Source organism: Pectobacterium colocasium (assembly GCF_020181655.1).
Taxonomy (GTDB): Bacteria; Pseudomonadota; Gammaproteobacteria; order Enterobacterales; family Enterobacteriaceae; genus Pectobacterium; species Pectobacterium colocasium.
In genome coordinates this window covers 4,549,513-4,664,855 of record NZ_CP084032.1, presented here as the reverse complement: position 1 = coordinate 4,664,855, position 115,343 = coordinate 4,549,513, and the positions used below count along the sequence as shown (strand labels likewise).

Sequence of the window (115,343 nt, the reverse complement as noted above, 5' to 3'; positions counted from 1 at the left end):
ACTCTTCACCGGTTCCGGCGGCTGTTTGACCCGACACTGCGGGATGCCGCGGAACGGATTACGCGGTTTAACCGGCTGTTGCGGCTGAGGTTCGTACTGTCGCGCCGGTTCATTCAGTAACTGGCTGGGGCGGACTAAGACAATATCGGCATCCAGCGTGGGCAGCATCTGCTGTAAGACGCGGATAGTGGAAGGATGCGGATGCCCGATAGCGATGGCGGAACCGCTGCGGCGGGCAATTTGCACCGCGCGGGTAAACTGCTTACGAATCTCGGCGTCGTTTTGCGAATCATCCAGAAAGACTTTGCGTTTGATGACTTTGACGCCCGTTCCCGCCGCAGCCTGACTGGATTGGCTGCTGCCGATGGTCATGCTATCGAGGAAATAGAGCTGGTAAGCGCTTAGCGCCTGCATGACTTTTTGCATGCCGGGCAGGCTGGCGGTCATCGCGCTGCCCATATGGTTGTTCAACCCCACGGCGTAAGGCACGTTATTGACCGACTGGCGAATAATGCGCTGGATTTCATCACTGCTCATGTCCGGGCGTAACGTGTCACGCTCCAGCGGCTGCTTGCTCATCGGTGCCATTGGCAGATGGATCAAGACTTCTCGCCCTTGCTGGTGGGCTTTGGTCGCCATTTCACGGGCGTACGGCGCATTGGGCAATACCGCAACGGAAATCGCCGTTGGCATTGCCAGAATCTGGTTCTCATTGTGCGGACGATAGCCGAAATCATCGATGACGATGGACAGTTTCCCAGCCAGCGCTAAAGGAGACAACGCGAGCAGACCCAATGCCAGTAACGGTGTTTTGGTTAAATATGACAAGACTATCTTCCTAGCCAAGGTTGTGGATTGACCGCCTGACCCTGACGACGGATTTCAAAATACAGCCCAGGCTTGCTCTGCCCGCCGCTGGTGCCAACCAGCGCAATAGGTTGACCGGCTTTGACCTGAGCGCCAACGGAGACCAACGCGCTTTGGTTATAACCGTACAGGCTCATATCGCCTTTACCATGCTGAACGACAACGACCAACCCATAGCCCTGTAGCCAGTCAGCCATTAGTACGGTCCCATCGGCAATGGCTTTCACCTCTGTACCTTCCGGCGCGGCAATCACCAGCCCTTTCCAGCGTAGTTCACCCTGTAGCGGTTCGCCGAAACGATGTTCGATGCGGCCGTTGACTGGCCAGATAGCCTGACCTGAAGGTCGCCCTAAACCGCCAGTTCGCGCCATAAGTGAGCGTTCACCTTCCGTAGGTTTGTAGCTGCTGCCGCTGCGTTTGGCCTGTTCTTCCTTCGCACGAACTTTGGCGGCCTCACGCGCTTCTCGTTCGGCGCGGGCTTTCGCTTCTCGCTCGGCGCGAGCGATCTGGTCGCGCAGCCGGGTTTCATTCTGGCGCAGCTCCGTCAACTGCTGCCGATCTTTTTCCAGCGAACTTTCCAGCGTCGACAGCGTTTTTTTCCGATCGGACTGCGCCTGCTCCAGCGTCTGCTGTTGCTGCTGTTGGTCACTCAGCAGCGTTTTTTGCTGCGTCTGCTTTTGTTCCAACTGACGTTTTTGGTCAGCCAGTTCCACGCGGGTTTGCTGCAATTCGTGGATGGATTTCTGGCGAGCTTCATTCAGGTAGCCGAAGTAGGCGAGGATGCGTTCGTTGCGCTGGCTTTCCTCTCCGCTCAGCATTAATTGCAGCGCGCTGTGCTGGCCTTGCCGGAAGGCGGCGTCAAGCTGACGGGAGAGCAGCGTTTGTTGCTTATCCTGCTGAGATTGCAGCTTGGCGATAGACGCGCTGAGGCTGGTTAATTCTTTATTTAGCGTGGACAGCGTATTGCGCGTTTCATGCAGTTGACGACTGGCCTGAGAGATAGACTGCTCCTGCTTTTTCAACTGTTGGACTAACGCACTGCGCTGCTTTTGTTGCTCTTGAACGCTTTTTTCTTTTGCGGCGATATCTTGTTGCAGGGTCTTGAGCTGCGCCTGATTATCTTCCGCCTGGCTGAGCGCGGGCAACAGCAAAACGCCAACGCAGAGCGCGCTGACGCAGCGGGTGAGCAGCCTTTGCAATGCGGATAAATGGCGATCGGCGCTACATGCCACTCGACTCTGTACAAATAACGCGTTTTTACTCATAGCGGTGAATTATTCCACGATGAACAGCGGCTTACCAGTTGTCTCTTGTCTGATTTCTATTTCCAGACGTGACAAGCATGGCACAAAGACGGGCATCTATGCGCATCAATAATGGATAAATGGAAAGCTCTGCGCATAAAATGAAGGAATGGCATTATTGGGTATGCCAGTTTCTGTGGCCTGCTCTCTCTGGCTGGCGTCGGTGTTGGGATGGCGTTAAATCGCTATCCTGGAAATTTTTGGGTATCGCGCCGCAGATTCGATACGCTATGTTGGCTTACTGGCTGTAATTGCCGTATCGCGCAGGTATACTCAGGAACCTTATATTTTTGTTGATTAACTGATCCGGGAGTCGTTACACCCCATGCAAGAGATTATGCCATTCATTAGCAAGAACCCTATTTTGAGCATTTCCTGGGTTGCACTGTTGGTTGCGGTTATCGTGCTTACTGTGAAGAGTAAACTGTCGAACGTAAAAGAAGTGGTTCGCGGTGAAGCGATCCGCCTGATTAATAAAGAAGATGCTGTCGTCGTCGATATCCGTAACCGTGATGACTATCGCCGTGGCCATATTGCCAGCGCATTTAACCTGTTGCCGAACGACATTAAGAACGGCAGTGTAGGTGAACTTGAAAAACATAAGTCGCAGCCGATTATCGTGGTTTGCGCCAATGGCCTCTCTTCACGTGAAGCGGCCGAAAATTTGTTCAAAGCGGGCTTTGAGCGTGTGCAGATACTGAAAGACGGCCTGGCTGGCTGGAGTGGTGAGAATCTGCCTTTAGTCCGCGGCAAGTAACACGGTTTGTGGTAAAACTATCCTCGTCGTGCCGTGTGTGATCAGTCATAGTGTGATGAGTCATACGCAGCGAAAATGGCAACGATTTGGCAGGATAATCGACAGGCTGATTGCAGTACGATAATGACTGAACTGTGCTGACGTCCGCCTATTTATGACGACGGAAGACGTCAAAAAAATCTAACAAAAGGGTATTACTTAACATGTCTGAACAAAACAACACAGAAATGGCTTTCCAGATCCAGCGTATTTACACCAAAGATATCTCTTTTGAAGCGCCAAATGCGCCTCAGGTGTTCCAGCAGGAATGGCAGCCGGAAGTAAAACTGGATCTGGATACGGCCTCGAGCCAACTGGCTGATGACATCTATGAAGTTGTTCTGCGCGTGACTGTAACGGCTTCTCTGGGTGAAGAAACTGCGTTTCTGTGTGAAGTTCAGCAAGGCGGTATCTTTACCGTTGGCGGCATTGAAGGAACTCAACTGGCGCACTGCCTGGGCGCATACTGCCCGAACATTCTGTTCCCTTACGCGCGCGAGTGCATCACCAGCCTGGTTTCTCGCGGTACCTTCCCGCAACTGAACCTGGCACCAGTTAACTTTGATGCGCTGTTCATGAACTACCTGCAGCAGCAGACCGAAGGTGAAGGCGCTGCGCAGCATCAGGATGCCTGATGAACGCGTCTGACGCTTCCATGACCGTCATCGGTGCCGGTTCGTACGGCACCGCATTGGCCATTACGCTGGCGCGTAATGGCCATCGAGTTGTGCTGTGGGGCCACAACTCTGCACACATTCAGGCGTTAGAGGCTGCCCGCTGTAATCAGGCGTTTCTGCCGGATGTGCCTTTCCCCGATTCGCTACAGTTGGAAACCAATCTGGCGCAGGCGCTCGCTGCCAGCAGAAACGTGCTGGTTGTGGTGCCGAGCCATGTGTTTGGTGATGTTCTGCGTCAGTTGAAACCGTATTTACGAGCCGATGCACGTATCGTGTGGGCGACAAAAGGGCTGGAAGCCGAAACGGGACGTTTATTGCAGGATGTTGCCCGCGAAGCGTTGGGCGACACTATTCCGCTTGCGGTGGTCTCCGGTCCGACATTTGCCAAAGAATTAGCGGCCGGTATGCCAACGGCGATTGCTCTGGCATCGACGGACAGTGAATTTGCTGACGACCTACAGCGACTGCTGCACTGTGGGAAAAGTTTCCGCGTGTACAGTAATCCTGATTTTATCGGCGTGCAACTGGGTGGGGCGGTGAAAAATGTCATCGCTATCGGTGCCGGGATGTCTGACGGCATTGGGTTTGGCGCGAATGCACGAACCGCGTTGATCACCCGCGGGCTGGCAGAAATGACTCGGCTTGGCACGGCGCTGGGTGCCGATCCCACCACCTTCATGGGGATGGCGGGGCTGGGCGATCTGGTTCTGACCTGTACTGATAATCAGTCCCGTAACCGACGCTTCGGGATGATGCTGGGGCAGGGAATGGATGTACAGAGCGCGCAGGATAGCATTGGTCAGGTTGTTGAAGGATATCGCAATACGAAAGAGGTGTTGGCGCTAGCACAGCGCTACGGCGTTGAAATGCCGATTACCGAACAACTCTGGCAGGTGCTGTATTGCGGAAAAGACGCCCGAGAGGCGGCGCTGAGCCTGTTGGGGCGCACGCGTAAAGATGAAACCGCCAGGTTATAAAACACGTTGTTCTATGCTGCGCTGGGCTTCCTAATCTGGGAGGCTCATAGTATCTTCATTTTCTTGTATGCGAACGGTGGTGCAAATAAGCCTGCCGTTTGAGAACAGATATACGTTGTAGTGTGTGGTCGCTCGGAGAGTAAGGCAATGTCGACAGAAGAACTGGAACTGGTCTGGACCAATATCAAGGCAGAAGCGCGCAGTCTCGCAGACTGTGAACCGATGCTGGCCAGCTTTTTTCATGCCACGTTGCTGAAGCACGAGAATTTGGGTAGCGCATTGAGCTATATGCTGGCAAACAAGCTGGCAAATGCGATCATGCCTGCGATCGCCATTCGTGAAGTAGTTGAAGAAGCCTACGACGCCGATCCACAGATGATCATTTCTGCCGCGCGCGATATTCAGGCCGTCTGCCTGCGCGATCCGGCGGTGGATAAATATTCGACGCCGTTGCTCTATCTGAAAGGGTTTCATGCACTACAGGCTTACCGTATTGGCCACTGGCTTTGGTCGCAGGATCGTAAAGCGCTGGCGGTCTATTTCCAGAACCAGATCTCGGTTTCTTTCGGTGTCGATATCCACCCAGCGGCGAGAATCGGCTGCGGGATCATGCTCGATCATGCAACAGGTATTGTGATCGGCGAAACCGCGGTGGTTGAAAATGATGTCTCTATTTTGCAATCCGTGACGCTGGGCGGTACGGGTAAAACGAGCGGCGATCGTCACCCTAAAATTCGTGAAGGCGTGATGATTGGTGCTGGTGCTAAAATTCTGGGGAACATTGAAGTTGGCTGTGGCGCGAAAATTGGCGCCGGTTCTGTCGTGCTGCAATCCGTTCCTCCACACACGACGGCGGCAGGTGTCCCGGCTCGTATTGTTGGTCGACCGGAAAGCGATAAACCTGCTATGGATATGGATCAGTATTTCAACGGCATCAATCGTGGCTTTGAATACGGTGATGGTATCTAGCCCCGCAGCAGCATAGGCGATTTAACGTTTTTGCTATCCATCTGAAACGGTTCCTCATCAGAGTATAAACCACCGGTAAACAAGGTGGTTTTTTGTTATTTCTGCTAAGAAACGTCTGAAATCGGTACTGAATTCACTATCTATTTAAGCAAAGTTGCTACTTATCCCTTCATAATAGGTTGCTTTAGTTTACCGTTTATATAGGCAGATGGCGTAAGTTGAACTATATATTTTGGTAACGACCAAGGATAGCTTTATCTGGATTACCTTTGTTTGAATGGAATCGTGACGCTGTTACAGAGAAAATTATATGTATTTGAAGCGAACTTTAATCACGCTGAGTTTGAGTACACTACCCGTTGTCCCTTTTTTGAGCTACGCAGCAGAAAGCATAAATAATACGGATAGCATGGCTAACCGTACCCTTACAGCGGTTGATTCCAATGATTTGGCATCGGATAAGCAGAGTGAAAGCTGGTGGCAAAGAAGTAAAAATAACCTGTCTACGACCTGGAATTCGCCGCAAAGCCACGATATTTATATCCCGGCGATTACCTGGCATAACCGCTGGACGTACGATAAAGAAAAGACTGATCGATATAATGAAAGGCCGTGGGGCGCGGGCTACGGCCTTTCCCGTTTGGATAAGGATGGGGACTGGCACGGGCTTTATATTATGGCATTTAAAGATTCCTATAATAAATGGGAGCCTATCGGTGGCTATGGTTATGAAAAGCGCTGGCGGCCAACCAGCGATCAGGATTTCCAATTGGGGCTGGGTTTTACGGCCGGCGTAACGATGCGTGACAACTGGAACTATATTCCGATTCCTGTATTGCTGCCTCTGGCATCAATAAGTTATAACAAACTCTCTTTCCAGGCGACTTACATCCCTGGCACATATAATAACGGTAATGTTTTCTTTGCCTGGTTAAGATGGCAGATTTGATTTTAGGTTATCGAGCCTCTTTTATTTCATAAAAAGAGGCTCTAATTATTTGATAAAGCGTTGCGTTAACAGAATATATTCGGTGGTGTAAATGTTACTTGGGAAATGGTTATTTAATGCCGTTTCTCTCATTGTGACAGTTACTTACTCGTCCGTTTGTTTAATACTTACTCTAATGTAAACCACATTGACTGAAATTCATTCAGTCATCTCCGTTACAATGGCGAGACTTTTTCCTAAGCGGATGTTGTTGTGCCATTACTTACTATTACCACTATCTTGTGGGCATTTTCATTCAGCCTGATTGGCGAATATCTGGCGGGTCAGGTTGATAGCTGGTTTTCTGCGATGTTCCGCCTGACAGCGGCGGCTGTGGTGTTTTTGCCGTTTTTACGCTTTCGAGGCTATGCGCCACGCGTCATTTTCTTATATCTGTTAGTGGGTGCTTGCCAACTGGGTATCATGTACCTGTTCGTCTTCCAGGCCTACTTGTACCTGACCGTACCTGAGTTTTTACTCTTTACGGTGATGACGCCGCTATACGTCACGCTGATTTATGATTTGCTTGCTCGGCAGCGTCTGCGCTGGGGCTATGTCATGAGTGCTCTGCTGGCGGTATTCGGCGCAGCCGTGATCCACTATCACGGTGTGAGTGAGCATTTTTGGTGGGGATTCCTGCTGGTGCAGGCGGCTAACGTGTGTTTTGCCGCAGGTCAGGTTGGCTACAAGCGCCTGATGGAGCTCTATCCCGTACCGCAGCACTGTGCATTTTCCTGGTTTTACCTGGGCGCGGCGATCGTGACGATAACCGCGTGGCTGCTCTTCGGCAATCTGGATAAATTACCCACCACCACCTTACAGTGGGGCGTACTGCTCTGGTTGGGGATTGGCGCTTCTGGTCTGGGTTATTTTATGTGGAACTACGGCGCAACCCAGGTGGATGCCGGAACGCTCAGCATAATGAATAACTTCCATGTGCCGACTGGGCTTTTGGTTAACTTCGCTATCTGGCATAAAACGCCAGACTGGCTGAGCTTTATCGTGGGGACGATAATTATCACGTCCTCACTGTGGGTACACCAGCGTTGGGTCGTGAAGCGTCCTTCACAAACGGTAAGTGCTCACAAGCGTGCTGACGCGCCGAACGAATAAACGCATCAATCACCGGTTGGCGCTGCTCTCCGTCACGGACGGCGGCGTACAACCGGCTCCACAGCCCGTCACCCAGCGATTTGGTTACAATCAGCCCCTGACGCTCGAAGCTTTCCACTACCCAGTGCGGTAGCGCGGCGATGCCCATGCGGGCGGCTACCATCTGAATCAACAGCAGCGTATTGTCCACGCTTTTCAGCGTAGGGCTGACGCCGGCCGGCTGCAAAAAGTGACGCCAGACATCCAGCCGTTGCCGCTGTACCGGATAGATCATCAGGGTCTCTGCGGTGAAATCCTCCGGTTCGATTTTCTCTTTTCCTGCCAGCGGATGATCGGGTGCCAGCACTAGCCTGACTTCAAAATCAAACAGAGGCGAATATTGCAGGCCACTGCGCGGCATGATGTCGGAGGTCATCACCAGATCCAACTCGCCTTGCTGGAGTGCTGGCTGAGGGTCGAATGTCACGCCTGATTTAAAATCCATCACCACCTGCGGCCAGTGCAGATGGAACTCATCTAGCGCCGGCGTCAGCCACTGAATACAGCTATGACACTCAATGGCTAGACGGAGCGTGGTTTGGTGCGGCGCATGACAATCCTGCAACGCCTGCTGGATTTGCGGTAACACCTGCTCTGCCAACTGCAACAGAATTTCTCCCTGAGGCGTAAAGCGCAGCGGCTGGCTTTTACGCACGAATAGCCTGAACCCAAGGCGCTGTTCCAGATCGCTGAACTGGTGGGATAACGCCGATTGAGTTTGATGAAGTGCAGCGGCAGCGGCGGCTAACGATCCGGTATTGCGCAGTGCTTGCAGCGTTCGCAGGTGTTTGAATTCGATCATGAGAGTCCTTCACAGTGACAGTGAATAAATTGCGCTTGTAGTTACTACACTACCTGCGGATTATGGATGTGTAAACATCTGGACGGCTAAATGAGGAATTAACGATGGCGATTGTGAATCACACACTGGGTTTTCCGCGCGTTGGATTACGCCGTGAACTGAAAAAAGCGCAGGAAAGCTACTGGGCTGGTAACGCGACACAGGAAGAGTTGCTGACCGTTGGACGTGAGCTGCGTGCGCGTCATTGGCAACAACAGAAGGATGCTGGCGTTGATCTGCTGCCAGTGGGTGATTTCGCCTGGTACGACCATGTACTGACCACCAGTCTGCTGCTGGGTAACGTACCCGCACGTCATCAGAATGAAGACGGCTCGGTCGATCTGGATACGCTGTTCCGTATTGGCCGTGGACGTGCGCCAACCGGTCAGCCTGCCGCTGCCGCTGAAATGACCAAGTGGTTTAACACTAACTATCACTACATGGTGCCGGAGTTCACCAAAGGGCAGCAGTTCAAGCTGACCTGGACACAGCTGCTGGATGAAGTGGATGAAGCACTGGCTCTGGGCCATAACGTGAAGCCTGTTTTGTTAGGCCCGGTTACCTATCTGTGGCTGGGTAAAGTGAAAGGTGAGCAGTTTGATCGTCTGTCGCTGCTACAGGATATTCTGCCAGTTTATCAGCAGGTGCTGGCTGAACTGGCGAAACGCGGGATTGAGTGGGTGCAGATTGATGAACCTGCGCTGGCGCTGGAACTGCCGCAAGCGTGGCTGGCCGCGTTTAAACCGGCTTACGATGCGTTGCAGGGGCAGGTGAAACTGCTGCTGACGACCTATTTTGATAGCGTGAGCCAGAATCTGGAAACGATCAAAGCGCTGCCGGTTCAGGGGCTGCATATCGATCTGGTTCACGGTAAGGATGATGCCGCGACGCTGAGCGCCCAACTGCCTGCTAACTGGGTACTGTCTCTGGGGGTGATTAATGGGCGTAACGTATGGCGCGCCGATCTGAGCAACTGGTTCGAGCGTCTGCAACCGTTGGTGGGAACGCGCGATCTGTGGCTGGGTAGCTCATGCTCACTGCTGCATAGCCCTATCGATCTGAGCGTGGAAGTACGTCTGGATGATGAAGTGAAGAGCTGGTTTGCCTTTGCGATTCAGAAATGTGCGGAGCTGGCACTGTTGTCTCAGGCATTGAATAGCGGCAACGGTCAGGCACTGGAAGCCTACAGCGCGCCGATTCGTGCCCGTCGTACCTCAGCGCGTGTGAATAACGCCGCCGTTGCGCAGCGTCTGGCAGCGATTACCGCACAGGACAGCCAGCGTCAGAGCGTGTATTCGGTGCGTGCGGATGCTCAGCGTGAGCGCTTTAATCTGCCAGCATGGCCGACGACCACGATCGGTTCTTTCCCGCAGACCACGGAAATTCGCGGCCTGCGTCTGGATTTCAAGCAGGGTCGTCTGGATGGTAATAACTATCGCACTGGCATTGCCGAACACATTAAACAGGCCGTGGCTGAGCAAGAGCGTCTGGGTCTGGACGTACTGGTGCACGGTGAAGCCGAGCGCAACGACATGGTGGAATACTTCGGTGAGCATCTGGATGGGTTTATCTTTACCCAGAACGGCTGGGTACAGAGCTACGGTTCTCGCTGTGTGAAACCGCCAGTCATCATTGGTGATGTGAGTCGTCCAGAAGCGATCACCGTTGAGTGGGCGAAATACGCACAGTCTCTGACCGACAAGCCGATGAAAGGCATGCTGACAGGTCCGGTGACCATCCTGTGCTGGTCTTTCCCGCGTGAAGACGTCACGCGTGAAACTATCGCTAAGCAAATTGCACTGGCGCTGCGTGATGAAGTCGCAGATTTGGAAGCCGCAGGTATTGGCATCATCCAGATTGACGAACCGGCGCTGCGTGAAGGTCTGCCGCTGCACCGCTCAGACTGGGAGGCGTATCTGGCCTGGGCAGTCGATGCTTTCCGTCTGAATGCCGCGGTGGCGAAAGATGATACGCAGATCCATACCCATATGTGTTATTGCGAGTTCAACGACATCATGGATTCTATCGCCGCGCTGGATGCAGACGTGATCACGATTGAAACCTCTCGTTCCGATATGGAATTACTGGAGTCGTTTGAAGAGTTCGAGTACCCGAATGAAATCGGTCCGGGCGTTTATGATATCCACTCCCCGAACGTACCGAGCGTGGAATGGATGGAAGATCTGCTGAAGAAAGCGGCACAGCGTATCCCAGCGGAACGCCTGTGGGTGAACCCGGATTGCGGTCTGAAAACCCGTGGCTGGCCGGAAACGCGTCAGGCGCTGGCGAATATGGTTCAGGCAGCACAACGTCTGCGTGAAACTCAGTAATAGTTAATGGCTGATGACATCAGGGAGGCATGGCCTCCCTGACTTTTTACACCAGATGAATAGATAAAATACGCATTATTTCCCCCGCTTCTCAATTTTTATTATTTCTCTCTGCATATTGTCTGCCTTCCCGAGAATTAACTATATTGTCTTTCCTTTAATAAAGTTGTCTCGCTATTCCGCGTTTTTTTCTGCATCGACTGGTCGGTTATTTTCCGAAATTGAATATTCATCGGTCATCGATATATCTATTCCTCAAAGCATTTAAGCAACGTTGTCATAAAGCTCAGCAGTCTTATGCCGATAAGGTAAACGGCATGGAGGCAGCTTAGGCGTACAAGTAGAGTGAGGTTGTTTGTATTTTCTAACGTTTTACTGATGTTGAAAATGCATCTGCAATTACTCTCTTGTGGGTATATTTATTATACCCATGAAGCATATTTATTTCCCCGAAAACGATTATTTCCCCCACTCTGCGAGGTTATTAGACGATAACCGTGCGCAGTAGTGATTATTAGGTATTACCTAAAAGGAGTGAGATGTGAATTTAGCGAATTGGCGTATTGGTTATCGATTAGGAAGCGGGTTTGCTATCTTAATCCTGATGTTGTTTACCGTGAGTATTTTTTCTCTGTCTAAACTGTCCGGCTTTCAGGATGGCGCCAGAGATATTGTTAAAGACGTTTACCCACAAACGGTAGATGCGAATGACCTCATCGATAATGTGAATGGGCACTTCGTCGCTTATTTGCAGATGCTGCTGGTATCCGGTCAGGAACAGCGTCAGGGGTATGTCGATCGGATTATGGCGTACCGCAAGGAGATTAGCCGTCTGCTTGATAATCTGGAAAGGAATGCTTCAGGAGAACAGGCTCGCAAGCAAGTGGGGGTTGTCCGCGGGTTTCGTGCCGAGTTCATCAAATCCGGCGATAAAATTATTAGTGATGCGCAGGCGGGCAACAACGATGTCGCCATCGCGGAATTCAATAACACCCTGAACGTGATTCAGCGCAATTACCGTGACGCGGTGAAGCAACTGGTGAATTACCAAAATGAGGCGATGGATAACTCTGTCGAGACCATGGCTGAGGTGTATAACAGCACTCGTATGATTTTGCTGCTTATTTTGGCGCTAGGTGCCGTATCTGGAGCGCTGATTGCCTGGGCGATTACGTGTAGCGTAACCCGCCCAATAGAGCAGGCATTGCAAGTGGCCGATCGCGTGGCACAGGGCGACCTGACTTCACGTATTACGGTGATCACCAAGGATGAAACCGGATTGCTGCTGCAATCGTTGGATCGTATGAACACCAGCCTGAGCATGATTGTCGGCCAGGTACGTGATGGGGCGGAAACTATCTCGACGGCGGCGTCACAAATCACGGCGGGCAATCAGGATCTGTCATCGCGCACGGAAGAACAGGCGAGTTCGCTGGAGGAAACGGCAGCCTCCATGGAGCAACTGGCATCCACTATTAAAAACACGGCGGAGAACACCCTGCAGGCGACAGAAATTGCTAATAAGGCGACTGGTGCGGCAAAACAAAGTGGCGATGTCATGCTTTCCGTGACGCAGAAAATGCGCGGTATTCGCGATTCGTCCCAGCGTATGGCGGAAATCATCGGTGTGATTGACGGCATTGCTTTCCAGACCAATATTCTGGCGCTGAACGCGGCGGTTGAAGCGGCGCGGGCGGGCGAACAGGGACGCGGCTTTGCGGTGGTGGCGGGAGAAGTCCGTTCATTGGCACAGCGCAGTGCGACCGCAGCACGGGAGATCAAGGATTTGATCGACGACTCGGTGAGCAAAATTCGCGAAGGAATGGATCTTGTCGATACTGCTGAAGAAACCATGGGCGGATTGACGGCCCACGTGAAGGACGTGCACGACATTATCAGCGAGATCTCGCAGGCCAGCCGTGAACAGAGCGACGGGATTAACCAGATGAATCTGGCGATTGGACAGATTGACACCACGACTCAGCAGAACGCGGCTTTGGTAGAAGAATCTGCCTCCGCAGCGCTGTCTCTGCAAGCACAGGCCTCTGTTCTGGCAGACGCGGTGAGCGCGTTTAAAATACAGTCGTATAACAGCGGCGGTTACGGCTCTTATGTGCCGATGAGCACGCCGACGCTGTCTCTGGCGCTGGCAAGCAAAGAGTAAATTTACGGCTAGCGTTTGGTCGTGTTGCTGTACCGCACCTATTTCAGCAGGGGAGCAATATACTCCCCTAATTCGTTCTCTACGCTGTATAGAGCAAATATGATTTTTTCTCTTCTTATTCAGCTGGTTATTCTTTACTAAGAAATATTCCCATCTCTTTATTTTTAATATCAGACATGTCTGACTATCCTTTTATGTAATTGAGGCGTTACTTATGTTAATTATTGGTTGATTAAACTGTGATTTTTCCGATCGAAACTTGACTTTTGATAGTTGCTGTCTATTTATTATATGTTTTTGAATGATTTAAACGATCAATTCGTAAAGTTCAGAAACGCCTTGCCGATAAAAATAGATAACACAGGAGCGGTTATGGCTGCATGAGTCCGGAGAGGGAAGACCACGATTTATCACTTCAATCACGTCTCTGCGGTCTTATCAGTTGTATTTGTAGCATTGTTCGATTTATTTCCACTTTTGCACCTCAACACCCGAGGGAAACTATTTGATTTTTGATAGCGCTTCTCATGCTGCTCAGAGCATGCGTAAAAAATGCCTGCCTTAAGGTATCTCTGTCGCGTCAGAAGGTTTTTTCCTTCGGATCGCCAACCATTCTCCGCCCTGTGGTTCCATCAATCTGCGACATGTGCGCAATTGACCTTGCTATGCATTACCTTAAAGGAGTGAGACATGAATTTAGCGAACTGGCGTATTGGCTATCGACTGGGAGCCGGATTTGCCATCCTGATTTTGATGCTGTTTGTCGTGAGTATTTTTTCCTTGTCTAAGCTATCTGGTTTTCAGGATAGTGCCAGAAGTATCGTGAAAGACGTTTACCCTCAGACTGTTGATTCTAATAGCCTTATCGATAATGTGAACAGCATTCTGGTGGCATATCAGCGGCTAATGCTGGTTTCAGGTGCAGATCAAATCAAGGCAAATGTTACTCGTGTGAATGAATTCCGCCAGGAGATCGGTCGCCTATTAGATAAGCTAGAAAGCCAGACCGTTGAAGAACGTTCGGTCGCTCAGTTACGTCTTATCCGCGGGATTCGTACCGAATTTTTGAAATCCGGCGACAAAATTGTTAGCGATGTGGTGGCGGGTAATCGGGATGCGGCAATTGAGGAGTTCAACAATAACCTGAATGTCATCCAGCGCCAGTACCGTGATGCGGTAAGGCAACTGGTTAACTATCAGGATGATGCAATGGGAGCCTCCGTTGAAGATATGGCTGAGGTATACCGCGAGACTCGTATTATTCTGCTGCTCATTTTGGCGCTGGGTGCCGTATTCGGGGCATTGATTGCCTGGTCAATTACGCGCAGCGTAACCCGACCGATACAGCAGGCTTTGCAAGTGGCAGACAGAGTGGCACAGGGCGACCTGACCTCACGTATCACTGTTACCAGCAAAGATGAAACCGGATTGCTGCTGCAATCGTTGGATCACATGAACACCAGCTTGAGCACGATTGTCGGACAGGTGCGTGACGGTGCGGAAACCATCTCGACGGCAGCCTCGCAAATCGCCGCAGGTAATCAGGATCTGTCAGCGCGCACGGAAGAACAGGCCAGCTCGCTGGAAGAAACCGCAGCGTCGATGGAACAGCTTACCTCTACCATTAAAAACACGGCGGAGAACACCCAGCAGGCGACGGAAATCGCCAATAAAGCCTCCGGTGCGGCGAAGCAAAGCGGCGACGTGATGATTTCGGTGACGCAGAAAATGCGCGGCATTCGCGATTCATCTCAGCGTATGGCGGAGATCATTGGTGTGATTGACGGCATTGCCTTCCAGACTAATATTCTGGCGCTGAACGCGGCGGTTGAAGCTGCACGTGCGGGCGAGCAAGGTCGCGGTTTTGCGGTGGTAGCAGGGGAAGTACGTTCTTTGGCACAGCGCAGTGCGACCGCCGCGCGGGAGATCAAGGATTTGATCGACGACTCCGTGAGCAAAATTCAGGAAGGCATGTCGCTGGTGGATACTGCCGAAGAAACCATGGGCGGGCTAACGGGCTATGTGCGGGATGTGAATGAGATCATCAGTGAAATCTCGCAGGCCAGCCGTGAACAGAGCGACGGGATTAACCAGATGAATCTGGCCGTTGGACAGATTGATACCACGACCCAGCAGAACGCGGCTCTGGTCGAAGAATCGGCCTCTGCAGCGCTGTCTCTGCAAGCGCAGGCCTCCGTTCTGGCGGAAGCGGTGAGCGCGTTTAAGCTTCTGTCTTATGGCAGCGGCAAAACCGCTTCTTATGCACCGGCACCAACGCGCACGCCAACGCTGTCTTTAGCGCCAGCGGCAGCGAAAGACAAGGGAAATAACGGCGACTGGACGACGTTCTAAGGCTGCTTTTGTCACGCGGTTAGGTAAAACACCAACGCCACCTATGTCCGGTGGCGTTTTAGAGCGTAGATAACATGTGTTGTTTGCAGATTGCGCGTCGGGAGAAATAAGATATGTCGTAATATGGCGGCCTTTTCTCTGAATGGAATGATAAAGGCAAATGGAAATTTATGTAGTCTAAGTACGTGTTGCCATTTTTTCGCGCAATATCTCGACAAATCGTAACGCCCATGGAGAGGATTGCTGTACCTTGGCAGGATCAATTTTTCCTAATAATTCAAAGGAGTGCTCTCCCTTTCCATATTGATTTTTTGTCTTACAGCTGCGTGTTGCATTATCCAAGCTCCTGTATACCTTTTCTTTTTCAATTGTTTCAATCGGCATAGTTGATGCTGGTAGCTGGTTTTCCTGAAAGCCCTGACCGAAAAATTGCTTCACGGTTTCGTGGTCTGCTAGAAACCAGTTTTCCATACACTGCACCATTAAATGACATTGGGAATCCTCAACGCCTTGGGGTTTTTCCCAGTGATCTCCCCTCCGTTGAAGTAAGTGTTGCCAGGGGAGCCATCGGGCTCGGTCTTGTTGTTGGTTTTTATCTCCTGGCTGAATATTTGCAATAACCTGTTCCTCACTATCGACCAGTAACATCGCTGTTTCACCGTTACGAATTGCTGTACAAAAAGAATCATAAGCATCTGAACGACTGCCGCAGGCTACAATTCTTGGCATATTACCTCTTAGCCCTGCTTTTTCCAGAAACAGAGAAAATCCCTTTCTACATGCCGTTTTTAATGCCGCGGCATCTCCGCCGCCTTCCACATACAGTTTCACCAGCGAGTCCCTCCAATTTCACCTCTTGTCCAAAGTTGACCAAGTCGATATTTTTCTAGCCATGGTTTTAATTTTTCTGAATTCAATCTGGTCATTGTGGTGCCTCCCGCTGATTTTTCCGCCACTAACACTGATTCTGGTTGATCGCTCATCGCATCGACTAGCACGTCAGAATGTGTTGTCACAATGATTTGTGTACGCTGACTTGCTTCTTTCAGTAGCTGCGCCAGTGTGGGTAATACATCGGGATGTAGACCTAATTCTGGCTCTTCAATGCAAATTAAAGGGGGAGGATTGGGATGACACAAAACGGCCAGAAGACAAAGATAGCGTAGTGTTCCATCTGATAATCGTGTGGCGGGTACGGTGAAGTCTCCTTCATGGAAAAAAACCTGAACTGTTCCCCCTTCTATTTGCACATCATAATCATCAATTCCTTCATACAATGCTTGAAGGGCACTGAGTAAACGTTGTTTGGTTGCGGGTTCTCGACGAAGCCGGTTTAGAACTAGCCCTAGATTGCTACAGTTCGACTCAAGTAAGTCATTGGGTAAATCTGCTTTTTGTGGCTTTCTGGGGGACGTATAACGGCCGAAGCTCCATTCCCGATAGAGATGAATTTTTGCAAGTTCTAACCCTAGGTAGGTGATTTCAGGGTATTGATCGGGGTCACGGCGCTGAGAAAGTATAGATTTTTCAAGATCGATGTCTTGCTGCTGTAATGTTCTTTTACTACCTTTGACATTTAATGTAGGACGTCCACCGTTAAAGTGGTAATAAAAGTAGGGTTCTTTATATCTTTCACCATCAGATTTTTTATTTTCAACACGTTCATCAATAATTTCAAAGCGCTGTCCCACTTCGGTAAATGAAAGTGTGTAGCGCAACGGTTGCTGACCAGTTGGATAGCATAGTACTGCATTTAGCTCAGCTGTTGGTGTTCCAGCTTTCGCTCCCTTCCATAACCAGTCGCGAACTCCACCGCCATCACGTATTGGTGTTAATAGTTTATCAGGTGCATTGCGGAGTAATTCAATGGCTTCAAGAAGATTAGATTTTCCTGAACCATTTGGTCCGATGATCACATTCAGACGTTTAAGTGTGATTTCTTCAGCTGATGCTCCAAAGCTGAGGAAATTGGTTAATTGAATTGATTCCAGTAGCATCTTGCCCCCTTTCTATATGTGCTTTTTATATATTATCTTGTCTTTTTTTCCAAAAATTTAAATAGTTAATGGTTTTTTTACTTTTTACTATTCTTTGCGGTCCTGAAATGATGTGTATCACTTCAAATCATAACGTTCGAACCACGCCAGCATACGCTGCCAGCCGTCTTGTGCAGATTCTTCATGGTAGCTGGGGCGATAATCGGCATGAAAAGCATGACCGGCATCGGGGTAGACGATGATATCTGCCGCCGCATTGGCAGCGCGTAGCGCTTGCCGCATCGTATCAACCTGTGACAACGGAATCCCTTCGTCCTTTGCGCCATATAACCCCAGCACAGGGGCTCCCAAGTCCGTTGCAATATCGACCGGATGTTTGGGGCTATTCAGCGTTTTTTCACCCGTAAACTTACCGTACCAGGCAACCGCCGCCTTGAGCTGCGGGTTGTGCGCAGCGTAGAGCCAGGTGATGCGTCCGCCCCAACAGAAGCCGGTGATCGCCAGCTTACTGGCATCGCCGCCCTGTTTAATCGCCCAGTTGGCGGTGTGATCGAGATCGGACAGCACCTGCGTATCAGGCACCTTACAAACCAGCTCGGCCAGGATCCGCTTAATGTCGTTATAGTGGCTGGGGTCGCCCTGACGGAAATACAGCTCTGGCGCAATGGCCATATAGCCCTGTTTGGCCAGCCTGCGGCAAACGTCCTGAATGTGCTGATGAACGCCGAAAATCTCCTGCACCACCAGCACGATAGGGAGCGGCTTGTCATGGTTCGCCGGTCTGGCGATATACGCGGGGAGCTGCTCACCCTGAGAAGAAATGGTGGTTTCACTGGCAATGATACCGACAGAATCCGTGGTAATGATGGAGGAGGTCTGCGGTTCCACTGCCGGGGATAGCCCCTGAGGAAGATGTTTGAAGGTCGTCTGTTCATCAGTCTTCATTACGCGCTCTCCTGTTATCGATGAATCGTTGCTAGCAGCATTATGCCTACAGCACGTCGAGATGTGCCTACAGCGTGCTGAGATAGTCTTCGAAGCGTTTTCCTTTCTCTGGCCTGAAGTATAGGTCGGTCTCCGCCACTGAAGTGATGTTATCTACCCTTAGATTACGAAAGTCTGAGCGAGTTTCACACCATATCGTGAGTAACCATACGGCATCAAACAGGGTTAAACCAAGAGGACGGGCGATTCTATCGCTTTCTCTTCCTTGCAGATCAACATAGGTAATACGCAGTTGGAGCTTGTTACGAATGGCCAGACGAAGAAAAGCCAGATGGTTTATGGCTCTCTCATTTTCCTCGGTATGTCGAGAAACGGCTCTGAGAGGCAGCAGCTTATAGGTCTCTGCTTTTTTGGCACCAATCACCGCGCTGATTTTTGCTGAAACCCGGCTGGCCGCTGCGGAAAGCATGTCATCGCCTCGTGCACCTATCAGCCGCATTCCCAGCATAATGGCGTCCAGTTCATCTGGATCAAAGTTCAGTGGAGGAAGGAAGTAGTCTTTTTCAAGTAGGTAACCGAGTCCCGATTCACCGCGAATAGGGGCGCCGATGGTTTGTAGTGCCGCCATATCCCTGTAGATCGTTCTGACTGATACATTCAACGCTTGAGCTAATATTTCCGCTGATACTGGGTGTACACGGCCGCGAAGATGGTCAAGTAAAGAGAGTAGTCGGATCGTTTTCATGAGAAGAGATTACACCACCCTGACAAGTTCTGTCAGGGTGGTGTAATACGATTCAGACTTCATATCATCCTGATAACGGAGTTCATCATGGCTACCCCATGTTACGAAATAGTCACTTACACGGTAAAAACCCAGCAAGAGGCCGATTCAGCGCGCTTATCGGCACAACGTCTGCTAAAGCATTTCCCTGGGTTTATCGATTGGATCGCATTTTCAGGCATCGATATTTCCGCTGAGCGTGTCGATCTTGTGGTGTGGAATAGTCTTGAAGCCGCACGGGCTGCGGCAAAAGCGGTTGAAAGCCAACCTGAATTTTCCTGTTTCAGATCTTCTGTCAGCGCGTTGCACAGCATGGGGCACTACACCGTCCACATGCTGGACGCACCGTCAGTCACGAGCAGAGGCGGTATCGAAATAGGGCGATTTCGTCTCAAGCAGGGTATTCAGGAGAGTGACATGCGCCAGGCTTATAATCAGATGATAGAACGCCACCTTTCACTTCAGCCTGGCTGGAAAGGTCAGTATTTGGTTAGTCTGGATAATGGCGTCTTTATTGATCTTGCCTTTGCCGACAATCAACCGTGCGCAGAAGCCATTTGCGCATCGTGGCAGGGGCAAGCGGTATGTCATGCCTTTCTGGAAATGATTGAGCCAGAGAGTATCGAGTTTGGTTCGTTGTGATAACCGATAAGGCTAAAGAATCTACACTAGAAGACGATTCATCGGCAAACATGAATACCTCACCTGATAAATAGTGATTTTCATCACATATTTTATGTATGTTTATGTTTGTTTCTTTTTCATCGGTGACTCTCGTCACTTAAAAAAACGTCATGGTGCGCTAGAGTCTTTTTATTGAACGGACGCTTATGGACTAATGCCGATCGTTTAAGCATCAAGATACCGGGGGCTACCACGGTGCGAGGTATCCCTGCGGGATCCTCATCACCGTGTTTCCCCCTATAAAATGCAAGCGCATTTTAAATGCCACTTGTGGCAACCCGTCAGGGCGAACACAGGAACTGGGCGAGTCAATCCAGTCTTAAGTGAACAGCGTTACGCTTACAGAGCGCGTTTATGGGGCGTCCGGCATGATTTCTCTGAATACCCAATTGATTGCCCGGGAGGCAGTTATGTCTACATCTGATGTGTTCCATCTTGGTTTGGTCAAGAACGATTTACAGGGCGCGACGCTGGCTATCGTACCCGGCGATCCTGAGCGTGTAGAAAAAATTGCTCGTCTGATGGACAACCCGGTACATCTGGCATCGCACCGTGAGTTTACGTCCTGGCGTGCGGAGCTGGACGGCAAGGCCGTTATTGTTTGCTCGACGGGTATTGGCGGTCCATCAACGTCAATCGCGGTAGAAGAATTGGCCCAGCTTGGCATTCGTACTTTCCTGCGTGTGGGCACCACCGGGGCGATTCAGTCTGGTATCAATGTCGGTGATGTGTTGGTGACCACCGCAGCCGTCCGTCTTGACGGGGCAAGCCTGCACTTCGCACCGATGGAATTCCCGGCCGTTGCGGATTTTGGCTGTACCACCGCGCTGGTGGAAGCGGCAAAAGCTTCGGGTGCGGCGTTGCACGTCGGCATCACGGCGTCTTCCGATACGTTCTACCCTGGTCAGGAACGCTATGACACCTTCTCTGGCCGCGTTGTACGTCGCTTCCGCGGTTCGATGGAAGAGTGGCAGAGCATGGGGGTGCTGAACTATGAAATGGAATCTGCCACGTTGCTGACCATGTGCGCCAGTCAGGGGTTAAAAGCGGGCATGATCGCGGGCGTGATCGTGAACCGTACCCAGCAGGAAATCCCTGATGCGGCGACCATGAAGCTGGCCGAAACCACCGTGATTAAGGTGCTGCTGGATGCGACACGTCGGTTGTTAGCGGCTGAATAAGCGAAAAAATTGATGATATTTTGGGCTGGTCATCGCAGAGGCCAGCCCTTATTCTAATAACTTGTTCTGGTTTATTGGGTTAACCTGCGACATGCTCTACGTGTGTAATACGGTTGCCTTGCTCGCCTTTCAACCTCGCAAGGAGATGTATGACCGAACCAACGTTGCTTCATCCCTCTTTATTACCGCTGGACGGCGGAATCAACTTCCGCGATTTAGGCGGCAACCGCGCTGCTGATGGGCGGCTTATCCGACACGGCAAACTTTTTCGCTCTGGCTCACTGGATCTGCTGAGTCAGGCAGACTGTAAGCATCTTGCGGGCGTGCCTATTTCCCACGTGGTGGATTATCGGGATGCCGATGAAATTGCGCAAAAGCCCGATGTATTGTGGGCAGGTGCGACCTATCACGCTTACCCTGCCAACCCATTGCGCCATGAAGTGACGGCCAACCTGGACTCGCTGGGGTCTGATGTGCTGGCGGCGTTTGATTCCCGGGCGTTTATGCTGGAGTTTTATCGCCGTTTACCTTTCAATAATTCAGCCTATAAACAGCTGGTGTCGCTGCTATTACAGCCGGGTGAGGGCGGGCTGGTACAGCACTGTGCGGTGGGTAAAGATCGTACGGGTATCGGCTCGGCGCTGGTGATGTTTGCGCTGGGTGCGGATGAACAGACGGTGATGGAAGATTATCTGCTGACGGAAACGACGCTGACGCCATTCCGCCAGCAACTGCTGACGCATTTGTCGGCAACGCTGAATGAGAAAGCGTTGGGACAGTTCTCTTATGTGCTGTCGGTGCAGGAAGAGTTCATTGTGACGGCGTTGCAGGCTATTTACGAACGACACGGTTCGATCGATAGCTGGCTGGAGGTGGAATACGGCCTGGATAATCGTGCGCGGAACTATTTGCAGGATAAATATCTGGCGTAAGGTTTTCTTCACCTTATTGATGAATCGACTCCATCATCACCGCTGACTGATTTTTTCAGCAAAAAAGGCCGGTCATCTGACCGGCCTCTGATTTAGTCCTTGCTGCTGTGTTGCTTTGCTACTGGGGTGATTAACCCGTATTACGCATACCTGCCGCGACACCGGCGATGGTGACCATCAGCGCCAGCTCCAGATCGGCATCCGGTTTTTCCTGCTGACGCGAACGATGCAGCAACTCGGCCTGCAACACGTTCAGGGGGTCGGTATAGACGTTACGCAGGGCGATCGACTCGGCGATCCACGGCAGATCCGCCATCAGGTGATCGTCGTTAGAGATCGCCAGCACGATGTTGATGTCGGCGGCCAACTGATCGCGCAGCTGTTTCCCTAACGGCCACAGCTTCTCTTCGACCAGACGCTGATCGTAATATTCCGCCAGCCACAGGTCGGCTTTGGCGAACACCATCTCCAGCATACCGATACGCGTTGAGAAGAACGGCCAGTTGCGGCACATTTCTTCCAGCTGTTCCTGTTTACCGTCATCCACCACTTTCTGCAACGCGGCACCCGCGCCGAGCCAGGCTGGCAGCATCAGGCGGTTCTGCGTCCAGGCGAAAATCCACGGGATAGCACGCAGGCTTTCTACGCCGCCATTCGGACGGCGTTTGGCCGGACGTGAGCCCAGCGGCAGTTTGCCCAGCTCCAACTCAGGTGTCGCAGCGCGGAAGTAAGGGACGAAATCCGGGTTCTCACGCACGTATCCACGGTACATATCACAGGACACACGGGACAGCTCATCCATCACCTCGTGCCATTCCTGTTTTGGTTCCGGCGGCGGCAACAGGTTCGCTTCCAGAATGGCGCCGGTATACAGCGCGAGGCTGCTGATGGTGACTTCCGGCAGGCCGTATTTAAAGCGGATCATCTCGCCTTGTTCTGTCACGCGCAGGCCGCCTTTCAGGCTGCCCGGCGGTTGTGACAGCAGAGCGGCATGAGCCGGTGCGCCACCGCGACCGATGGAACCGCCGCGTCCGTGGAACAGCGTCAGTGCGATACCGGCTTTCTCACAGGTTTTGATCAGCGCGTCCTGTGCACGGTACTGCGCCCAGGAGGCTGCCATTACGCCCGCGTCTTTCGCGGAGTCGGAATAGCCGATCATGACCATCTGTTTGCCCTGAATAAAGCCACGATACCAGTCGATGCTTAGCAGTTGGGTCATGACATCATCGGCGTTGTTCAGGTCGTCCAGCGTTTCAAACAGCGGCGCGACCGGCAGGGCGAACGGACAGCCTGCCTCTTTGAGCAGCAGATGAACGGCCAGCACGTCGGAAGGCGTGCGCGCCATTGAAATAACGTAAGCGGCGATGGAACCCTGCGGCGCTTTGGCGATGACCCGACAGGTATCCAGCACTTCTTTGGTATCCGCACTCGGTTCCCAGTAGCGTGGCAGGAGCGGGCGCTTGGAACTCAGTTCACGGATCAGGAAGGCTTGCTTGTCGGACTCTGACCAGCTTTCGTAGTCGCCCAGACCCAGATAACGGGTAATCTCAGCCACCGCTTCGGTGTGGCGTGTGCTTTCCTGACGAACATCGATGCGCACCAAAGGCACGCCGAAGCAGCGCACGCGACGCAGCGTATCCAGCAGGCGACCGTCGGCGATGATGCCCATGCCGCAGGTTTTCAGTGACTGGTAGCAGGCGTGGAGCGGTTCCCAAAGCTGCTCGTTGGTAATCAGCAGATCTTTGGGGGGCAGATGTTCTTCGCCCGTCAGGCGCGCTTCCAGATAGTTCAGCGTACTGCTCAACTGTGAACGCAGTGATTTCATGATGGCGCGGTACGGTTCCTGTACCTCGCTGCCACCAGCCAGTTCCAACAGCTCCGGCGTACATTCGGACATCGACAGCTCGGAAACCAGCACCTGAATATCACGCAGGAACAGATCGGCGGCTTTCCAGCGGCTGAGTAGCAGAACATGGCGAGTCACTTCTGCCGTAACGTTTGGGTTACCGTCACGGTCGCCGCCCATCCAGGAGGTAAAGCGCACCGGAACGGCGTCAACGGGCAAACGGTAGCCGAAAGCCTGTTCCAGCTGTTCATCCAGCTCGCGTAAAAACGCTGGGACGCCTTCCCACAGGCTGTTTTCCACCACGGCGAAGCCCCATTTGGCTTCATCTACCGGGGTAGGACGAATTTTACGGATCTCATCGGTATGCCAGGACTGCGCGATCAACTGGCGCAGACGACGCATGATCTGGTTACGTTCATAATCCGCCAGATCGTTATGGTCGAGTTGCTTGAGACAGGTATTCACTTCCACCAGCTTGTGGATCAACGTCCGGCGGGTAATTTCGGTTGGGTGTGCGGTCAACACCAGTTCGATCGACAGCGACTCCACGGCATCGCGGATATCGCGTTCGGTCAGATCTTTGCTTTCCTTCAGGCGCTCAAAGGCGTTGGAAAGCAGTGCCGGGTTACTCGCCGCTTCACCATGCGGTGAAATGGTATGGTATTGCTCGGCGGTATTGGTCAGGTTAAGGAACTGGCTGAATGCGCGTGCAACCGGCAACAGTTCATCGTTAGACAGGTTTTGCAGTGTGGTCAGCAACTCCTGACGATGTTTTTCATTACCTGCGCGGGAAGATTTTGACAACTTGCGGATTGTTTCGACTTTATCAAGGATGTTCTCACCCAGTGCTTCCTTGATGGTATCGCCGAGCAGTTTGCCGAGCATACTGACGTTACTGCGCATTGCGGAATATTGTTCGTTCATAGTTACCCTGACCCACCCCTACCATTTTTGTAAGTTTATTTCACTTGACATATTTTGACGCACTGCCTCCATCTAGCCACGATAAGGCGGGTTCGTCAATTGACGATTCTTTCTTCTCCTTATTCTTTGTACTTGCATTGAGGCGGGCTTGGCAATTTGTGAAATTTAATTACAGCGGCGCGGATATTAGACTAACTAATCAGAGAGGAAAGAGGGCGGGGCGCAACGGCCCCGCGAGTGCGGTTACGACTGTTTGGAGGCTCTGACAACCAGAATATAAGTCAGTGTGAAGGACAGCACGATGGCGATGGCCATGCCGGAAACGGCGTAGCTAAAGTACGGGCCGATATAGGCTGGCAGGCTGAAAATACTCGACAAGATGTAGCCATACAGCCGGACACCGAAGTACGCGATAAAGGCCGAGGCGATGGAGCTGGCAATAGTCGCGGAGATAAATGCTTTTTTATACTTGGTCAGTACGCCGAAGAGTGCAGGTTCGGTAATACCGAGCAGCGCAGAAACCCCAGCAGACAGCACGACAGATTTGTCCTGACGGGTTTTGGCATGGAAGTAGATGGCGAACGTTGCGCCTGCAATCGCCATATTCGCCATGCACATCATCGGCATCAGCATATCAAAGCCCTGATTGCTGAAATTTTGCAGTGCAATAGGCGTCATCGCGTGATGCATGCCAGTCAGGATAGCGACAGGCCGAATCGCACCGACCACGAAACCAGCAAAGATAGACGACACATCGAACAGGCTCTGAATAAACAGTGCCAGCAGTTTACCGAGGTAGATCCCGAATGGCCCGATAATGGTGAGCGACACCAGTGCGGCGATAAACAGCGTCAGCGTTGGGGTAAATACGGTTTTCAGCACCGAAGGCATAATGCGATCGACCCAACGATGGATATAGCTCAGTGCCAGCACGGAGAAAATCACCGGGATGACGCTGGCGGCATAGTTGAACACCGGAATGGGTAGCACACCGATGAAGTAAAAGGCGCTGACCGCATTAGGGCTATTGCTGGCTAGTGCCTTCGCCGCTTCTATCAACGACGGGTACATCAGGCAGGCTGCAACAGCCGCTGCCAGATATTCGCTTGTTTTAAATATCCTGGCTGCGGAGATGGCGAGGAAGAAAGGTAAGAAATAGAACACACCGCTGGCGATCAGATCGAGGACGATCACGGTATCAGTTTTGGCAGAGACCACTTTCAAGGCGATCAACCCTGCCAGCAGCCCTTTGATCATCCCGGCACCTGCGATGGCAGGGACGATCGGACCAAATACGCCGGAAACGGTATCCATGAACAGCGAAATCAGCCCCTTCTTCTGCTTCTGCACGTCCGGCTGCGATGTCGTTGTAGGCGAAAGCTGGGCGTTCAGCAGTTCGTAATACTCATTGACCTGCGGCCCGATAATAATCTGGAATTGCTCACTCTGGTGTTGGGCACCTAATATACCTGGCAGGTTCCTGATAGCGTCCGTTTGCACTTTATTTTCGTCAATTAAATCAAACCGCAACCGCGTCATGCAGTGCCAGGCTTTATTAATATTTTCGCTTCCGCCGACCAATTTAATGATTGACTGAATAACGTCATTTTTTCCCATGGAATAAATTCTCCGCTGCATAGCCTTATGTTGTTTTTGGCTGACTTATTTCCGCAGATAGTAAAATTTAAAAAAATAAAAAACAAACCAATAAAACATGATTTTCGTCACATGGTTACTTTTTCAAGGGGTGCTTGTTGTTGTTTTCTCTAAATTGGTCTGGTTTTTTTATCAATTTGACGTGTTTTTCAAACCAAAATAATTCTTTTAATTAAGAGGTTTACAATAAAAGAAAAAATAAGTAGAAAACAAAAAAGAAATTGATTTTTAGACTGTGTTTTTTCCGGGAATGGCTATTCCGGAAATGCACTGGAGGATATTTTTGTGTTGCCGACAATCATTACTGACATTGAATGTCTCGTTACCCGCCCTGACCGTCATAATTTGGTGACGGTGGTGGTTTACACGGATAAAGGCGTTACGGGATATGGCTGTGCGACCTTCCAGCAGCGCCCATTGGCCGTCAAAGCGATGGTGGACGAGTACCTCAAACCGCTGCTGCTAGGACGAGATGCTAACCACATTGAAGATCTGTGGCACATGATGATGGTCAACGCTTATTGGCGTAACGGGCCGGTTATCAACAATGCGGTGGCGGGCGTCGATATGGCGCTGTGGGATATCAAAGGCAAGCTGGCGGATATGCCGCTTTATCACCTGTTTGGTGGGAAATCCCGCGATGCGATTGCCGCCTACAGCCATGCTGCCAGCGATACGCTGGACGGGCTGTATCAGGACGTGGAGCGGTTGTATGCACAAGGTTACCGCCATATTCGCTGCCAGTTAGGCTTCTATGGTGGTAACCCTGACACGTTGCACAGCACGAAGCAGCCAACGGAGGGAGCTTATTACGATCAGGAGCAGTACATGGCGAATACGCTCGCCATGTTCCGTGCACTGCGCGAGAAATACGGCGATCGTTTCCACATCCTGCATGATGTCCATGAGCGCCTGTTCCCGAATCAGGCGGTGCAGTTTGCCAAAGCGGTAGAAGCCTATCGTCCCTATTTTATCGAAGATATTTTGCCGCCTGCGCAAAACGAGTGGCTGGCGCAGATCCGCAGCCAGAGCGCGGTGCCGCTGGCGACGGGTGAGCTATTTAATAATCCTGCCGAGTGGCAGAGTCTGGTGATTAACCGGCAGATTGATTTCATTCGCTGCCATGTCTCACAAATTGGCGGGATTACGCCTGCGCTGAAACTAGGCGCGTTCTGTCAGAACTTTGGTGTTCGGCTGGCATGGCACTGCCCACCGGATATGACGCCTATCGGCGCGGCGGTCAACATTCACCTGAATATCCATTTGCACAATGCTGCGATTCAGGAATTTGTCGCTTACCCGGAAAATACCCGCAAGGTCTTCCCGCAGGCGGTGGAGCCGGAGAATGGTTATCTGTATCCGATTGAACGCCCCGGTATTGGCGTCGGTATCGATCTGGATGCGGCGCGGCAGTTCCCCGTCGTCTATCGTCCGCATGAATGGACGCAGAGCCGCCTGCCGGATGGCACGATGCATACGCCCTGAGTCAGCACTAAGGCGACTGGCGGAAATTCAGGTTATCAAGATTTAAAGGGATGACGTAGGTGCAGGCGTAGTTGATATCGATGATATCGCTCGATTCGTACACGCGACCGCCCTGTAGAATACCGCGATTAAGAATATGCATCGCCGCCGTACCTTTCTTGCAGCCCAGTAGCTCAGCCTGTGCTTTGGTAACGTTAACTGCCTGATAGTGCGTCAGGTAGTGCGAAATCGCATAGCCCTTGCTGAGCACGTACTTCTGAATTGAGCTTTCAATAATCTTCTGGTTCATATCCGGGAAATCCGCTGCGGGCATTTTCGATATTTCGATCTGCACCTTGCGGTTATCAACGTAGCGTAATCGGCTGAATTCCCAGATAAACTCACTGTCGCCGATCGCAAAGACCTGTTGCTCTTCCCGATTGGGCAGGCGCTTGTGCAGGCTGAGCAGACGGAATGAAATCTGATTAAATTTCTTTTCGGTAATCGAGTTATACACCAGCGGGTTGCTGCGTACGCCCTGATTAATGAAGTTACCCGAGCCCTGCACCATATGGATCGCGCCGATGCTGGCGAGCTTTTCCAGTGCCTGGCGGATGGTAAAGCGCGACACGCCGTATTCTTCCGCCAGTTGACGTTCCGGCGGCAGTTTTTCCGGCAATGGGTCGGTGTGCTGATAGATTTTGCTCAGTAAATCCTGCGCGATGAAATCTTTCTTTTTCATGAGCTGTCTCAAAATAGCCCTGCCAGCATGGCTGACAAGGCCGCTTTCATCGGATCAGTGGTGGCAGAAGTGATGAATCACCTGAGAAATCAGCTCCCGCGTCGGCTTGATAAACTTGGTATCAATATATTCATCCGGCTGGTGCGCCTGTTCGATCGATCCTGGCCCCAGAACCAGCGTTGGGCACAGCGTCTGAATAAACGGGGCTTCGGTACAGTAGTTCACGATTTCGGTTTTCGTCCCCAGCAGATTCTCTACGACCGATACCAGACGGTGATCGGGCGGGCACTCATAACCAGGAATGGGCGGATGCAGCTCGCTGATGGTCAGCCTACCCGGCCAGCGCTGACTGACAGGCTCAAGCGCTTCTGACAGCAGTCCGTTTAGATCGTTAAGCGTAATGCCCGGCAGCGGACGAATATCCATATGCAGTTCACAGCAGCCGCAGATACGGTTCGCAGCATCGCCACCGTGAATGTGGCCGAGATTCATCGTGGGGTGGGGAATGTGGAAAATCGGGTTGTGATAGCGTTCCTGTAGGGTATTGCGCAGAACAAACAGATGGGAAATCGCTTCGTGCATCAGCTCAATCGCATTCACACCGCGCGAAGGATCGCTGGAGTGACCAGACTGCCCCTGAATACGGATCGCGTTGGACATATGGCCTTTGTGGGCACGTACCGGCTGCAACGAGGTGGGCTCGCCGATGATGGCGCAGTCTGGGCGAATTTGCGTGGATTCGGAGAAATACTTGGCACCGGCCATCGTCGTTTCTTCATCGGCCGTCGCCAGAATATAAAGTGGCTTTGTCAGCTTGGTCGGATCGATGTCGCGCAAGGCATCAAGAATAAAGGCAAAGAACCCTTTCATATCCGCGGTACCCAGGCCGTACAGCTTATTGTCGTGCTCGGTTAGCGTGAAAGGATCGCGCGTCCAGCGGCCATCGTCGAACGGCACGGTGTCGGTATGCCCTGCCAACAATAAACCGCCTTTTCCTTCACCAATTCGTGCCAGCATATTAAATTTATTGAGGGTGCCGGGAACCGGCTGGACTTCAACATGGAAGCCGAGATCGCCGAACCAGCCTGCCAGCAGGTTGATTAACGCCTGATTACTTTGATCGAGCGCGCTGTCGGTGGCACTGATGGACGGTGTCGCGATTAATGCCCGATATAGCTCAATAAAAGGGGGTAAATTCATCTTCACTGTTGACAGCCTCTGGTTAGGATAGTATCAATATTCATGCATTTATTATGAATAAAAATACAATATTGCGCGGTGAAAGAAAACCCAAAGGTATGGCGATGGCGATTCGCCACTTTCACTGAGCTTCGCGGGTGAACTGCGTACCGACGCTGGTGAGCCCTGTTACCTGTTCCATAGATAAGTAAGAAGGTATACGGATCCCATGCTGAATACGCTGATTGTTGGTGCAAGTGGTTATGCTGGTGCTGAGCTTGTGCTTTACCTGAATCGTCACCCACAGATGAACATAACCGCTTTGATGGTTTCTGCGCAAAGTGTCGATGCAGGAAAATCGATTTCTGATTTACATCCGCAGCTCAAGGGCATTATTGATATGCCGGTAAAACCGCTGACCGATGCTGAAGAAGCCGCGAAAGGCGTGGATGTCGTTTTTCTGGCGACCGACCACAAAGTCAGCCACGATTTGGCCCCTGTTTTCCTGGCGGCTGGCTGCACTGTTTTTGATTTGTCCGGCGCGTTCCGCGTACAGGATGCCGAATTTTATCGTCGCTACTATGGCTTTGAGCATCAGCATCCTGACTGGTTGGCAAAAGCCGTTTACGGTCTGGCCGAATGGCGTGCAGAAAGCGTGAAGCAGGCACAGCTGGTTGCCGTGCCGGGATGTTATCCCACGGCGGCGCAATTGGCGCTGAAACCACTGCTGGATGCACAACTGCTGAACCCTGCCCAATGGCCGGTCATTAATGCCGTGAGCGGCGTGAGCGGGGCAGGGCGGAAAGCGTCTCTGACCAGCAGCTTCTGTGAAGTGAGCCTGCAACCGTACGGCATTTTCAATCACCGTCATGAACCTGAAATTTCAACGCACCTCGGCACGCCAGTGATCTTCACGCCGCATTTGGGCAACTTCGCCCGTGGCATTCTGGAAACCATCACCTGTCGTCTGCAACCGGGCGTCACCCAGCAGGATGTCGCTGAAGCCTATCACAACGCTTATCACGATAAGCCGCTGGTACGCCTGTATGATAAGGGCGTTCCGGCGCTGAAATCCGTTGTCGGCCTGCCATTCTGCGATATCGGTTTTTCCGTGGATGGTGAGCATTTGATCGCGGTGGCCACCGAAGACAACCTGCTGAAAGGCGCATCGGCGCAGGCTGTGCAATGCATGAACATTCGTTTTGGTTTCCCTGAAACCCAATCGTTAATTTAACAATTACTGGTCCCGACATTTCGAGGCGCGAAGCATAATGAATCCGTTAATTATCAAATTAGGTGGCGTTTTACTGGATAGCGAAGAAGCGCTGGAACGTCTGTTCACTGCGCTGGTGGCTTACCGTCAGGAACATCAGCGTCCGCTGGTGATTGTGCACGGCGGCGGCTGTCTGGTGGATGACCTGATGAAGAAACTGTCGCTGCCCGTCGTGAAGAAAAACGGCCTGCGCGTCACGCCTGCCGATCAGATCGACATCATCACCGGTGCGCTGGCGGGTTCCGCCAACAAGACGCTGCTGTCATGGGCGAAGAAGCATGACATCAATGCGGTCGGCTTGTGTCTGGGCGATGGTGGCAGCACGACGGTCACGCAGTTAGATGAGTCTTTGGGCTTTGTGGGTAAAGCAGAGGCAGGATCGCCTGCGCTGCTGAACACGCTGCTGTCTGCGGGCTATCTGCCTGTTGTTAGCTCCATCGGTATTACGGCACAGGGCGACCTGATGAACGTCAACGCTGACCAAGCGGCGACGGCACTGGCGCAAACGCTGGGTGCGGATTTAATCCTGCTGTCTGACGTGAGCGGCATTCTGGACGGTAAAGGCCAGCGTATCGCCGAAATGACGGCAGAGAAAGCCGAGCAGCTGATTGCTCAGGGCATCATCACCGACGGCATGATTGTTAAGGTCAACGCCGCGCTGGATGCCGCTCGTGCGCTGGGTCGTCCAGTTGATATCGCTAGCTGGCGTCATGCTGAGCAGCTACCTGCGCTGTTCAACGGCGTAGCGATTGGCACGCGTATTCTGGCGTAAGTCGTTTCTGGGTATGGCATGATGCGATACCAACATGAATGATATTTTTGGGAGTAAGGGTTATGGCTTTGTGGGGCGGTCGGTTTAGTCAGGCAGCAGATCAGCGTTTTAAACAATTTAATGACTCACTGCGGTTTGATTACCGTCTGGCGGAACAGGACATCGTTGGCTCGATCGGCTGGTCGAAAGCACTGGTGACGGTCAATGTGCTCAGCGAGCAGGAGCAGCAGCAACTGGAACAGGCGCTGAATGCGCTGCTGGTTGAGGTACAGGCTGATCCTGAGATGATCCTGCAAAGCGATGCAGAGGACATTCATAGCTGGGTTGAACTGCGTCTGATTGAGAAAGTCGGCGATTTAGGTAAAAAGCTGCATACCGGTCGTAGCCGTAACGATCAGGTCGCGACGGATCTGAAGCTGTGGTGCAAGGCGCAGATTGCAGAACTGCTGCTGTCGGTACGCCAGCTGCGTCAGGCGCTGGTTACGACGGCGGAAGCCAATCAGGATGCGGTGATGCCGGGTTACACCCACCTACAGCGTGCACAGCCAGTGACGTTTGCGCACTGGTGTCTGGCCTACCATGAAATGCTGGCGCGTGATGAAAGCCGTCTGGAAGATACGCTGAAGCGTCTGGATGTCAGCCCACTGGGCTGCGGTGCACTGGCAGGAACGGCTTATCCAATCGACCGTGAGCAACTGGCGGGCTGGCTGGGATTTGCCTCGGCCACGCGTAACAGTCTGGATACGGTTTCCGATCGCGATCATGTACTGGAACTGCTGTCTGATGCTTCGATCGGCATGATCCACCTGTCGCGTTTTGCCGAAGATCTGATCTTCTTCAACAGCGGTGAAGCGGCGTTCGTTGAGCTGTCTGACCGTGTGACATCCGGTTCTTCCCTGATGCCACAGAAGAAAAACCCGGATGCGCTGGAGCTGATTCGTGGTAAATGCGGTCGTGTACAGGGTGCGTTGACCGGCATGATGATGACGCTTAAAGGCCTGCCGCTGGCGTATAACAAAGACATGCAGGAAGACAAAGAAGGGCTGTTTGACGCGCTGGATACCTGGCACGACTGCCTGATGATGGCGGGTCTGGTGCTGGAAGGCATTCAGGTTAAGCGTCCGCGCTGTAAAGAAGCGGCCGAGCAAGGCTACGCGAACTCGACAGAGCTGGCGGATTATCTGGTTGCGAAAGGCGTTCCGTTCCGTGAAGCGCACCATATCGTGGGCGAAGCGGTAGTTGAAGCCATTCGTCAGGGCAAAGCATTGGAAGCGTTGCCGCTGGCCGATCTGCAAAAATTCAGCGCCGTGATTGGCGAGGATGTGTACCCGATTCTGGCGTTGCAATCCTGTCTGGATAAGCGTGCGGCACAAGGTGGCGTGTCACCACAGCAGGTTGCTAAAGCGATTGGCGATGCGAAGCAGCGCCTAGCCTAAGTTGCCCTCTTCTGTTTCAGTTCCCCCAACGTGGTGTTTCGCGTTGGGGGGATTTCTGCGTTACCGATCTGATTTTTCTGCAAATTATCATCTATCCATTCTCATATGGAATGCGGTTCGCATTTTTCTGCTCAGCGTCTTCCTCACCAGAATTGTTTCTGGACATCCATACAGTATCATTTTACCTTGACCGACAGCGTGAAAGGCCTGCGGAGGCAAAGTGGATATCAGCATATTTTATGGTCTGGGCGGCAGCGCGGTCGGGCTACTGGTCGGGTGGTTAATTGCCAGCCTGATTCATCAGCAGAAGTTGTCGCGGCATGACACCGAACAGCAGTTGCTGGCGCAGACATTGCAGCAGGCTCAGCAGTCGCTCAGCGAACAGCAGCAGGCAAAGCAGCAGGACGAACAGCGGCTGCGGCAAAACGAGCTGGAACTGCGCACGGTTCACGCTCAACTCTCTGCCAGCCATGAAAAGCTGCAACAGCTTACTGAACTCCGTGAAGAATGCGTGCAGTTAAATCAGGAACTGCGAACGCTGCGTGAAATCAACAGCGCGCAGGAAGCGGAGCTGCGGGAAGTCACGATTCGGCTGGAAGAAACCCGTATGGCGGCGGAAGAGAAGCAGCGGCTGCTGGCAAACAGCGAACAGCGGTTGACGACGCAGTTTGAGAATCTGGCGAACCGGATTTTTGAACATAGCGGCCGTAAGGTGGATGAACAAAATAAACAGAGTCTGGATAAGCTGCTGATGCCGCTGCGTGAGCAGCTTGATGGGTTCCGCCGTCAGGTGCAGGACAGCTTTGGTGCGGAAGCGCGTGAGCGTCACACGTTGGCGCATGAAATCCGCAATCTGCAACAACTGAACGCGCAGATGGCACATGAAGCCATCAACCTGACGAAAGCCCTGAAGGGCGACAATAAGACGCAGGGTAACTGGGGCGAGGTGGTGTTAAGCCGCGTGCTCGAAGCCTCTGGCCTACGGGAAGGCTACGAGTATCAAACTCAGGTCAGCGTGCAGACGGGGGCAAATAGTCGCCTGCAGCCGGATGTCATCGTGCGTTTACCGCAGGGCAAAGATGTTGTGATCGATGCCAAGATGTCGCTGGTGGCCTACGAGCGCTATTTCAATAGTGACGATGACGCAGAGCGGAGTGTGGCGCTGAACGAGCATTTGCTCTCGGTTCGCAGCCATATTCGGCAACTGAGCAGCAAAGATTACCAGCAGCTTCCGGGGCTGCGTTCGCTAGACTACGTGCTGATGTTTATTCCGGTCGAGCCCGCTTTTCTGGTTGCTATCGATCGCCAGCCCGAATTGATCAACGAGGCGCTAAAGCACAATATTATGCTGGTCAGCCCGACCACGCTGCTGGTGGCGTTACGTACCATCAATAACCTATGGCGCTATGAACAGCAGAGCCGCAATGCACAGCACATCGCTGAAAAAGCGTCACGGCTATACGATAAACTGCGGTTGTTCGTCGATGACATGGAAGCGATGGGACAAAGTCTGGATAAAGCGCAGGGCACTTATCGCCAGGCAATGAATAAACTTTCCTCTGGGCGTGGTAACCTTATTGGCCAGGCTGAGGGATTCCGTGCGCTGGGGGTAGAAATTAAACGCACGATCAGCCCGTCATTGGCCGAAAAAGCAACGGCCCATGAGCACGCTGAACGCGATGAATTACCGGGTTCTGTCGCGCCCGACGCTGTCCCTCCTGCCGTAAAAACGGAAGGTGAAGAAGGGGAAACGCTCTTTTCCTCCCGTACTCACCCGTACTAAATGGGTATGGATTTCGCGGGCTTGGCACTCGGCTATGCGAAAGAAATTAGTGCAGTGGGGTTTTTATCCGGGTCTGGTACACTCTCACCATAAATGGGTAGACCCGAAATTTGACTGAAATAGTAGGCGGATAAGATGGCAAGTGAGCAGGAGAATACGGCCGACTTTGGTTTTCGGACTGTCGCCAGGGATGAAAAAGAAGTCATGGTGGCTGAAGTTTTTCATTCTGTAGCAGCAAAATATGACTTGATGAATGACCTGATGTCCTTTGGTATCCACCGTATCTGGAAGCGTTTCACCATTGAATGCAGTGGCGTAAGACGTAACCAGCGTGTTCTGGATCTAGCCGGAGGAACAGGGGATTTAACCGCCAAATTCTCCCGTATGGTTGGTGAAGGCGGTGAAGTCATTCTGGCGGACATCAACGCATCTATGCTGAAAGTAGGCCGTGAGAAACTGCGTAACAAAGGCATTATCGACAACATCAGCTATGTGCAGGCCAATGCAGAAGCGCTGCCGTTCCCTGATGACTTCTTCGACTGTATTACTATCTCCTTTGGCTTGCGCAACGTGACGGACAAAAACAAAGCGCTGCGCTCAATGTACCGTGTCCTGAAGCCGGGTGGTCGGTTATTGGTTTTGGAATTCTCCAAGCCGATAATTAAACAACTGAGCACCGTTTATGATGCCTATTCCTTTCATATCCTGCCGAGGATTGGCGAAGCCGTGGCGAGTGATGCCGGGAGCTACCGCTATCTGGCGGAATCCATCCGCATGCATCCCGATCAGGAAACACTGAAAGGGATGATGAGCGACGCCGGTTTTGACAGTGTTAACTATTTCAACCTCACCGGTGGAATCGTTGCACTACATCGTGGGTTTAAATTCTGAATCGCAGGTTCAAATTCTGAATCGTGGGTTTACATTCTGATTGGAAACGCCAATGCTGATAACGTCTTTTCTGACTGCTACGCTGGAAACCGCGCTGAATCAGCTGCTTTTTCACGATACGGTTTCTTGTGATAGAAGCATGAAGTCTGCCCGCCAGCGCTTACAGGGAAAAACACTACAGATCGAACTGGCTGAGCTGGATGTGCCGTTGGTGCTGGTATTTAACGAACAGCGGCTGGACGTTGTCAGCCAGTGGGGCGAATTGGCGGATTGCCGCCTGAAAACACGCGTTCCGGTTCTGATGAAATTACGCGATCGCCAACAGCTATCGTCGCTGATGCGCAGTGGCGAACTGGTGATTGAAGGTGATATTCAGGTCGTTCAACAGTTCATCGTACTGGTTGATCTGGCAGAGTTCGATCCCGCGGAATGGCTGTCTCCCTACCTGGGCGATATTGTTGCCCAGGGTCTTAGCCAGACGGCACAGAAAACGCTGAGCTTCCTGAGACGGTCATTACATCAGCAGCAACATTTCCTGTCTGAGACGTTAACGGAAGAGTGGCGACTGGCTCCGGGAAAACTGGAAAATGCCTGGTTCCATGAGGAAATTGTTGCGCTGGATAAATCCGCCGATACGTTGTCTGAACGGCTGGCGAAGCTGGAGGCTTTACGATGACGCCCAGTGAATTACGCCGCCTTTACAGCATTGTGCGTGTGCTGCTGAGCTATGGTCTGGACGAACTCATTCCTAAAATGCGTCTGACGTTTCCGCTACGTGCGGGTCGTCGTCTGCTGTTCTGGTTGCCCAATCGTCACCGCGACATGCCTTTAGGGGAGCGCCTGCGTTTGGCGCTTCAGGAGCTGGGGCCGGTGTGGATTAAGTTCGGACAAATGATGTCTACACGCCGCGATCTGTTTCCACCAGCCATCGCCGATCAACTGGCGATGTTGCAGGATCAGGTTGAGCCGTTTGATGGCAAGCTGGCGCGTGAGCAAATTGAGCTGTCGATGGGGGGAATCCCTCTGGAAGAGTGGTTTGATGATTTTGATATTAAACCGCTGGCCTCTGCCTCGATTGCACAGGTGCATACCGCCTGCCTGAAAAGCACGGGAAAAGAGATCGTTATCAAGGTTATCCGCCCGGATATTTTGCCGGTCATCAAAGCGGATATGCGTCTCATGAAACGGCTAGCGGGCTGGTTGCCTCGCCTGTTACCGGATGGTCGCCGCCTGCGGCCACGTGAAGTGGTGCTGGAATACGAAAAAACGTTGCTTGATGAGCTGAATTTGCTGCGAGAAGCTGCCAATGCCATCCAACTGCGACGGAATTTTGAGAACAGCCCGATGCTGTATGTGCCGGAAATCTATTCGGATTATTGCAGCGAAGGCATGTTGGTGATGGAACGAATCTACGGTATTCCCGTTTCTGATGTCGATGCGCTGAAGGCAAATGGAACGGATATGAAGCTGCTGGCCGAACGCGGTGTTCAGGTTTTCTTCACGCAGGTATTCCGCGACAGTTTCTTCCATGCAGATATGCATCCCGGCAATATCTTTATCAGCCATGAGCACCCGGAAGACCCGCAATACATTGGTATTGATTGCGGTATCGTCGGTTCGTTGAATAAAGAAGACAAGCGCTATCTGGCCGAGAATTTCATCGCCTTCTTCAACCGTGATTATCGTAAAGTCGCCGAACTGCATGTGGATTCTGGCTGGGTGCCAGCGGATACTAATGTTGCCGATTTTGAATTTGCGATTCGTACAGTCTGTGAGCCGATCTTCGAGAAGCCGTTGGCGGAAATTTCGTTCGGCCATGTATTATTGAATTTGTTTAATACGGCGCGTCGCTTCAACATGGAAGTACAGCCCCAACTGGTGTTGCTGCAAAAAACGCTGCTGTATATTGAAGGCGTTGGTCGACAGCTTTATCCGCAGCTCGATCTGTGGAAAACCGCTAAGCCGTTTCTGGAAACCTGGCTGAAGCAGCAGGTCGGTTTGCCTGCGGTTTTCCGTGCGCTCAAAGAGAAAGCGCCGTTCTGGGCTGAGAAACTGCCGGAAGTGCCTGAATTGTTTTATGACGGGCTGCGTCAGCATAAGATGTTAAAGCACAGCGTTGATCAACTGGCCTATGAGTTGAAAACGCAGCAGGCCCGTCAAGGGCAATCACGATATCTTTTGGGTATTGGCGCAACGCTACTAATCAGTGGTACGTTGTTACTGATCAGCCGTGTTGAAGCCGATATGGTTCCCGCAGGGCTGATGGCCGCAGGAATTGTTGCCTGGATTATCGGCTGGCGTCGAACTCGTTGAAGCAGATCATGATGCACGCCAGAATTACCCGATATAATAACGGGAATTCTGTCGTTCCCCTTTTTGAAAAGAGGTAAATGTTATGGGTGGTATTAGTATCTGGAACCTGTTGATTATCGCAGTCATCGTCGTACTGCTGTTCGGAACCAACAAGCTGAGAACGCTGGGTTCGGATCTGGGCGCGTCAATCAAAGGGTTTAAGAAAGCGATGGGTGACGATCAGCCGTCCACTAGCGCAGACAAAACGCAGCCAGATGCAGATTTCTCTACCAAATCTATTGCTGACAATCAGGCAGACGTCAAGCAGGGCGACACGAAGAGTCAGCATAAAGAGCAGGTGTAATCTGTGTTCGATATCGGTTTTGGTGAATTGCTATTGGTGATGGTTCTTGGCCTGATTGTCCTCGGGCCGGAACGTTTGCCTGTGGCAGTCAAGACGGTTGCAAGCTGGATCAGGACGCTGCGTGCACTGGCGTCTACTGTTCAGAATGAGCTGTCGCAGGAGCTGAAACTTCAGGAGTTTCAGGAAAGCCTGAAAAAAGTTGAAAAAGCCAGTTTGCAGAATCTGTCGCCTGAGTTGAAAGCCTCAATGGATGAACTTAAAGAAGCGGCAGAAGCGATGAAACGTGGTTATACCGAAACATCGTCGCTGCAAAAATCAGAAGGTCATCAAAAGTCAGACGAGCCGAATGCGACGGTGGAACCGCCTCGCAACGCCCCGCTAAACGATCCTGAAGCGGCTTATGACGGGGTGATTGAAACGGAAACCGCAGTACGTCCGGCAGACAGCCAGCCTAAGCCTGAAAAGGGTGCTGTTGCTGAACATCACCATGAGAGCGACAGCCCCACTGGTGCAGAAACTGTCGGCAATGATAATGTTAAACCTGTGCAGTCCCAGTCTCCTGCTGTTTCTGCCCGCCAACCGAGCGATAGTCGTTAGTTTATGGCCGATGAAGATACTCAACCGCTAATTAGCCACCTGATTGAGCTACGCAAGCGGCTACTGAACAGCATTATCTGTGTGCTGGCGGTATTTATTGTGCTGGTGTTCTTTGCCAATGACATTTACCAAGTCGTTTCCGCCCCTCTCATCAAACAATTACCGGCGGGTGCCAGCATGATCGCGACTGATGTCGCCTCGCCTTTCTTTACGCCGATCAAGCTGACGATGATTGTCTCCGTGTTTGTTGCTGCACCGCTGGTGCTGTATCAGGTATGGGCGTTTGTGGCGCCAGCCCTGTATAAACACGAACGTCGTTTAATGATGCCGCTGTTGGTCTCCAGCAGCCTGCTGTTTTATGCGGGTATGGCATTCGCGTACTTTGTGGTGTTCCCGTTGGCGTTTGGCTTTTTTGCCAAAACCGCGCCCGTTGGCGTGCTGATTGCGACCGATATTAATAACTACCTCGATTTTGTTATGGCACTGTTCATGGCGTTCGGGGTATCGTTTGAAGTGCCGGTTGCCATTGTGCTGCTCTGCTGGAGTGGTGTGGTGACGCCTGAAGATCTGAAAAGAAAGCGACCTTATATTCTGGTTGGCGCGTTCGTTGTCGGCATGTTGCTAACGCCGCCGGATGTTTTCTCACAGACGCTGCTGGCAATCCCCATGTATCTGCTGTTTGAAATCGGCGTCTTCTTCTCGCGGTTTTACGTTGGCAAAGGCCGACGGGCTGAAACCGAAGAGCCATCGCAGTAACACACGGTTTCCTGCGGTAGGACGGTAAAATGACCTCTCTTTGAGAGGTCTTATTTTTTTATTCGCCAGAGTGAAGCCGGCGAACGGTCACGAGCAGGTGAGAGTCATGTTTGATATTGGCGTTAACCTAACCAGTTCTCAGTTTGAAAAAGACAGAGAACAGGTCGTCATTCGGGCGAAGCAAGCGGGTGTCAGTGGCATCTTGATCACCGGAACCAACGCGCAGGAAAGCCAGCAGGCCATGTCACTGGCGCAAGCTTATCCTGATTATTGCTGGTCAACGGCGGGTGTTCATCCACATGATGCCAGCCAATGGAATGACGCTATCGCTGAACAAATTCACCACCTGGCAAGCGCCGACTGCGTGGTTGCCATCGGCGAATGCGGGCTGGATTTCAACCGCAATTTTTCGACGCCAGAAGAACAAGAGCGGGCATTTAGCGCGCAACTGGCGATGGCGGCCGAGCTGTCTATGCCGGTTTTCCTTCACTGCCGTGACGCGCATTCCCGTTTTATCTCGTTGCTAACACCCTGGCTGAATCAGTTGCCTGCTGCCGTGGTTCACTGTTTTACCGGCAATCGCCATGAATTGGATGAATGTCTGGCTGCGGGGCTGATGGTTGGCATTACCGGCTGGGTTTGCGATGAGCGTCGCGGGCTGGAGTTACGTGCTTTACTGCCGCATATCCCTGCCGATCGGCTGTTGGTGGAAACCGACGCCCCTTATCTGTTACCCCGGGATTTACGCCCTAAACCGGCATCCCGCCGTAACGAACCCTGTTATCTGCCTCATATTATTCGCCAGATTGCGGAGTGGCGTGGAGAAGATGCCACATGGTTGGGACAGACAACAGATGAAAATGCCCGCCGGGTTTTCCGGCTGGCCTGATTCAGGAGAATAATGACATGAGCACTGCTTTTCCCGGCACTTTTCCCGGCCGACGTATGCGCCGTATTCGCCGCCATGATTTCAGCCGTCGCCTGGTTGCTGAAAATCAACTGACGGTGAACGATTTGATTTATCCCGTTTTTGTGATGGAAGGGACAAATCATCGTCAGGAAGTTCCCTCAATGCCGGGGGTATACCGGATGACTATCGATGTGCTTCTGAAAGAAGCTGAAGCGATTGCTAAGCTCGGTGTTCCGGTACTGTCTCTGTTCCCCGTTGTGGAAGCGGATAAGAAGTCACTCTATGCCGAAGAAGCCTACAACCCGGATGGTCTGGTTCCCCGCACGATCCGCGCGCTGAAAGACGCTGTTCCTGAGTTGGGTTTGCTGACGGATGTGGCGCTCGATCCCTACACGACGCACGGGCAGGACGGAATTATTGATGAAGACGGTTATGTAGTTAACGATGTCACCAAGGAGATTTTGGTGCGTCAGGCGCTGTCCCACGCTGAAGCCGGAGCCGAAATTATTGCGCCCAGCGATATGATGGATGGCCGCATCGGTGCTATCCGCGACATTCTGGAAGCGCAGAACCTGATCAATACCCAGATCATGGCGTACTCGGCTAAGTATGCATCGTGCTATTACGGACCTTTCCGCGACGCCGTGGGCTCTGCCAGCAATCTGAAAGGCGGCAACAAGAAAACCTACCAGATGGATCCGGCTAACAGCGATGAAGCCTTACAGGAAATCGCGCAGGATTTGCAGGAAGGCGCGGATATGGTGATGGTGAAACCGGGTATGCCTTATCTGGATGTAGTGCGCCGCGTCAAGGATACGTTCGGCGTGCCGACGTTTGCCTATCAGGTCTCTGGCGAATACGCGATGCACATGGCGGCGATTCAGAACGGCTGGTTGCAGGAGCAACCGGTGGTGATGGAGTCTCTGCTGTGCTTTAAACGCGCGGGTGCGGATGGGGTTCTGACCTATTTTGCTAAGCGTGTCGCACAGTGGCTGCACGATCAGCACATGCAGCGCTAAGTTTGTTTCATCCGGCGCGGTATAAACGCGCCGGGTGGGGCAAAGAACATAGACACGGGCTAGGCTTTGCGAAACTCGCGGTTATCAATGCTCTGCCTGACCTGCTTGTTCAGCATATTCAGCAACAGCATCGAACGGGCTTCACCGTCAGGTTCGGTGTAAATCGCCTGAAGACCCGAGAAAATACCGTCGGTAATGACCACGCTATCGCCGGGTTGTGGCGTCAGTGGGTCAATGATTCCCTGAATCGGGCGGAGCGATAATTCATCAATAACCTGCTGCGGAATGGTCGCTGGCAGTGCGCCAAATCGCACAAAGTTGCTCACCCCACGCGTCGCGCTGATGGTGGTGGTGTGGATGCGTTCGGGGTCGAATTCCACAAACAGATAGTTTGGGAACAGCGGTTCACACACCTCCGTTCGTTTACCTCGGACGATTTTATCCAGCGTGATCATCGGGCTCACGCAGGTCACATCCTGACGCTCCAGATGCTCTTTCGCTCGCAGCAGTTGGCCACGTTTACAATACAGTAAGTACCAGGCTTCCATAATTTCGCAGACTTATGATTCCGACGAGCAAGCATAACAAAAGCGAGCACGGATAAAAAATTTTCGGCAGATATTTTTGTTACCGCACGGTGGTCATCGGATTCTTGATGGTGATTGGATTCTTACCATAAATAGGCGCTGCGGGAAGCGACAGGTGGCTGAAGAGACTTTATAATAGCCAGAACGATAGACTGCCCCCGATGAATAGCATGAAATACCGTGACTTACGCGAATTCCTCTCGCTGCTGGAAGAGAGAGGGGAGTTGAAACGCATTACCCAGCCCATCGATCCCTACCTTGAAATGACGGAAATTGCTGACCGGACGCTGCGTGCGGAAGGCCCGGCTCTCCTGTTTGAAAACCCCAAAGGCTATGACATGCCAGTGCTGTGCAATTTATTCGGCACGCCGAAACGTGTTGCATTAGGGATGGGGCAAGAAGAGGTCAGCGCACTGCGCGAGGTGGGTAAGCTGCTGGCATTTCTGAAAGAACCGGAGCCGCCTAAAGGGTTCCGCGATCTGGTTGATAAAATGCCGAAGTTCCGTCAGGTACTGAATATGCCGACGAAACGGCTGTCTTCGGCACCGTGCCAGGAACAGGTTTGGCAAGGTGATGACGTTGATCTGCGCCGGATTCCGGTGATGCAGTGCTGGCCGGAAGATGCCGCGCCGCTCATTACCTGGGGGCTTACTGTGACGCGCGGGCCGCATAAAGAACGGCAGAATCTGGGGATCTATCGCCAGCAGGTACTGGGTAAAAACAAACTGATCATGCGCTGGCTGTCTCATCGCGGCGGCGCACTGGATTTTCAGGAGTGGTGTCAGGAAAATCCGGGGCAGCGTTTTCCGGTGTCTGTCGCATTGGGAGCTGACCCTGCGACAATCCTCGGTGCGGTGACGCCAGTCCCTGATACGCTATCGGAATATGCCTTCGCCGGTTTGCTGCGTGGGAATAAGACCGAAGTGGTGAAGTGCCTGTCAAACGATCTGGAAGTACCTGCCAGTGCGGAAATTGTTCTGGAAGGCTATATTGAACCTGGAGAAATGGCGGCTGAAGGGCCTTATGGCGACCACACCGGCTATTACAATGAAGTTGACCACTTTCCAGTCTTTACCGTCACGCATATCACTCAGCGTCAGAATGCCATTTATCACTCGACTTATACGGGGCGGCCGCCGGATGAGCCCGCAGTACTGGGCGTGGCGTTGAACGAAGTTTTCGTGCCGATCCTGCAAAAGCAGTTTCCTGAGATTGTTGATTTTTATTTGCCACCGGAGGGTTGCTCTTACCGTCTGGCGGTCGTTACCATGAAGAAACAGTACGCGGGCCATGCTAAACGCGTCATGATGGGCGTCTGGTCTTTTTTACGCCAGTTCATGTATACGAAATTTGTCATTGTCTGCGATGATGACGTTAACGCCCGTGACTGGAACGACGTGATATGGGCGATCACGACGCGTATGGATCCGGCACGCGATACGGTATTAGTGGAAAATACGCCGATCGACTATCTTGATTTCGCCTCGCCGGTTTCTGGCCTGGGTTCCAAAATGGGTCTGGATGCGACCAATAAATGGCCGGGCGAGACACAGCGCGAATGGGGACACCCCATCAAGAAAGACCCACAGGTTTGTGCCCGTATTGATGAAATATGGGACGAGTTGGCCATTTTTAGTGACAGAGAGCCCCGGCGTTAACGGCTGCCCTGTTCTCAGTTTTGCTTTTATGACCCTATAGAGGGAATGCATGACAACATTGAGCTGTAAAGTGACTTCGGTCGAAGCCATAACCGATACGGTCTATCGCGTTCGTTTATTACCTGAAGCGCCGTTTTCCTTTCGGGCTGGCCAGTATTTGATGGTGGTGATGGGCGATCGGGACAAACGACCTTTCTCACTGGCATCGACCCCGATGGATAAAAATTTTATCGAATTGCACATTGGGGCGTCCGAACTGAATCTTTACGCGATGGCAGTGATGGAACGTATTCACAAGGAAAAATCCCTGACGGTCGATATTCCCCATGGCGAAGCCTGGCTGCGCGAAGAAAGTACGCGTCCGCTGGTGCTGATTGCGGGTGGAACCGGATTTTCATACGTGCGTTCTATCCTGCTGACCGCACTGGCGCAGCAGCCCGATCGCGATGTCTCCGTTTACTGGGGCGGGCGTGAATCCCAGCACTTGTATGATTTAGCAGAGCTTGAAGGCTTTGCGGCCAAGCACCCCAACCTGCGGGTGGTGCCGGTAGTCGAACAGCCGGAAGCGGGATGGAATGGCAGAACGGGAACTGTTCTGAGCGCGGTATTGCAGGATTACGGTTCGCTGGCAGAGCAAGATATCTACATTGCCGGTCGTTTTGAAATGGCAAAAATTGCGCGTGAGCGTTTTTGTAATGAGCGCGGTGCGCTGACGGCTCATATGTTCAGCGATGCGTTTTCGTTTATTTGATCGCTTCGTATTGTCCCGTTAACCTCGTTTTTAAACGAGGTTAACGTTGTCACTAAATGAAATCTAGCTCCTCTAATTCAGCCAGACTGTCCTCTCGGTATTTTGCCATTCCCGTTTTCATACGTCTGAAACCAACATGCTCATACAGGCTGACCGTTTGGGGGTGGGTGTACAAAATAATATTGCACTGTGCCACTGTTTCAACCAATGACTGAATGATCAGTTTTCCCAATCCCTGGCCGTGATAGCGCTCATCGAGCGCGATATTATAAATCGCCGCCTGACAGACCCCATCTGAGAGGGTTCGGCCTACGCCAACCAGCAAATCCTCATCGAATAGGAAAACAACGGAGAAACTGTTTTGGAAAATTCTCTCCTGTGTCTCCGCCTTGTCATCACTTAAACCGTAAAAAGCCAGCAGGTCGGCGACACGCTGCCAGGGAATGTTTTGGGTGGTTGTCTCTACTCTGATAGACATCATCGTGCTCTCATGTCAGATGGTATATTCCGGTTCGTAGCGTTTGTAGTAGCGAGAAAGAAACGCTTTGGTTCTTTCCATTTGTGGGTTTTCGAAAACCTGCTGAGCCGTGCCATCCTCAATAATTTTTCCTTTCTCCAGAAACAGTACGCGGCTGGCGACTTGACGAACAAACGCCATTTCGTGGGAAACAATAATCATGGTATTGCCCTGCAACGCGGCTTGTTTGATGACATCCAGCACCTCATCAACCCATTCTGGATCCAGCGCTGACGTGGGTTCATCCAGCAACAAAAGCTGTGGTTCCATGGCCAGTGCTCTGGCGATCCCCACGCGTTGCTGTTGCCCGCCTGACAGTTGCTTCGGGTAATAGGTTGCCCGGTCTGGTAGGCCGACGTTTTTGAGTTGCTTTAGTGCAATCTGTCGTGCTTTTTCTTTGGCGTATTTTTTGACGATCAGCAAGCCTTCCATTACATTCTCCAGCGCTGTCTTTTGCTGGAACAGGCTAAATTGCTGAAAAACCATCGCTGTGTTCTGCCGGAGCGCGATCAGTTCTCGTCGGTTCATTTTAGCCAGATTAAAGAGACGACCGTTGAGCACCATTTCCCCTGACTCCGGCTGCTCCAGCAGATTGAGACAGCGGAGTAACGTTGATTTCCCTGAGCCGGATGAGCCGATAATGGCGACGACATCACCTTTTTGTATGTTCAGAGAAATATCGTCCAGAACGACGTTATTGTGGAACGTCTTCGATAAATGCTTAATGTCGAGCATAACGTTTTTTTCCTGACGTCGCTGGTGGGGTATCTGGAACCGAAATCGCTATTTCAACCCGCTTAATGACCTGCTCAATAATGATCGTGAGCGCCCAGTAGATGAGTGCCAGCGAAATATAGACCTCAAAATAGCGATAGCTGCTACTGGCGAGGATCTTCCCCTTGGCTGTCAGGTCAATCACCGAGCAAACAAATGCCAGTGACGTTCCTTTGAGCAAACTAATCAGTGTGTTACCGAGCGTCGGCAAGGCGACAATAAACGCATTAGGAAGGGTGACGCGACGCAATACCTGAAATGGCGTCATCCCGAGTGACTGCGCCGCTTCGATCTGCTTTTTATCCACGGATAGCATTGCTGCACGAATACTTTCGGAATTGTAGGCGGCTTCATTAAGTGAAAATGCCAGCAACACGAATAGCATGGAAGGAATATCGTTAACGTTGTAATCCGTCTGATTGTAGTAATTGTAATATTTTAATAAAACGGGAATACCGTAATAGGAAAGGTACAATTGCACAATGAGTGGCGTTCCGCGAATAAAAGAAACAAAAACTCCTGCTACCTGATCGAGAAATACGATTTTCCTGATACGAATTGATGCGATAATAAATCCAAGTACCACACCAGCGATCATAGATATTGCTGTTATCGTCAGCGTGACGGGCAGATACTCAAGCAATGCTGGAATCTGAGTGAAAACCAGTTTTATATCGAAAATATTGGGCATTCAAAACCAATCCTGTGTCATTTAGGCGCATAATCCCCATGGAAATATTTTTCGCTGATTTTCGATAATGTGCCGTCAGCGCTTAATTTCTTTATCTGGTCATTGATATCATTTAAAAGTTGTTCACCCGCTTTGCCTTTGGCGATAAGAAAGTAGCTGTAAGGAGAACCGATTCGCTGGCTGTCTTCCTTACTGAGCGGGATGATATTGAGCTTCAAATGGTGCTCTTGAACATATTGTTCCAGCATCGATTTATCAATCAGGACGAAATCTGTTTTTCCGTTTTCCAGATTTTGCAATGGAATGAGTAAGTCTGCTTCCGTGTATTGTAATTTTACAGGGTTATCTTTATGTTGTTGGTTGAATTTTTCTAACGCCGTAGTGAAATTGACTCCTGGGTTTACTTCTGTGGATTTTCCCAATAAGTCGTTGAAGGTTTTAATCGTATTGTTTTTTTCAGGGGTTGCGATCACAAATTGATTTTCGAAAATAGGTTGAGAGAATAAATATTTCTCTTTTCTCTCTGGATTCTCGGCAAAGTTATTGGCTCCGAGTTGGAAGCGATCTGCATCCAGCCCTGCCAGAATGGATGTGAATTCGGTTGTGACGAAAGACACTTTATATTGTGGCAAGTTATTAAAAATAGCCTTTGCGACGTCAATGTCGTACCCCGTGAGCTGATTATCTTTATCAAAATAGGTGAATGGCCGAGGGTCAGCGCTTGTCGCAATAGTAATGGATTTTTCTGCCGCAGCCTGAACGTCATGGGGACTGACATATCCGAGTATTATTGCACCCAGACCTAAAAATAATGAGGGCAAGGTGCTTTTCGTAAAGCGTGTTTTCATTCTGAAGAATCCTGTGTGTAATGATAAGAAAAATGGCCAACCCGATTTCGTCTGCAACGGTTTTGTCTGTCCGCAGTTTGTGATGTAAAAACGAATTGGTCACACTCCATATCGGCTGCCAATATGGAGCGGATTGTGTCAGGTAAAGTCATCAGGCACGATGATGAGGTGTATGCCAGATCGAAACGTCAGGTCCTTTTGCCAGAATCTGGTAGGGGTTGAAGCTAGTATCTCCCAGATGATAGCCGCGTTTAATGGCTTCGAAATCCGTAGTGTCACCGAAGCCGGGAGTCTGGTAGAGATCGCGGGCGTAGGCCCACAGGTTGGGGAAGTCGATCAGGCGGTTACGGTTTGCACGGAAGACACTGTAGTAGGCGACGTCAAAACGGGCGAGTGTAACGTATAAACGAATGTCGCTGTCTGTGATCCGATCACCAAACAGGTAACGCTGAGTACTCAGGCGTGTTTCCAGTTCATCTAAACGTAGGAAGAGGGTATCCCAGGCATTTTCATAGGCGGCTTGTGAATGTGCGAAGCCAGCTTTATAGACGCCGTTATTAATGTCATTGAAAATGACATCATTAAGCGCATCGATTTCGGCACGTAGCGCTTCTGGATAAAGGTCGGGTGAGCCCGGTTTGTGAAATGCTTTAAATGCCGTTTCAAGGTAATTGGTTAATTTAAAATAATCGTTATTGACCACAATGCCTTGCTTCACGTCTACAACGGTGGGAACTGTCGCACGACCCGTATAACTTGCATCGCTTTTGGCGTAAATTTCAGGTAGATAGCGGATTCCTAACACGGGGTCTACGCCATCTGTATCCAATGAAAACTCCCAACCGTGCTCGGTTCTGACTGGATTCGCTGTGCCGAGGCTGATGACGTCTTCTAATCCCAGCAGCGCACGGACGATCACGGCACGGTGTGCCCACGGGCAAACGGGAGACCATAATAAGCGATAGCGATCCTTTTCGACGGGTAAATCACCCGGCCGATCGCCAAATGGTGTGGTGAAGCGGTTTTTTTGCCGAACAAATGCCCCGTTCTGAGCAATCTCATGCGCTTCTTCAGAAGTAGCGATATGACCGACTTCCGCAATAGCGGTACTCATAATATTTTCCTTAATAAAAATGAGAGAGTGGAACACTATTATTTAGTGTTAATTCCCAATTGGTTTTTTAATATTTTAGAATTATGCGCTTTATGGAAAATGAAGTTAAATTCATAAAATGGATATTCTTATCAATAAAACAACGTGATGTTATTTTATTGATAATGGAAGGTTTGTTATTAATAAATGATTGTGATAATGAATAGGCTGATATTTTAATTCTGGTGTTATTTTTATATTGATGGATATTATTTGCGTGCGGGTCATGTCCCTCGCCGCCATCACGAGGGACATGCGCAAACTTAGGCTCGCTCAAACACGGTCGCGATACCCTGTCCCAACCCGATACACATTGTCGCCACGCCAAACTGAACGTCGCGGTTTTCCATCAGATTAATCAATGTGGTCGAGATGCGTGCGCCCGAGCAACCGAGCGGGTGGCCCAGTGCAATCGCGCCACCATTGAGATTGACCTTTTCATCAAGCTGTTCCAGCAATCCCAAATCTTTAATGCAGGGCAATGTTTGGGCGGCGAATGCCTCATTGAGCTCAAAGAGACCGATATCGGTGAGGCTCAATCCTGCCCGCTTCAGTGCCAGCTTGGTGGCTGGAACAGGGCCATAGCCCATAATTGAAGGGTCGCAGCCAACGACAGCCATCGCCCGGATGCGAGCTCGTACGGGTAAGCCTAATGATGCTGCGCGGGATTCGCTCATGATCAACATGGCTGCCGCGCCATCGGACAACGCCGAGGATGATCCAGCGGTTACCGTGCCGTTAACCGGATCAAACGCGGGTTTGAGTGCAGCAAGGCTATCGACGGTGGTGTCTGGGCGAATAACTTCATCATAATCGAAGCGTTGAAGCGTGCCGTCAGCATCATGCCCAGCCGTAGGAATAATTTCATGCCGGAATGCCCCTGACTGTGTGGCGTGATGGGCCCGCTGGTGCGAACGAGCGGCGAACTGATCCTGCATCTCACGACCGATATTGTGCATACGCGCCAGCATTTCCGCCGTTAGCCCCATCATACCTGCCGCTTTCGCGACCGTGCGACTCAGCCCCGGATGAAAATCGACGCCATGATTCATCGGCACATGCCCCATATGCTCAACGCCACCGATCAAGCAGACATTCGCGTCGCCAACCATGATGGCGCGGGCAGCATCGTGGAGGGCCTGCATGGAGGAGCCGCATAGCCGATTAACCGTCGTCGCGGGAACATTCATCGGGATTTCTGCCAGCAAGGCAGCGTTTCGGGCGACGTTGAAGCCTTGTTCCAGCGTCTGCTGCACACATCCCCAATAGATATCGTCGATCTCATGGGCGTCCAGCGCTGCGTTACGGCTTAATAGGCTACGCATCAGATGTGCGGACAGATCTTCGGCTCTCACCTGACGGAAGGCACCACCTTTGGAACGCGCCATCGGCGTACGAACGGCATCAACAATCACTACCTTTTCCATATTTCCTGTCCTCATGCCGGTTGACCGTGGGAAACGTCCGCGTGTGGCGCGACCGATGGGTAATAGCTTTCATTGCTTCTGGCTTTTTGCTGCAAGCCGTCTGGCACCTGATAGATTGCGCCGAGGTGCGCCAACTGCTGCGCCATCTCGACATAACGTTCGCTGCCCAATGTGTCCAGATAGCGGCAGGCGCCGCCGTGGAAGGGAGGGAAGCCCAGCCCGTATACCAGCGCCATGTCCGCTTCGGCCGGGCTGGCGACGATGCCTTCCTCCAGACAGCGTGCGACTTCATTAATCATCGGGATCATCATACGAGCGATAATCTCTTCTGCACTGAACGCTTTTGTCGGTTGGCTAATGTCTTTAAGGAGCGTGTTTACGGCTTCATCCTGCTCTTTACGCGGCTTGCCTTTGCTATCGGTTTGATAACGGTAGAAGCCCTGACCGTTTTTCTGCCCAAAGCGCTGATGCTCAAACAGCACATCAATCGCATCACGGTAATCTTTCGCCATACGCTGTGGAAAGCCAGCGGCCATGACGGCCTGAGCATGGTGAGCGGTGTCAATGCCGACTACATCCAGCAGATAAGCCGGGCCCATCGGCCAACCGAATTTTTTCTCCATGACGTTATCGATCTCGCGGAAATCAGCACCATCTCTGAGCAGCAGGCTGAACGCAGCAAAATAGGGGAACAGTACGCGATTCACGAAGAACCCAGGGCAGTCGTTCACGACAATCGGCGTTTTACCCATCTTACTGGCGTAAGCCACCACGCTGGCGATAGTGCTGTCGCTGGTTTTAGGTCCGCGAATAATTTCAACCAGCGGCATGCGGTGTACCGGGTTGAAGAAGTGCATCCCGCAGAAGTTTTGTGGCCGCTTTAGCGATGCAGCCAGTAAAGCAATCGGGATAGTTGAGGTATTTGAAGCCAGAATCGTATTCTCGCTAACGTGCGACTCGGTTTCCGCAAGTACGCTGGCTTTGATTTTCGGATTCTCAACCACGGCCTCAACCACGATGTCGGCGCGCTCGAAGCCAGCGTAATCTAGTGTTGGCTGAATGCTGGCCAGAATCGTTGCCATTTTCATCCCGTCCAGCTTGCCGCGCTCCATCTGTTTATTCAGGAGCTTGGCTGCTTCATTCATCCCCAGCGCAAGCGGCTTCTCGTTGATATCTTTCATCCGAATTGGCACGCCTTTGAACGCAGATTGATAGGCAATGCCGCCGCCCATAATGCCTGCACCCAGTACGGCGGCCTGTTGCGGTACGGATGTCTCGCCAATCAGCTTCTTCGCTTTGCCTTTAACATACTGATCGTTGAGGAAAATGCCGACGAGTGCACGCGCTTCATTTGAGCGCGCCAGTTGAACGAAGTGCTGTGTTTCGAGCTGCAATGCGTCATCACGCGTCATGGTCGCGGCGGCTTCGATGGTTTTTACCGCTAACATCGGTGCTGGATAGTGTTTCCCTGCGGTTTGTAGCACCATCGCTTTGGCGGTGGTAAAGCTCATCATGGCTTCAATCTTATTGAGCTTCAGTGGTTCAAGTTTTGGGCGTCGATAAGCCTGCCAGTCCAGCGAGCCGTCAATCGCCTGTTTCAACATCTTGATGGCGGCGGGAACCAGCTTGTCATTGGTCACAACGGCCTGCACCAGCCCCACTTTTAAGGCATCGGCTGCGCTAATATCTTTACCTGCGGCGATAATTTCCAGTGCGCTGTCCGTACCCAGCAGGCGCGGCAGCCTGACTGTGCCGCCAAAGCCCGGCATGATCCCAAGCTTAGTCTCTGGTAGCCCGATACGGGCATCCGTCGTCGCCAAACGAAAGTCGGTTGCCAGCACACATTCACAACCCCCTCCCAGCGCATAGCTATTAATTGCGGATAGCGTGGGAACGGGTAAATCTTCAAGGCGGCTAAAAATGCGGTTGGCAAAGACCAGCCATTCATGCAGTTTTTCAGCCGGTGCGGCAAAAAGAGAAAGGAATTCTGTGATATCGGCACCGACAATAAATGCCGGTTTGTCAGAACGCAGCAGTAAGCCCTTCAGATTCGGCTGTTCCGCCAGAACGTCCAGCGCTTTACCCAGGCTGGCCACCGTGCGGGTATCTAGCTTGTTTACGGAGCCAGGGGCAGAAAATACCAGCTCGGCAATGCCGTCCTCAAGCCAGTTAAGGTAGAGGGATTCACCTTGATAAAGCATGTTTATCTCCGCTGTTTGTTTAAGTGATCTGGTATGACCAGATAATCGAATTGTGGTTTTAATGTTAATTTTTTGCAAACGAGAGATTAATTTTTTGCCGAATCGATCACAAAGCACCGGACGCTGCCCTTGAGGGATGCCTGTGTTAAAATGGAGGGATCATGTCGTGACGTACAAGGATACTCATGGAAAAGCTGGCTTCTTTATATCATCACCATCTGGCTACGCTGCAAGCGCGTGCTCAGGCAGTTTTAGCGCGCCATCAGCTTGACGCATTACTGATTCACTCTGGTGAGCTGTTGACCGTTTTTCTGGACGATCACGACTATCCTTTCAAGGTTAACCCACAGTTTAAAGCCTGGGTGCCCGTCACGCAGGTGCCGAACTGTTGGCTGTGGGTTGATGGTGTTAATCCGCCGAAGCTGTGGTTCTATTCACCGGTGGATTACTGGCATAACGTCGCGCCGGTTCCTGAGAGTTTTTGGACAGAAGAGATTGATATTGCCGTACTACGCAATGCTGATGATATTGGGCAATGCCTGCCGTCGCAGCGCGAGCGTGTTGCCTATATCGGTTATGCGCCGCAACGTGCACAGGATTTGGGGATTCGCGCGGACAATATTAATCCTCAGGGCGTGCTGGATTATCTGCACTATCACCGCGCTTATAAAACCGACTACGAGCTGGCCTGCATGCGCGAAGCGCAGAAGACGGCGGTTATCGGTCATCGGGCGGCGCATGAAGCGTTCCTGTCCGGTATGAGCGAATTTGATATTAACCTGGCGTATCTGACGGCCACCGGTCATCGGGATATTGATGTCCCTTACGGCAATATCATTGCGCTCAATGAGCATGCCGCGGTGTTGCACTATACCCAGTTAGATCATCAGGTGCCTGCCGATGTCCGCAGCTTCCTGATTGATGCAGGTGCCGAATATAACGGGTATGCCGCCGATCTGACGCGAACCTATTCTGCGCAGAGCGATGGTGCGTTTGCCCTGCTGATTAAAGATCTCAATCAGGAAATGCTTGCATTGATTGATACCGTTCAGGCGGGCGTGCGTTATACCGATTACCATATTCAGATGCATCAGCGGATTGCGAAGCTGCTGAAATCACATCAGCTGGTGCAGGGCATCAGCGAAGAGGCGATGGTGGCGCAGGGACTCACGTCGCCTTTCCTGCCGCACGGTCTTGGTCATCCGCTGGGGTTGCAGGTGCATGATGTCGCTGGGTTTATGCAAGACGATCGCGGCACGCATCTGGCGGCGCCGTCGCAGTATCCTTACCTGCGTTGTACCCGCGTGCTTGAACCTGGCATGGTCATGACGATTGAACCGGGTATCTATTTCATTGAATCCTTGCTCGCGCCGTGGCGTGAGGGCGAATTGCGCCAGCACATTGACTGGCAAAAAATCGATGCGTTGAAACCGTTTGGCGGTATTCGCATCGAAGACAATATTGTCATTCATGACGGGCGCGTGGAGAACATGACGCGCGACTTGAATCTGGCCTGATGCAAGCGTATCCAATCCCTGCTGCGTCAGTGAGCTTCAGCGAGGAAATCAAGAAGAGCCGATTTACGACGATCCTGGCGGCAACGCCGGGAATCGACGCAGCGAAAGCGTTCATCCAGCACGTTAGGGAAGAACACGCCTCGGCGGGTCACCACTGCTGGGCGTTTGTTGCAGGCGCCCCCGATGATTCGCAGCAACTGGGTTTTTCTGACGATGGCGAGCCTTCAGGCACGGCAGGTAAGCCGATGCTGTCGCAACTGATGGGTAGCGGTGTCGGTGAGATTACGGCCGTGGTGGTGCGCTACTATGGTGGAATCCCGCTGGGCACAGGTGGGTTGGTGAAGGCCTATGGTGGCGGCGTTCAGCAAGCGCTGAAGCTGCTATCTCTGCAAGAGAAAGTATTGCAACAAGAGTATGGCTTACAATGTGACTATGCACTGTTGCCTCAGGTAGAATCCCTGATCTTCCAGCTTGGCGGAAAGGTTCTGCATAGTGAGTATGGCGTGGACGTCGTATTGCGGTTCTCTATCCCCGTCAGGGGAACTGAGGAAGCGGCACTGAAATTGCGTGATTTAAGCCGCGGCGCGTTGCATTTATTGCCGATTCCATAATAATCCCAGCGCTTTTTTATGAATCATTAAGGAATTCCCTGCGATGCACTTGCGCGCCATAACCCGTATTGTCGGGCAGTTGGTTATCCTCTTTTCCGGGACGATGGTTATTCCCGGACTGGTGGCGTTAATTTATCGTGATGGCGCAGGCCGGGCGTTTACGCAGACATTTATTGTCGCGCTGGCGATTGGCATCATGCTGTGGCTACCAAACCGTAAACAGAAACATGAATTGAAATCGCGTGAAGGGTTCCTGATCGTTGTTCTCTTCTGGACGGTACTGGGAAGCGTTGGGGCACTGCCTTTCCTGTTCGCTGAACATCCTAATTTGGGCGTGACGGATGCTTTCTTCGAATCGTTCTCTGGGTTAACGACGACAGGGGCAACCACGTTAGTCGGGCTGGATTCACTGCCTAAAGCTATCCTGTTTTATCGGCAAATGCTGCAATGGTTTGGTGGGATGGGGATCATCGTGCTCGCCGTTGCCATCCTGCCGATTCTTGGTGTTGGTGGGATGCAGCTCTATCGCGCGGAGATGCCGGGGCCGTTGAAGGAAAACAAGATGCGCCCGCGTATTGCCGATACGGCAAAAACGCTGTGGCTGATTTACCTCTTACTGACCATCGCTTGCGCTGTCGCGCTTTGGCTGGCTGGTATGCCGGTATTTGATGCGATTGGACACAGTTTCTCTACGGTGTCTGTCGGTGGGTTCTCGACTCACGATGCCAGTATTGGCTACTTCAACAGCCCGACGATCAATACCATCATCGCAATATTCCTGCTGATTTCCGGCTGTAACTTTGGTTTGCACTTTGCCCTGCTGAGCGGCCGCAGCCTGAAGGTATACTGGCGTGACCCAGAATTCCGCATGTTCATTTTTGTTCAACTGTCGCTGGTGGCGGTGTGTACGATAGTCCTGTGGTTCCACCACGTTTATGACAGCGGGATGCAGACGATCAATCAGGCGTTTTTCCAGGTCGTTTCCATGGCGACAACGGCAGGGTTTACGACGGATAGTATTGCATCGTGGCCGCTTTTCCTGCCGGTTTTGCTACTGTGTTCCGCGTTTATTGGCGGGTGTGCGGGCTCAACTGGGGGCGGGCTGAAAGTGATTCGTATCCTGCTGCTTTTCTTACAAGGATCGCGTGAGCTTAAGCGTTTGGTGCATCCGAATGCGGTTTACACCATTAAGCTGGGTCATCGGGCGCTGCCAGAACGTATCCTTGAAGCTGTGTGGGGATTCTTTTCCGCATATGCGTTGGTTTTTATTGTCAGCATGCTGGCCGTCATTGCGACAGGCGTTGATGATTTCTCCGCGTTTGCCGCGGTCGCAGCCACATTGAATAACCTGGGGCCGGGCCTAGGCGTCGTTGCCGAGAATTTTACGTCGATGAATGATACGGCGAAATGGATTCTGATAATGACAATGCTGTTTGGTCGTTTGGAAGTGTTCACGCTTTTAGTCCTGTTTACGCCAACCTTCTGGCGCGAATAGTCCCTATAAGGATAAAGAACAATGAAAGCTTTGATCGTGTTTTCGAGTCGGGATGGGCAAACAAGAGCCATTGCCTCCTATGTTGCGAATACGCTGAAAGGCACCCTGGAGTGTGATGTTGTTAACGTACTCAATGCGAATGATATCGATCTGAGCCAATATGATCGGGTTGCGATTGGGGCATCGATTCGATACGGGCGCTTTCATCCTGCGGTAAATCAATTTATCCATAAACACCTGGTTTCTTTGCAACAGCTGCCCAGCGCATTCTTCTCCGTGAACCTTACCGCTCGTAAGCCAGAAAAGCGCACAATACAAACCAACGCTTACACGCGTAAATTCCTGCTGACTTCGCCATGGCAGCCAGATTTGTGCTGTGTGTTCGCGGGAGCTCTGCGTTATCCGCGTTATCGTTGGTTCGACCGGGTAATGATTCAATTGATTATGCGTATAACGGGAGGCGAAACGGATAGCACAAAAGAGATTGAATATACGGACTGGCAGCAGGTTGCCCGTTTCGCTCAGGATTTCTCCCAATTAGCGGCGAAAAATCCGGCATAACGGCGTCTTTTAATGCGCTTTGCTGAAAAAATCCCCACTCGATAATTTTTTTGCATTTAGCGCTTGTCAGGCGGTGAGAAGTCCCTATAATGCGCCTCCACTGACACGGCAACAGCGACACGCAGTTGCGGTAACAGCAAAAAAGATTCAACGAAGGCGGTCAGTAATGACTTGACTTTAAAGCGGATTAGCATAGTATATGCGACCCGCGCCACGAGAGATTGTGGCACTGCTCTTTAACAATTTAATCAGACAATCTGTGTGGGCACTCACAAGACCGTATCTTAACGATATAAAAAGTCTTGAAGAGTGAACAACAGTAAATTCATTACGAATAAACAGTGACTAATTCTTTGAGCATCGCTGACGAGTTCAGCAAATCAAACAAATCTTAAATTGAAGAGTTTGATCATGGCTCAGATTGAACGCTGGCGGCAGGCCTAACACATGCAAGTCGGGCGGTAGCACAGAGGAGCTTGCTCCTTGGGTGACGAGCGGCGGACGGGTGAGTAATGTCTGGGAAACTGCCTGATGGAGGGGGATAACTACTGGAAACGGTAGCTAATACCGCATAACGTCTTCGGACCAAAGCGGGGGACTTTCGGGCCTCGCGCCATCAGATGTGCCCAGATGGGATTAGCTAGTAGGTGAGGTAATGGCTCACCTAGGCGACGATCCCTAGCTGGTCTGAGAGGATGACCAGCCACACTGGAACTGAGACACGGTCCAGACTCCTACGGGAGGCAGCAGTGGGGAATATTGCACAATGGGCGCAAGCCTGATGCAGCCATGCCGCGTGTGTGAAGAAGGCCTTCGGGTTGTAAAGCACTTTCAGCGGGGAGGAAGGCGGTGAGATTAATACTCTCATCGATTGACGTTACCCGCAGAAGAAGCACCGGCTAACTCCGTGCCAGCAGCCGCGGTAATACGGAGGGTGCAAGCGTTAATCGGAATGACTGGGCGTAAAGCGCACGCAGGCGGTTTGTTAAGTCAGATGTGAAATCCCCGAGCTTAACTTGGGAACTGCATTTGAAACTGGCAAGCTAGAGTCTTGTAGAGGGGGGTAGAATTCCAGGTGTAGCGGTGAAATGCGTAGAGATCTGGAGGAATACCGGTGGCGAAGGCGGCCCCCTGGACAAAGACTGACGCTCAGGTGCGAAAGCGTGGGGAGCAAACAGGATTAGATACCCTGGTAGTCCACGCTGTAAACGATGTCGATTTGGAGGTTGTGCCCTTGAGGCGTGGCTTCCGGAGCTAACGCGTTAAATCGACCGCCTGGGGAGTACGGCCGCAAGGTTAAAACTCAAATGAATTGACGGGGGCCCGCACAAGCGGTGGAGCATGTGGTTTAATTCGATGCAACGCGAAGAACCTTACCTACTCTTGACATCCAGAGAATTTGCTAGAGATAGCTTAGTGCCTTCGGGAACTCTGAGACAGGTGCTGCATGGCTGTCGTCAGCTCGTGTTGTGAAATGTTGGGTTAAGTCCCGCAACGAGCGCAACCCTTATCCTTTGTTGCCAGCGGTTAGGCCGGGAACTCAAAGGAGACTGCCAGTGATAAACTGGAGGAAGGTGGGGATGACGTCAAGTCATCATGGCCCTTACGAGTAGGGCTACACACGTGCTACAATGGCGTATACAAAGAGAAGCGACCTCGCGAGAGCAAGCGGACCTCATAAAGTACGTCGTAGTCCGGATTGGAGTCTGCAACTCGACTCCATGAAGTCGGAATCGCTAGTAATCGTAGATCAGAATGCTACGGTGAATACGTTCCCGGGCCTTGTACACACCGCCCGTCACACCATGGGAGTGGGTTGCAAAAGAAGTAGGTAGCTTAACCTTCGGGAGGGCGCTTACCACTTTGTGATTCATGACTGGGGTGAAGTCGTAACAAGGTAACCGTAGGGGAACCTGCGGTTGGATCACCTCCTTACCAAGAAGATGTGGGTTGAGTGAAGTGCTCACACAGATTGTCTGATGAAAATAACGAGCAGAAATACCTTAATAGGCTTGTAGCTCAGGTGGTTAGAGCGCACCCCTGATAAGGGTGAGGTCGGTGGTTCAAGTCCACTCAGGCCTACCAACTCTTCCGTGAGTGGTATGTAAGGTATCTGTAAGCAACGATGGGGCTATAGCTCAGCTGGGAGAGCGCCTGCTTTGCACGCAGGAGGTCTGCGGTTCGATCCCGCATAGCTCCACCATTAAAAAGACTTCAGAGCGTATTGGAAACAGTATGCTGCGAAGTATTTTGCTCTTTAACAATCTGGAACAAGCTGAAAATTGAAACATGACAGCTGAACATACATTGATGCCTTCGGGTGTAAATGGTGCATCAGTCTGTCAATGAGTCTCTCAAATAATCACAGCACGATGATGACTTTGATTTATCAAAGACACCTTCGGGTTGTGAGGTTAAGCGACTAAGCGTACACGGTGGATGCCTAGGCAGTCAGAGGCGATGAAGGGCGTGCTAATCTGCGATAAGCGTCGGTAAGCTGATATGAAGCGTTATACCCGACGATACCCGAATGGGGAAACCCAGTGTGTTTCGACACACTATCATTAACTGAATCCATAGGTTAATGAGGCGAACCGGGGGAACTGAAACATCTCAGTACCCCGAGGAAAAGAAATCAACCGAGATTCCCCCAGTAGCGGCGAGCGAACGGGGAAGAGCCCAGAACCTGAATCAGTTTGTGTGTTAGTGGAAGCGTCTGGAAAGTCGCACAGTAAAGGGTGATAGTCCCGTACACAAAAATGCACAGATTGTGAGTTCGATGAGTAGGGCGGGACACGTGACATCCTGTCTGAATATGGGGGACCATCCTCCAAGGCTAAATACTCCTGACTGACCGATAGTGAACCAGTACCGTGAGGGAAAGGCGAAAAGAACCCCGGCGAGGGGAGTGAAATAGAACCTGAAACCGTGTACGTACAAGCAGTGGGAGCCTACTTGTTAGGTGACTGCGTACCTTTGTATAATGGGTCAGCGACTTATATTCTGTAGCAAGGTTAACCGTTTAGGGGAGCCGCAGGGAAACCGAGTCTTAACTGGGCGTTAAGTTGCAGGGTATAGACCCGAAACCCGGTGATTCTAGCCATGGGCAGGTTGAAGGTTGGGTAACACTAACTGGAGGACCGAACCGACTAATGTTGAAAAATTAGCGGATGACTTGTGGCTGGGGGTGAAAGGCCAATCAAACCGGGAGATAGCTGGTTCTCCCCGAAAGCTATTTAGGTAGCGCCTCGTGAATTCATCTTCGGGGGTAGAGCACTGTTTCGGCTAGGGGGTCATCCCGACTTACCAACCCGATGCAAACTGCGAATACCGAAGAATGTTATCACGGGAGACACACGGCGGGTGCTAACGTTCGTCGTGAAGAGGGAAACAACCCAGACCGCCAGCTAAGGTCCCAAAGTCATGGTTAAGTGGGAAACGATGTGGGAAGGCACAGACAGCCAGGATGTTGGCTTAGAAGCAGCCATCATTTAAAGAAAGCGTAATAGCTCACTGGTCGAGTCGGCCTGCGCGGAAGATGTAACGGGGCTAAACCATGCACCGAAGCTGCGGCAGCGACACTCAGGTGTTGTTGGGTAGGGGAGCGTTCTGTAAGCCTGCGAAGGTGGCCTGTGAGGGTTGCTGGAGGTATCAGAAGTGCGAATGCTGACATAAGTAACGATAATGCGGGTGAAAAACCCGCACGCCGGAAGACCAAGGGTTCCTGTCCAACGTTAATCGGGGCAGGGTGAGTCGACCCCTAAGGCGAGGCTGAAAAGCGTAGTCGATGGGAAACAGGTTAATATTCCTGTACTGGGTGTTACTGCGAAGGGGGGACGGAGAAAGCTAGGTTATCCGGGCGACGGTTGTCCCGGTTTAAGCGTGAAGGTGGGTGACTTTGGTAAATCCGGGTCATCGTTAACACTGAGGCGTGATGACGAGTCACTACGGTGATGAAGTAACTGATGCTACGCTTCCAGGAAAAGCCTCTAAGCTCCAGGTAACACCGAATCGTACCCCAAACCGACACAGGTGGTCAGGTAGAGAATACTCAGGCGCTTGAGAGAACTCGGGTGAAGGAACTAGGCAAAATGGTGCCGTAACTTCGGGAGAAGGCACGCTGGTGTAAGGTGAAGTCCCTTGCGGATGGAGCTGAGACCAGTCGAAGATACCAGCTGGCTGCAACTGTTTAATAAAAACACAGCACTGTGCAAACACGAAAGTGGACGTATACGGTGTGACGCCTGCCCGGTGCCGGAAGGTTAATTGATGGGGTTATCCGTAAGGAGAAGCTCTTGATCGAAGCCCCGGTAAACGGCGGCCGTAACTATAACGGTCCTAAGGTAGCGAAATTCCTTGTCGGGTAAGTTCCGACCTGCACGAATGGCGTAATGATGGCCAGGCTGTCTCCACCCGAGACTCAGTGAAATTGAACTCGCTGTGAAGATGCAGTGTACCCGCGGCAAGACGGAAAGACCCCGTGAACCTTTACTATAGCTTGACACTGAACCTTGAGCCTTGATGTGTAGGATAGGTGGGAGGCTTTGAAGTGTGGACGCCAGTCTGCATGGAGCCGACCTTGAAATACCACCCTTTAATGTTTGATGTTCTAACGTGGGCCCGTAAACCGGGTTGCGGACAGTGTCTGGTGGGTAGTTTGACTGGGGCGGTCTCCTCCCAAAGCGTAACGGAGGAGCACGAAGGTTAGCTAATCCTGGTCGGACATCAGGAGGTTAGTGCAAAGGCATAAGCTAGCTTGACTGCGAGAGTGACAGCTCGAGCAGGTGCGAAAGCAGGTCTTAGTGATCCGGTGGTTCTGAATGGAAGGGCCATCGCTCAACGGATAAAAGGTACTCCGGGGATAACAGGCTGATACCGCCCAAGAGTTCATATCGACGGCGGTGTTTGGCACCTCGATGTCGGCTCATCACATCCTGGGGCTGAAGTAGGTCCCAAGGGTATGGCTGTTCGCCATTTAAAGTGGTACGCGAGCTGGGTTTAGAACGTCGTGAGACAGTTCGGTCCCTATCTGCCGTGGGCGCTGGAAGATTGAGAGGGGTTGCTCCTAGTACGAGAGGACCGGAGTGAACGCACCACTGGTGTACGGGTTGTGATGCCAATTGCATTGCCCGGTAGCTAAGTGCGGAAGAGATAACCGCTGAAAGCATCTAAGCGGGAAACTTGCCTCGAGATGAGTCTTCCCTGGGTACTTGATACCCCTGAAGGGCCGTTGAAGACGACGACGTAGATAGGCTGGGTGTGTAAGCGTAGCGATACGTTGAGCTGACCAGTACTAATGACCCGAGAGGCTTAACCTTACAACACCGAAGGTGTTTTGAGTGATGATGACTCATAAAAAACAATACTCAGCTTGTTCGAAGATTGGTTCTGATGGTTGTGCAGAGAGAAGCGAAAGCGACTGAAGTGCGACGGTTGGAATGAAACAGAATTTGCCTGGCGGCGATAGCGCGGTGGTCCCACCTGACCCCATGCCGAACTCAGAAGTGAAACGCCGTAGCGCCGATGGTAGTGTGGGGCTTCCCCATGTGAGAGTAGGGAACTGCCAGGCATCAAATTAAGCAGTAAGCCGGAGTAATCTGGTGGTTGTAAAGGAATTCGGTGGAGCGGTAGTTCAGTTGGTTAGAATACCTGCCTGTCACGCAGGGGGTCGCGGGTTCGAGCCCCGTCCGTTCCGCCACCCTATTTAGGGGCGTAGTTCAATTGGTAGAGCACCGGTCTCCAAAACCGGGTGTTGGGAGTTCGAGTCTCTCCGCCCCTGCCAAATAAAAACCCTTCACATTATCGTGAAGGGTTTTTTTTGATCTGTATTTTATGCTCGATCCTGCCTCACATCCCTCTTCTTCGTTTCCCCGTTATTTCCCTTCTTTAGAGGCCGAATTAATCTAACATTTTGTTATTTAATAGATAAAATTTTCTGATGTCCCTCTGCCAGAACGTGTCGATTTAGCTGTAAATATGCACAAAATCACCGTAATACCAGGTTGTGAACTTGCTCATCCACCTTGTTCGATATTTGAACTAAAACTATCTACAACCTGAGTGAAGGGGAATCGTTTTCCGTAGCGATCCTTCAGGTTGCATTCACTTGTTAGTGATATCTGCCAACACCACATCGGTAGCGCTATAGCAGAAATTCGTAGCGCTATGCTGTACCTGAAACCTGACTAAGTAGCTGTAAGACTACACAGAAGGAGTTTAAGTATGTACAGACGTTTACTGGTAGCTGTTGCTGTAAGCACGGCGTTATGTGGTGCCGTACAGGCAAAACCCTTAACTGTTGGGTTTTCCCAGATTGGTTCAGAATCAGGATGGCGCTCTGCAGAAACCAAAGTGTCAAAGCAGGAAGCCGAGAAGCGTGGAATAACGTTAAAAATAGCGGATGCTCAGCAGAAGCAGGAGAACCAGATTAAGGCTGTGCGGTCATTCATCGCTCAGGGCGTAGATGCCATATTTATTGCGCCAGTCGTTGCGACCGGTTGGGCGCCAGTCTTACAGGAAGCTAAAGAAGCAAAAATCCCAGTGTTCCTGCTTGATAGAACGATTGAGGTTAGCGATCCATCGTTGTACACCGCTGCTATCGCCTCTGATAGCGTCTATGAAGGAAAAGTGGCAGGGGAGTGGCTTGTGAAAGAAGCCGCTGGCAAACCTTGTAATGTTGTTGAGTTGCAGGGAACTGTTGGGGCTAGCGTTGCGATAAACCGTAAGAAAGGGTTTGCTGACGGTATAGCTTCAGATCCACAGATAAAAATTATTCGTTCACAGTCGGGAGACTTTACTCGCAGCAAGGGTAAAGAAGTCATGGAAAGCTTTATTAAAGCTGAGCAGAACGGAAAAAATATCTGTGCGGTTTATGCACATAATGATGACATGGCAATAGGTGCTATTCAGGCAATTAAAGAAGCAGGTCTGAAACCTGGTTCACAAATAAAAGTTGTCTCCATTGATGGTGTCCCTGATATTTTCAAAGCTATGATGAATGGCGAAGCTAATGCCACCGTTGAATTAACACCCAATATGGCTGGACCTGCTTTTGATGCTTTATTAGCGATGAAGAAGGATGGGAAACAGCCTGAAAAATTCATTCAAACCGAATCACGTTTATTACTACCTGACACGGCAAAACAGGAATATGAAACCAAGAAAGACCTTGGTTATTGATATTTATATTGTGGATTTATCATTGATATAAATTTTGCTAAATACCTGGCAGAAATATGAATATGGGAAAGTGGGCTTGCGATGTTTTCTGCACCGTTTCATCACGGGGCAGTGAATATTGTCAGCCTACTTACCATAATATTGCTCAGGTGTGATGTAGCCTTGTTAAGTTGTCGCATAGGTGATGCTGATGGAAACGACACGGTTGTTAGATATTCGGGGTATGAGCGTTGAGTTTCCGGGGGTAAAAGCATTAGATCAAGTGGACTTCACGCTTAATCGCGGCGAAATAGTGGCGCTATTAGGGGAGAATGGTGCAGGAAAGTCAACGTTAATTAAGGCGTTGACCGGCGTTTACCATCGCTCAACGGGTGAAATTATCCTCGATGGTATAGCGATTAATCCTGTAAATACTGCCCATGCTCAGTCATTGGGAATTGGTACGGTATATCAGGAGGTTAATCTATTACCGAATCTGTCCGTTGCGGCAAATTTATTTATTGGTCGTGAACCCACACGTTGGGGCATCGTTGATCAACATAAAATTCTGCGCCAGGCCGAAGCGATATTATTGAATTATGGGTTGGCGATTGATGTTAGCCATCCGCTTGGCAATTACTCCATCGCAGTGCAGCAAATTGTCGCCATTGCCAGAGCTATCGATCTCTCTGCTAAAGTTTTAATTCTTGATGAACCCACCGCCAGTCTTGATGCAAAAGAAGTTGAGATGCTGCTGGATATATTGCGGAAATTGCGCGACCGCGGAATTGGCATGATATTCGTCACGCATTTTCTGGATCAGGTTTATCGTATTAGCGACAGAATTACAGTTTTGCGTAATGGACGATTGGTGGGGACATTGCCGGTCGAGGAATTACCGCGTATTGAATTAGTCCAAATGATGCTGGGGCACAGTTTTGATGAAACGTTATTGAAACGGGGTGAACACAGTGACGTCGCCGGGGATCCCATTGTGCACTTTAAACACTATGGTCGACGTGGTTCGATTAATGACTTCGAACTTTCCGTGGGTCCAGGAGAAATCGTTGGCCTTGCTGGTCTACTGGGTTCCGGTCGGACAGAAACCGCGCAGCTGATATTTGGTATTAACGTGCCTGATGCCGGAGAAGCCTGGGTTGATGGCAAACCAGTCAGCATTCGCACGCCGCGTGCAGCAGGAAAGCTGGGTTTTGGCTATTGCCCTGAGGATCGCAAGACTGACGGAATTGTCGGCGCGGCAACGGTGCGAGAGAACATCATTCTGGCGCTTCAGGCGCAGCGGGGCTGGCTGAAACCCATTTCCTTACGTGAGCAAACCCGTATTGCTGAAAAGTTTATCAGCCTGTTAGGGATTCGCACGCCCAGTCCAGAGCAGGAAATTCAATATCTATCGGGGGGGAATCAGCAAAAAGTCCTGCTATCGCGCTGGCTGGCAACCGAGCCGCGCTTCTTGATTCTGGATGAGCCAACGCGAGGAATCGATGTTGGCGCGCACGCTGAAATCATTCGCCTAATTGAAAAACTGTGTGAACAGGGGATGGCGTTACTTGTGATCTCTTCTGAACTGGAAGAGCTGACCGGTTATGCCGATCGCATCATTGTGCTACGTGACAGACAGCACGTTGCGCATCTCGAACATAGTGAGATCTCGGTTGCCGCAGTGATGCAGGCAATCGCGGTACAAACGGGGGCGGTGGATGACAGACAATAACATCAAACCTGCCAAGAAAGTGCGCTTAACGTTTACCAAGGGCGTGCCGCAGCTTCTGGCACTGGTCGTGATTCTGTTGATTGACAGCATGGTCGCGCCAAACTTCTTCTCCCTTCACATTCAGGACGGGCGCTTGTTCGGTAGCCTTGTCGACATTCTTAATCGCGGGGCACCTGTTGCATTGCTGGCATTAGGCATGACGTTGGTGATTGCTACTGGCGGTATCGACTTATCGGTTGGCGCCGTCATGGCGATTGCGGGAGCAACGGCCGCAACGTTGACTGCGGCTGGTTATCCACTCCCTTCTGTGCTGCTGACTGCGTTATTGGTTGGCGCACTGTGCGGGTTGTGGAACGGTTTTCTGGTTGCGGTGCTACAGATTCAGCCGATTGTTGCGACGTTAATGCTAATGGTTGCCGGGCGCGGCATTGCTCAACTGATTACTGAAGGCCAGATTATTACCTTTGATAACGCTGGGTTGGCTAAGTTGGGCAACGGGGCTCTGTTCTATCTGCCTATGCCGGTGATTATTGCCTGCGTGGTGTTGTTGGCGCTGTGGGGGCTGACGCGTAAAACGGCGCTTGGGTTATTTATCGAATCTGTCGGGATTAACCTACGCTCAGCTCGTAACGCCGGTGTGAGTACGAAGCTGGTATTAATCGTGGCTTATGTCATATGCGGCGTGTGTGCCGCCGTAGCGGGCGTTATTGTAACGGCGGATATCCGCGGTGCGGACGCGAATAACGCAGGGCTCTGGCTGGAATTAGACGCGATTCTGGCCGTTGTGATCGGTGGAGGCTCGCTACTCGGCGGTCGTTTTAATTTGCTGCTCTCTGTTGTTGGTGCATTGATTATTCAGAGTATGAATACTGGCATCCTGCTTTCGGGCTATCGACCGGAATTCAATCTGGTTCTAAAGGCACTCGTAGTTCTGTTGGTTTTGGTTATGCAATCTCCGCGTATTTCGCTGCATCATCTGTTCAGGAGGAAAACATAATGTTGAAACGCCACTTCCCCCTGTTGATGACTATTCTGGTATTTATTGCGGGTTATTTATTCTGTCTTAGCCAGTTTCCAGGCTTTGCTTCGACGCGCGTTTTTTTTGATTTACTGACGGATAATGCGTTTCTGGGGGTCGTGGCGGTTGGGATGACGTTTGTCATTCTATCTGGCGGGATCGATCTCTCCGTGGGGTCAGTCATTGCGTTTACCGGTGTGCTATTGGCCAAATTGATCGGGACATATGGCATCGATCCTTTCTTTGCATTCGCAATTGCGCTGGTGATGGGTGCCATGTTTGGCGGGTTAATGGGATGGATTATCGATACGCTCAAATTGCCCGCATTTATTATCACGCTGGCGGGGATGTTTTTTGTTCGAGGGATGAGCTTCATCGTCTCACAGGAGTCGATACCCATCGATCATCCGATCTATAGCCAACTGGCAGGTTTAGCATGGCGCATGCCTGATGGAGGACGCTTTACCTTTCTGGCGCTGATTATGCTGGTTGTCGTGCTGCTGGGGATTGTGATGGCGCATCGTACCCGCTTTGGTAACCGTGTTTATGCGATTGGCGGTAATAGCTATTCTGCGGAGCTGATGGGGGTGCCTGTCAGGCGGACGACGATTCAGATATACATGCTTTCCAGTACGTTAGCGGTACTGTCAGGCATTGTGTTTTCGCTCTATACCTCGGCGGGCTATGCTCTGGCGGCAAGCGGCGTGGAATTGGACGCCATCGCGGCCGTTGTCATCGGCGGTACGCTATTGACCGGTGGTGTTGGAACCGTATTGGGAACCCTGTTTGGCGTACTGATTCAGGGCTTGATTCAAACGTATATCACGTTTGATGGCACCTTTAGCTCATGGTGGACAAAGATCGTCATTGGTTTCCTGCTGTTTGCTTTCATTGGGTTACAGAAAGCGTTAAGCACATTCTGGTTAGCCAGACGTGCTTAAGTCGGAGCTGGATGGATCAGGTATTCATTAAAATCGGCGTTTTCAGCAACTGACGAATCATCGTCTGCTGGTCGCTGTTTTGTAACCAAACGGCATAAAACGGGCGCACGACAGGTTGACTGTCGCCGACGATCCGCAGATTGGAATAGGTTTGTAGCCAGTGGCTAGGTAAGAACGCGCAACCGCCGGTGGTTTCAAGCAGCTGGCGGGTCAAGTGGGCTGATGTGGTGGTCAAAACAGGAAGCTGATCGCTGGCTAAGAGGCGATGTTCTTGCTGATGGAAGTCGGCGCCCCACTCTAATTTTATATAGGGCAATTCCTGTCCAGGCGGGTGTGCTTCTGCCGCGAACAGCGAAAGGGAAAAGTTTCCTAGCAGCTGGCTCGCCAACTCCTCCATTTTGGGTTGTTCGGTGGTAATTAACAGATCCAATTGACGCTCATGGAGTTGTTTTACCAGCGAATGACGTAAGGCAATGCGTGCCTCTAGCTGGAGCAATGGGCGCTGCTGGTACAACGATTGTAACCAGGGCGTCAGATAGGCTTCCCACAGCGAAGCGGTGGCTCCCACTGAAAGCAGGCTGTGCTGTTGCGAGCGTGCGACCTCTTTTTTAGCGATCTGCCAGGTACCGATAAGGCTTTCGGCATAGGGCAGAAGCCGCTCGCCTGCTGGTGTCAGGCGTATATTGTTCCGGTGGCGTGTGAATAGGTTGGCACCAAGCTGTGTCTCTAGCTGGCGAATCCGAAAACTCACCGCTGATTGCGTCAGATACAGGGATTCGGCGGCACGGCCAAAGTGTCTTGTCCTGCTGACTTCCAGAAAGGTTTTTAGTAATTCGGTATCCACGCCCATCTCCAAAAAAATTTTGTCGTAATGATTTAAATGTTTTGTTTTACACAATGTCAAGCCTATCTAATACTCCGCGCCATAAACAACACGACCATAGAAGAATTAGGAGCGTGTAAGATGGCAGAAAGCTTCTCTACCACTCATCGTTTTTTTGATAACAAGTTCTATCCGCGTGGTTTTTCCCGACACGGCGACTTTACGATTAAAGAAGCACAATTGTTGGAACGCCACGGTTACGCGTTTAACGAGCTGGATTTGGGTAAACGTGAACCGGTGACTGAGGAAGAGACATCGTTTGTCGCAATGTGCCGCGGTGAACGTAAGGCGGAAACGGAACTGGAAAAAATCTGGTCCAAATATCTGGATCGTATCCGTCGTCCTAAACGCTTCCATACCTTGTCTGGTGGTAAACCGCAGATGGATGCGGTGGAAGAATACACGGAAAGCGATGATTAATTAAGAATGGGGCATTAGCCCCATTTCCTTTTGTGGTGAGCACATCCAGCGCTCCCGCTATTCAAGGCTCTTGTGGAGCCGGATGAGCAATCGATCCATACTGCGATAACTCAGCGCTTCGGCAAGATGTTTTCTCTCGATGTTGTCCCGACCGCCGAGGTCAGCGATCGTGCGTGCAACTTTTAATATCCGGTGCCAGGCGCGTACGGATAAGCCAAGTTTGTTCATCACCTCTTCCAGATAGGCGGCATCAGCCATCTCCAATTCACAGTGTTTTTCTATTTCGCGTGACGTGAGCAGGGCGTTGATTTTATTTGATCGCTTCAGCTGTATCTGCCGTGCGATCAGCACGCGTTCACGAATCGTCGCGCTACTTTCCCCCTGATAATGTTGCTGAGATAAAACCCCTGGTGGTAGCAAAGGAACCTCGATAGAAAGGTCAAAACGATCCAAAAAGGGACCGGACAGTTTGCTGAGGTAGCGCAGTATTTGTTGTGCTGGTAATCGGTTATGAATGCCCTGATAGTGGCCCGACGGACTGGGATTCATTGCGGCGACGAGCTGTACGCGTGCCGGGTAGCACACTTTGGCGCGTGTGCGGGAAATGATAATTTCACCGGACTCCAAAGGCTCTCGTAGTGAGTCTAAAACGCGTCGCTCAAACTCCGGTAATTCATCCAGAAACAGCACGCCGTTGTGGGCGAGTGAGATTTCCCCCGGTTTAGGTAGCGATCCTCCTCCCACGAGCGCAGCCATGGAGGAACTATGGTGAGGGGCTCTGAATGGCCTGGCTCGCCAGCGCGTCATGGTGGCATCGATGTTAATGAGGCTATTGATGGCGGCGCTTTCCAGTGCTTCTTCGTCGCTTAATGGCGGCATTAGATTGCCTAGCCGACTCGCCAGCATCGTTTTCCCTGTTCCCGGTGGCCCCAGCAATAGCAGATTGTGGCCGCCAGCCGCCGCAATTTCCAACGCACGTTTAGCCTGCTCCTGACCGATGATATCCTTCAGATCGAGCGCATCTTCTTCTGACTGCGGAGCCGATAAGATGTCGGAGCACTTGAGCAATTCCTCTTCTCCGCTGAGAAAAGCACATACTTCCAACAAGTGCCCAGCCATGAGTGCCTCCCCCTGCGGTATTAGCGTCATCTCCCGTTTGTTGTCATCTGGCAGGATAAGCTGGCGACCTGATTTTATGGCTTCCAGCGCGGCGGGAATCGCGCCATTGACGCCACGTAAGGTGCCAGACAGGCCAAGTTCGCCCAGAAACTCGTAGCGGCTTAGCTTTTCCCCATCGATTTGTTCTGATGCGGCCAGAATCGCCAGAGCAATCGGCAGGTCGTAGCGTCCCCCTTCTTTCGGTAGATCTGCGGGGGCGAGGTTGACCGTGATGCGCTTGGCTGGAAAGGTAAACCCACAGTTGATGAGTGCGCTGCGCACGCGATCGCGCGCTTCTTTGACGGTAGTTTCTGGTAAGCCAACCAATGTTAGGGCCGGTAGCCCGCTGCTGATATGCACTTCGATGTAAACATCCGGCGCTTCTACGCCAATCATTGCCCGAGTGTAGGTAACTGCCAATGACATGCTATTTCCCCTTTGCTGATGGTTTGCATCATGTCCGGTAGGGGAGAGGAAGTAGAGTCCGTCATCACCATCTTGCGCGACGGCGTCATAAAATATTGCTCTGTTTCAGCAATCGAGAAAATTTGTGCGCGATGCATCGCAATGATGGAGGGGGAACCGATCGCTTTACGTGATCCGACGACCGGTAGCATTGGTATTCATTTGCCATCTTTCTCGTAAAATGTTCATTTTTACGCCAATGAGCGAAAATAATTTGATGCGCGTCTACCTTATGATTACGTTGTATTTTTTCCTATATCATAGGTTCTTCTTACCAAGAGCGATGAAAAAAAATGGTTGTCACGCCATGTCTGACTGTGATAACTCTGTAGGCATTCGTTCGACAAAAGATTAATGAACAACCTATTATGAAAGCCCTATCCCTAGTGATTAGCCTAGTCGTGATTAGCGTGGTGGTGATTATTATCCCACCGTGCGGGGCTGCACTTGGACGAAGAATGGCTTAGAAATCAAGGCCTAATTCAAGAAAACCCCCGCACCGAAAGGTCGGGGGTTTTTTGTTGGGCGCAATCTATAACGGAAAGGAACAGAAAATGAACATCAGCATAAAATTCTGTTATTCCCATAAGATGTCGGGGAAATAACTATGAATGGAGCACAGTGGGTTGTACAAGCGTTGCGAGCACAGGGAGTGGACACCGTTTTTGGATATCCCGGTGGCGCGATAATGCCCGTCTATGATGCACTTTATGACGGCGGCGTTAAACACCTGCTGTGTCGCCATGAGCAAGGCGCGGCGATGGCGGCAATTGGCTATGCCCGATCCACGGGTAACGTGGGCGTCTGCATTGCGACCTCTGGCCCTGGCGCGACGAACCTGATCACCGGTTTGGCCGATGCGCTGCTGGATTCTGTACCTGTAGTGGCGATCACCGGACAGGTCGGGTCGGCGCTGATTGGAACCGATGCGTTCCAGGAAATCGATGTGTTGGGGCTGTCGCTGGCCTGTACGAAACACAGTTTTCTGGTCGAGTCTCTCGAATCACTGCCGGAAGTGATGGCAGAAGCGTTCGCGATTGCTAATAGCGGCCGTCCTGGCCCTGTTCTGGTCGATATTCCTAAAGATATTCAACTGGCTATGGGCGATTTCACGCCGAATTTTGCGCCCGTTGCTAATGATGTTGAGTTCCCCGAGCAAGATATCGCGCAGGCACGAGCCCTGTTGGCGAAAGCACAAAAACCGGTCTTGTATGTTGGCGGTGGGGTCGGTATGGCGAATGCGGTTCCGGCACTGCGTGAATTCCTGAGTGTGGCAGATATCCCTTCCGTTTCGACGCTGAAAGGTTTGGGTGTCGTGGATGCCAATCACCCCTATTACCTCGGTATGATTGGTATGCACGGCACGAAAGCGGCGAACCTGATTGTGCAGGAATGCGATATGTTAATCGCCGTCGGAGCACGTTTTGATGACCGTGTGACAGGCAAACTGAATGCCTTCGCACCTCACGCCAGCGTGATCCACATGGATATCGACCCAGCGGAGTTGAGCAAATTGCGCCATGCCAATGTGGCATTACAAGGCGATCTGAAGACGATATTACCGGCACTGCAACAACCGCTGAACGTCAATGCATGGCGCCAGCAGGCGACCATGATGAAAGCGGAATACCCGTGGCGTTATGATCATCCCGGTCAGGCGATTTATGCGCCTGCGCTGCTGAAAACGATCTCTGAACGAATGGATGCGGACACGGTAGTGACGACTGATGTGGGCCAGCACCAGATGTGGGCTGCGCAGCATATGACGTTCAGCCGCCCTGAGAATTTCATCACTTCCAGCGGCCTCGGCACCATGGGATTCGGTGTACCAGCGGCGGTCGGTGCGCAGGTTGCGCGCCCAGATGACATGGTTATCTGCATTTCCGGCGACGGTTCTTTCATGATGAACGTTCAGGAACTGGGCACCATCAAACGAAAACGGCTGCCGTTGAAAATCGTGCTGCTGGATAACCAACGGTTGGGCATGGTACGTCAGTGGCAGCAGTTATTCTTTGATGAACGCTATAGTGAAACTGACCTCTCCGATAACCCTGATTTCCTGACGCTGGCAAGCGCGTTTGATATCCCCGGCCAGCGCATCACCCGTAAAGATCAAATTGATGTCGCGCTGGATGCCCTATTTAACAGCGAAGGACCCTATTTACTGCACGTCTCGATCGATGAATACGAAAACGTCTGGCCGTTGGTTCCGCCGGGTGCGGGTAACGAAACGATGCTCGATAAACCCGAATAGGCTCGATAGAACGAATAGGCTCGACAACAGCCAATAATGGCCGACTTACACAGAATAAGTGCTGGAGACAACAGAATGACACATCATCAACTTTCGATTCAGGCACGCTTTCGTCCCGAGGTTCTGGAGCGTGTATTGCGTGTTACCCGCCATCGCGGTTTCAAAGTTTGCGCGATGAATATGGTGCAAACTACCAATACCGATCACATTAATATTGAACTGACCGTTGCCAGCCATCGTTCGGTAGATTTATTGTCAACACAATTGAGTAAGCTGTTGGATATTGCCTGTGTTGACATTCAACCGATGACGACATCACAGCAGATCAGCGCCTAACGCATAAAAGAGTAAGGAAAAAAAAGAATGACAAAAAAAGCGGATTACATTTGGTTCAATGGCGAGATGGTTCCATGGGCTGAAGCAAAAGTACACGTGATGTCGCACGCCTTGCATTATGGCACTTCCGTGTTTGAGGGTGTTCGTTGCTACAATTCACACAAGGGCCCGGTGGTTTTTCGTCACCGTGAGCACATGCAGCGCCTGCGTGATTCGGCAAAAATTTATCGTATGCCGGTCGAACAAAGCGTGGATGAACTGATGGAAGCCTGCCGTGAAACGCTGCGTAAAAATAACCTGACCAGCGCCTATATTCGCCCGCTGGTGTTCATTGGCGATGTCGGTATGGGTGTGAATCCACCAGACGGTTATAAAACTGATGTGATCATCGCGGCGTTCCCGTGGGGCGCGTATCTGGGTGAAGAAGCGCTGGAAGCAGGCATTGATGCGATGGTGTCGTCCTGGAATCGCGCTGCGGCGAATACGATTCCGACTGCGGCTAAAGCAGGCGGTAACTATCTTTCCTCTCTGCTGGTGGGTAGCGAAGCCCGCCGTCACGGCTATCAGGAAGGGATCGCGCTGGATGTCCACGGCTATGTTTCTGAAGGTGCTGGCGAGAACCTGTTTGAAGTGAAGGATGGCGTCATCTTCACGCCGCCATTCACCTCTTCGGCGCTGCCGGGCATTACGCGTGACGCCATCATCAAGCTGGCGAAAGATGCGGGATATGAAGTGCGCGAGCAGGTGCTATCCCGTGAGTCACTCTATCTGGCAGATGAAGTGTTCATGTCCGGTACGGCGGCGGAAATCACCCCAGTGCGCAGCGTAGACGGTATTCAGGTCGGCATTGGCAAACGCGGCCCAGTCACTAAAGCTCTGCAACAGGCGTTCTTTGGCCTCTTCACGGGTGAAACCGAAGATAAATGGGGCTGGTTGGATCCGGTAAATCAGTAATCAATTAAGACAGTCAGGCGGTGATACGTTCCGTCATCGCCCAATTCGTAATTTTTGGAGTAATAGAGCATGCCTAAGTACCGTTCAGCCACCACCACGCACGGCCGTAATATGGCCGGTGCCCGAGCCTTGTGGCGCGCCACCGGGATGACCGACAGTGATTTTGGGAAACCCATTATTGCTGTGGTTAACTCCTTCACCCAATTCGTGCCTGGCCACGTACACCTGCGCGATCTGGGTAAACTGGTTGCCGAGCAGATCGAAGCTTCTGGCGGTGTCGCGAAAGAATTCAACACTATCGCAGTGGACGACGGCATCGCGATGGGCCACGGCGGTATGCTCTATTCTCTGCCTTCCCGTGAACTGATTGCCGACTCGGTAGAATACATGGTGAATGCCCACTGCGCGGATGCGATGGTGTGTATCTCCAACTGTGACAAAATCACCCCGGGGATGCTAATGGCGTCGCTGCGTCTGAATATTCCGGTGATTTTCGTTTCTGGCGGCCCGATGGAAGCGGGGAAAACCAAACTCTCCGATCAGATCATCAAGCTGGATCTGGTCGATGCGATGATTCAGGGGGCAGACCCGAAAGTCTCTGATGAACAAAGCGAACAGGTGGAACGTTCTGCCTGTCCTACCTGCGGTTCTTGTTCCGGTATGTTTACCGCTAACTCTATGAACTGCCTGACCGAAGCGCTGGGTCTGTCTCAGCCGGGCAATGGTTCGCTGTTGGCGACGCACGCCGACCGTAAGCAACTGTTCCTGAACGCAGGCAAACGCATTGTCGGTTTGGCGAAGCGTTACTACGAGCAGGATGATGAAAGCGTGCTGCCGCGCAACATCGCCAATAAAGCTGCATTTGAAAACGCCATGATTCTGGATATCGCTATGGGCGGTTCCACCAATACCGTTCTGCATCTGTTAGCCGCGGCGCAGGAAGGTGAAGTGGACTTCACCATGACCGACATCGACAGACTGTCACGTCAGGTTCCGCACCTGTGTAAGGTGGCGCCGAGTACGCAGAAATACCACATGGAAGACGTACACCGTGCGGGCGGCGTGATCGGTATTTTGGGTGAGCTGGACAGGGCTGGTCTGCTGAACCGTGAAGTAAACAACGTGCTGGGCAAAACGCTGCCGGAAACGCTGGAAGCCTACGACGTCATGCTGACGCAGGATGACAGTGTGAAAAGCATGTATTCCGCTGGCCCGGCGGGTATCCGTACGACCAAAGCGTTCTCGCAGGATTGCCGCTGGGACTCACTGGATACCGATCGTCAGGAAGGCTGTATTCGTTCCCGCGAATTTGCCTACAGTCAGGACGGCGGTTTGGCCGTGCTGTACGGCAATCTGGCAGAGAATGGCTGTATCGTGAAAACCGCAGGCGTGGATGAAGGTAGCCTGGTCTTCCGTGGTCCGGCAAAAGTGTATGAAAGTCAGGATGATGCGGTAGACGCTATTCTGGGCGGTAAAGTCGTGGCGGGTGATGTGGTTGTGATTCGCTACGAAGGGCCAAAAGGCGGGCCGGGCATGCAGGAAATGCTGTATCCGACCACCTATCTGAAATCGATGGGATTAGGTAAAAGCTGCGCGCTGATTACCGATGGCCGTTTCTCTGGCGGTACATCAGGTCTGTCTATCGGCCATGCCTCTCCTGAAGCGGCCAGCGGCGGCACCATTGCCCTGGTACAGGACGGTGACACCATCGCGATTGATATTCCGAACCGCAGCATTGCGCTGGTTCTGGATGATGCGGAGTTGGCGAGCCGTCGCGACGCGGAAGAAGCACGAGGCGAACACGCCTGGACGCCGCACAATCGTGAACGTCAGGTGTCTTTTGCGCTGCGAGCGTACGCCAGTCTGGCAACCAGCGCGGATAAAGGCGCTGTGCGGGATAAAAGCAAGCTGGGAGGCTAATGCTGATGGCTGTGTCACAACCTCTTCCTGCCGCGCCGGGAGGCGCGGAGTACCTGCGGGCGATCTTGCGCTCGCCAGTGTATGAAGTTACGCAGGTCACACCGCTGGAGAAGATGGAGAAGATCTCTTCGCGGCTGGGTAATGTCATTCTGGTAAAACGTGAAGACAGGCACGCGGTGCACAGCTTCAAGCTGCGCGGCGCGTACGCCATGATGGCGGGGCTGAGCGACGAGCAGAAGTCACACGGTGTGGTGACGGCGTCTGCGGGTAACCATGCGCAGGGCGTGGCGCTCTCCTCCACCAAGCTGGGGATTAAATCGCTGGTTGTGATGCCCGTGGCGACGGCCGATATCAAAGTGGATGCTGTGCGCGGTTTTGGCGGCGAAGTGCTGCTATACGGCGCGAACTTTGATGAAGCCAAGGCGAAGGCCATTGAACTGTCACAGCAGCAGAAAATGACGTTTCTGCCGCCTTTCGATCACCCAGCGGTGATTGCGGGTCAAGGTACGCTGGCGCTGGAATTGTTACAGCAAGATGCCCATCTGGACCGCGTATTTGTGCCCGTCGGCGGCGGCGGTCTGGCGGCGGGGGTTGCCGTACTGATTAAACAGCTGATGCCACAGGTGCAGGTGATCGGCGTGGAAGCGGAAGATTCCGCTTGTCTGCGCGCGGCGCTGGATGCCGGGCAACCGGTCGATCTGCCGCGTGTCGGGCTGTTTGCCGAAGGTGTTGCGGTGAAGCGCATCGGCAATGAAACCTTCCGCCTGTGTCGGGAATATCTGGATGATGTGATTACCGTCGACAGCGATGCCATCTGTGCGGCCGTGAAAGATCTGTTTGAAGATGTTCGTGCGATTGCTGAACCGTCTGGCGCGCTCGCGCTGGCGGGGATGAAAAAATACATCCAGCAGCATCAGATTCAGGGGGAGCGTCTGGCGCATATTCTGTCCGGTGCGAACGTGAATTTCCACGGATTACGTTATGTTTCAGAGCGTTGCGAACTGGGCGAACAGCGCGAAGCCTTGCTGGCGGTGACAATCCCCGAGAAACAGGGCAGCTTCCTGAAGTTTTGCCAACTGCTGGGCGGCCGCTCTGTTACCGAGTTCAATTATCGCTACGCCGATGCTAAAGACGCCTGCATTTTTGTCGGTGTACGTCTGACGCGTGGTTATGCGGAGCGGCAGGAGATTATTGCCGAGCTGTCTGCGGATGGTTATGAAGTGGTGGATTTGTCCGATGATGAAATGGCGAAACTGCATGTTCGCTATATGGTCGGCGGACGCCCTTCCAAGCCGCTTCAGGAACGGCTTTATAGCTTCGAGTTCCCAGAGTCGCCGGGGGCGTTACTGAAATTTTTGCAGACGCTGGGCACGCACTGGAATATTTCGCTGTTCCATTACCGCAGTCACGGCACGGATTTTGGCCGCGTGTTGGCCGCGTTCGAGTTGGAGGCAGGCGATCGGGAATTCGAGCAGCACCTACAGGCGCTGGGCTATGAATGCCACGATGAAACCAATAACCCGGCGTTCCGCTTCTTTCTGGCGGGTTAAGTTAGCTGTTAAACGTTGAGTGTTCCCTTCACGCCGCCGATGGTGTTTCGCCGTTGGCGGCGTTATCTTTATGTCATCTGACAGCAACAGGGATGGCATTTCCTTATGGCAACGCAATTCACGGGTTTTTCTCAAGCGGGTTTAACGTTTCTTCAGCAGGTTCGTCAGTACAACGATAAAGCGTGGTTTGATGAGCATCGTGCCGTTTACGATGAGCAACTGGTTGCACCGTTTCGCACGCTGGTGGATGAGCTTAGTCTGACCATGTTGCAGATTGACGACCATTTTGAAACGCGCCCGGCCATCGGCAAGACCCTCTCCCGTATTCACCGCGATACGCGTTTTTCTCACGATAAATCACGCTATCGCAGCCATATGTGGCTCACTTTCAAACGCACACGCAAAGACTGGACGGATGCGCCGGTGTATTTCTTTGAAATCACGCCGGATACCTGGCGCTATGGGCTGGGCTATTACAGCGCGACGCGCAATACGATGGATCTGTTCCGTCAGACGCTGCGTGGTAATCCGTCACAGTTTCTTGAAGTGGCGAGTTGTCTGGGAAATACCTTCGCACTGGAAGGGGAAAGCTATAAACGTCCGCTGATTAAAGATCAGGAGCCGGAACTGGCTGACTGGTATAACCGTAAATCGTTTGCTGCGATATGTACCCGGCAGGATATGGAAGCGCTGTTTTCCGGCGATCTGGTGACGCTTCTGTCACAGGGTTTTACCCAGCTTGAACCGCTCTATCACTACCTGATGAATATCGAAACCATGAAGAAAGCCGCGCAGGAACCAGAGTCCAGTACGCGGGCTTTTTCGGCGGATAAGTGGTTTGATCGTTAAGGGATAAGCGTTACGGCGTTTTCTGCTGTTCCTGTGAGGTTTTATCGCGTACCAGCAACGTGTTAAACAGGTAACCTTCTTCCTGATTGCTGCCGAAGGTGGCAAGTTGCAGATGGTCGTCATCAATGCAGGTGAGCAGTAATTTCACCTGCTGACCGAAACTGCTTTCACCTTTGCCGATAGCCTGTACATCGCTCATCTGACGTGCCGTGAAGGAGGAATCATCCAGCTTGTTACCGTAGCGGAATGCAATGGACGCGCCGCCTTCAATTTTGCCGCGCTGGTTGGTCATTGTCAGGCTGACTGCGTGATAGGGAGCTTTCTGATCGTACATTTCCCGAAAATAGTCCCCCAGATCGCGGTACTCTTCGGCGGAAAGCCCTGACATCACATACTCATAGCTGAATGAACCGTGGAAGCAGGACGTTCTTTTCACGGGCGTAATCGGGGACGGCAATGCGTGCTGTGCGATGTCATTCAGGTAGCGCAGACGATTGAGCTGTTGCTGATAACGCTGGCGTAGGCAGTCTTCGTCTTTGCACTGGTCACGGGTGGTCAGCCAGTTGCGCTGAAACTGGTTGAGCGTTTTTTCCCACGGTGCGCTGTTGCTATAGGCTGTCAGAAACGCGCGGGAGGTCTTCCAGGCCTGCGCCAGTTCTTCATCCAGTTGTCCAAGCAGTGGGCTGGCGCAAATCAGTTTTTCCTGCGTCGAGGCGGCTTTGTCGCAGGGGAAGCTGGCGGCCTGGACGCGGTTGCTGAGGGAGACCAGCGTCACCCCGACGGCGATAAGGGTAGTGAAGGCTATCTTCATGGCGTGTCCTGTAATATGTCCCAAAAGGCGGCAATCAGCGGTTCGCTAAGCCGTTTTTTCTGTACGCAAACACCCAGTTCAAGCGGTTCCATCACCTGCTCGACAAAGACGGAGACGCGGTTGCGTACCGGCTCTGGGCTGTTTTCCAGTACCACGTTGGGAATTAGCGCGATACCGCAGCCTAGCGCAACCATCGATACCATCGCTTCATGCCCGGAAATGGTGGCGTAGATTTGCGGATTGGTGATGTGGTTGCGTCGGAACCATAGATCGATGCGCTTACGCACCGGGCCATGTTCTGGCAGGATGAAGGGAATTTGCGACCAGTCTGGATTCGCCTGACGCGCCAGTGACTGCACGGGGCAAGGGAGCGCCGGGATGATCAAGGCCAGAGGGAGTTTGTCGAGCGGCATGAAATCCACGCTGACAGGCAGGGCTTCCGGGCGACCTGCAATCCCCAAATCCCCCTCATTCGACTGAATTTTCTCAACGGCATCGGCGGCATCACCGGTCATCAGCTTGATTTCCACCAGCGGGTGCAGCGCCCGGAAGCGATCCAAAATCGGTGGAAGATGGCTGTAGGCAGCGGTGACGGAACAGAAGATGCGCAGCTCGCCGCTTAACGACGGCCCATGCGCGTCTATCGTGTGGCGTAGCTGCTGGTATTGCAGCAGCGTTTGCTGGGCGAACAGCTTCAGATGCTCTCCGGCATCAGTGAGCTGCACGGTGCGGTTATCGCGCAGAAACAGCGTCTGCCCTAAATCCTCTTCCAGCCGCTGAATTTGCCGCGACAGTGTCGACGGGCTGATGTGCATCGCCTTGGCGGTACGACCAAAGTGTCGGCTTTCCGCCAGATGCAGGAATAATTTGAGATCACGTAAATCCATGCGACGCAGGCCCCGTTTTTTATCTTGCAGCCGTTTTATATCTTGCAGCCGTTTTATATCTTGCAACTGCTTTTTATCTTGCAAATAGTGCAATATGACGTTGCTAATATATCAATTTCAGCAACGCAATTCCTGTCATATGATGGGGTCATAGTGAATTCCCATCTGGCGGGAATCCTTTCTCGAATAATAGACAAACAAAACCGTATACGGAGCACGACATGGCTAACTATTTCAACACATTAAACCTGCGTCAGCAGCTGGATCAATTGGGCAAGTGCCGCTTTATGGGGCGTGATGAATTTGCCGATGAGGCGAGCTACCTGAAAGGGAAAAAAGTGGTGATCGTCGGCTGTGGCGCTCAGGGCCTGAACCAGGGTCTGAACATGCGTGATTCCGGTCTGGATATCGCTTATGCCCTGCGTGCTGAAGCCATTGCAGAAAAACGTGCATCATGGCGCAAAGCGACCGAAAACGGCTTCGCCGTTGGCACCTACGAAGATCTGATCCCACAGGCTGATCTGGTGGTTAACCTGACGCCAGACAAACAGCACTCCGCTGTGGTTCAGGCGGTACAGCCTCTGATGAAGCAAGGCGCGGCGCTGGGTTACTCTCACGGTTTCAACATCGTTGAAGTCGGCGAACAAATCCGTAAAGACATCACCGTTGTGATGGTGGCACCGAAGTGTCCAGGTACGGAAGTACGTGAAGAATACAAACGTGGTTTCGGCGTACCGACGCTGATTGCGGTTCACCCGGAAAACGATCCGAAAGGCGAAGGCATGGCGATTGCTAAAGCCTGGGCTGCGGCAACCGGTGGCCACCGTGCTGGCGTGCTGCAATCCTCTTTCGTTGCGGAAGTGAAATCTGACCTGATGGGTGAGCAGACTATTCTGTGCGGTATGTTGCAGGCGGGTTCTCTGCTGAGCTTCGACAAACTGGTTGCGGAAGGCACCGATCCGGCTTACGCAGAAAAACTGATTCAGTTCGGCTGGGAAACCATCACCGAAGCGCTGAAGCAAGGCGGAATTACGCTGATGATGGATCGTCTGTCTAACCCTGCGAAACTGCGTGCTTACGCGCTGTCTGAGCAGTTGAAAGGCATCATGGCACCGCTGTTCCAGAAACACATGGATGACATCATCTCCGGCGAATTCTCCAGCGGCATGATGGCCGACTGGGCGAACGATGACGTTAAACTGCTGACCTGGCGTGAAGAGACCGGTAAAACGGCATTCGAAAACGCACCGCAGTTCGACGGTAAAATCGCTGAGCAGGAATACTTTGATAACGGCGTGCTGATGGTTGCGATGGTGAAAGCGGGCGTTGAGCTGGCGTTTGAAACCATGGTGAGCTCCGGCATCATCGAAGAATCCGCTTACTACGAATCCCTGCATGAGCTGCCGCTGATCGCCAACACCATTGCGCGTAAGCGTCTGTATGAAATGAACGTGGTTATCTCTGATACCGCAGAATACGGCAACTACCTGTTTGCGAATGCCGCTGTTCCATTGCTGAAAGGTGATTTCATGGATTCCTTGCAGCCAGGCGATCTGGGCAAAGCCGTCGCGGGTACTGAAGTGGACAACGCGCAACTGCGTGATGTTAACGAAGCTATCCGTAACCACCCAATCGAAACGGTAGGCCGCACGCTGCGTGGCTACATGACGGATATGAAGCGTATCGCCGTTGCGGGCTAATGCCCTTGTGAAGGTGAGCTAATGTTCATGCCGCACATACAAAATATGTGCGGCATATTTTTTACCTTCTTCTGATACCCGCCATACTCACGATGCGTCGAAGCGTGGCTGGCGAGAAGCACGAGCCAGTTCCGTGGTTAACACCGTTTTGGTCATCCGCACACAGTAAGACGGCATACCTCTTTCAAAACGCCACCCCTCAGACAGGGCACCAGCGTCTACCACATCAAATCCAAACGCGTCATAAAGCTCAGCCACAAGCGTTTTTCCTTGAATCTCATCACCTGCAAGCGGTAGCGCGCGTCGGTCGGAGTGACCCGTGGGTAAACCGTCGCTTTCCAAATGTGTCATGGTGATCGCGTTAAAGGCTTTGATGATTTTTACACCGGGTAATGTGTCGGCCAGAAGCTCACTGGTCGTTGTCTGCTGTGTATCAAGAACCGCCACTTTCCCGTCTCGCTCCGGGTAATAGTTGACGGCATCAATGGCTAGTTTGCCTTCTAACGCCTGAGTAGGAAGGTTATCGATAGCGTAGAGAGGAACCGCGATGACGACAATATCGCCAAACGCGGCGGCTTGTGTTGGCGTTCCAATATCGCAACCGATCATAGGCCGTAGGCTGAAAAGCGTTTGAGGGTCGCGTGAGTTGCTAAGCATGACTTGATGTCCGGTTTGGATCGCCAATTTAGCGATTGCCCGCCCGACAAAGCCTGCCCCAATGATGCCAATTTTCATCTTTTCCACCTTTATGGTTGTGAGAAGAAAAGGCTAATCCTCTACTTATTGAAGATAAAGTGTGTTATCAGAAAGGAATAAACAACAAAAATGAGGGAATCATGGATCGGTTTACCAGCATGAACATTTTTGTCAAAACGGTGGAGCTGGGATCTTTTGCTGCTGCCGCTGATGCTCTTACCCTCTCGCCACAGATGGTCGCAAAGTATGTGGCGTGGCTTGAGACTCGACTGGGCTCCCGGTTGCTAAACCGTACGACCCGCCGTCAGAGCCTGACCGATATCGGCCAACGTTATTATGAACGTTGCAAAGTGGTTCTTGCTGAATTGCAGGCCGCCGATGATATTGCGCGGGAAATGCAGACGACGCCTTCGGGAATTATTCACGTTAACGCGCCTGTTACCTGGGGATCGCATCTGCTTGCGCCGTTTATCACTCGTTATCTCGAATGCTATCCAGAGACGCAGATTGCGTTAACGTTAAACGATCGTCTGGTTGACCCCATTGAGGAAGGGTTTGAAGTGATTATCCGTATCGGACCGTTGACCGATAGTACCATGATCGCCTGGCCGCTTCAGCCTTACTCACTTATTGCCTGCGCATCGCCAGATTACGTCGCACGTGCGGGTCTGCCTGATACACCATCAAGCCTCGTAAACCATACTTGCCTGATTTATGGGGTGAAATCCCTCCTGACGCCTTGCCAATGGGTGTTCCAAAAGGAGGGAAAAACAGAAGAAGTCAGGCCGAAAGGGAGATTGTACGCCAATGACTGGAATGCGTTGCTGCATGCCGCCATCGAAGGGTATGGCGTGACACTCGGTCCAGAAGCCGTATTGCGCAAGGAAATCCAAAAAGGGCGTTTGGTTCAGGTACTGCCTGATTACAGCGGGCCTGTACGTCCTGTACACGTCATGGTGCCCTCTGCCAGACGGTCAACGGTTAAAGTGAAAACGTTTGTTGATGCAATCAGAACGAATTTCGGATAGCGATTCATCGTGATAAAGGCAATGGCTCGCTCACTGCCGCAGAGTATGGCGTAAAAAGGCCACCATATAAGATGAATACGGGTCACTTAAGCCTGTTATTAGGGGAAACACAGGGGGAGATTCCCGTAGGTAGGCCTCACCCCTGTGGTCGCCCGTGTATCTCGATGCTTAAACGATCGGCATTAACCGTATAGGATGGCTAGTTATCATACTCGTATGCGTTTTGGACTATTGCACCGAGCGGTACTTCGCTTCCGCCTGATTGAAGCGGTCGGTCATCGCTTTTGATGGCGCTTTACCCAGCAGGCTGACGACAAAAATGGTCAGGCTGTTGAAGAGGAAACCAGGGATGATTTCATACAGGCCCAGCCAGGCGTAGTGTTCCCAGATCAGCACGGTTGCTGCGCCCACAATCATTCCAAACAGGGCGCCGTTACGCGTCATACGCGGCCACAGCAGAGAAATCAGAATCACGGGGCCGAATGCGGCACCGAACCCAGCCCAGGCATAGCTCACCAGACCCAGGACGCGGTTTTCTGGGTTGAGAGACAGTGCGATAGCGATAATAGCGACTAACAGCACCATGCCGCGACCCACCCACACCAGCTCTTTCTGGCTGGCATTTTTACGCAGGAAGGGCTTGTATAAATCTTCGGTGATGGCGCTGGAACACACCAGCAGTTGGCAGCTCAGCGTACTCATCACGGCGGCCAGAATCGCAGACAGCAGCACGCCAGCAATCCACGGGTTGAACAGTAACATCGACAGCTCGATAAAGACGCGTTCGCTGTTTTGCGTCACGTTACCTGCCTGATCCGGGTTATTTTGGAAGTAGGCGATACCGAAGAAGCCCACCGTCACCGCACCAGCCAGGCAAAGAATCATCCAGGTCATACTGATGCGGCGTGCGCTGTGGATCGTATGGTGTGAATCGGCGGCCATAAAACGCGCCAGAATGTGCGGCTGACCGAAATAGCCCAGCCCCCAGCCCATCAGCGAGAGGATTGCGACAACATTCAGCCCTTTGAACATATCCAGATTGGCTGGGTTTTTCGCTTCAATCACCATCAGCGAGCTATCGATTCCCCCAAGTGACAGAATGACGATTACTGGCGTTAGGATCAGGGCGAAAATCATTAGGCTGGCCTGAACGGTGTCTGTCCAGCTCACTGCCAGAAAGCCGCCGATGAAGGTATAGGCGATGGTGGCTGCGGCGCCGGCCCATAATGCGGTGCCGTAACTCATACCGAAGGTGCTTTCAAACAGGCGCGCTCCCGCTACCACGCCGGATGCACAATAGATCGTGAAGAAAATCAGGATCACTAACGCGGAAATGACACGCAGTAATTTGCTGTTATCTTCAAAGCGGTGGGTGAAATAGTCAGGCAGGGTGAGCGCGTTGTGGTTGACCTCGGTGTGTACGCGTAGGCGTCCGGCAACCCATTTCCAGTTCAGGTATGCGCCTAACGTTAGGCCGATCGCGATCCAGCTTTTAGAAATCCCGGCAATAAAAATAGCGCCCGGTAATCCCATAAGCAGCCAGCCGCTCATATCGGAAGCGCCTGCCGACAGTGCGGTCACCACGCTTCCCATGCGGCGCCCGCCCAGGATGTAATCGCCAAAGTTATTCGTCGCGCGGTAGGCAAACAAGCCGATGAGAACCATCCCGAAAATATACACCAGAAACGTCACCAACATAGGTGTGCTTATTGTCATTCAACTCTCCACATTATTTTTCGTGCCGCTGTCGCGGCGACGTTGTGTTTTATTGTCATCACTCAGGCCGGAACGAGGTCTGAAGGTGATAAGGGGGCAACCGCTCCATTTGTTAACAAGGTTGCACAAAGTTGCAACATGGTCGATATTGACGTTTTCCCGATGTGCATCTTCTAATGACAGGAGTGGACGCTATGGGCTTTACCACGATGGGTGTAAAACTCGATGAGGAAACGCGCGAACGCATCAAGGCTGCAGCACAGCGTATTGATCGCACACCGCACTGGCTGATCAAACAGGCTATTTTCCATTACCTCGAACGCCTCGAAAGTGGCCTCGACACTCCTGAAACACCGCAATGGGCGAACGTCAGCCACATTGAAGCGGAAGAGATTATGCCGCAATCTCGGGAAGAAGAAACCCACCAACCCTTTCTTGATTTCGCTGAGCATGTCCTTCCCCAGTCCGTTATCCGCGCCGCCATTACCTCTGTTTACCGCCGCCCTGAAAGTGAACTGGTTCCCATTTTGCTTGAACAGGCAAGACTTACCGATGAAATGTCGGAATTAACGCAGAAATTGGCCTATCGGCTGGCGGAGCAATTACGCAGCCAGAAAGCGGGAAGCGGGCGTGCGGGCATTGTGCAAGGGTTGCTACAGGAATTTTCACTTTCTTCTCAGGAAGGGGTGGCGTTGATGTGTTTAGCCGAAGCGCTGCTGCGTATTCCTGATAAATCTACGCGCGATGCGCTGATCCGCGACAAGATCAGTCGGGGAAATTGGCAGGCGCATCTTGGTCACAGCCCGTCGCTCTTTGTGAATGCTGCAACCTGGGGGCTGCTGTTTACCGGAAAGCTGGTGGCGACGCACAACGAAGTGAACCTATCGAATTCGCTGAACCGCATCATCGGGAAAAGCGGTGAGCCGCTTGTCCGCAAAGGCGTTGATATGGCCATGCGGCTGATGGGAGAGCAGTTTGTGACTGGCGAGACCATCGGTGAAGCGTTGGCGAATGCCCGTGAGCGAGAGGAAAAAGGCTTCCGCTACTCTTACGATATGTTAGGTGAAGCGGCGCTGACGGAGCACGATGCCGTCGCGTATCTGGCAGCCTATCAGCAGGCGATTCATGCCATTGGTAAAGCCTCGAACGGGCGCGGAATTTACGAAGGGCCGGGCATCTCCATCAAACTATCGGCGCTGCATCCTCGCTATAGCCGGGCGCAGTATGACCGTGTAATGGAAGAACTCTATCCGCGTTTGTTGACGCTGACACTGCTGGCGCGTCAGTACGATATCGGGATCAACATTGACGCGGAGGAAGCGGATCGACTAGAGATCTCACTCGATCTGCTGGAAAAACTCTGCATGGAACCGCAACTGGCGGGGTGGAACGGTATTGGGTTTGTCATTCAGGCTTATCAGAAACGCTGTCCGTATGTCATTGATGTGCTAATTGAGCTGGCACAGCGCAGCCATCGGCGGCTGATGATTCGTCTGGTGAAAGGCGCGTACTGGGATAGTGAAATCAAGCGGGCACAGGTTGACGGGCTGGAAGGCTACCCTGTCTACACGCGTAAGGTCTATACCGATGTGTCGTATCTGGCGTGCGCCCGCAAGTTGCTGGCCGTACCGAATCTGATTTACCCGCAGTTCGCCACGCACAATGCGCAGACGCTCAGTGCGATCTACCACATGGCGGGCAATAATTACTATCCCGGCCAGTATGAGTTTCAGTGCCTGCACGGCATGGGGGAACCGCTCTATGATCAGGTGGTGGGGACGGTTGCTGACGGTAAACTGAACCGCCCGTGTCGTATTTATGCCCCGGTGGGAACCCATGAAACGCTGCTGGCTTATCTGGTGCGGCGTCTGCTGGAAAACGGCGCGAATACCTCGTTTGTTAACCGCATTGCGGATACCTCCATGGCGCTGGAAACGCTGATTGCCGATCCGATTCGCGGCGTCGAGGAACTGGCAAAAGTGGAATGGATCATGGGTGCCCCGCATCCCCGCATTCCCCTGCCGCGTCAGCTATATGGTCAGGCGCGGCAAAATTCGAGCGGGCTGGATCTCTCGAATGAACACCGGCTGGCTTCGCTGTCCAGCGCGCTGCTGAACCATGCGACACAACCGTGGTATGCCGCACCGATGATTGAGGGAGAAAGCGGCGCGGTCGAAGAAAAGCCCGTGGTGAATCCTGCCGATATGCACGACGTGGTGGGCTACGTTCTCGATGCCTCGGTGGCGGATGTTGAGCTGGCGATAGACGCAGCGGTACATGCAGGCACCATCTGGTTTGCGACACCACCTGCTGAGCGTGCCGCGATATTGAATCAGGCCGCATCGCTGATGGAAAGTCAGTTGCAGAGTCTGTTGGGGTTGCTGGTGAGGGAAGCGGGGAAATCCTTCAATAACGCGATCGCGGAAGTGCGCGAAGCGGTGGACTTCTTGCGCTATTACGCAGGTCAGGTCCGCGACTCGTTCACCAATGACACCTATCGTCCGCTGGGGCCAGTGGTGTGCATCAGTCCGTGGAATTTCCCGCTGGCGATTTTCACCGGACAAATTTCTGCTGCACTGGCGGCAGGAAACAGCGTATTGGCGAAACCGGCTGAACAGACACCGCTGATTGCGGCACAGGCGGTGCGTATTTTACATGAGGCGGGCATTCCTCTGGGCGTACTGCAACTGCTGCCTGGGCAGGGCGAAACGATTGGTGCAGCGTTGGTCAATGATGAGCGGGTACGCGGCGTGGTGTTTACCGGATCGACGGCCGTGGCTAAAACGCTACAGCGCAGCATTGCTGGCAGGCTCGATCCACAGGGACGGGTGACGCCGCTGATTGCCGAAACTGGCGGCCTGAATGCGATGATTGTCGATTCCTCTGCGCTGACGGAACAGGTGGTGAATGACGTGATCGCCTCTGCGTTCGATAGCGCCGGACAACGTTGCTCCGCGCTGCGTCTTTTATGTCTGCAAGAGGACATTGCGGATCGCACGTTGGCTATGCTGCGTGGCGCGATGGCAGAGTGTCGAATGGGGAATCCTGAACGCTTATCGACCGACATGGGCCCGCTGATTGACGCGGAAGCGAAAGAGAACGTGGAGTTGCATATTCACGCGATGCGGGCGAAAGGCCATACCGTATTTCAGGCTGCGCACCCGCAGGATGAGGAAACCTGGCGGCACGGGACGTTTGTGAAACCGACCCTGATTGAACTGGGCAGTATAGACGAGTTGAAAAAAGAAGTTTTTGGTCCAGTTTTACACGTTGTTCGCTATCAAAGCCAGCAGTTGGATACCGTGATTGAGCAAATTAACGCAACGGGATATGGCCTGACGTTGGGCGTGCATACCCGCATTGATGAAACCATCCAGAGTGTGACGGGCAAGGCGAGGGTGGGCAACCACTATGTGAATCGCAATATGGTCGGTGCTGTTGTTGGGGTTCAGCCATTCGGTGGTGAAGGCTTATCAGGAACCGGGCCAAAGGCAGGCGGACCGCTTTATCTGTATCGCTTGTTGGCACATCGGCCGGATGAGGCGCTCTCGAAAAGCTTCGCACCGCGGGATCGTGAGCAGGCCCCCGATGTTTCTGCCCGAGCGTCGCTGCTGGCAGGGCTACAGGCGCTGGAAGCGTGGGCGATTGCCGGCGAACGCCACGGGCTGGCGACGCTGTGCCAGCGTTACAGAGAATATAGTGTAAGCGGGATAACGCGACTGCTGCCGGGGCCGACAGGAGAAAGCAATACCTATACGCTGTTGCCGCGTGAACGGATTTTATGTCTGGCGGATAATGAGGAAGACCGCCTGATTCAGACAGCGGCGGTGTTGGCAACGGGCGGGCAACTCCTGTGGCCGGAAGGTGAGCATGAGAAAACACTCTATGAGCATTTACCCGCCGAGGTACAGTCGCATATTCAGTTCACGCCTGACTGGCAGCGGCACGGCGTCTCTTTTCATGGCGTCATTTACCACGGCGATGCCGATCGGTTACGGCAGTTGAGTACAACGCTTGCAGAGCGCGATGGCCCGATTATCCTGCCGCTGGGTTATGCGCAGGGCGATACCCACGTTCAGCTTGAGCGTCTGCTGACCGAGCGTGCTCTGAGTATTAATACTGCGGCAGCGGGCGGCAACGCCAGCCTGATGACGATAGGCTAAGAAAAAAAACGCGCCAGCCCAGAAGGTCGGCGCGTTTTTTCTATTTATGTGTGTCGATGTAATGACTTAGTTGCGGTATAGCACCTTGATCACATGGTAACCAAACTGGGTTTTCACCGGACCAAACGGTTTCAACAATTCGCAGGAAAACACGGCCTTATCGAACGCTGGCACCATGTCGCCTTTACGAAATTCACCTAAATCACCGCCGTTGCGTTTTGACGGGCAGGTGGAGTGTTTTTGCGCCAGTTTCTGGAAGTCTGCGCCTTTTTCCAGTTGAGCAAGAATGTCGTTAGCCTGCTGTTCGGTGTCCACCAGGATGTGCAGAGCTGCTGCGGTATTTGCCATGTTGTTACCTTTTTTGCAAAAGAGATTCCTGCGCGCAATGTAACATTTGCAACGCAAGATGTGGACTGCGACGTGCTTTCCTTAATAACAAATCCCTGGTCAAGATCGATACGGCTTTCTGCTACAATCGCCTTCCGTTTTATGAGTGAGCAAGATCGTTATGCGCTTAAACCCCAGCCAACAACACGCCGTCGAATTCGTCACCGGACCTTGTCTGGTACTGGCGGGCGCAGGTTCAGGCAAGACCCGCGTGATCACCAACAAGATTGCGCACCTTATCCGCCAGTGTGGCTATCAGGCTCGGCATATTGCTGCCGTGACGTTTACCAACAAAGCGGCGCGGGAGATGAAGGAGCGCGTGGCGCAAACGCTGGGGCGCAAAGAAACGCGCGGGTTGATGATTGCGACCTTCCATACGCTGGGGTTGGAGATCATCAAACGTGAATACGCCGCATTGGGGATGAAATCCAACTTCTCCCTGTTCGACGATCAGGATCAGATGGCGCTGCTGAAAGAGCTGACGGAGCAGTGGCTGGAAAATGATAAGGTTTTGCTGCAGCAGCTGATCTCGACGATCTCAAACTGGAAAAACGATCTGATCGATCCTGCTGGTGCGGCAGCGATGGCGCGTTCCGAACGCGACAAGCTATTTGTGCACTGCTACTCGCTCTATCATGAACATTTGCGCGCCTGTAACGTGCTGGACTTCGACGATCTGATTTTGCTGCCCACGCTGCTGCTGAAGCAAAACGCTGAGGTACGCGAACGTTGGCAGAACCGTTTGCGCTACCTGCTGGTGGATGAATATCAGGACACCAATACCAGCCAGTATGAGCTGGTTAAACTGCTGGTCGGTACCCGCGCGCGTTTCACCGTCGTAGGAGATGACGATCAGTCTATTTACTCCTGGCGCGGGGCGCGTCCACAGAATCTGGTGTTGCTACAGCAGGATTTCCCCACGCTTGACGTGATCAAGTTGGAACAAAACTACCGCTCATCCGGGCGTATTCTGAAAGCGGCCAATATTCTCATTGCCAATAACCCGCACGTCTTTGAAAAACGCCTGTTCTCGGAGCTGGGCTACGGCGATGAGCTCAAAGTGATTACCGCCAACAACGAAGATCACGAAGCGGAGCGGGTCGTGGGTGAACTGATTGCCCATCACTTTATTAAAAAGACCCAGTATGGCGACTATGCCATTTTGTATCGTGGTAACCATCAATCGCGCCTGTTTGAAAAGATGCTGATGCAGAACCGTATTCCGTATCGCATTTCTGGCGGCACGTCCTTTTTCTCCCGTCCTGAAATCAAGGATTTGCTGGCTTATCTGCGCGTGTTGACCAACCCGGATGATGACAGTGCGTTCTTACGCATCGTGAACACGCCTAAACGTGAGATTGGCCCGGCGACGATGAAGAAGTTGGGCGAGTGGGCGGGGCAGCGCAATAAAGGTCTGTTCAGTGCGAGTTTTGATTTGGGGTTGAGCCAGTCGCTGACTGGCCGTGGGCTGGAATCCCTGCAACGGTTTACCCAGTGGCTGGCGGAAATTGCCCGTTTGGCAGAGCGTGAACCGGTAGCCGCCGTGCGCGACCTGATTCATGGGCTAGACTACGAAAGCTGGCTGTATGAAACCTCGCCCAGCCCAAAAGCCGCGGAAATGCGGATGAAGAACGTCAATCAGTTATTTAGCTGGATGACGGAGATGCTGGAAGGCTCCGAATTGGATGAGCCCATGACGTTGACGCAGGTGGTGACGCGCTTCACCCTACGAGACATGATGGAACGTGGAGAAAGTGAAGAGGAGCTGGATCAGGTACAACTGATGACGCTGCATGCGTCCAAAGGTCTGGAATTTCCGTATGTGTTTTTGGTCGGGATGGAAGAGGGACTACTACCGCACCAAAGCAGTATTGATGAAGACAACGTTGATGAAGAGCGCCGTCTGGCGTACGTCGGGATTACGCGCGCGCAGCGTGAACTCATCTTTACACTGTGCAAAGAGCGCCGCCAGTATGGTGAATTGGTTCGCCCTGAGCCGAGTCGTTTCCTGCTGGAATTGCCACAGGATGATGTCGTGTGGGAAACGGAACGGAAAGTGGTCAGCGCACAAGAGCGTATGCAGAAAGGTCAGGCGAACGTTGCTAACATCCGAGCGATGTTGGCGAAAGCAAAAGGGGAATAAAGCGTTCTCCCCTATATGCTCGTTAAGCTGAAGCTTCTTCCAGCATCAGCGGCCAGTGTACATAACTCTGCCAGCGACTTTCCTGTTCCAGCATTTCTGCCCGTAATGGATGCTGTGCCAGCCAGCCCGCAGGCAGAATCAAACGCAGTGTTTCACCTTCTACGCGTAATCGTACGGCTGGCAGCGTGTCGTCGCGGCGGCGGCTGGCAAAAATAATCGCCAGACGCAACAGGCGACACAGGCGCTGTGCCTGATTGACCGGTAGTGCGTTCTGCTGGCTCAACGGCATTAAATCGACAGGGTTAATCTGGTTTTGCAGGAGTGTGGCTAACAGTTTCTTCTGAGCGGGCGTAAAGCCGGGGAGATCGCTATGGCGAATCAAATAGGCAGCATGCTGGGGCGACTGGCGAAAATCGATGCTCAAACCGATTTCGTGTACCAGACAGGCGCTGCGCAGTAACTCGCGACATCGGTTATTTAACTGCCAGTCACGGGCAACCTGTTGCAGAAAGTTGTCTGCCAGTGTGCTGACGCGCTTAGCCTGTTCGGCATCCAGCAAATAACGGCGTTGCAGTGTCGCCAATGTGCGGTGACGAATGTCCTGATCGACGGGCAGATGCAACATCCCATAGACCAGCCCTTCACGCAGTGCTCCACCAGCCAGCGTCATCGTTTTGATGTCGAGCTCCTGGAAGATCGCCAGCAAGATGGCTAATCCGCTGGGAAAAACCAGCGCGCGCTCCAGCGTCAGGCCTTCAATTTCCAGCTCTTCCAGCTTATCGCACTGAATTGCATGCTCTTTAAGCTGCCTGAGCTTCGGCAGGGTAATGTATTCATCCATTCCCTGCGCGACCATGATTTCCTGTAGCGCTTGTACTGTACCGGAGGCGCCGACGCAGATTTGCCAGCCCTGCTCACGTAGCGAGGCGGCAACAGGACGCAGCATTTCACGTGCTGCTTGTTCCGCGCGTTCAAAATTACCGGCTTCCAGATTGCGGTCGCTGAAATAGCGATCCAACCACGTTACGCATCCCATCGGGAGGCTGATCAACTGGGTTGTTTTGGCGCCAACCCCTGTCGCCAGCTCGGTACTGCCACCGCCGATATCCACGACCAGACGCGCATCCGGGCCGCCTGTCGTATGTGCTACACCTTGATAAATCAGGCGTGCTTCTTCTTCACCGCTGATAACCTGAATCGGCAAGCCCAGAATATCCTGAGCCCGTTGCAGAAACTCGTCAGCATTCGTTGCCAGCCGCAAGGTTGCGGTTGCGACGACGCGCACGTGATCCTGCGGGATGTCCTGCAACCGTTCGGAGAACAGTTGCAGACACTGCCAGCCGCGCTGCATCGCGTCCTGCGAGAGCCGATTCTGTTTATCCAGCCCTGCCGCAAGGCGGACTTTACGCTTTATTTTCGCCAGCGTCTGAATGCTGCCTGCGGTTTCCCGGGCGACCAGCATATGGAAGCTGTTCGAGCCGAGATCGATGGCAGCATAAAGTGAAGAAGAGCTCAGCATCGACGGTTAATCCGCTCGTTTACGGTTATTACGGGGCGCTCCACTACGGCGCGGCGCATTGCTGTGTCTGCGCGGACCATTATTGGAACGCGGTGGGCGCGTTAAACGCTTCGGCGCGGGTAAATCATTCATCAGCGCGTCGCTGTTGTATTTGCTAACCGGGATGCTGTGACCGATATAGGTTTCGATAGCCGGGAGGTTCAGTGCGTACTCTTCACAGGCCAGGCTGATAGAATTTCCGCTTTGCCCTGCGCGGCCGGTACGGCCAATACGGTGAACGTAGTCTTCGCAATCATCTGGCAGGTCGTAGTTAAAAACGTGGGTCACGGAAGGAATATGTAAACCGCGCGCTGCAACGTCCGTTGCCACCAGAATATCCAGATTGCCCTGGGTAAATTCTTCCAGAATACGCAGGCGTTTTTTCTGTGCGACGTCGCCCGTCAGCAGTCCAACGCGATGGCCGTCGGCAGCCAGATGACCCCAGATGTCTTCACAGCGATGCTTGGTATTCGCGAAAATAATGCAGCGATCCGGCCACTCTTCTTCCAGTAGTGTCTGGAGCAGACGCATTTTTTCTTCGTTAGACGGATAAAACAGTTCTTCTTTAATGCGATGGCCGGTTTTCTGTTCCGGTTCAACTTCCACATACTCTGCGTTATTCATCTGTTCAAACGCGAGTTCACGCACTCGGTAGGAGAGCGTTGCGGAAAAGAGCATGTTCAGACGCTGTGTCGCTGGTGGCATGCGGCGGAACAACCAGCGAATGTCTTTGATGAAGCCAAGATCGTACATACGGTCTGCTTCGTCCAGCACGACGACCTGAATCGCGCCCAGGTTTATGTGGTTCTGTTTAGCGTAATCGATCAGGCGACCCGTGGTGCCGATCAGAATATCAACGCCGTTTTCCAGCACCTTAAGCTGCTTGTCGTAACCGTCTCCACCGTAGGCTAAACCCAGTTTTAACCCGGTAAGGTGAGACAGTGCTTCTGCGTCAGAGTGAATCTGGACAGCCAATTCACGAGTGGGTGCCATAATTAAGGCACGTGGTTGATTGGTTTGACGCTCTGCATTTGCAGGGTGTGAAAGCAAATAATGGAAAGTAGACGCGAGAAAAGCCAGCGTCTTGCCGGTACCGGTTTGCGCCTGACCTGCAACATCACGCCCTGACAGAGCCAATGGCAGAGCTAACGCCTGAATAGGCGTACAGTTATGAAACCCTTTGCTTTCAAGAGCTTCAATAACCTGCGGGTGCAGGGCGAAGTCGGAAAACTTCTGTTCAGTTAAGTGTGTTTTGCTCATAGTGTGGTAGAATATCAGCTAACTATTGCTTTACGAAAGCGTATCCGGTGAAATAAAGTCAAGCCGTTGTTGGTTAATGCTACACCAACAAGGTAGAAATAATCCTGCGGAGTAAAATATGAGCGATAAAATAATTCACCTGACTGATGACAGCTTTGGCACGAAAGTACTGCAAGCTGAGGGCGCTATCTTGGTTGATTTCTGGGCTGAGTGGTGTGGTCCTTGCAAAATGATCGCTCCTATTCTGGATGAAATCGCCGAAGAGTTTGAAGGTAAACTGACGGTTACCAAACTGAACATTGATGAAAATCCGGCTACTGCGCCGAAGTACGGTATCCGTGGTATCCCCACTCTGCTGCTGTTTAAAAACGGCGAAGTCGCTGCGACAAAAGTCGGCGCACTGTCCAAAGGGCAACTAAAAGAGTTCCTGACGGCGAATCTGTAATTAGCTTTATACCCTCAAAAGGGTATTGCCGGCGGGCGCAATCGGGCAATATGCAATTCTCATATTGACTGCTTGCCGCTCGTCGGGAAGCGTGCTAGATTCTTCATTACTGCATATCGTACTTGCCTATGTTTAAGCCCTTAGGCTTAAGCCTGAAAGTTAGAGTCTAAAGCATTATTCTGTGTCGAAATCGAAACGCCGTTGTTTTACAACACATTTATGATCCGATTTTGGCAGTCTACTAGTTTTACAATACTTGGTTTTATGTGTCTTCGATCTCCTGCCGTTGATTTATGCGGATATCGTTTATGCGGATGTTGTTTTGCGCGGATGTAATGCGCTTCAGGTGTGAAACCAGACAGGAATCCGGTGGTTGAAGGCAGTTATAGAGGCACGGATGACCCTGCCATACCATTCACGTTAATAGTTCGAGATTTACCCCGAGTTAAAGAACCCACCACTATGAATCTTACCGAATTAAAGAATACGCCAGTTTCTGAGTTAATTGCTCTTGGCGAAAATATGGGACTGGAAAACCAGGCCCGCATGCGTAAACAGGATATTATCTTCGCTATTCTGAAACAGCATGCCAAAAGCGGCGAGGATATTTTCGGCGATGGTGTGCTGGAGATATTGCAGGACGGCTTCGGCTTTCTTCGCTCCGCAGACAGCTCCTACCTCGCAGGCCCCGATGATATCTACGTTTCTCCCAGCCAAATCCGCCGTTTTAACCTCCGCACTGGTGACACCATTTCTGGCAAGATTCGTCCGCCGAAAGAAGGTGAACGCTACTTTGCGCTGCTGAAAGTTAACGAAGTCAACTACGACAAACCTGAAAACTCCCGCAACAAGATCCTGTTCGAAAACCTCACGCCACTGCATGCAAACTCTCGTCTGCGTATGGAACGCGGTAACGGCTCGACAGAAGATCTGACGGCGCGTGTGCTGGATCTGGCTGCGCCGATTGGCCGTGGTCAACGTGGTTTGATCGTTGCACCGCCTAAAGCAGGTAAAACCATGCTGCTGCAGAATATTGCGCAGAGCATTGCTTACAACCATCCTGACTGTGTGCTGATGGTACTGCTGATTGACGAACGTCCGGAAGAAGTGACCGAGATGCAGCGTCTGGTGAAAGGTGAAGTGGTGGCGTCAACGTTTGACGAACCCGCTTCCCGTCACGTTCAGGTTGCCGAAATGGTGATCGAAAAAGCGAAGCGTCTGGTTGAGCATAAGAAAGACGTTATCATTCTTCTGGACTCCATTACTCGTCTGGCGCGTGCTTACAACACCGTTGTTCCTGCTTCGGGCAAAGTGTTGACTGGTGGTGTGGATGCTAACGCCCTGCATCGTCCAAAGCGTTTCTTCGGTGCGGCGCGTAACGTTGAGGAAGGCGGTAGCCTGACCATCATCGCCACTGCGCTGGTGGATACCGGTTCCAAGATGGATGAAGTGATTTACGAAGAGTTTAAAGGTACAGGTAATATGGAACTGCACCTGGCACGTAAAATCGCAGAAAAACGCGTCTTCCCAGCGATTGATTACAACCGCTCCGGCACGCGTAAAGAAGAATTGCTTACCACCTCTGAAGAATTGCAGAAGATGTGGATTCTGCGCAAGATCATTCACCCAATGGGCGAGATCGACGCGATGGAATTCCTGATCAACAAGTTGGCGATGACGAAAACCAACGATGAATTCTTCGATATGATGAAACGTTCATAAATCCGGGCGTTCATCTATATATACCCTAAATAATTCGAGTTGCAGGACAAAACGCTAGCGTTTTGAACAACGCAAAGCGTTGGCCCGTCAGGGCGAGGTACATTTATGTGCCTTGTAACGCGGCAAGCGCACGAATCCCCAGGAGCTTACATCAGTAAGTGACTGGGGTGAGTAAGGACAAATTGGTTTAGCCAATTTGAACGCCGCTTGCGGCGACCCTTCGGGCGAGGCTCTGAAATGAGCCGAGTATTGCCAACGCACATGCGGCTTGAAGTATGACGGGTACATTACGGATAACTCGGGGAACGCCACGCTGGGTCGTGGCGTTTTTTTATCCCCTCATTGATCGGGTGTGAAAGGGCTTTCTACTGGGAAGTCGCGGTTCTCACTCAATTTGTACTGGCGATCAACGTGGGCGATAGGATATAAGGCGTAAACCGAGTCTATACTGAACAGCTACAGCGCAGCTGTTAACGGTGAACTTACTCACTATGAGTACCGAATTACTATTTATTTTCTTGTTTTCTCTGGGCTTTCTTTTTTTTGCTCGCAGCATCGCGGGTAAAATAGGGCTTGTCGATCGTCCCAACTACCGTAAACGTCACCGGGGTCTTGTGCCTTTGGTTGGTGGCATTTCTGTGTATGCGGGTATCTGCTTTAGCTACTTTATTACCGACCAATATATTCCCAACTTCCGTCTTTACCTGCTGTGTGCGGGCGTGCTGGTCTTTGTCGGCATGCTGGACGATCGTTTTGATATCAGTGTGAAAATTCGTGCCGTTGTGCAAGCGTTTGTCGCGGTGGTGATGATGGCCTTTGCTGGCTTGACGCTACACAATCTGGGATACATTTTCGGCCCATGGCAGATGGCGCTGGGGCCGTTTGGTTATCTGGTCACGCTGTTTGCCGTTTGGGCGGCGATTAATGCGTTCAATATGGTGGACGGGATCGATGGGTTGCTCGGCGGATTGTCCAGCGTCTCATTTGGGGCGATGGGGATTTTGCTGTATCTGAGCGGCCATTCGAATCTGGCTCTGTGGTGTTTCGCCATGATCGCGGCGACGCTGCCTTACATTTTGCTGAATCTGGGCGTGTTTGGACGGCGCTACAAAGTCTTCATGGGCGATGCGGGAAGCACAATGATTGGTTTCACGGCGATCTGGCTTCTGATCCAAACGACGCAAGGCCCGCAGCATCCGATTAATCCGGTGACGGCATTGTGGATCATCGCGATCCCGCTGATTGATATGATCGCCATTATGTATCGGCGCTTACGCAAAGGGATGAGCCCGTTCTCACCTGACCGACAGCATATTCATCATTTAATGATGCGTGCAGGTTTTTCTTCCCGACAGGCTTTTGTGCTGATTACGCTCGCCGCCGCTTTGTTGGCTGCGGTTGGTGTGTTGGGAGAGTATTTCTTTTTTATACCCGAATGGTTGATGTTGGCATTATTCTTGCTTGCATTTCTACTGTATGGCTACTGCCTGAAACGAGCATGGCGGGTCGCCCGTTTTATCAAGCGAATCAAACGCCGTATGCGGCATTCCGATGAGCAAAAGCAGTCATCCTGACCAAATAATTTTGGGGAAGTAATGAAATCAGAGAATTTGTCTACCGGGAATGCGTTGATTGATAACGAACTGGATATCCGTGGTTTATTTCGCCTGCTGTGGCGGGGAAAGGTATGGCCGATAGCGATCGGCCTGCTTTTTGCCGTTGTGGCATTAGGCTACTCCTATCTTGTTAAACAGGAATGGAGCGCGACAGCGATTACCGACAAGCCGACGGTCAATATGCTAGGAGGGTATTATTCGCAGCAGCAATTCCTGCGTAACCTCGACGCTCGATCTTTTTCTACTCCTCAGCCAGAGCAGCCGTCTATTTCGGCTGATGCTTATGATGAATTCATCATGCAATTAGCGGCTTACGATACCCGCCGCGATTTCTGGTTGCAGACCGATTATTACAAGCAGCGACTGGAAGGTGATGCAAAGGCGGATTCCGCTCTGCTGGATGAAATGGTCAACAACATTCAGTTTACGCCGCGCGATGATGGGAAAAAAACCAATGATTCTGTGAAGCTGGTGGCGGAAACCTCTGCGGATTCCAACACGTTGCTTCGTCAGTATGTGGCTTTTGCCAGCCAGCGAGCCGCCAACCACCTGAATGAAGAGATCAAGGGGGCCTGGGCTGCCAGAACTATCTTCATGAAATCGCAGATCAAGCGTCAGGAAGCCGTAGCGAAAGCGATTTACGATCGCGAAGTCCGCAGCGTTGAACTGGCGCTGAAAATCGCACAGCAGCAAGGCATTAGCCGTAGCCAGACGGATACGCCGGCAGACGAAATCCCCGCATCGGAAATGTTCCTGCTCGGCAGGCCGATGCTCCAGGCCCGACTGGAAACATTGCAGACCAGCGGCCCGCACTACGAACTGGATTATGATCAAAATCGCGCGATGTTGGCGACGTTGGACGTTGGCCCAACGCTTGAGGCGAGTTTCCAGACATACCGTTATTTGCGTACGCCGGAAGAACCGGTGAAGCGCGACAGCCCACGCCGGGCATTCCTGATGGTGATGTGGGGTGCGATTGGTGCGCTCGTTGGGGCGGGTGTTGCCTTGGCTCGCCGTCCGCGCTAAGCAGCTTGCTGATTCGCGTTTGACGCTCTGCGAGCGTCTGCGTCTAACCTGATTAAAGAGATTCAATGTGAAAGTATTGACTGTTTTCGGCACCCGGCCGGAAGCCATTAAAATGGCGCCGCTGGTTCATGCTCTGGCTCAGGATGGAGCCTTTGAATCGAGGATTTGCGTGACAGCCCAGCATCGAGAGATGTTGGATCAGGTGCTGCGTTTGTTCGATATTACGCCAGACTACGATCTGGATATTATGCGACCGGGACAGGGGCTGAGTGAGATATCCTGCCGAATTTTATCGGGGCTTGAACCCGTTATGACGGAGTTCAAACCGGATCTGGTATTGGTACACGGCGATACCACCACGACGCTGGCAACCAGCCTGGCGGCCTTTTATCAGCGCATCCCCGTCGGCCACGTAGAAGCGGGATTGCGCACTGGCAATCTGTATTCGCCCTGGCCGGAAGAGGCCAACCGTAAATTAACCGGGCATTTGGCAATGTACCACTTCGCTCCGACGGAAAATTCCCGCCAGAATTTGCTGCGTGAGCACTTGTCCGATCGACATATTTTTGTGACCGGCAATACGGTGATCGATGCGCTGTTCTGGGTGCGTGACCGTATCCTCGGCGATGCCGCGTTGCGCCGTAGCCTTGATGAAAAATATGCCTTTTTGGACGACAGCAAGAAGCTGATTCTGGTTACCGGACACCGACGCGAGAGTTTTGGTGGCGGTTTTGAGCGCATTTGTAGCGCGCTGGCGGATATTGCTCGTCGCCACCCTGAAGTACAAATTGTGTACCCGGTTCACCTGAATCCTAACGTCAGTGAACCCGTGAATCGAATCCTGAGCGGCATTGATAATGTGATGCTGATTGCGCCGCAGGACTATCTGCCTTTCGTGTATTTGATGAATCGCTCTTACATGATTTTGACCGACTCTGGCGGTATTCAGGAAGAAGCGCCGTCGTTAGGCAAGCCCGTATTGGTGATGCGTGATACGACAGAGCGGCCGGAGGCGGTTGAAGCGGGCACGGTTAAGTTGGTGGGAACAGAAGTGACCAGCATTGTTGATGCGGTCTCTATGCTGCTAACGGATGAAGAGGCGTATCAGGCAATGAGCCACGCCCATAATCCCTATGGCGATGGTCAGGCCTGCCAACGCATTGTTGATGCTTTAAAAAATCATAGGAAATGATTTTTAGCGCCGTCCAGCGGCGACCCGAAGGGGGTCGGGCAGGGATAGCTCGACATAAAAAATCGCCAGGAGCGATTTTAAACGTCGTCACACGACGGCCAGACATAAAAATTATCAGGTGACACTATGAGCTTTACTACCATCTCCGTAATCGGTTTAGGCTACATCGGTTTACCCACTGCCGCAGCCTTTGCATCCCGTCAGAAAAAAGTCATCGGTATTGATGTGAATAAACTGGCGGTTGAAACCATTAATCGCGGCGAAATCCATATTGTCGAGCCCGATCTGGATTCACTGGTCAAAGTCGCCGTGGAAAATGGCTATCTCCAGGCCATGACCAAGCCCGTACCCGCCGATGCTTTCCTGATCGCCGTTCCTACCCCTTTCAAAGGCGATCACGAACCCGATTTGACCTATGTTCAGGCTGCCGCTGCGTCCATCGCACCTGTGCTAAAGAAAGGCGATCTGGTGATTCTGGAATCGACATCCCCCGTAGGGGCAACCGAGCAAATGGCCGAGTGGCTAGCCGATGCGCGTGCGGATTTGACGTTTCCGCAGCAGGCTGGGGAAACGGCGGATATCAATATTGCCTATTGCCCTGAGCGTGTGCTGCCCGGTCAGGTGGTGGTTGAGCTGATTAAAAACGATCGCGTGATTGGTGGTATGACCCCGGTGTGCTCTGCGCGCGCCAGTGAACTGTACAAAATCTTCCTTGAAGGTGAGTGTGTGGTTACTAACTCCCGCACCGCCGAAATGTGCAAGTTGACGGAAAATAGCTTCCGCGATGTCAACATTGCTTTCGCCAATGAGCTTTCGCTGATTTGTGCCGAACAAAACATTAACGTATGGGAACTTATCCGATTGGCAAACCGTCATCCCCGCGTCAATATCCTGCAACCCGGCCCTGGCGTCGGCGGGCACTGTATTGCGGTTGATCCCTGGTTTATCGTGGCGCAGAGCCCGCAGCAGGCTCGATTGATTCATACCGCCAGACTGGTCAACGATGGCAAACCGCTCTGGGTGGTGGATCGCGTCAAAGCGGCCGTAGCGGATTATCTGGCACAAACGAATAAACGTGCCAGCGAGGTTACGGTGGCCTGCTTTGGACTGGCGTTCAAGCCTGACATTGACGATCTGCGTGAAAGCCCTGCGGTAGGGATTACGTCCATGATTGCACAGTGGAATACCGGCGTGACGTTAGCCGTCGAACCCAATGTCAAACACCTGCCGTCCGTATTGACCGGGCAGGTGAAACTGGTCGATACCAGCAGTGCATTAAAAGAAGCCGATGTGTTGGTGATGTTAGTCGACCATCGTCAGTTTAAAGCGATTAACCCAGAAGATGTGAAACAACAGTGGGTCATTGATACCAAAGGAGTATGGCGTTGAAACGTATTTTAATTACCGGTGGTGCAGGGTTTATTGGTTCGGCGTTGGTCAGATACATTCTGACGGAGACGCAGGACAGCGTCGTCATTGTCGATAAACTGACTTATGCAGGTAATCTGTCTTCTCTGGCTCCCGTTGCCGATAGCGAACGTTTTGCGTTCGAGCAGGTAGATATCTGCGATCGTGCTGAGCTGGACCGTGTCTTTAAGGCCTACCAGCCCGCGCTGGTGATGCATTTGGCGGCAGAAAGTCATGTCGATCGCTCTATCGACGGCCCGGCGGCGTTTATCGAAACCAACATTGTTGGCACCTACACCATGCTGGAAGCGGCACGCCACTACTGGCAGGGCCTGGCTGATGCGGACAAACGTGCGTTCCGTTTTCACCATATCTCCACTGATGAAGTGTTTGGCGATCTGCACGGGACAGACGATCTATTCACAGAAACAACGTCCTACGCGCCGAGCAGCCCTTATTCGGCCTCGAAGGCATCCAGCGACCATCTTGTTCGCGCCTGGCTGCGTACCTACGGGTTCCCGACGATTATCACCAACTGCTCGAATAACTACGGCCCTTACCATTTCCCAGAGAAACTGATTCCGCTGGTGATCCTGAATGCGGTCGCGGGTAAACCGTTGCCGGTTTACGGTGACGGCGCGCAAATCCGCGACTGGCTGTTTGTCGAAGATCACGCTCGTGCACTGTACAAAGTGGTGACAGAAGGTGAAATCGGCGAAACATACAACATCGGTGGCCACAACGAGCGTAAAAACATTGAGGTCGTGCAGACCATTTGCGCGCTGTTGGAAGAACTGGCACCGAATAAACCCGCTGGCGTGGAACGTTATCGCGATCTCATCACTTACGTGAAAGACCGCCCTGGTCATGATATGCGCTACGCGATCGATGCCAGAAAAATTGAACGTGAACTGGGCTGGCGTCCGGAAGAAACGTTTGAGACGGGTATGAGAAAAACCGTCAACTGGTATCTGAATAACGAAAAATGGTGGCGCAGCGTGCAGGATGGTTCTTATGCCGGCGAACGTTTAGGACTTAACGATTAAACACCTGTGCCCAGTGGCGGAAAAGGAAAAGAAGGAGCGAAACAATGATCCATCCGGTATCAGTAGGACAGGGAGAGATTCGCGCCACGGTTGAACCGCTGGGCTGGGAGAGTGAGTTCTTCCAGATCGACAGCGGTAAGCTGAATTTTTCGCCTGCTGCGCCCGTGTTGACGCCTGATGTGTTGAGCGCCTTTACGCTGACGCAGGCCAAAATTACGGCGGACAATCTGGTGTTGGCGGATGTGCTTGCCGATCTTGGTTTTCGATTGGTTGAAGGCGAAGTCGATCTCAGTCTCAGTCTGTCGCTGGAGCGGGCTACGGTAGTGACGCCGCTACCGCGCTGGCGTGAAGCCGCGCGCGACGATATCCCGGTACTGAGGGACGCGGCATCACGCGTGTTTGCGCTGAGCCGTTTTCGTTCTCCGTGGTACCAGCCGGAGGATAGCGGGCGTTTCTATGCGCAGTGGATTGAAAATGCCGTGTGCGGTACGTTCGATCACTGCTGTTTACTGGCGGAAGATGCCGTCGGCAATCCACAAGGATGGGTCACGCTACGCAGAGTGGATGACACGGATGCACGTATCGGGCTACTTGGCGTTTGGCCGGGTGTGGCGGTACGCGGTATCGGTTCACAGCTGATGGCGCTGGCGGAAACGTGGTGCCGACAACAAGGATTGATTCGTCTTCGAGTCGCGACGCAGGTTGGCAACGTGGCGGCGCTTCGTCTTTATCTTCGCCGTGGTGCCACGATTGAGAGCACGGCGTATTGGTTATACAGGTGATCACATGATTCCATTTAATGCGCCACCGATTGTCGGTACGGAACTGGACTATATGCAGGCTGCCATGAGCAGCGGTAAGTTGTGCGGCGATGGTGGGTTTACCCGCCGTTGTCAGCAGTGGCTGGAACATTATTCCGGCAGTAAAAAAGTCCTGCTCACGCCTTCCTGCACCGCTTCGCTGGAGATGGCTGCTATCCTGCTGGACGTTAAGCCCGGCGATGAAGTGATCATGCCGAGCTATACCTTCGTTTCCACTGCTAACGCCTTTGTGCTACGCGGCGCGAAAATCGTGTTTGTCGATATCCGCCCGGATACCATGAACATTGACGAGACGAAAATCGAAGCGGCTATCACGGAAAAGACGCGCATTATCGTGCCAGTCCACTACGCGGGCGTGGCCTGCGAGATGGACGCGATTATGGCGCTGGCGAAGAAATACGATTTATATGTCGTGGAAGATGCCGCGCAGGGCGTGATGTCCAGCTACAAAGGCCGTGTTCTGGGTTCCATTGGTCATATCGGCTGCTTCAGCTTTCATGAGACCAAGAACTACACCTCGGGCGGTGAGGGGGGGGCCACGCTGATTAATGACGCAAGACTGGTGGAGCGCGCGGAAGTCATCCGTGAAAAAGGCACGAACCGGAGCCAGTTTTTCCGCGGACAGGTGGATAAATACACGTGGCGTGATATCGGTTCAAGCTACCTGATGGCGGACATTCAGGCTGCTTATCTCTGGGCGCAGTTGGAAGCGGCTCGGCCGATCAACGAGCGCCGCCTGAAGCTATGGCAGAACTACTATGCGGCATTCAAATCGCTGGCCGATGCCGGGCGTATTACGCTGCCGACCGTGCCAGCTAATGGCATTCACAACGCGCATATGTTTTATATCAAACTCAGCTCCCAAGACGATCGCAGCGCGTTTATCAATTACATGAAAGAAGCCGAAATCATGACGGTCTTTCATTATATTCCGCTGCATAGCTGCCCGGCGGGTCTGAATTTCGGTCAATTCTCTGGTGAAGATCGTTACACCACGCAGGAAAGTGAACGGCTGGTACGTTTACCGCTGTTCTACAACCTGTCGGACGTCAATCAGCGGACGGTCATCAACACCATTCTGAGTTTCTTCTCCTGATATGTCGTTGGCGAAGGCATCGATATGGACGGCTGGTTCCACGCTGATAAAAATCGGCGCGGGGCTGGTTGTCGTCAAACTGCTGGCGGTCACATTTGGCCCTGGCGGTGTGGGAATGGCAGGGAATTTCCGCCAGCTTATTACGGTGCTGGGGGTGTTAGCCGGTGCCGGGATCTTCAACGGCGTCACCAAATACGTGGCGGAATATCAGCAACAGCCTGAACGGCTGAGGCTGCTACTCGGTACGTCTGTCACGCTGGTGTTGGGGTTTTCCACGCTGCTGGCGATACTCTTTCTGGCTGCTGCAACGCCTATCGCCAATCTGCTATTTGGGCATGACGACTATCGCGATGTGGTGCATGCGCTGGCGTTTATTCAAATGGGCATCGCCTATGCCAACCTGTTTCTGGCGATCCTCAAAGGCTATCGGGATGCGGTAGGCAACGCGCTGGCGGTGATCGGCGGTAGCCTGATCGGATTGGCGGCTTTTTGGCTCTGTCTGCAACTCGGTGGCTACGTTGGCGCTTTGGCGGGGTTGGCGCTGGTGCCTGCACTGCTGGTGATTCCCGCGGGCATCATGCTACTGCGACGTACGCCGCTGTCGCTTGTGTCGCTAAAACCAGCGTGGGAGCGCGCTATTGCAGGTCAGTTGGGCAAGTTCACGCTGATGGCGTTAATGACCGCAGTGACGCTGCCCGTGGCATATATCATGATGCGTAATTTGCTGGCGGCGCATTACAGCTGGGATGAGGTGGGCATTTGGCAGGGCGTCAGCAGTATTTCCGATGCTTACCTGCAATTCATTACCGCCTCCTTTACCGTTTATCTGTTGCCGACACTGTCGCGTCTGACGGACAAGGCTGCGCTGTCGCAGGAAATCGTTCGCTCGCTGAAATTTGTGCTGCCCGTCGTGGCGGGCGTCAGCTTTTGCGTGTGGCTGCTGCGAGATTTTGCCATCTGGCTGTTGTTCTCCAGCCAGTTTACTGCAATGAGAGATCTCTTTGTTTGGCAATTGGTAGGCGATGTAATGAAAGTGGGCGCTTACGTATTTGGCTATCTGGTCATCGCGAAAGCGGCACTGCGCTTTTATCTGCTCACGGAAGTCAGCCAATTTCTCCTGCTGACAGGGTTTTCCCACTGGCTGATTCCGCTGTATGGCGCACAAGGTGCGGCGCAGGCCTATATGGCAACCTATCTGGTCTATTTTTTGCTTTGTTGTTGCGTATTCATTATTTACCGTAGGCGAGCATGACGACACTGATTCATGTATTGGGATCTGACATCCCGCATCATAACCAGACCGTTTTACGTTTTTTTAACGACGTACTGGCGACGGAACTCCCCGAACAGCAGATTCGGCACTTCATCGTGGCGTCCTGCGATGGCATTTCATCGGCTGACTTTCCCGCACTGCGTATTGAAACCTGCGTGGATAAGAAAACGCTGGCTGAGGCCGTCATTGCCAGAGCCAAAGCGAACCGTAAGATGCGCTTTTTCCTGCACGGGCAGTTTAACCCCACGCTGTGGCTGGCGTTGCTGAGCGGGAAAATCAAATCCGAACAGGTTTACTGGCACGTGTGGGGCGCTGATCTGTATGAGGAAGCGAGTGGCCTGAAATACCGCCTGTTTTATTGGCTGCGACGCATGGCGCAAAAGCGTGTTGGGCACGTGTTTGCTACGCGTGGCGATCTGGCGTGGTATGCACCGCGAGCACCTCGTGTGCCGACGTCATTGTTGTACTTCCCAACGCGAATGAATCCGGCGCTAACGGGCATGCAGGTGGATAAACCGCTAGCAGGACCGATGACGATTCTGGTCGGCAATTCTGGCGATCGCACGAATCGCCATCAGGAAGCGCTGCGGGCGATTCACACACAGTTCGGGAAAAATGTGCGGGTGATTGTGCCAATGGGCTACCCTGCGAATAACCAATCCTATATCGCGCAGGTGGAAAAAGACGGTTTAGCGCTGTTTGGTGTGAAAAATTTCCAACTGCTAAAGGATCAACTGGCGTTTGATGACTACCTCAACATGCTACGCACCTGCGATTTGGGCTATTTTATTTTCGATCGCCAGCAGGGCATCGGGACGTTATGCCTGCTGATTCAGTTTGGCGTGCCGTTCGTGATCAGTCGGCAAAATCCGTTCTGGCAGGATCTGACGGAACAGGGGTTGCCCGTACTGTTTTACGGTGATGAGCTGGATGAAGCGCTGGTGCGTGAGGCGCAGCGCCAACTGGCATCGGTAGATAAGCACCAGATCGCGTTCTTTAATCCCAATTATCTGCAAGGCTGGCGAGAGGCGCTGGCGTTGGCGACGGGAGAACCAACATGACGCTGGGGCAATTTGGTGGGCTGTTTGTCGTCTACCTGATTTCAGTCATCTTTATCCTGAGCCTGACCTGGATGGAGTTTCGGCGAGTGCGTTTTAACTTTAACGTGCTGTTTTCATTGCTCTATTTATTGACGTTCTATTTCGGTTTTCCGTTTACCTGCGTGCTGGTATTCCGGTTCGGCGTTGAGGTCGTTCCCGTGCAGTACCTGCTTCAGGCGATGCTGTCCGCGATAGCGTTCTATGCGATCTATTACGTCAGCTATAAGACTCGCCTGCGTCAGAAAGCCTCCGCGCCGCGTGCGCCACTCCTGACGGTGAATCGGGTTGAAGCCAATCTGACCTGGCTGTTGCTGGCGTTGATTGCGGTCGCCACCGTCGGTATTTTCTTTCTTAACAATGGCTTTCTGCTGTTTAAACTGCGCTCTTATAGCCAGATATTCTCCAGCGATGTATCCGGCGTGGCGTTGAAACGCTTTTTCTACTTCTTCATTCCGGCGATGCTGGTGGTGTATTTCCTGCGTCAGACGCAGCGTGCGTGGCTGATGTTCCTCATTGGTACGGTTGCATTTGGGATGCTGACCTACGTGATTGTCGGCGGAACGCGTGCGAATCTGATCATCGCCTTCGCCCTGTTTTTGTTTATTGGCATTTTGCGTGGCTGGATTACGCTGTGGATGCTGGTTGCGGCAGGCGCGTTCGGGATTGTCGGGATGTTCTGGCTGGCGCTGAAGCGCTATGGGCTGGATGTCAGCGGCGATTACGCCTTTTATACTTTCCTCTATTTAACCCGTGACACTTTCTCACCCTGGGAAAATTTGGCGCTGCTGTGGCAGAACTACGACAAGATTGAATTTCAGGGGCTGGCGCCGATTGCCCGTGATTTCTATGTTTTCATTCCCTCCTGGCTATGGCCTGATCGCCCGAATCTGGTGTTAAACAGTGCGAACTATTTCACCTGGGAAGTGCTGAATAACCACTCCGGGCTGGCGATATCTCCCACGCTGCTGGGGTCGCTGGTGGTGATGGGCGGCGTACTGTTTATCCCGCTGGGAGCGATTGCAGTCGGGTTGGTTATCAAGTGGTTCGACTGGGTGTACGAGTTAGGAAAACGCGACAGCAACCGCTATAAGGCCGCTATTTTGCAGGCGTTCTGCTTCGGGGCGGTGTTCAATATCATTGTGCTGACGCGTGAAGGCGTCGATTCCTTTGTTTCACGCGTGGTGTTTTTCTGCCTGGTATTTGGCCTGTGTCTGCTCGTTGCCAAACTGCTTTACTGGCTGCTGGAAAGCGCCGGGCTAATCCGGCAGCGCCTGATGCGTATGCGTGCGACGCCGCTAGCGCCGACATCCAGCACCGTACCGGATCCTGTGATAAAGGAACAGATATGACAGCGTTAAAAACCACAGAGACAATCCCTCTGTATACCATCCGTGATTTGCCCATTCACGGCTTCCGCAATATGACGCAGTTCGTTGATTACCTGTTTGCAGGAGAACAGGTTGAGACGGGAACACTTGTCGCGATTAACGCTGAGAAAGTGCTCACGGCAGAGAAAGATGTGGCGTTGCGTACACTGCTCGATCGCGCAGACTATAAGTATGCGGACGGCATTAGCATTGTGCGTTCCATTCGTCGCAAGTACCCGCAGGCTGACGTCATGCGGATTGCAGGCGCAGACCTGTGGGAAGCGCTAATGGAGCGGGCAGGCAAAGAGGGAACACCGGTTTTTCTGGTGGGTGGCAAACCTGAGGTGCTGGCACAAACGGAAGCAAAACTGCGAGCACTGTGGAATGTGAATATTGTTGGTAGTCAGGATGGCTATTTTGCGCCAGAGCAGCGCGATGCCTTGTTTGAGCGTATTCGCGCCAGCGGTGCGCAGATTGTTACCGTCGCGATGGGGTCGCCGCGACAGGAAATTCTGATGCGCGATTGTCGTCACCACTATCCTGATGCCTTGTATATGGGCGTGGGCGGAACGTATGACGTCTTTACCGGGCATGTAAAGCGTGCTCCCTTAGTGTGGCAAAACTTAGGATTGGAGTGGCTGTATCGTTTGCTGTCCCAGCCGAGTCGTATTTTTCGGCAACTCAGGCTGTTGAAATATGTGGCCTATCACTATAGCGGTCGCCTGTAACCTCATTAAATTGGCGTGTTGAACACGCCAACCTTTCTCTGCGATATATCGCCCTGTGTTTTTATCCCTATTCGATTTTAATTGTCTGTTTTCCAGCCAATCGGAAATACAGAATTCTATCTTTGGCGTATTCGTCATCCCTGATGTGTTATTCACACTCACATTACGGTATTTTCATGGCCGCTGATTAGAGGCGAGGGCACATTCTTTCTAATCAATCGCCTTTCTGAATAAGAACAATAACCGGCAGCAGCCGGGATAAGCACAACATAAAGACAGAGGATATATGGTAGAAGAGGCAAAGCAGGAAAAACTCCATCGGGGGTTAGAAGCCCGACATATTGAGCTGATTGCGCTGGGTGGCACGATCGGCGTCGGGCTGTTTATGGGCGCAGCCAGTGCGCTGAAGTGGGCAGGGCCATCGGTCTTGCTGGCTTATATTGTCGCTGGGATCTTCGTTTTCTTCATCATGCGCTCAATGGGTGAAATGCTGTATCTGGAGCCGGTCGCAGGATCGTTTGCCGTCTACGCGCATAAATATATGAATCCCTTTTTCGGTTATCTCACCGCATGGGGCTATTGGTTTATGTGGATGGCGGTCGGGATTTCGGAAATTACCGCCATTGGCGTATATGTTCAGTACTGGTTCCCCGATTTGCCGCAGTGGATACCGGCTATTGCCGCGGTTGCACTGGTTGCGGGCGCAAACCTTGCGGCAGTCAGGCTGTATGGCGAAATCGAATTTTGGTTCGCCATGATAAAAATCACCACCATCGTTGTGATGATTGTCGTTGGTGTCGGCATTATTTTCTTCGGTTTTGGTAACCACGGTCAGGCGACCGGATTCAGTAATCTGACCGAACACGGTGGTTTTCTGGCCGGAGGCTGGAAAGGCCTGCTATTCGCACTCTGTCTGGTGGTAGCGTCTTATCAGGGCGTGGAGCTGGTAGGGATTACGGCGGGTGAGGCGAAAAACCCGCAGGTGACGCTGAAGCGAGCAATCAACAATATTCTGTGGCGCATCCTGATTTTCTATGTGGGCGCAATCTTCGTTATCGTGACGATTTTCCCCTGGAATGAAATTGGTACATCCGGCAGCCCGTTTGTGCTGACCTTTGCGAAAATTGGCATCACGGCGGCGGCAGGCATCATCAACTTTGTGGTACTGACGGCCGCGCTGTCCGGCTGTAACAGCGGTATGTATAGCTGTGGCCGTATGCTGTATTCGCTGGCCAATAATCGCCAGCTTCCTGCCTGGTTAGGTAAAGTGACGGCCAGCGGCGTACCGGCTGCGGGCGTCATGATTTCGATTCTTTGCCTGATGGCTGGGTCGGTATTGAATTACATTATCCCTAACCCCGAAAAAGTGTTTGTTTATGTTTATAGCGCGAGCGTACTGCCAGGCATGGTGCCGTGGTTTGTGGTGTTGATTAGCCAACTGCGTTTTCGTGAACAGCATCGTGCCGCTCTGGCCGCACACCCGTTTAAATCGATACTGTTCCCGTGGGTAAACTACCTGACGATGGCGTTTTTGCTGTGTGTGCTGGTAGGAATGTACATCAATATCGATACGCGGATGTCTTTATTGGTCGGTATCGCCTTTTTAGCCGTAGTCAGCCTGTGCTATTTCGCGCTGGGACTGGGTAAAAAAGCGCCGCCAGTAGGGGGTAAATCGTAGCATTTGGGGGCGGGAAGGGCATAACTGTCTGTTATTTAGCTTGGAATGAATAAATCATAACCAAACGCATCATTTCGATAAAAAAGCACTAGACAGCCAGTCGCTAAGCCCGTAATATCCCGCCCCGCAACGGCGCTAAGCGCCCGTAGCTCAGCTGGATAGAGCGCTGCCCTCCGGAGGCAGAGGTCTCAGGTTCGAATCCTGTCGGGCGCACCATTATATTTTTATGAAGTATGTTGTGTGCAAGAGCTGCGGTGGTACATTTACCTTCGTAAAGAAAGTATCCCGTGAAAAGGAAGTACCGCGTAATAAGTAGTTGATGTAAAGTGTGGTGATGGTGGCTATAGCTCAGTTGGTAGAGCCCTGGATTGTGATTCCAGTTGTCGTGGGTTCGAGTCCCATTAGCCACCCCAGATTTTGCAGCTATAGTAGTTGATTGACAGTTTGTGAGTTATGCGAAGGTGGCGGAATTGGTAGACGCGCTAGCTTCAGGTGTTAGTGTTCTTACGGACGTGAGGGTTCAAGTCCCTCTCTTCGCACCACACAAACGAGAACATCAGTGATGTTCAAAAAAGCAGTACATTCGGCGAGTAGCGCAGCTTGGTAGCGCAACTGGTTTGGGACCAGTGGGTCGGAGGTTCGAATCCTCTCTCGCCGACCAATTAAAAAAAAAAGCACATCGAAAGATGTGCTTTTTTTTCGTCTGCGATTTGTCTTCTCTGGCAAAAATCTTGTCAGATTCGTCAACCCGACAAGACGTTGCTTCTCTGCGGGAGTGCGCGTTATGGCGCGTAGTGCACAGGTGCCAGCGCGCTGCTATCGATACTTTTTCGCATGGATTTCAGAGCGGTATCGAAAGGGCACAGCGTGCCTTTTTCCGTCTGCTGGCAGCCCTGAGAGGTCAATTCTTCTTTCAATAACGGCTGTTGAGCGCTCAACGGCGTCAGCGAACGGATCTGATCCAGCGATTGTGTCTGGAAATAAATACGTAAAAAACGCTGTTGCGTGGTGGTATCGCGCCAGCGTTCGAATACCAGGCTACCCGCGGGGGGAATGTTATCAGCGGTATCGCCGGGTAGCAGCCAATGAAACTGCAACATCGTGCGTAGGTAGGCGATGTTGGTGTCATGGGCGACATACAGTAAGTAAGGGGCTGACGGCGGCTCCCCTTGTGTGGTGTCTTGCTCTTCCTGCGTCCCCTGTGCCAGAGCCTGTGCGATTTGCTGCATGAATAGTGAACCGCCGCGCTGTGCGATATAGGGAACATCATTGGTGAAATCGTATTTAGCCGTCATCGGAGCCATCAACGGAGTGAGATCCTGCGTGTTGCTGACGTGACCAAATGCGACCTGCACCTGTGGCAGATTCTCACTGTACTCCAGCAGGAATACCTCGCTCATATTCGCCAGCGTACTCAGGCCGCTGATAGAAATCGAACCGTCTTTATCCTGTTTTATCGCCCACGGTTTATCAAACACCGGGCACGGTTTATCCGCTTTACATACGATCTGCTTCAACTGCTCGATGCTGGGTTGAAGCCGCTGATAGGCAATATTGAGATCGCCTCCCATTGCTTTCAACACTTCGGCCTTTGCCCGTTCGGGATCAAGCCTGCCAATTCCCATTTTATCCCCGTGGAACAGCGGATCTTGCTTTTCATCCTCAACGGCGTGCGTCGCCACGCCACAGCCGGGAAACATGCCATCCATATAGGCTTGTGCGGTGGCGCGGGTGCGTTGTAATGGACTGGCGAGCACGTAAATCTGCTGCTCTGTCGGACAACCTGAAGCGAACAGATGCTGTTGACGATAATATTCGCCTTCATAGTGGCCTTTTAGCACGGTAGCGGCATAGCCGTGTCCGGTTAATTCACCCTCGCGTGTGACCCACTTCGACCACTCTCGTGCTGTGCCGGACTCCAGCGCCGTCGTGTTGGATTCTGTCGGAGGACGTACGCCATGACGGCTGACTTCGACCACCTTTTCCAACTGGTAGCGATCCTGAGCCTGGGCCTGAGTAGAGAATGAAGAAATAATGATCATGGTAATCAATAGGGTACGGGGTATGCGTAATGTCGTGTGGGAAAGCATGATAATCCTTCGTCAGCAGTCATACGGATAAGAAGTTTTATTGTAGGAAGAGGAAAGTGACAAACGGGCTTTTCCGCTTGGGAGAGAGTGTTAGCGAACATTTCTACATGCATAGTTTGCAATCAAACTTTTTGATCTAAGATAGATCCCAAAGGTATAAAGCGCATAATTTCCGCATGTTATATTTTTAAAAATTAAAAAGACGACATAAATCCCGCCTGATAAATCCAACACTAACGAGTTAATTATGGCATCACATCTTATTGATTTTCTTCTTATAGGGAATAATTTTGGCACGCCCGAAATGCGCGGTGTCTGGTCCGAGCATAACCGCCTGACTAAACAGGTCGAAGTCGAAGTTGCCCTGGCGCTTGCTGAGGGTGAACTGGGTGTCATTCCACTGGATGCGGCAAAAACCATTGCAGAAAACGCTGACGCAAGTGCGCTTAACGTTGAAGAGATTGCAAAAGATGCGGCACGTATGAAGCACTCTCTGATGCCGACGATTACCGCGATTCAGAAACAGTGCGGCGCGGCAGGTGAGTTTATTCACTACGGCGTGACCACGCAGGACATCGTTGATACGGCAACTGTGTTACAGCTGAAACAATCTTTTGATATTGTCGTCAGAGATACACAATTGCTGGCCGTTGAACTGAAACGTCTGGCGAAGAAATACCAATATACGCTGATGGCCGGTCGTACCCACGGTATGCAGGCGCTACCTACCACGTTTGGCTTCAAATTGGCCGTGTGGCTGGATGAATTTATTCGCCACCTCGAACGCCTGAGTGAAATCAAAGAACGTGTTCTGGTCGGCAACATTAACGGTGCCATCTGCACCTATGCTTCTTTTGGCGAACAAGGGCCGGAAATCGAGCGTCTGACGCTGGATAAACTGGGGCTGAATACGCCGAACATCGGCTGGCAGTCTGCCCGCGATCGTTTCTCCGAATATGCTTCTGTCGCGGTGCTGATCAGCGGTACGCTGGGTAAAATCGGCAACGAGCTGTACAACCTGATGCGCACCGAGATTAATGAAATCGAAGAGCCGTTCTCCGAAGGGAAAATCGGTTCTACCACCATGCCGCATAAACGTAACCCTGCCGCATTGGAAGGGCTGGCGAGCCTGACGGCACCGCTGTTCAAGAGTGCCGCGCTGATTCATGAATCCATGAAAGTTGAGCACGAGCGTGATGCGATGAGCTGGCGTGCGGAGTGGATCGCGCTGCCGGAAATCAATATCTATCTGTCCGCTCAGCTTCAGAACGCGCTTGGCATCCTGCGTGGGATGTCCGTCAACGAGAAGCAAATGCTGGCGAACCTCGATCTGCAAAATGGCCTGCTGTTGTCTGAAAAAGTGATGTTTGAGATTGGTAAACGTCTCGGCAAGCAGACCGCTCACCATCTGGTTTACGAATGCTCTATGCAGGCATTCGAGCAGAATCAATCGTTTAAATCGGTGCTATTGACCCATCCGGTGCTTTCCGAGCAGGTGACTGCCGCCGATCTGGACGAATGGCTGAATCCGGCTAACTACGTTGGCAGTGCGCCGCAGAAAGTGGATGACGTGATTCGTTATGCGGACAACTCCGGCCTGCTGCCAGCATAAGGTGACACCATGAGTATCGTATTTCGTCAGGCTACGCTTGCGGATGATGAAACTTTTTTGGCGCTGGCGCTGGCGGCGTTTGAGCCGATCCGTCAGTTAGGTATCAACTTCTCTGCTGCCCATGCGGATATCGACATGGTGCGCACGCATATTGCCTCACACGGCGTTTATGTGATGGAGAAAGACGGAGAGATGGTGTCGTCATTTACCATCCGCTATCCGTGGGGGCCGGAGCCAGGCCCGTTCGGTTTACCCCATCTGGGCTGGTTTGCAACGCACCCTGGCTATAAAAAACAGGGGTTGGGTAAGCAAATGATGGGCTGGTTGGAAGAAGAAATTCTGATTAACCAGCTTAAAGCGCCTGCGGTGTCGCTTGGCACGGCACAAAACCACCCGTGGCTGATCGAGATGTACAGAAATTATGGTTTCAGGGAAGTCGGGCAGACGAATCTGGGGAAAGGACACCTGACAATCTGGATGGAAAAAATCCTTGATAACCAAT

Annotated in this window: 93 protein-coding genes, 8 tRNA genes and 3 rRNA genes (2 of these 104 only partly in view); 74 read left to right on the top strand and 30 right to left on the bottom strand. The window is 52.2% G+C overall.

Annotation, left to right across the window (positions count from 1 at the left end; all coding sequences use genetic code 11):
* Positions 1-828, bottom strand: the 5' portion of a protein-coding gene (locus LCF41_RS21055) for a divergent polysaccharide deacetylase family protein (RefSeq protein WP_225086190.1). 120 nt of this gene lie to the left of the window's left edge; 828 of the gene's 948 nt are visible here — the first part of the coding sequence; the start codon lies at positions 826-828; the stop codon falls past the left edge of the window.
* A 2-nt stretch (positions 829-830) separates the two neighbouring features.
* Positions 831-2,132 (bottom strand): murein hydrolase activator EnvC, encoded by a 1,302-nt coding sequence (gene envC, locus LCF41_RS21050; protein WP_225086189.1) that lies wholly within the window; start codon positions 2,130-2,132, stop codon positions 831-833.
* A 364-nt stretch (positions 2,133-2,496) separates the two neighbouring features.
* Here envC and LCF41_RS21045 point away from each other — a divergent pair, with 364 nt between their 5' ends.
* The 6 genes from LCF41_RS21045 (at position 2,497) to LCF41_RS21020 (ending at position 7,691) form a co-directional block, all read left to right on the top strand.
* Positions 2,497-2,928: a rhodanese-like domain-containing protein gene (locus tag LCF41_RS21045; protein ID WP_180740772.1), complete on the top strand. Its 432-nt coding sequence runs from the start codon at positions 2,497-2,499 to the stop codon at positions 2,926-2,928.
* A gap of 203 nt (positions 2,929-3,131) precedes the next feature.
* The gene (gene secB / locus LCF41_RS21040; protein WP_014913761.1) at positions 3,132-3,602 is read left to right on the top strand and encodes a protein-export chaperone SecB; all 471 of its coding nucleotides are present in this window, start codon (positions 3,132-3,134) and stop codon (positions 3,600-3,602) included.
* Positions 3,602-4,621, top strand: a complete 1,020-nt coding sequence (gene gpsA / locus LCF41_RS21035) for an NAD(P)H-dependent glycerol-3-phosphate dehydrogenase (RefSeq protein WP_225086188.1) — start codon at positions 3,602-3,604, stop codon at positions 4,619-4,621. Before secB ends, gpsA begins: the two co-directional genes overlap by 1 nt.
* A 147-nt stretch (positions 4,622-4,768) precedes the next feature.
* Entirely contained in the window at positions 4,769-5,590 is an 822-nt protein-coding gene (gene cysE / locus LCF41_RS21030) for a serine O-acetyltransferase (RefSeq protein ID WP_225086187.1), read from the top strand.
* A 310-nt stretch (positions 5,591-5,900) separates the two neighbouring features.
* A complete protein-coding gene (gene pagP, locus LCF41_RS21025) occupies positions 5,901-6,539 on the top strand; it encodes a lipid IV(A) palmitoyltransferase PagP (RefSeq protein WP_225086186.1) in 639 nt (212 codons plus the stop codon).
* Between the two features lie 252 nt (positions 6,540-6,791).
* Positions 6,792-7,691, top strand: coding sequence for a carboxylate/amino acid/amine transporter (locus LCF41_RS21020; RefSeq protein WP_225086185.1), 900 nt, complete (start codon positions 6,792-6,794; stop codon positions 7,689-7,691).
* On the opposite strand, the gene metR is transcribed toward LCF41_RS21020, so the two are convergent.
* Positions 7,597-8,532 (bottom strand): HTH-type transcriptional regulator MetR, encoded by a 936-nt coding sequence (gene metR / locus LCF41_RS21015; protein ID WP_225086184.1) that lies wholly within the window; start codon positions 8,530-8,532, stop codon positions 7,597-7,599. The two genes, LCF41_RS21020 and metR, sit on opposite strands and share 95 nt — an antisense overlap.
* A gap of 104 nt (positions 8,533-8,636) precedes the next feature.
* Here metR and metE point away from each other — a divergent pair, with 104 nt between their 5' ends.
* The 3 genes from metE to LCF41_RS21000 all read left to right on the top strand — a co-directional run bounded on the left by metE (position 8,637) and on the right by LCF41_RS21000 (position 15,417).
* The gene (gene metE, locus LCF41_RS21010) at positions 8,637-10,901 is read left to right on the top strand and encodes a 5-methyltetrahydropteroyltriglutamate--homocysteine S-methyltransferase (protein ID WP_225086183.1); all 2,265 of its coding nucleotides are present in this window, start codon (positions 8,637-8,639) and stop codon (positions 10,899-10,901) included.
* 541 nt (positions 10,902-11,442) lie between these two features.
* Positions 11,443-13,065 carry a methyl-accepting chemotaxis protein gene (locus LCF41_RS21005; protein ID WP_225086182.1) on the top strand — a complete coding sequence of 541 codons (1,623 nt, stop codon included), beginning with the start codon at positions 11,443-11,445 and terminating at the stop codon, positions 13,063-13,065.
* Between the two features lie 690 nt (positions 13,066-13,755).
* Complete coding sequence (locus LCF41_RS21000; RefSeq protein ID WP_225086181.1) at positions 13,756-15,417, top strand: methyl-accepting chemotaxis protein; 1,662 nt, start codon at positions 13,756-13,758, stop codon at positions 15,415-15,417.
* A 177-nt stretch (positions 15,418-15,594) separates the two neighbouring features.
* On the opposite strand, the gene LCF41_RS20995 is transcribed toward LCF41_RS21000, so the two are convergent.
* The 4 genes from LCF41_RS20995 to LCF41_RS20980 form a co-directional block, all read right to left on the bottom strand.
* A complete protein-coding gene (locus LCF41_RS20995; RefSeq protein ID WP_225086180.1) occupies positions 15,595-16,248 on the bottom strand; it encodes a DUF4276 family protein in 654 nt (217 codons plus the stop codon).
* Complete coding sequence (locus LCF41_RS20990; protein ID WP_225086179.1) at positions 16,245-17,414, bottom strand: AAA family ATPase; 1,170 nt, start codon at positions 17,412-17,414, stop codon at positions 16,245-16,247. The genes LCF41_RS20995 and LCF41_RS20990 overlap by 4 nt, the downstream gene beginning before the upstream one ends.
* A gap of 117 nt (positions 17,415-17,531) precedes the next feature.
* Complete coding sequence (locus LCF41_RS20985) at positions 17,532-18,359, bottom strand: dienelactone hydrolase family protein (protein ID WP_225086178.1); 828 nt, start codon at positions 18,357-18,359, stop codon at positions 17,532-17,534.
* Positions 18,360-18,426: 67 nt separating this feature from the next.
* Positions 18,427-19,104, bottom strand: coding sequence for a helix-turn-helix transcriptional regulator (locus LCF41_RS20980; RefSeq protein ID WP_225086177.1), 678 nt, complete (start codon positions 19,102-19,104; stop codon positions 18,427-18,429).
* Between the two features lie 87 nt (positions 19,105-19,191).
* On the opposite strand from LCF41_RS20980, the gene LCF41_RS20975 reads away from it, so the two are divergent.
* The 3 genes from LCF41_RS20975 (at position 19,192) to LCF41_RS20965 (ending at position 21,940) form a co-directional block, all read left to right on the top strand.
* Positions 19,192-19,785, top strand: a complete 594-nt coding sequence (locus tag LCF41_RS20975; protein WP_225086176.1) for a hypothetical protein — start codon at positions 19,192-19,194, stop codon at positions 19,783-19,785.
* 452 nt (positions 19,786-20,237) lie between these two features.
* On the top strand, positions 20,238-21,008 hold the full coding sequence (gene udp / locus LCF41_RS20970) for a uridine phosphorylase (RefSeq protein WP_010283777.1): 771 nt from the start codon (positions 20,238-20,240) through the stop codon (positions 21,006-21,008).
* Positions 21,009-21,157: 149 nt separating this feature from the next.
* Positions 21,158-21,940 (top strand): tyrosine-protein phosphatase, encoded by a 783-nt coding sequence (locus LCF41_RS20965; protein ID WP_225086175.1) that lies wholly within the window; start codon positions 21,158-21,160, stop codon positions 21,938-21,940.
* Between the two features lie 130 nt (positions 21,941-22,070).
* Here LCF41_RS20965 and ppc read toward each other — a convergent pair whose 3' ends face one another.
* Both ppc and LCF41_RS20955 read right to left on the bottom strand, forming a co-directional pair.
* The gene (gene ppc, locus LCF41_RS20960; protein WP_225086174.1) at positions 22,071-24,710 is read right to left on the bottom strand and encodes a phosphoenolpyruvate carboxylase; all 2,640 of its coding nucleotides are present in this window, start codon (positions 24,708-24,710) and stop codon (positions 22,071-22,073) included.
* 243 nt (positions 24,711-24,953) lie between these two features.
* Positions 24,954-26,327 (bottom strand): PTS transporter subunit EIIC, encoded by a 1,374-nt coding sequence (locus tag LCF41_RS20955; RefSeq protein WP_225086173.1) that lies wholly within the window; start codon positions 26,325-26,327, stop codon positions 24,954-24,956.
* Positions 26,328-26,651: 324 nt separating this feature from the next.
* Between LCF41_RS20955 and LCF41_RS20950 the strand changes: the two genes are divergently transcribed.
* Positions 26,652-27,851 (top strand): starvation-sensing protein RspA, encoded by a 1,200-nt coding sequence (locus LCF41_RS20950; RefSeq protein ID WP_225086172.1) that lies wholly within the window; start codon positions 26,652-26,654, stop codon positions 27,849-27,851.
* A gap of 7 nt (positions 27,852-27,858) precedes the next feature.
* On the opposite strand, the gene LCF41_RS20945 is transcribed toward LCF41_RS20950, so the two are convergent.
* Positions 27,859-28,572, bottom strand: coding sequence for a GntR family transcriptional regulator (locus LCF41_RS20945; RefSeq protein WP_225086171.1), 714 nt, complete (start codon positions 28,570-28,572; stop codon positions 27,859-27,861).
* A gap of 54 nt (positions 28,573-28,626) precedes the next feature.
* Positions 28,627-29,778, bottom strand: a complete 1,152-nt coding sequence (gene argE, locus LCF41_RS20940; protein ID WP_225086170.1) for an acetylornithine deacetylase — start codon at positions 29,776-29,778, stop codon at positions 28,627-28,629.
* A 202-nt stretch (positions 29,779-29,980) separates the two neighbouring features.
* On the opposite strand from argE, the gene argC reads away from it, so the two are divergent.
* From argC to hemB, 12 genes are all read left to right on the top strand, one after another.
* On the top strand, positions 29,981-30,985 hold the full coding sequence (argC, locus tag LCF41_RS20935) for an N-acetyl-gamma-glutamyl-phosphate reductase (protein ID WP_225086169.1): 1,005 nt from the start codon (positions 29,981-29,983) through the stop codon (positions 30,983-30,985).
* A 37-nt stretch (positions 30,986-31,022) separates the two neighbouring features.
* Positions 31,023-31,796 (top strand): acetylglutamate kinase, encoded by a 774-nt coding sequence (gene argB, locus LCF41_RS20930; protein WP_005973420.1) that lies wholly within the window; start codon positions 31,023-31,025, stop codon positions 31,794-31,796.
* Between the two features lie 62 nt (positions 31,797-31,858).
* Positions 31,859-33,232, top strand: a complete 1,374-nt coding sequence (gene argH / locus LCF41_RS20925) for an argininosuccinate lyase (protein WP_010298641.1) — start codon at positions 31,859-31,861, stop codon at positions 33,230-33,232.
* 220 nt (positions 33,233-33,452) lie between these two features.
* Positions 33,453-35,015: a DNA recombination protein RmuC gene (gene rmuC, locus LCF41_RS20920; protein WP_225086168.1), complete on the top strand. Its 1,563-nt coding sequence runs from the start codon at positions 33,453-33,455 to the stop codon at positions 35,013-35,015.
* 135 nt (positions 35,016-35,150) lie between these two features.
* Positions 35,151-35,906: a bifunctional demethylmenaquinone methyltransferase/2-methoxy-6-polyprenyl-1,4-benzoquinol methylase UbiE gene (gene ubiE / locus LCF41_RS20915; protein WP_015842148.1), complete on the top strand. Its 756-nt coding sequence runs from the start codon at positions 35,151-35,153 to the stop codon at positions 35,904-35,906.
* Between the two features lie 52 nt (positions 35,907-35,958).
* Positions 35,959-36,582: a ubiquinone biosynthesis protein UbiJ gene (ubiJ, locus tag LCF41_RS20910; protein WP_225086167.1), complete on the top strand. Its 624-nt coding sequence runs from the start codon at positions 35,959-35,961 to the stop codon at positions 36,580-36,582.
* The gene (gene ubiB, locus LCF41_RS20905; protein WP_225086166.1) at positions 36,579-38,219 is read left to right on the top strand and encodes a ubiquinone biosynthesis regulatory protein kinase UbiB; all 1,641 of its coding nucleotides are present in this window, start codon (positions 36,579-36,581) and stop codon (positions 38,217-38,219) included. The genes ubiJ and ubiB overlap by 4 nt, the downstream gene beginning before the upstream one ends.
* 82 nt (positions 38,220-38,301) lie before the next feature.
* Positions 38,302-38,562 (top strand): Sec-independent protein translocase subunit TatA, encoded by a 261-nt coding sequence (tatA, locus tag LCF41_RS20900; RefSeq protein WP_225086165.1) that lies wholly within the window; start codon positions 38,302-38,304, stop codon positions 38,560-38,562.
* Between the two features lie 3 nt (positions 38,563-38,565).
* The gene (gene tatB / locus LCF41_RS20895; protein ID WP_225086164.1) at positions 38,566-39,159 is read left to right on the top strand and encodes a Sec-independent protein translocase protein TatB; all 594 of its coding nucleotides are present in this window, start codon (positions 38,566-38,568) and stop codon (positions 39,157-39,159) included.
* A 3-nt stretch (positions 39,160-39,162) separates the two neighbouring features.
* On the top strand, positions 39,163-39,915 hold the full coding sequence (tatC, locus tag LCF41_RS20890; RefSeq protein ID WP_225086163.1) for a Sec-independent protein translocase subunit TatC: 753 nt from the start codon (positions 39,163-39,165) through the stop codon (positions 39,913-39,915).
* A gap of 106 nt (positions 39,916-40,021) precedes the next feature.
* Complete coding sequence (tatD, locus tag LCF41_RS20885; protein WP_225086162.1) at positions 40,022-40,804, top strand: 3'-5' ssDNA/RNA exonuclease TatD; 783 nt, start codon at positions 40,022-40,024, stop codon at positions 40,802-40,804.
* 17 nt (positions 40,805-40,821) lie between these two features.
* Positions 40,822-41,844 (top strand): porphobilinogen synthase, encoded by a 1,023-nt coding sequence (hemB, locus tag LCF41_RS20880; protein WP_225086161.1) that lies wholly within the window; start codon positions 40,822-40,824, stop codon positions 41,842-41,844.
* A 59-nt stretch (positions 41,845-41,903) separates the two neighbouring features.
* Here the strand turns inward: hemB and rfaH are convergent, their stop codons facing one another.
* Positions 41,904-42,392, bottom strand: coding sequence for a transcription/translation regulatory transformer protein RfaH (rfaH, locus tag LCF41_RS20875; protein WP_039364226.1), 489 nt, complete (start codon positions 42,390-42,392; stop codon positions 41,904-41,906).
* Positions 42,393-42,592: 200 nt separating this feature from the next.
* Here rfaH and ubiD point away from each other — a divergent pair, with 200 nt between their 5' ends.
* Both ubiD and fre read left to right on the top strand, forming a co-directional pair.
* Entirely contained in the window at positions 42,593-44,089 is a 1,497-nt protein-coding gene (gene ubiD / locus LCF41_RS20870; protein WP_225086160.1) for a 4-hydroxy-3-polyprenylbenzoate decarboxylase, read from the top strand.
* Between the two features lie 49 nt (positions 44,090-44,138).
* Positions 44,139-44,840 (top strand): NAD(P)H-flavin reductase, encoded by a 702-nt coding sequence (fre, locus tag LCF41_RS20865; protein ID WP_225086159.1) that lies wholly within the window; start codon positions 44,139-44,141, stop codon positions 44,838-44,840.
* A 52-nt stretch (positions 44,841-44,892) separates the two neighbouring features.
* Here fre and LCF41_RS20860 read toward each other — a convergent pair whose 3' ends face one another.
* The 7 genes from LCF41_RS20860 to fadB form a co-directional block, all read right to left on the bottom strand.
* The gene (locus LCF41_RS20860; RefSeq protein ID WP_225086158.1) at positions 44,893-45,321 is read right to left on the bottom strand and encodes a GNAT family N-acetyltransferase; all 429 of its coding nucleotides are present in this window, start codon (positions 45,319-45,321) and stop codon (positions 44,893-44,895) included.
* 12 nt (positions 45,322-45,333) lie between these two features.
* Complete coding sequence (locus LCF41_RS20855; protein WP_225086157.1) at positions 45,334-46,092, bottom strand: amino acid ABC transporter ATP-binding protein; 759 nt, start codon at positions 46,090-46,092, stop codon at positions 45,334-45,336.
* The gene (locus LCF41_RS20850; protein WP_225086156.1) at positions 46,079-46,822 is read right to left on the bottom strand and encodes an amino acid ABC transporter permease; all 744 of its coding nucleotides are present in this window, start codon (positions 46,820-46,822) and stop codon (positions 46,079-46,081) included. The genes LCF41_RS20855 and LCF41_RS20850 overlap by 14 nt, the downstream gene beginning before the upstream one ends.
* A gap of 17 nt (positions 46,823-46,839) precedes the next feature.
* Positions 46,840-47,670: a transporter substrate-binding domain-containing protein gene (locus LCF41_RS20845; RefSeq protein ID WP_225086155.1), complete on the bottom strand. Its 831-nt coding sequence runs from the start codon at positions 47,668-47,670 to the stop codon at positions 46,840-46,842.
* Between the two features lie 151 nt (positions 47,671-47,821).
* Positions 47,822-48,784, bottom strand: coding sequence for a glutathione S-transferase family protein (locus tag LCF41_RS20840; RefSeq protein ID WP_225086154.1), 963 nt, complete (start codon positions 48,782-48,784; stop codon positions 47,822-47,824).
* Positions 48,785-49,086: 302 nt separating this feature from the next.
* Positions 49,087-50,250 carry an acetyl-CoA C-acyltransferase FadA gene (gene fadA, locus LCF41_RS20835; protein ID WP_225086153.1) on the bottom strand — a complete coding sequence of 388 codons (1,164 nt, stop codon included), beginning with the start codon at positions 50,248-50,250 and terminating at the stop codon, positions 49,087-49,089.
* A gap of 11 nt (positions 50,251-50,261) precedes the next feature.
* On the bottom strand, positions 50,262-52,451 hold the full coding sequence (gene fadB / locus LCF41_RS20830; protein WP_225086152.1) for a fatty acid oxidation complex subunit alpha FadB: 2,190 nt from the start codon (positions 52,449-52,451) through the stop codon (positions 50,262-50,264).
* Positions 52,452-52,636: 185 nt separating this feature from the next.
* Between fadB and pepQ the strand changes: the two genes are divergently transcribed.
* The 15 genes from pepQ (at position 52,637) to yjfF (ending at position 67,484) form a co-directional block, all read left to right on the top strand.
* On the top strand, positions 52,637-53,968 hold the full coding sequence (pepQ, locus tag LCF41_RS20825) for a Xaa-Pro dipeptidase (RefSeq protein ID WP_225086151.1): 1,332 nt from the start codon (positions 52,637-52,639) through the stop codon (positions 53,966-53,968).
* Positions 53,968-54,579 (top strand): IMPACT family protein, encoded by a 612-nt coding sequence (locus LCF41_RS20820; protein ID WP_225086150.1) that lies wholly within the window; start codon positions 53,968-53,970, stop codon positions 54,577-54,579. Before pepQ ends, LCF41_RS20820 begins: the two co-directional genes overlap by 1 nt.
* Before the next feature lie 43 nt (positions 54,580-54,622).
* Positions 54,623-56,074, top strand: coding sequence for a Trk system potassium transporter TrkH (gene trkH, locus LCF41_RS20815; protein WP_225086149.1), 1,452 nt, complete (start codon positions 54,623-54,625; stop codon positions 56,072-56,074).
* Between the two features lie 21 nt (positions 56,075-56,095).
* Entirely contained in the window at positions 56,096-56,635 is a 540-nt protein-coding gene (gene hemG / locus LCF41_RS20810; protein ID WP_225086148.1) for a menaquinone-dependent protoporphyrinogen IX dehydrogenase, read from the top strand.
* A gap of 393 nt (positions 56,636-57,028) precedes the next feature.
* Positions 57,029-58,570 (top strand): 16S ribosomal RNA (locus LCF41_RS20805).
* A 73-nt stretch (positions 58,571-58,643) separates the two neighbouring features.
* Positions 58,644-58,720, top strand: a tRNA-Ile gene (locus tag LCF41_RS20800).
* Positions 58,721-58,762: 42 nt separating this feature from the next.
* Positions 58,763-58,838 (top strand) — tRNA-Ala (locus LCF41_RS20795).
* 209 nt (positions 58,839-59,047) lie between these two features.
* A 23S ribosomal RNA gene (locus tag LCF41_RS20790) occupies positions 59,048-61,953 on the top strand.
* A gap of 135 nt (positions 61,954-62,088) precedes the next feature.
* Positions 62,089-62,204 (top strand): 5S ribosomal RNA (gene rrf, locus LCF41_RS20785).
* The 16S, 23S and 5S rRNA genes sit together here with 4 tRNA genes alongside, the layout of an rRNA operon.
* A 52-nt stretch (positions 62,205-62,256) precedes the next feature.
* Positions 62,257-62,333: transfer RNA gene (locus tag LCF41_RS20780), tRNA-Asp, on the top strand.
* 8 nt (positions 62,334-62,341) lie between these two features.
* Positions 62,342-62,417 (top strand) — tRNA-Trp (locus tag LCF41_RS20775).
* A 440-nt stretch (positions 62,418-62,857) separates the two neighbouring features.
* On the top strand, positions 62,858-63,814 hold the full coding sequence (ytfQ, locus tag LCF41_RS20770; protein ID WP_010283932.1) for a galactofuranose ABC transporter, galactofuranose-binding protein YtfQ: 957 nt from the start codon (positions 62,858-62,860) through the stop codon (positions 63,812-63,814).
* A 190-nt stretch (positions 63,815-64,004) separates the two neighbouring features.
* A complete protein-coding gene (gene ytfR / locus LCF41_RS20765; protein WP_225086147.1) occupies positions 64,005-65,525 on the top strand; it encodes a galactofuranose ABC transporter, ATP-binding protein YtfR in 1,521 nt (506 codons plus the stop codon).
* The gene (gene ytfT, locus LCF41_RS20760) at positions 65,512-66,522 is read left to right on the top strand and encodes a galactofuranose ABC transporter, ATP-binding protein YtfT (protein ID WP_225086146.1); all 1,011 of its coding nucleotides are present in this window, start codon (positions 65,512-65,514) and stop codon (positions 66,520-66,522) included. Before ytfR ends, ytfT begins: the two co-directional genes overlap by 14 nt.
* Positions 66,522-67,484 carry a galactofuranose ABC transporter, permease protein YjfF gene (gene yjfF / locus LCF41_RS20755; protein WP_225086145.1) on the top strand — a complete coding sequence of 321 codons (963 nt, stop codon included), beginning with the start codon at positions 66,522-66,524 and terminating at the stop codon, positions 67,482-67,484. The genes ytfT and yjfF overlap by 1 nt, the downstream gene beginning before the upstream one ends.
* Positions 67,485-67,500: 16 nt before the next feature.
* Here yjfF and hdfR read toward each other — a convergent pair whose 3' ends face one another.
* Positions 67,501-68,328: an HTH-type transcriptional regulator HdfR gene (gene hdfR, locus LCF41_RS20750; RefSeq protein WP_225086144.1), complete on the bottom strand. Its 828-nt coding sequence runs from the start codon at positions 68,326-68,328 to the stop codon at positions 67,501-67,503.
* A gap of 120 nt (positions 68,329-68,448) precedes the next feature.
* On the opposite strand from hdfR, the gene LCF41_RS20745 reads away from it, so the two are divergent.
* Entirely contained in the window at positions 68,449-68,787 is a 339-nt protein-coding gene (locus tag LCF41_RS20745; protein ID WP_102119500.1) for a MaoP family protein, read from the top strand.
* A gap of 57 nt (positions 68,788-68,844) precedes the next feature.
* Here the strand turns inward: LCF41_RS20745 and LCF41_RS20740 are convergent, their stop codons facing one another.
* Together LCF41_RS20740 and LCF41_RS20735 are read right to left on the bottom strand one after the other, a co-directional pair.
* Entirely contained in the window at positions 68,845-70,371 is a 1,527-nt protein-coding gene (locus LCF41_RS20740) for a YifB family Mg chelatase-like AAA ATPase (RefSeq protein WP_225086143.1), read from the bottom strand.
* Positions 70,338-70,562, bottom strand: coding sequence for a hypothetical protein (locus LCF41_RS20735; protein WP_225086142.1), 225 nt, complete (start codon positions 70,560-70,562; stop codon positions 70,338-70,340). Before LCF41_RS20735 ends, LCF41_RS20740 begins: the two co-directional genes overlap by 34 nt.
* A 216-nt stretch (positions 70,563-70,778) precedes the next feature.
* Between LCF41_RS20735 and ilvL the strand changes: the two genes are divergently transcribed.
* The 7 genes from ilvL to LCF41_RS20700 all read left to right on the top strand — a co-directional run bounded on the left by ilvL (position 70,779) and on the right by LCF41_RS20700 (position 78,273).
* Positions 70,779-70,877: an ilv operon leader peptide gene (gene ilvL / locus LCF41_RS20730; protein WP_071531109.1), complete on the top strand. Its 99-nt coding sequence runs from the start codon at positions 70,779-70,781 to the stop codon at positions 70,875-70,877.
* 140 nt (positions 70,878-71,017) lie between these two features.
* Positions 71,018-72,664, top strand: coding sequence for an acetolactate synthase 2 catalytic subunit (gene ilvG / locus LCF41_RS20725; RefSeq protein ID WP_225086141.1), 1,647 nt, complete (start codon positions 71,018-71,020; stop codon positions 72,662-72,664).
* A 75-nt stretch (positions 72,665-72,739) separates the two neighbouring features.
* Positions 72,740-73,000, top strand: coding sequence for an acetolactate synthase 2 small subunit (gene ilvM / locus LCF41_RS20720; protein ID WP_005969103.1), 261 nt, complete (start codon positions 72,740-72,742; stop codon positions 72,998-73,000).
* Positions 73,001-73,027: 27 nt separating this feature from the next.
* A complete protein-coding gene (locus LCF41_RS20715; protein WP_225086140.1) occupies positions 73,028-73,954 on the top strand; it encodes a branched-chain amino acid transaminase in 927 nt (308 codons plus the stop codon).
* Between the two features lie 69 nt (positions 73,955-74,023).
* Positions 74,024-75,874, top strand: a complete 1,851-nt coding sequence (gene ilvD, locus LCF41_RS20710; RefSeq protein ID WP_225086139.1) for a dihydroxy-acid dehydratase — start codon at positions 74,024-74,026, stop codon at positions 75,872-75,874.
* A gap of 5 nt (positions 75,875-75,879) precedes the next feature.
* A complete protein-coding gene (gene ilvA, locus LCF41_RS20705) occupies positions 75,880-77,424 on the top strand; it encodes a threonine ammonia-lyase, biosynthetic (RefSeq protein WP_225086138.1) in 1,545 nt (514 codons plus the stop codon).
* Between the two features lie 105 nt (positions 77,425-77,529).
* The gene (locus LCF41_RS20700; RefSeq protein WP_225086137.1) at positions 77,530-78,273 is read left to right on the top strand and encodes a DUF2461 domain-containing protein; all 744 of its coding nucleotides are present in this window, start codon (positions 77,530-77,532) and stop codon (positions 78,271-78,273) included.
* Between the two features lie 10 nt (positions 78,274-78,283).
* On the opposite strand, the gene LCF41_RS20695 is transcribed toward LCF41_RS20700, so the two are convergent.
* Positions 78,284-79,084 (bottom strand): lysozyme inhibitor LprI family protein, encoded by an 801-nt coding sequence (locus LCF41_RS20695; protein ID WP_225086136.1) that lies wholly within the window; start codon positions 79,082-79,084, stop codon positions 78,284-78,286.
* Positions 79,081-79,971 (bottom strand): HTH-type transcriptional activator IlvY, encoded by an 891-nt coding sequence (gene ilvY / locus LCF41_RS20690; protein ID WP_225086135.1) that lies wholly within the window; start codon positions 79,969-79,971, stop codon positions 79,081-79,083. Before ilvY ends, LCF41_RS20695 begins: the two co-directional genes overlap by 4 nt.
* Positions 79,972-80,192: 221 nt before the next feature.
* Between ilvY and ilvC the strand changes: the two genes are divergently transcribed.
* A complete protein-coding gene (gene ilvC, locus LCF41_RS20685; RefSeq protein ID WP_225086134.1) occupies positions 80,193-81,671 on the top strand; it encodes a ketol-acid reductoisomerase in 1,479 nt (492 codons plus the stop codon).
* A gap of 87 nt (positions 81,672-81,758) precedes the next feature.
* Here the strand turns inward: ilvC and LCF41_RS20680 are convergent, their stop codons facing one another.
* Complete coding sequence (locus LCF41_RS20680) at positions 81,759-82,406, bottom strand: NADPH-dependent F420 reductase (protein WP_225086133.1); 648 nt, start codon at positions 82,404-82,406, stop codon at positions 81,759-81,761.
* Positions 82,407-82,507: 101 nt separating this feature from the next.
* Here LCF41_RS20680 and LCF41_RS20675 point away from each other — a divergent pair, with 101 nt between their 5' ends.
* Positions 82,508-83,395, top strand: a complete 888-nt coding sequence (locus tag LCF41_RS20675; protein ID WP_225086132.1) for a LysR family transcriptional regulator — start codon at positions 82,508-82,510, stop codon at positions 83,393-83,395.
* A 228-nt stretch (positions 83,396-83,623) separates the two neighbouring features.
* Here LCF41_RS20675 and putP read toward each other — a convergent pair whose 3' ends face one another.
* Positions 83,624-85,111 carry a sodium/proline symporter PutP gene (gene putP, locus LCF41_RS20670; RefSeq protein WP_225086131.1) on the bottom strand — a complete coding sequence of 496 codons (1,488 nt, stop codon included), beginning with the start codon at positions 85,109-85,111 and terminating at the stop codon, positions 83,624-83,626.
* 194 nt (positions 85,112-85,305) lie between these two features.
* Between putP and putA the strand changes: the two genes are divergently transcribed.
* Complete coding sequence (putA, locus tag LCF41_RS20665) at positions 85,306-89,274, top strand: trifunctional transcriptional regulator/proline dehydrogenase/L-glutamate gamma-semialdehyde dehydrogenase (RefSeq protein ID WP_225086130.1); 3,969 nt, start codon at positions 85,306-85,308, stop codon at positions 89,272-89,274.
* Positions 89,275-89,340: 66 nt separating this feature from the next.
* On the opposite strand, the gene ppiC is transcribed toward putA, so the two are convergent.
* Complete coding sequence (gene ppiC, locus LCF41_RS20660) at positions 89,341-89,622, bottom strand: peptidylprolyl isomerase PpiC (RefSeq protein WP_015842110.1); 282 nt, start codon at positions 89,620-89,622, stop codon at positions 89,341-89,343.
* 160 nt (positions 89,623-89,782) lie between these two features.
* On the opposite strand from ppiC, the gene rep reads away from it, so the two are divergent.
* Positions 89,783-91,804, top strand: coding sequence for a DNA helicase Rep (rep, locus tag LCF41_RS20655; RefSeq protein WP_225086129.1), 2,022 nt, complete (start codon positions 89,783-89,785; stop codon positions 91,802-91,804).
* A gap of 22 nt (positions 91,805-91,826) precedes the next feature.
* On the opposite strand, the gene ppx is transcribed toward rep, so the two are convergent.
* Positions 91,827-93,323, bottom strand: a complete 1,497-nt coding sequence (gene ppx, locus LCF41_RS20650) for an exopolyphosphatase (protein WP_225086128.1) — start codon at positions 93,321-93,323, stop codon at positions 91,827-91,829.
* 6 nt (positions 93,324-93,329) lie between these two features.
* Positions 93,330-94,622 (bottom strand): ATP-dependent RNA helicase RhlB, encoded by a 1,293-nt coding sequence (gene rhlB, locus LCF41_RS20645; protein ID WP_225086127.1) that lies wholly within the window; start codon positions 94,620-94,622, stop codon positions 93,330-93,332.
* 118 nt (positions 94,623-94,740) lie between these two features.
* Between rhlB and trxA the strand changes: the two genes are divergently transcribed.
* The 18 genes from trxA (at position 94,741) to LCF41_RS20555 (ending at position 111,800) form a co-directional block, all read left to right on the top strand.
* A complete protein-coding gene (gene trxA / locus LCF41_RS20640; protein WP_010283883.1) occupies positions 94,741-95,067 on the top strand; it encodes a thioredoxin TrxA in 327 nt (108 codons plus the stop codon).
* Between the two features lie 462 nt (positions 95,068-95,529).
* Positions 95,530-96,789, top strand: coding sequence for a transcription termination factor Rho (gene rho, locus LCF41_RS20635; RefSeq protein WP_225086126.1), 1,260 nt, complete (start codon positions 95,530-95,532; stop codon positions 96,787-96,789).
* Between the two features lie 476 nt (positions 96,790-97,265).
* Positions 97,266-98,363 (top strand): UDP-N-acetylglucosamine--undecaprenyl-phosphate N-acetylglucosaminephosphotransferase, encoded by a 1,098-nt coding sequence (gene wecA / locus LCF41_RS20630; RefSeq protein ID WP_225086125.1) that lies wholly within the window; start codon positions 97,266-97,268, stop codon positions 98,361-98,363.
* 21 nt (positions 98,364-98,384) lie between these two features.
* Positions 98,385-99,431 carry an ECA polysaccharide chain length modulation protein gene (gene wzzE / locus LCF41_RS20625; protein ID WP_225086124.1) on the top strand — a complete coding sequence of 349 codons (1,047 nt, stop codon included), beginning with the start codon at positions 98,385-98,387 and terminating at the stop codon, positions 99,429-99,431.
* Between the two features lie 67 nt (positions 99,432-99,498).
* On the top strand, positions 99,499-100,623 hold the full coding sequence (gene wecB / locus LCF41_RS20620; RefSeq protein ID WP_225086123.1) for a non-hydrolyzing UDP-N-acetylglucosamine 2-epimerase: 1,125 nt from the start codon (positions 99,499-99,501) through the stop codon (positions 100,621-100,623).
* A gap of 126 nt (positions 100,624-100,749) precedes the next feature.
* Positions 100,750-102,012, top strand: coding sequence for a UDP-N-acetyl-D-mannosamine dehydrogenase (gene wecC / locus LCF41_RS20615; RefSeq protein ID WP_225086122.1), 1,263 nt, complete (start codon positions 100,750-100,752; stop codon positions 102,010-102,012).
* Complete coding sequence (gene rffG, locus LCF41_RS20610; RefSeq protein WP_225086121.1) at positions 102,003-103,076, top strand: dTDP-glucose 4,6-dehydratase; 1,074 nt, start codon at positions 102,003-102,005, stop codon at positions 103,074-103,076. The genes wecC and rffG overlap by 10 nt, the downstream gene beginning before the upstream one ends.
* 44 nt (positions 103,077-103,120) lie before the next feature.
* Positions 103,121-103,858: a dTDP-4-amino-4,6-dideoxy-D-galactose acyltransferase gene (wecD, locus tag LCF41_RS20605; protein ID WP_225086120.1), complete on the top strand. Its 738-nt coding sequence runs from the start codon at positions 103,121-103,123 to the stop codon at positions 103,856-103,858.
* Between the two features lie 4 nt (positions 103,859-103,862).
* Entirely contained in the window at positions 103,863-104,993 is a 1,131-nt protein-coding gene (gene rffA / locus LCF41_RS20600; protein ID WP_225086119.1) for a dTDP-4-amino-4,6-dideoxygalactose transaminase, read from the top strand.
* Between the two features lies 1 nt (position 104,994).
* On the top strand, positions 104,995-106,245 hold the full coding sequence (gene wzxE, locus LCF41_RS20595; RefSeq protein ID WP_225086118.1) for a lipid III flippase WzxE: 1,251 nt from the start codon (positions 104,995-104,997) through the stop codon (positions 106,243-106,245).
* On the top strand, positions 106,242-107,327 hold the full coding sequence (locus LCF41_RS20590) for a TDP-N-acetylfucosamine:lipid II N-acetylfucosaminyltransferase (protein ID WP_225086117.1): 1,086 nt from the start codon (positions 106,242-106,244) through the stop codon (positions 107,325-107,327). Before wzxE ends, LCF41_RS20590 begins: the two co-directional genes overlap by 4 nt.
* Positions 107,324-108,715 carry an ECA oligosaccharide polymerase gene (wzyE, locus tag LCF41_RS20585; protein WP_225086116.1) on the top strand — a complete coding sequence of 464 codons (1,392 nt, stop codon included), beginning with the start codon at positions 107,324-107,326 and terminating at the stop codon, positions 108,713-108,715. The genes LCF41_RS20590 and wzyE overlap by 4 nt, the downstream gene beginning before the upstream one ends.
* Positions 108,712-109,461: a lipopolysaccharide N-acetylmannosaminouronosyltransferase gene (gene wecG, locus LCF41_RS20580; RefSeq protein ID WP_225086115.1), complete on the top strand. Its 750-nt coding sequence runs from the start codon at positions 108,712-108,714 to the stop codon at positions 109,459-109,461. Before wzyE ends, wecG begins: the two co-directional genes overlap by 4 nt.
* Before the next feature lie 286 nt (positions 109,462-109,747).
* Entirely contained in the window at positions 109,748-111,139 is a 1,392-nt protein-coding gene (thrP, locus tag LCF41_RS20575) for a bifunctional threonine/serine APC transporter ThrP (RefSeq protein ID WP_225086114.1), read from the top strand.
* Positions 111,140-111,278: 139 nt separating this feature from the next.
* A tRNA-Arg gene (locus tag LCF41_RS20570) sits at positions 111,279-111,355 on the top strand.
* Positions 111,356-111,476: 121 nt separating this feature from the next.
* Positions 111,477-111,552 (top strand) — tRNA-His (locus tag LCF41_RS20565).
* Between the two features lie 42 nt (positions 111,553-111,594).
* Positions 111,595-111,681, top strand: a tRNA-Leu gene (locus LCF41_RS20560).
* 42 nt (positions 111,682-111,723) lie between these two features.
* Positions 111,724-111,800: transfer RNA gene (locus tag LCF41_RS20555), tRNA-Pro, on the top strand.
* A 121-nt stretch (positions 111,801-111,921) separates the two neighbouring features.
* Here LCF41_RS20555 and LCF41_RS20550 read toward each other — a convergent pair.
* Entirely contained in the window at positions 111,922-113,229 is a 1,308-nt protein-coding gene (locus LCF41_RS20550; RefSeq protein WP_225086113.1) for a histidine-type phosphatase, read from the bottom strand.
* 247 nt (positions 113,230-113,476) lie between these two features.
* Between LCF41_RS20550 and purB the strand changes: the two genes are divergently transcribed.
* Both purB and LCF41_RS20540 read left to right on the top strand, forming a co-directional pair.
* Positions 113,477-114,841, top strand: coding sequence for an adenylosuccinate lyase (gene purB / locus LCF41_RS20545; protein ID WP_225086112.1), 1,365 nt, complete (start codon positions 113,477-113,479; stop codon positions 114,839-114,841).
* A 9-nt stretch (positions 114,842-114,850) separates the two neighbouring features.
* Positions 114,851-115,343, top strand: the 5' portion of a protein-coding gene (locus LCF41_RS20540; protein ID WP_180743798.1) for a GNAT family N-acetyltransferase. The gene runs 50 nt beyond the window's last position; 493 of the gene's 543 nt are visible here — the first part of the coding sequence; the start codon lies at positions 114,851-114,853; the stop codon falls past the right edge of the window.

Coding starts and splice junctions, on each gene's coding strand:
- LCF41_RS20820 (WP_225086150.1), top strand. CDS start 53,968: ATGCAAGCGTATCCAATCCCTGCTGCGTCAGTGAGCTTCAGCGAGGAA.
- LCF41_RS20945 (WP_225086171.1), bottom strand. CDS start 28,572: ATGAAAAAGAAAGATTTCATCGCGCAGGATTTACTGAGCAAAATCTAT.
- LCF41_RS20695 (WP_225086136.1), bottom strand. CDS start 79,084: ATGAAGATAGCCTTCACTACCCTTATCGCCGTCGGGGTGACGCTGGTC.
- wecC (WP_225086122.1), top strand. CDS start 100,750: ATGAGCTTTACTACCATCTCCGTAATCGGTTTAGGCTACATCGGTTTA.
- trxA (WP_010283883.1), top strand. CDS start 94,741: ATGAGCGATAAAATAATTCACCTGACTGATGACAGCTTTGGCACGAAA.
- ubiJ (WP_225086167.1), top strand. CDS start 35,959: ATGCTGATAACGTCTTTTCTGACTGCTACGCTGGAAACCGCGCTGAAT.
- tatA (WP_225086165.1), top strand. CDS start 38,302: ATGGGTGGTATTAGTATCTGGAACCTGTTGATTATCGCAGTCATCGTC.
- LCF41_RS20675 (WP_225086132.1), top strand. CDS start 82,508: ATGGATCGGTTTACCAGCATGAACATTTTTGTCAAAACGGTGGAGCTG.
- rffA (WP_225086119.1), top strand. CDS start 103,863: ATGATTCCATTTAATGCGCCACCGATTGTCGGTACGGAACTGGACTAT.
- putA (WP_225086130.1), top strand. CDS start 85,306: ATGGGCTTTACCACGATGGGTGTAAAACTCGATGAGGAAACGCGCGAA.
- LCF41_RS20745 (WP_102119500.1), top strand. CDS start 68,449: ATGGCAGAAAGCTTCTCTACCACTCATCGTTTTTTTGATAACAAGTTC.
- argB (WP_005973420.1), top strand. CDS start 31,023: ATGAATCCGTTAATTATCAAATTAGGTGGCGTTTTACTGGATAGCGAA.
- ytfT (WP_225086146.1), top strand. CDS start 65,512: ATGACAGACAATAACATCAAACCTGCCAAGAAAGTGCGCTTAACGTTT.
- rhlB (WP_225086127.1), bottom strand. CDS start 94,622: ATGAGCAAAACACACTTAACTGAACAGAAGTTTTCCGACTTCGCCCTG.
- ytfR (WP_225086147.1), top strand. CDS start 64,005: ATGGAAACGACACGGTTGTTAGATATTCGGGGTATGAGCGTTGAGTTT.
- tatD (WP_225086162.1), top strand. CDS start 40,022: ATGTTTGATATTGGCGTTAACCTAACCAGTTCTCAGTTTGAAAAAGAC.
- LCF41_RS20985 (WP_225086178.1), bottom strand. CDS start 18,359: ATGAAGACTGATGAACAGACGACCTTCAAACATCTTCCTCAGGGGCTA.
- LCF41_RS20855 (WP_225086157.1), bottom strand. CDS start 46,092: ATGCTCGACATTAAGCATTTATCGAAGACGTTCCACAATAACGTCGTT.
- LCF41_RS21000 (WP_225086181.1), top strand. CDS start 13,756: ATGAATTTAGCGAACTGGCGTATTGGCTATCGACTGGGAGCCGGATTT.
- LCF41_RS20735 (WP_225086142.1), bottom strand. CDS start 70,562: ATGCTACCGGTCGTCGGATCACGTAAAGCGATCGGTTCCCCCTCCATC.
- LCF41_RS20700 (WP_225086137.1), top strand. CDS start 77,530: ATGGCAACGCAATTCACGGGTTTTTCTCAAGCGGGTTTAACGTTTCTT.
- LCF41_RS20680 (WP_225086133.1), bottom strand. CDS start 82,406: ATGAAAATTGGCATCATTGGGGCAGGCTTTGTCGGGCGGGCAATCGCT.
- cysE (WP_225086187.1), top strand. CDS start 4,769: ATGTCGACAGAAGAACTGGAACTGGTCTGGACCAATATCAAGGCAGAA.
- LCF41_RS20975 (WP_225086176.1), top strand. CDS start 19,192: ATGGCTACCCCATGTTACGAAATAGTCACTTACACGGTAAAAACCCAG.
- ppiC (WP_015842110.1), bottom strand. CDS start 89,622: ATGGCAAATACCGCAGCAGCTCTGCACATCCTGGTGGACACCGAACAG.
- wzzE (WP_225086124.1), top strand. CDS start 98,385: ATGAAATCAGAGAATTTGTCTACCGGGAATGCGTTGATTGATAACGAA.
- rep (WP_225086129.1), top strand. CDS start 89,783: ATGCGCTTAAACCCCAGCCAACAACACGCCGTCGAATTCGTCACCGGA.
- purB (WP_225086112.1), top strand. CDS start 113,477: ATGGCATCACATCTTATTGATTTTCTTCTTATAGGGAATAATTTTGGC.
- udp (WP_010283777.1), top strand. CDS start 20,238: ATGTCTACATCTGATGTGTTCCATCTTGGTTTGGTCAAGAACGATTTA.
- wzyE (WP_225086116.1), top strand. CDS start 107,324: ATGACGCTGGGGCAATTTGGTGGGCTGTTTGTCGTCTACCTGATTTCA.
- thrP (WP_225086114.1), top strand. CDS start 109,748: ATGGTAGAAGAGGCAAAGCAGGAAAAACTCCATCGGGGGTTAGAAGCC.
- LCF41_RS20980 (WP_225086177.1), bottom strand. CDS start 19,104: ATGAAAACGATCCGACTACTCTCTTTACTTGACCATCTTCGCGGCCGT.
- LCF41_RS20965 (WP_225086175.1), top strand. CDS start 21,158: ATGACCGAACCAACGTTGCTTCATCCCTCTTTATTACCGCTGGACGGC.
- ilvM (WP_005969103.1), top strand. CDS start 72,740: ATGACACATCATCAACTTTCGATTCAGGCACGCTTTCGTCCCGAGGTT.
- wzxE (WP_225086118.1), top strand. CDS start 104,995: ATGTCGTTGGCGAAGGCATCGATATGGACGGCTGGTTCCACGCTGATA.
- putP (WP_225086131.1), bottom strand. CDS start 85,111: ATGACAATAAGCACACCTATGTTGGTGACGTTTCTGGTGTATATTTTC.
- trkH (WP_225086149.1), top strand. CDS start 54,623: ATGCACTTGCGCGCCATAACCCGTATTGTCGGGCAGTTGGTTATCCTC.
- LCF41_RS20850 (WP_225086156.1), bottom strand. CDS start 46,822: ATGCCCAATATTTTCGATATAAAACTGGTTTTCACTCAGATTCCAGCA.
- argH (WP_010298641.1), top strand. CDS start 31,859: ATGGCTTTGTGGGGCGGTCGGTTTAGTCAGGCAGCAGATCAGCGTTTT.
- hemB (WP_225086161.1), top strand. CDS start 40,822: ATGAGCACTGCTTTTCCCGGCACTTTTCCCGGCCGACGTATGCGCCGT.
- LCF41_RS20740 (WP_225086143.1), bottom strand. CDS start 70,371: ATGTCATTGGCAGTTACCTACACTCGGGCAATGATTGGCGTAGAAGCG.
- pagP (WP_225086186.1), top strand. CDS start 5,901: ATGTATTTGAAGCGAACTTTAATCACGCTGAGTTTGAGTACACTACCC.
- LCF41_RS20990 (WP_225086179.1), bottom strand. CDS start 17,414: ATGCTACTGGAATCAATTCAATTAACCAATTTCCTCAGCTTTGGAGCA.
- ubiD (WP_225086160.1), top strand. CDS start 42,593: ATGAATAGCATGAAATACCGTGACTTACGCGAATTCCTCTCGCTGCTG.
- ilvY (WP_225086135.1), bottom strand. CDS start 79,971: ATGGATTTACGTGATCTCAAATTATTCCTGCATCTGGCGGAAAGCCGA.
- argC (WP_225086169.1), top strand. CDS start 29,981: ATGCTGAATACGCTGATTGTTGGTGCAAGTGGTTATGCTGGTGCTGAG.
- ilvC (WP_225086134.1), top strand. CDS start 80,193: ATGGCTAACTATTTCAACACATTAAACCTGCGTCAGCAGCTGGATCAA.
- rho (WP_225086126.1), top strand. CDS start 95,530: ATGAATCTTACCGAATTAAAGAATACGCCAGTTTCTGAGTTAATTGCT.
- envC (WP_225086189.1), bottom strand. CDS start 2,132: ATGAGTAAAAACGCGTTATTTGTACAGAGTCGAGTGGCATGTAGCGCC.
- ilvL (WP_071531109.1), top strand. CDS start 70,779: ATGAAAGCCCTATCCCTAGTGATTAGCCTAGTCGTGATTAGCGTGGTG.
- pepQ (WP_225086151.1), top strand. CDS start 52,637: ATGGAAAAGCTGGCTTCTTTATATCATCACCATCTGGCTACGCTGCAA.
- ytfQ (WP_010283932.1), top strand. CDS start 62,858: ATGTACAGACGTTTACTGGTAGCTGTTGCTGTAAGCACGGCGTTATGT.
- LCF41_RS20590 (WP_225086117.1), top strand. CDS start 106,242: ATGACGACACTGATTCATGTATTGGGATCTGACATCCCGCATCATAAC.
- LCF41_RS20860 (WP_225086158.1), bottom strand. CDS start 45,321: ATGATGTCTATCAGAGTAGAGACAACCACCCAAAACATTCCCTGGCAG.
- hemG (WP_225086148.1), top strand. CDS start 56,096: ATGAAAGCTTTGATCGTGTTTTCGAGTCGGGATGGGCAAACAAGAGCC.
- tatC (WP_225086163.1), top strand. CDS start 39,163: ATGGCCGATGAAGATACTCAACCGCTAATTAGCCACCTGATTGAGCTA.
- gpsA (WP_225086188.1), top strand. CDS start 3,602: ATGAACGCGTCTGACGCTTCCATGACCGTCATCGGTGCCGGTTCGTAC.
- wecD (WP_225086120.1), top strand. CDS start 103,121: ATGATCCATCCGGTATCAGTAGGACAGGGAGAGATTCGCGCCACGGTT.
- LCF41_RS20955 (WP_225086173.1), bottom strand. CDS start 26,327: ATGGGAAAAAATGACGTTATTCAGTCAATCATTAAATTGGTCGGCGGA.
- secB (WP_014913761.1), top strand. CDS start 3,132: ATGTCTGAACAAAACAACACAGAAATGGCTTTCCAGATCCAGCGTATT.
- ppx (WP_225086128.1), bottom strand. CDS start 93,323: ATGCTGAGCTCTTCTTCACTTTATGCTGCCATCGATCTCGGCTCGAAC.
- metE (WP_225086183.1), top strand. CDS start 8,637: ATGGCGATTGTGAATCACACACTGGGTTTTCCGCGCGTTGGATTACGC.
- ilvG (WP_225086141.1), top strand. CDS start 71,018: ATGAATGGAGCACAGTGGGTTGTACAAGCGTTGCGAGCACAGGGAGTG.
- LCF41_RS20715 (WP_225086140.1), top strand. CDS start 73,028: ATGACAAAAAAAGCGGATTACATTTGGTTCAATGGCGAGATGGTTCCA.
- fadA (WP_225086153.1), bottom strand. CDS start 50,250: ATGGAAAAGGTAGTGATTGTTGATGCCGTTCGTACGCCGATGGCGCGT.
- LCF41_RS21045 (WP_180740772.1), top strand. CDS start 2,497: ATGCAAGAGATTATGCCATTCATTAGCAAGAACCCTATTTTGAGCATT.
- LCF41_RS20840 (WP_225086154.1), bottom strand. CDS start 48,784: ATGAGTACCGCTATTGCGGAAGTCGGTCATATCGCTACTTCTGAAGAA.
- metR (WP_225086184.1), bottom strand. CDS start 8,532: ATGATCGAATTCAAACACCTGCGAACGCTGCAAGCACTGCGCAATACC.
- ppc (WP_225086174.1), bottom strand. CDS start 24,710: ATGAACGAACAATATTCCGCAATGCGCAGTAACGTCAGTATGCTCGGC.
- ubiE (WP_015842148.1), top strand. CDS start 35,151: ATGGCAAGTGAGCAGGAGAATACGGCCGACTTTGGTTTTCGGACTGTC.
- rffG (WP_225086121.1), top strand. CDS start 102,003: ATGGCGTTGAAACGTATTTTAATTACCGGTGGTGCAGGGTTTATTGGT.
- LCF41_RS20550 (WP_225086113.1), bottom strand. CDS start 113,229: ATGCTTTCCCACACGACATTACGCATACCCCGTACCCTATTGATTACC.
- rfaH (WP_039364226.1), bottom strand. CDS start 42,392: ATGGAAGCCTGGTACTTACTGTATTGTAAACGTGGCCAACTGCTGCGA.
- yjfF (WP_225086145.1), top strand. CDS start 66,522: ATGTTGAAACGCCACTTCCCCCTGTTGATGACTATTCTGGTATTTATT.
- ubiB (WP_225086166.1), top strand. CDS start 36,579: ATGACGCCCAGTGAATTACGCCGCCTTTACAGCATTGTGCGTGTGCTG.
- ilvA (WP_225086138.1), top strand. CDS start 75,880: ATGGCTGTGTCACAACCTCTTCCTGCCGCGCCGGGAGGCGCGGAGTAC.
- fre (WP_225086159.1), top strand. CDS start 44,139: ATGACAACATTGAGCTGTAAAGTGACTTCGGTCGAAGCCATAACCGAT.
- ilvD (WP_225086139.1), top strand. CDS start 74,024: ATGCCTAAGTACCGTTCAGCCACCACCACGCACGGCCGTAATATGGCC.
- LCF41_RS20845 (WP_225086155.1), bottom strand. CDS start 47,670: ATGAAAACACGCTTTACGAAAAGCACCTTGCCCTCATTATTTTTAGGT.
- wecG (WP_225086115.1), top strand. CDS start 108,712: ATGACAGCGTTAAAAACCACAGAGACAATCCCTCTGTATACCATCCGT.
- fadB (WP_225086152.1), bottom strand. CDS start 52,451: ATGCTTTATCAAGGTGAATCCCTCTACCTTAACTGGCTTGAGGACGGC.